Here is a 100,104-nt window from a genome sequence, read left to right on the forward strand (position 1 = left end):
GCCATTGCCTTAGCAAAAACCTTTGATGTATTTATTGCGGAATCTCTTTTGATTGGTTCGGCACAGGATAATCGAGCCGTGAGTATAGAAATCAGCCCGAAGAATTTTGATGTGTATGAAGTGGGAAATGGCATCTTGTTTTGTACCAACCACTTCCAGTCCACCAACTACAGTAAAGATAAACGAAACAACGCCCATCGATTAGAGACGCATAGCCAATACCGCTTGGAAAAATTGCACGAACTTTTCCCAAAGGCCAAGCCTTACAACCAAATAGAAGTGGCGCAGCATTTACGAGATATCAGCGGATTGCAGGGCAAAGATATAGGCCTAGGTAACGAGAAATCGCTGAACCAGCTTATGGCTCACCATGCAGTTATCTTTAAACCCGGCAGCTTACACATGTGGGTATCAAACAGCCCCTACCAATTGGGTGCATTCGATGCGTATGACCTCAAGGCCATCTTTGAACAACAGCAAGCCGCCGAACCCGATGCTAAGCTGACCATACCTGCCGATAGCCTCATCCACAGCCCGCTTTTCCAAAACTACCGGCATTTTAAGCAGCTCAAGCCCCAGATTGAAAGGGCGATCCAAACTAAAAAAGAACTGCCCAATGACCTATGCCATAACTTTGAACAGCTGAACCCCAACCTATGGTTGACCCATTCGCTGCTTGGCGACTATTATTATTCGCAGAAAGATTGGGAAAAGGCGCTTCATTATTACGAAATTGCAGGCAGCAAGGAAATAAGCTCGGATAAGAACCGCAAAAACCTCGATAAAAAACGCCTTAAAGCGAAGAAAAAGTATGATTCCAGCCATTGAAAAAGCCAGTAGAGCAGACATAGAACACTTTCAAAACGAATTGCTACAAAAGCAAATCGCCTACCTGATGGCGCATTCGCCCTTTTACCAGCGGAAGTTGAAAGCGGAAAATATTCAATTTGATACCATCCAGTGTATTACGGATCTGCAAAAGATATCAACGACCTCAAAAACGGACCTGCAACAGTTTAATGATGACTTCCTCTGTGTTCCAAAACAGGAAATACGGGATTATTCAACCACTTCCGGTACCCTAGGTGACCCGGTGACCTTCGGCTTAACCGATAAGGATTTGGATCGCCTAGCCTATAATGAAATGCTGTCTTTCGCCTGTGCTGGCGTACAAAAAGGAGATTTAGTGCAACTAATGACTACCATAGACCGACGCTTTATGGCAGGCATGGCCTATTTTCTAGGCTTGCGAAAGCTGGGGGCCGGCATTATACGTGTAGGTGCAGGGGTGCCGCCCTTGCAATGGGACTCCATTCTGCGCTACAAACCCCAATTTCTGATTGCCGTACCTTCCTTCATCTTGAAAATGATTGAATACGCGGAGGAAAATGGCATAAACTACCGCGAATCGGGTATTAAAGGCATTATTTGCATTGGCGAAGCTTTACGCACTGCCGACCTGCAGCCCACGCTGCTGGCCCGCCGCATTCAAGAAAAATGGCCTCTTGCCCTTTATTCTACCTATGCCTCCACAGAAATGAGTGCCGCCTTTACTGAATGTGAAGCTTTCCAAGGCGGACACCAACATCCGGAGCTGATTATCACGGAAATTCTCGATCAAAACGAACAGCCGGTCGCCGATGGCGAACTGGGCGAATTGGTAATTACCACGCTAGGCATTGAGGCCATGCCCCTACTGCGCTTTAAAACCGGCGATTTAGTACGCAAGCATGCTGAAGCCTGCAGCTGTGGCCGCAGCACCTACCGCCTGGGCCCTGTAGAAGGCCGAAAGCAACAGATGATAAAGTACAAGGGCACCACCCTGTACCCGCCGGCCATGCACGATGCCGTAGCCCACTTTAAAGAAGTGAAGCTGCACCTGATCGAAATTTCATCCAACGATATTGGCACCGATGAAATCCTAATTCGCCTCTATGCCACGGACGAATCGGAAGAATTCGCCGCCAAACTGAAAGACTATTTCCGCGCCCGCCTTCGTGTCAGTCCGCAGATCAGTTTTGAGCCAGAAAGCAGCTTGCAGCAGGTAATTTTTAATCCATTATCACGAAAGCCAATCACTTTTATCGACAATCGATAAGGTATTGTTAAAATATGTTAATTCCAGTTATTCATGAAACGAAAGGCACTCGCTTTGCGTTAGAGTTAGAAAGAAAAGAAATTTCATAATTTAGGTTAATAATTGGTTTGGTAAAAATCCTGAAGCTCCCAACTTCAGGATTTTTTTTGCGCTTTTTTTTGCGCGATTTTTTCGTGTCGATTTCTAACCGTGCTGTCATCGTGAGCGGAGTCGAACGACTGGTACGTCAATGCAATCAAATTGATTTACAGTAATTTAAATAACTTTATTATTGGTAGTTATCAATGACATGTTTACCAAAGCTTATCTATATATAACACTATTAATAAAGCTGTTAGGTAAGAAAGATTGCATTGACGTACCAATCGTTCGTGGTTCGTGGTTCGACTCCGCTCACCATGACAGGGCGATAACAAACTGATAACAAAACTATTATTAACTCCTCTCATATCTCAAATCTCACATCTAATATCTCCCCAATCACTCCCCTTCCCAAAGGGGAGTGATTGGGGTTTGAAAGGGAAGTGAAAGGGGTCTACAATGGATCTACACAAAAGCAGCTCTTTGCAAATTACCTTTCTTCCCTATTTCCCTTTGATTTTTCGTAACTTACAGCAGCAAGAATCGCTTCAACCTTAAAACAACCGCGATGAAAATCTTTATCAACAAGTTAATTCCTGAGGCTGGCATGCAAATTCTGGCGCGCCCAGATATTGACCTCCTAATGCCGGAAAAGCCTGAACTGAGTTATGACGAATGGATAAGCTATTGCCAGCAATGCGATGCCATTTTAAATATTGGCGCTTTTAAAATTGATGGGCAATTTTTCGACCTATGCCCTTCCGTGAAGGCGGTATCTTTATTTTCTGTAGGCTATGATCAGGTCGATTTAGCCGAAGCCAGCCGACGTGGCATACCCGTATCCAATACCCCGGATGTGCTGAGTAAGGCCACCTCCGACATTGCCTTTATGCTGATGCTGATGGTTTCTCGGCTGGCATCCTTCCATAGCAACCAGGTGCGGGTGGGTGTGCGCTTTAAATATTTCAACCCCATTGCCAATTTAGGGCAAGAGCTCTACGGCAAAACGCTGGGCATATTTGGGCTGGGCCGTATTGGCTATGAAATGGCTATAAAATGTAAAGCGGCCTATGATATGCCCATTATCTATCATAACCGCAACCGACATCCGGAGATGGAGGAAAAATTAGGTGCGCGTTATGTTTCTTTTGAAGAATTACTGCAGCAGTCAGACGTCTTATCAATCCATGCAAATTATACCCCTGAACAACAGCATACCTTTAATGCGGAGGTTTTTGCCCAAATGAAGCCGACCTCGATTATTGTGAATACGGCACGTGGAGGCTTTATTCAAGAAGACGACCTGTATACGGCTTTGCAAGAAGGACAAGTGTGGGGTGCCGGCTTGGATGTTAGCGATCCGGAGCCAATGTCGCCCGATTCCCCTTTGTTAAAGCTGGAGCGGGTTTGCGTATTGCCGCATATCGGTTCGGCTACGCTGGAAGCACGCAGCGGCATGGCGAGCACCGCTGCCCGCAATATCGTTGCTTTCGTGGAAGGCAAGCCCATGCCTACCTGTTTAAACCCGGAAGTATACCGCTAAAGTACGTTCAATATAATTGCAGATGCTACAAATATTAATTGCCCCCAATAGTTTTAAAAACAGCCTAACGGCGGAAGAAGTTGCCGATACCATTGAAGCGGGATTACAGGAAAGTAAGCTCCCGGCACAAATCCGGAAGTTTCCTATTGCCGATGGCGGAGACCATACCTCCTACCTGCTGACCAAGCATTTGGAAGGGGAAATGAAAAAAAAGCAGGTTCAGGGCGCCTATCTCCAACCCACGGACGCGCAATATGGCTTTATTGCAGATTTGAAAACGGCCATCATTGAGGTTGCTGAGACTTCCGGTTTCAAGTCTATTCAAGGGGCTATCCAAAGCCCGATAAACTCCAGCAGCTATGGTTTAGGCGAACTTATCCTGCACAATATAGAAGCAGGCGTTCAGGATTTCATTATTTGCCTGGGTGGTTCGGCGACGGTTGATGGCGGTATTGGCCTATTACAGGCTTTGGGTGTGATATTCAAAGGAAAAGACGGACAAACCCTACAGGCTAGCCCTGCCAACTTTAAGGAGGTGGATAGCTTGGATGCCAGCGCCTTTAAAACCCGCATACAAGATTGTCGTTTTACCATTTTATGTGATGTAGAAAATAAATTATTAGGAGAAGCCGGCGCTGCTGCCGTATTCGGCCCCCAAAAAGGAGCCTCGGAAGCCGATGTGGAACTTTTAGAAGATTTTTTAAGTCATTTCACGAAACTTAGCCAAGAGGCCTTGGGCGAAGATCTCAATGCTATCATCGGGGGCGGCGCTGCAGGAGGCTTAGGCGCATGTTTTGCCGTTTGGTTTAAGGCGAAAATGGAAAAAGGAACAGCTTATTTCTGTAAGATTACTGGTTTTGAAGCTGCCTTAGCCAAGACCGACCTGCTGATTACGGGTGAGGGCAGCATAGACAGCCAATCGCTGGAAGGCAAGGCTCCCCTGGTGGTTGCGGGCTATGCGAAAGACAAAGGGATTCCGACCATTGGCTTGGCCGGCAAGATTCCGCAGCACATCTCCTTGAAACTGCAAGCCTATTTCAGTATGCTGTTGGCGATTGGCAGCCAGCCGGAAAACCTGACGGCAGCCCTATTGCACACGAAGGTAAATTTAAGCCGAACGGCCAAGCAAATCGGCTTATTACTGGCTAGGACAAATGGACAAAAAAAATCGGCTGACTAAGGGGATTAGCAGCCGATAAACATCACATGATTGAAACAAAAACGTATCTTATATTTAATTAAAAATAACCGTATTGATTAACATCGCCATATTGCAAGGCGACTTCTGCGCGCTTGACCACAAAGACCCCAGCTTTCGATACCACAGCAATTTCATTTCCGCCTGACTTAAGCGCCGCGGTCGGAATTTCAAAAACCTGCATATCCTCGCCTTCTTGCATTCCATGCATACGATCGTAATCTTTCGCCAATTGCTTGTCCAAGGCTTGGAGCCTGACACCATTCATGTCCACCTCCATACGCGCTTGCTTATCGGTTCTTAAAAACAATAATTGCTTTTGTGGCTTTTGTGCCGTTAATGGGTCGCCGATAAATAGGCCAATTTTACTCTTCTTGCCATTGCCACAAGCCATGGGTAAATCGGCAACCTGCAACACGCCATAGGCATTGGTTACCCCATCGGAGGCGCAATAGATCTTATTGCCTTGTTGTAGGGTTTTCGGGTTTCCGATTTCAGCCAATAAACGTGGTGATAGGGTTCTGTTTACCAAACCACTGGCATTTAACGATTTGCTATAATCGACCTGAGCATTGTTTGTAAAGTAAAAATTAAACAGGTATAAGCCATCGCCGCCTTGCCCCATAATATGGGATGCCATGCCTTTATACATGCCATCGGAAAAGAACTCCCGAGGCTGATAACCGCCATCGTCAATGGAACCATAAACCGGGATCCGCTTTTTGCTACCCTGGAAGAAGTCCTGCTTGAACTTGGCGATCGGCGTAGCGGTTTCGCCGCGCCAATGCGCACCTATCGTAATGAAATCCATAAGGCCTAAGCGTAACCATTCCTTCACATCCAGCCCTTTTTCCAAACAGCCTTCCACCGTTATGGGAACACGAACGGATAATAAAATCTTTTTGCCCCGTGCTTTGGAAACAGAATCGACCATATGCTTCACCTCCTGCACAAAAGAAGTAATCAAGGGTGCTTTTTTAGGGCCATCGCCGGTTTTAAAGAGGACGATAAAGCGCATAAAGTCCAGATCATAACCATCAATCTGCTGATATTTCTCCAATTGCTCGCGAATCAGGTTTAGCTTATGCGTGCGAACTTCCGGATGGGTAAAATCCAAGGCTTGCGCCGAGTTCATGCCCTGGCTGGCATCACCCGTATAATACTGCGGGTTTTTGTACCAAAAGTCTGGATAAGAAACCCGGCAATTGCTATTGGTATCGGCAAAATGCAGGTCGTTCACCCGAAAGGTGATGAATGCTTCCATGCCACGTTCTTTTGCACGACTTAAGGAGGCATCGATAATATCGGTTCCCTCCTTTTCCAGGCTAAGGAAATTCTGGTAATAATGTTTTAGAGCATCGCGCAGTTCGGGATTGCCTTCACAGCCTAATGTACCGTTGACATCATCGCCGAAAGGGCGTTCGTATTTAGATCGGTAATAGACAAAGTCGCTACCGGTACACATCATGTAGGTGGTGACCACTTTTGTATCGGCGACAATATCAACATAACGATTGATATCGGCGCGCGAAAGATTTGCCTTTTTATTGAACCACATATTGGCCAAGGCATCTGTTCCGTCGTTGTTGTGGATGATTCGAAAAGCCGGATTGCCCTTGCTTCGCTCCTTGTTGGAGGAAGAAGTTAAACTGACAAGCAGTACAAAGGCAATCAGGATTTTTCTAATCGAGTTTAGGTTTAGGTCGATTAACATTCCGATTATTTAAGGCAGCTTCTCCCGAGAGAGGCACTGCGTTTCTTTTCATGATTCAATAATACTAAATAGATGCTAGGTAACTGTCCTGTACTTACCTTGTCTACTTATTGTTTTTTAATAAAAATGGGTTGGGTTTAATCAATAACATCACCAGGGCAGCTATAATAATGAGGACAGATGCGAACTGGAAAATCACGCTTAAATTGATATTAGAGTCGCGTAAGGCGCCACCAAAGTATAAGCCTAAGCCCCCAACCAGGGTTCCGCAGAAATTTAAAATCCCATAGCCTGTTGCGCGGTATTTTTCATCGACCACCATACTTAAAATAGGCATGGTGTTGGTATCGACAAAAGACTTACAAAAGGAATAGATGATAAAGCAGCCAATGGAGATGGAAAGCACGATGGAATAATTGGCAACAAATATGGCCGGTGCAGCGATAAAGAAGCCAATGGCCGGCATATAGATGCGTGCTTTGGCATTTTTCTTACTCCATAAATCGGACACGATGCCACCAAACAAGACCCCAAAGATGGCCGCGGTAAAGACATACCCTGTAGAATAAACGCCTGCTTGGGTTTGGGAGAGGCTAAATTTCTCTTGAAAATAGGTAGGTAACCAGCCCACAATTAGCCAGCCCACGATACTGATGAGGCCAAAATAGATGACGATATAGATAAAAGATCGGTTCTTGAGCAATACCCGCAGGGAATCGCCAAACTTGGGCTTTGGTTCGGCCTGTGTAACTTCACTGCTCGCCGTTTGTGGCACGTCTCTAATTAAGAACAGCATCGCGACGGCATAGCACATGCCGAATATACCGAAGATGGTAAAGGCATAATTCCAAGTATGGTTTTCGGCCAACCAGCCACCAACGAAGCCTAGACTTTGCCCAAGCATAATCCCGGCCATGTGGATACCTGTGGCCAAAGATCGTGTTGGCCCTTTATGGTAATCCATGATTAAGGCCAATGCCGCCGGTATATAACAGGCTTCACTAATGCCCATTAAGGCCCGCGTAACCAACAGCTCGTTGAACGTAGTAGCATAGGAGGTCATCCAGGTGACTAATGACCATACAAATAGACTAAACAGGATGACCTTGCTACGGCTATAGCGATCGGCCAGGTAACCGGCGAAAGGACTAAAGATGCCGTAAACCCACAGAAACACCGCCGTTAGCAATCCAAATTCAGCATCGCTCATGGGGATGGAATCGACAATGGAGGTTCGCATGGTGGTAATCATGGTCCGGTCGATGTAATTCAACATGGCGATAATAAACAGGAGGCCGACGATTAGCCAGGAACGGAAAGCGCTCGGTTTTAAGCTGGATGCAGTAGGTAGGGTCATAAGGTTAGTTTATTTGGGGTATGGAGCAATTAAGGTTTAAAATTCGCGAAGCACCTGATCGACAGCTTCGATGGCTTGTTCGATTTCTGCTTCGGTATGCACCGCAGAGATGTACCACAAGCCACGGCCAATCACGCGGATGCCTTGATCTTGCAGGCGCGCGATAAACTTACCCAGCTTGGCCTTGTCGGCCGCCAGGGTATCGCGGTAGTCTGTTAATGTATCTAGATCGGTAAATAGCGTCACGAACATCGGCCCTAAACCAAATACTTTCAGGTTTTGACCATGTTTTTCAGCCGAGGCAGCTATGCCTTGCATCAATTGCTGCCCTAAGCGGAACATGCGCTCGTAAGGCTGTTCTTCTTCTAACACACGAATGGTGGCTAAGGATGCCGCAATGGTTGGGTTACTGGCATTCATGGTGCCGGCATGGATGACCTCTGAATTAGCAATGCAGTCCATCCATTCGTTCTTGCCGACGATAGCACTGATCGGATAGCCGGAGCCCATGGCCTTGGCAAAAATAGAGAGGTCTGGCGTAATGTTATAATAGGCCTGCGCACCGCCTAAACCCAGTCGGAAACCGGTAATGACCTCATCTAAAATAAAGGCAATGCCATATTGGCTACATAATTCACGAATACCGGCTAAGAATCCGGGCTTTGGCGCAATACAACCGTTATTGCACATTACAGGCTCGGTTATGATGGCCGCAAGCTCATCTTTGTGTTTCTCTACCGTGGCTTTTAATAATTCCAGGTCATTCCAAGGCAGGACAATAAATTCTGCGCGGCTATCAGGAGAAATCCCCTTCGACCAGGCAAAGCAGGCCGGATCTTCCCGACTGCCCAAAGCTTCTATGCCCGGCGTGGAGATCCCCCAAGCGACATTGTCGAGCCAACCGTGATAATGCCCTTCAAAACGGAGGAACTTATTTTTCCCGGTTTTTGCACGAGCCACCCGAAAGGCGGTTTGCACCGCTTCGGAACCATCTAGGCAAAAACGGATCAACTCGGCCGATGGAATGAGTTCGACAATCTTTTCGGCCAATTCGATTTCTTGGATATGTTGGCCGGCGTACAACTGTCCCTCTTCAGAATAGCTGTTTACGGCTTGTAATACCCGCGGGTGGGAATGTCCTAAAATTAAAGGTCCCTGGCTTAAGGTAAAATCTAAATAGGTATTGCCATCTACATCGGTAATCTGGCTACCCTTCGCTTCCTTGTAAAACAACGCATGCGGGTGGTTATATTTTCGAAATTCGGATGACACCCCTCCTGCCAATACTTTACTGGCTCTGGTTAACAGTTTTTTGGATTCGTCAAATGAGTTCATGGATAGGCTATTTAAGGTTGTTTAAATCTATACTTAAGATACTGTTGCTGCGCACACCGGGGCCCACCTCGCCATTGATGAGGTAGTACATGTTTTTATGCTGCACCGAAGGCAGGGTTAGGCGCATTTCTTTCTTCGGTAGCACACCGACTTCTCGCCATTGATTTTTGGCAATGGAATAAGCCCATACTTCAGGTTTAAAACCAGGATGGGTTGCCGGATCGGCATATTGGGCGGTTTGCTGATCGAGCCCGCCAAAAAAGATAAATTGCTGATCGTTTAAATTCGCGGCTTGTAAAGGTCCTGCGGCCAAAGCAACAGGCAGATCTTGTAATTTTTTCCAACTGTATGGTTTTTCACCAAAATCTAGCTGATAAGCATCGGTCAGCATGGTGCGTATGGTTTTCCCCTGAGCATCGTTATGTAAGGCAATGCCACTGAATACGTAAAAGGAATCTTTGCTAGTTGCGCTAACCGCATTAATGCGGGCTTGACCAGGAAGGTCGGGCAATTGATGCCAGCTATTCTTTTTTAAATCGTAACAGAATACTTTGCTGGCAGGCGTGCCGGCAAGATCGGAAGAGCCCGTAGCCAGGATCACATGATCGCCAACGCGGGATCCACACATATTCACTAGGGCCTCCGGCGACTGACTCAGCTGTTCGATCTGCCAGGATTGGCCTTCTTTTTTGAGGTAATATACGGCAGCGGACGGGACATTATCCTGTTCGGATCCGCCAAATAATAATAGGCCGTTCTTATAGGAAACCGTAATGCCATAGGCTAGTTTCTTAGGTAGTTTAAGGGGCAATTGGCTCCAGCTGCCAGCCTGCTTAGAATAGACAAAGATGACATCGTGCCAGATTTTCTTTCCACCCTCCCAAGGCATCTTATCGGGAAAGTTGGCTCCGCCGGCAGCAACTAGTTCATCGCCGACAAAGCCGGCATACATACCCGCAAAGCCTTTGGCATCTGGAATTGCTGGAACAAGATCCGTAGCGGATGGAATCATACGTTGAGCAACAGCTTGCTCCTGTGGAATTAGCATCATAAATACTGCGATTATAAAGATATAGTAGTGCATGTTTTTCCTCCTTACCAGCTTGTCCAGCCACCATCGACCAGGAGGTTATGTCCGGTGATGAAGGAAGAAGCATCCGAAGCCAGGAACACAATAGGTCCGGCGATATCTTCATCTTCGGCAAACCTGCCTAATGGGGTCAAACGTTTATAATTAGTTACAAATTCATTCTCGCCATAGCTTTCCTGCACCCCCGGGCCGTAGCCTCCGGGGCTTAAGCAATTGCAGCGGATACCATCTTTTCCGTAATAATTGGCAATCCATTTGGTAAAGCCGACCATGGCCCATTTATCATAGGTGTAATTTAGGGGTGAACTCATGCCGGTATTGCCATAGACCGGGAAATTAGGACCTACGGCAGCCTGTATAGATCCGATATTGATGATATTTCCAGATTTCTGGAGCTGCATCTGCGCCACAACGGCTTGGGTAATCAGCATTAATCCGGTGCTGTTGATTTGCTGGGCCTGCTCCCAATCGGCTTTGGTTTGCTCGGCAAGGTTCTTGATCCCCTCCCGAGAGACGGCATTGTTTATCAGCACGTCGACTTTACCGAAGTCGCTGATCAGCTGTTGTACTAAACTTTTAATGGAATTTTCATCGGAAAGGTCTAAGGAATAGGCATAGGCGGCATATCCCGCGGCGTTGAGCTCCTCGGCTAGGCTTTGGCAGCTTCCCAACGAACGGGACGCAATAATAACCTTCGCACCGGCATGTGCCAGCGCAATGGACATCGGTTTACCAAAAAGACCGGTTCCTCCGGTGATTAAGACAACCTTTCCCTGGAGTGAAAAGCGTTGCATGGTTACATTTTCCATAGACGTGGGGTTAAAATATGTTCCGGAATGGCTGCAAAAGCTTCTGCAGCACGCTGGGCGATGGCTTCCGGAACGGCAGCGCCTTCGGCCAATTGTATGTTTTCTTGTAATTGAATAAGTTTATCAGGGCCAATCACGACCGAAGACTGCGGAAGAAGATCGCGGATATAGCTAAAGCAAAGCTGCTGTACAGACATGTTTGCATCACTCGCTAGCGATTGTAAGGTTTGAAGATAGGGCTTTGCCTCTTGCAGATTTCCCGTCAAGCGCTCAGAATCCTGTAACAACAGCCCTTTTAAAAAGACACTCCGGATAAATACATAAGCAGGACCTTGCACAAGGCGTCCCCAGTATTCAGAGGTTAACAAGCGTTGATCAAGAATATTCATGGGAATCTGGAACGCAGCGTACAGCGGGTTATCGATAAAATATTGGATTTCTAAGGGATGATCGAGCGATACGCCGGCAAGATCGATTAATCCCTTTTCCCGAAGTGCGGTAAACACCTTCGGCAAGAGGGTCTGGATTTGCTTCGGATTAAAAGAGGATACCATATGGAACAAGCAAAGCGGCAAGCAATCGAGTTTCAATTGCTTCAACGATTCGCGCACGCTGCGCTCGGCTTCGGCAATAGCAAGCTCCTCCCGCTGCAAGGCTGCAGCAGAAAACTTAAACTTGGATACCACAAACGCATTTGGGGTATCAGCTTTAGAAAGGGTATTCCCGAGGAGCTGCTCGGCATTTCCATACTCACGGGCGGAATCAAAACAGGTTATCCCTGCCTGATAGGCAGCCTGGATAAGTTGTTCGGGATCCTCTTGTTGTCCGGCTGTAGCATCATCGAAAACAACGTAAGGTATTCCTAAAGCAACAGTTCCCAAGCAAAGTTTAGAGACTGGATAGCTTTTTAAATTCGGCATGTTTTTTACGGTCGATAATTCGTATTCGTCCTGGTCCTGGCTCCCCCTCTCCCCCAGTAATCACGATGGTATCTTGATTGACAAAGATGTTGCTGGTTAATGTAATGCCGCTTTCATAGGAATGTAAAGCTTCCCGTTTTAGGTCGTAGCAATGAACCTTGCCCATTCCATAATGGGCAATCCAGAGCATATCTTCATCTTCAAGGCAAAGTCCATCCGGAAGGTTTTTCGTCATCTCGCCGGAGGGGTGTGCAGGAAGGTTAACCAAGCAGCTGATGGGCTGCTTGGTTGAGGATAGGTTGATTTTAATAATTCTGTTTTTATAGCTTTCTGCCACGTAAAGGCAGTTTCGTTTTTTGTCATATACAATGCCATTGGGATAATCGAGATCCCGGGCAATAAGCTTGACCATACCGTTGCTGGCAATAAATACGACAGCACCGGTATGCCGAATGGAATCGGTGAAGAATAATCCCTCTTCCCCGATCCATAAATCATTCGGACAGCTCACTGGGTAGCCATCCACAGATCCTTCAAAAAAGGTTCCTAAATATACACCGCGAGCATCATAGCGCTCGATGCTACCTTTCAGGCTGTTGCAGATGTAATGATCACCATTGCTTGCAATAAATTGTCCGTTCGGACTACTGCAAGCCGCCCATTCCATGGTCGACTGGCAGTCTTCCACCCGAAGAACTTGCTGACCCAGTAAATTGGTCACAAAGATTACCCCCTGTTGATCAATAACAGGTCCTTCGGTATAATAAGAAGTTTCTATCAGGTGAGAACTCATATCAGGCTAAGCGGTAAGCGATTCAAAAGGTAGCATCGGTTTTCTGCGATGCTTATAGGTAAATTGTGTGGCGTCAGCATTGCTTTCACCAGGGGTTTGTATTTTCAAATAAACAGGACAAATGTCTTGATAAGCCGCTATCGGTGCATTAACGCCTTTCGCAATGATCCAATGTAAGCTCTCCAATTCCAGATCAAAAATCCGGAGTTGCTGACTGCTGAATGGCGGCACACGAAGACTGCTAAACACGATATAGTTTCCCGCTTTCGTTTCTACTAGAACCACCTTCCCCATATCGTAGGAAGTCTGCCCACCGTGCTTTGGCGTCTTCTCCGAGAATTTACCATCCTGGATAGCTAAGACATTAACGGTTAAGGAATACGGCTTCCCCTGGGTAGATGCATCGGTCAGGTCAATTTGTTGCCAAGAATTTAGCGGTGCTTTGGATAGACTATTCACAAGACCCGGCTGATATAGCACAATAATGCCTTTGGATAAGCCCTTGTTTTCCAAGGCTTGCAACAGATAAGAACTATCGCCTAAAGCGCCAGCTCCTACATTATCTCCCATATCTAATAATAGAACAGGTTTCGGATAGCAAGTCTCCTTTTCAAGGACCTCCTCAATGAGCAGCCGTTTTCCTGTAAACCGCGGATAATAGCTTTCAAAAATGGATAAAACCTCTTTCTTAATTGCTGTCGTATCAAAATCAGCTTCACTAACTAAAATCAAGGAAGTTCCCATCTCTTCTACATCGGCATAGGGAAATCCAAGGATGATGCTATGCGACAGAATAGCATCCTGCTTCAGGCAATCTGCAATCTTTTGATAAAGTGACACGCAAGGCTCTACGGCGGTTTCTTGCTGCTCTAAACTTAATGAAGCCGGCAATTGGATGAGCTCCTGCTTCAAGTGCTTCCCATGTAGCACAAGCTGCTTCATCAGATCGGCACAGCGATTCCCGGTTTTCCATTGATCTAAATGCGGGTTTGTAGCATAGGACACCATCGCGTTACTTACGGAAGCCATCAACGGACTCACATTCGCATGCGGATCCAAACTAACGACCATCGGAATCGATGGCCCGACAAGCTTGCGCAGCTCCTGCAACCAATAGCCATCTACATCGCGAATTTCCTCACTGGCTGCCGCACCATGTGCAACACAATAGATTCCATCAAATGGCAATGCCGTGCTGATTGCTGCCAACAGCTCTTCCACAAGACGTTGAATCACCTCCTTCCGGATTTCTCCTGAAGGGACAGCATCCGCGAAGAACAAAGGCACAATCTCGACATCCTCAGCCGCCATGCCATCGATAAAGCCGGCAATCTCATGATGCGCCTTCGCATATCGGGAGAAAATCTCCTCCCCACGAAAGATATGGCCATCAGCGAAATTCTCCCAAACTGTTGGGATACTGCTGAAGGTATTGGATTCATGATAAATGCCAGCCAGGGCAATGCGCTTTTTCATTCGTTTATTTTATAAATGCAGTAGCATCCACTTCAAACTTTAAAATGGTTCCCAAACATCCAATTAAGGTTGTACGTGCGGGAAAAGGTGCTGCGAAATATTCACGGTAAATTGAATTAAAAGCTGGAAGATCTTTCTCATCAGCCACATAATTACGTACTTGCACCACATCGGCCATCGATAATCCTGCTGCCTCAATAATGCGCTTTAGGTTATCGAAGGATCTTCTACACTCATTCTCGAAGGTATCTACGACAATCTTTCCTTCCATATCAACGGAAGCTTGTCCAGAAATAAATAAGAACTGCCCACATTTAACGCCCGGTGAGAAAGGCAGGTGGCTTTGCGGAACACCATCGCCGAACACAAATTCTTTTTCCATAGGATTCTACTTGTATATTTTCTTTACTAATTCTTCTTTCGTTTGTTTTACGGTATCTACATAGCGGCAATCCTGCTGGGTATAGATCTTATTTAAGGCTTGCTGATCTTTGAAACCATGACCTGTAACCAGGCATACCACCGGTTTCTTGGGGTCTACTTTCCCTAGGCTTGCGGCAGCCATTAGGCCAGCTAAGGCTACAGCACCGGCGGGCTCGCAATAGATACCTTCCTCTTGGGCCAACAGTTTCTGATAGTAGAACACTTCTTCATCGGAAACCAAGATGCCATCCGTATCATTAAAAGGCGTTTGCTCCATAATGGCCTCTGCATCTAGCAGGGAGGATACTTGCAAACCGCTAATTTTCGTCGTACTGGTAGGCAGAGCCACTGGCTCCTTTCTGGAACGATTCATTAAGGAAGCGATGGTATCATTGCCCTCCGGTTGTACGCAATGGATCGTAGGATTAAGCCCCGATTGCTTATGTGCTTTCCATTTAGCAAATCCCCGTAAAATGGACAAGTACAGACCTCCTCCTCCAGCCGGCACGAAAACCTGGTCAACATCTTCCAATTCTTCGGCAATTTCAAAAGCGATGGTCTGCACGCCTTGCATCCCGATCGGTGAGAACTTATAGGCGCTAATTTCCAGCGAGCTATCGTGCTCTGTGGCCAATTCGCGTAAGGTTTCCATCACTTCGATGGTGCAGCTATCGGAAATCCCGAAATCCTTAATCATCAACAGTTCGGCACCATAGACGCCCATCTGCTGTACTTTTCCGAATGGCGCGCCATCTACTAAGCAGATGATACATTTCAATCCTGCGGCTGCGGCATAGGCTGCCAATGCAGCTCCTGTATTTCCGCTGGAAGTGGCCAGGATAGCTTTCTTTCCCTGCTGCAAGCAATTGGCGACTGCCAATGCTGCAAAACGATCCTTATAGGATCCTGAAGGGTTCAGATTCTCTAACTTAAAGTATAAGTTTTCCAGCCCTATTTTGTTCCCGATGTTTCTAGCTTTCACTAGCGGGGTATTCCCTTCCCCTAGCGCCACTTGAAATTCAGGCGCTATCGGGTGGATCAATTCTCGATATGTCCAGATGCCTTTCAAAATGTATCCGGTTTTAAACGATGCTTCATACTGTACGAATTAAAGTTATGTTCCAGGCCGCCGTCAATTGTCAGGCAGGTTCCAGTAATAAATCCTGCTTGCTCAGTGCATAGCCAAACAATGGCTTGGGCTATTTCTTCCGGTTTTGCGGAGCGCTTTAGCGGCGTTCTATCCTCAATTTCAGCCTGAATTTGCTGGCTGATATTATCACCCGAGGTACTTTGGTAATCCTGACTCATGCTGGTATCCACGCTGCCGGGTCGCACGGCGATAGCACGGCATCCATACGGGCCATAGGTGGTCGCCAGCTCGTAGGTCAGGCTCTCCATCGCTCCCTTACAAATACTGTAGGCGCTAGCATATCCAGATACCAAGCTCGACATCACACTGGACAGGTTTATGATGCAGCATTTCTGTTGTTTTTCCAGCACCACTTCAGCCACGTATTTGGAGAGAAAGGCCGGAGCAGTAATGCCGATGGCAAGGGTTTTATTCCAATCGTCGGGGCTACTTTCCCGGATACTTTCCACTTTGCGCCACATGGCATTATTTACCAGGGCATCAATGCGCCCCCATTTATCCATTACGCGGGTTACTAATTCTTGCAGAAAGGCATCATCACAGAGGTCACCCGGCAGGAATAGCAGATCCGCAGCGGTTTCTTCTCCATGCGGAATAGCCGCTTTCATGCTATCCTCTTCCCGGTCTACCAGGGCGATGGCATAGCCTGCATGCAGAAAACCCGCAACGATTGCTCGGCCGATGCCGCCTGCGGCACCTGTAACGATGGCAACTTTCTTTTCCATATTATCGTTTTAATGGTAATATACCACCCAGAGAGTCCGCAGCCTTCACCTTCGGTACGGCTCTGGTAAAGAGCACCAAACCATCGGTATCTGCAAACACTTCCTGGGGTTCAAAATCTGTGGAAGCATATACAATCCCCCATAGATCCCCTTTTTTAACCTGATCTCCCACCTGCACGCGTCCTTCAAAAATACCCTCTACCGGCGATTGCATCTTTCCTTGCAGATAGCCTGCACCCAGATCATCATCCTCTACCCAATAATCTGGTTCTTTAAGCAGCAATGCAGCGCCCTCAATCATCTCCAAGTCTTGCAATACCTGCATACAACCTTGCAGGTAGGCCTCCACTACTTCGGTACGGATAGGGCCTGGCCCGCCATACTCCACATAAATGGCCGGAACCTGATGATCGCGTGCCACAGACAGGGTTCTACCGTCCAAATAAGGGTCTGTTCCCCAGATCAAGGGCAAGCCGAAGCACTTCGCCATTCGGCGTTGTTTTTCAAGAATTGCCACATCCGTATGGAGCATATAGCCACTTAACGGATAGAGATCAAAAAGCTGCCCACCGGTATGCAAATCTATCAGGTAATCGACGCTAGCAATCTGTTCAGAAACAAGTGCCGCATACCTCAAGGTTGTACTACCGTCCAGATCACCCGGACAAACGCGTGCCAAATCCAGCCCGTCTTCACCGCAGCGTTGCCCTTGCTGAAAGGCACTCTTATTGACTACCGGCATCAGTTTTACCCGTCCTTTTTGCAGTTTGTTTTCCAGCAATTGCCTTAATCTTGCCAGCGCCAGCATCGGCTCATATTCATCGCCATGCACCCCGGCCAGTATTAATACCGTTGGGCCATCGGCCGCAGCCTGATAGTCATAAAGCTCCGTTTGCAGCTTTTCTTTCATCCTGTCCACTAAAATATTGATTAATTTTCTTAATCTAAAAGCTAATTATTTATAAATATCAGTTAAACTAAGCAGAGCTACGTCGGTAACATTTAAATAAGATTTTGCTTTTTGACTTCCCGCACAATAGGAAAGCAACACGTTCTTTTTATTGAAGTGAATACCCATGTAGCAATACCATCCATCCGGATCGATTTCAATGTTTTTCACTTTCTGCCATGTTTTTCCGTCGTCTTTGGAGATAGCAACCGTCAATGGCGTACGCTTATCTTTAATTTTCGGATCAGAACCATCGTTATTGTTCCAGATGGCAAACAGGTCTCCCGTACTCGGGATGCGCTCGATACTGGCTGGCGAAAGTGGTGATTTTAAGTTATAAGGTTTTGCATACGACCAAGTGGCACCTTTATCTTTGGAATAAGAAACAAACTGCTTTCCGCTGGTCGCCCGGATGAACATCATCACATCGCCATTTTTCAGCTCCACTACGCCTGGTTCCTGCGTCACAATTTCGCTAGGCGCTTCCGCTTCCGAACTTGATCTCCAGGTACGGCCGTTATCATCAGAGTAGTAGCTATATAAGTGTCCTTTTCCAGAAAACTGCGTTTTCGTATTTTTATGCAAGGCCACCGCCATCAGCAAACGTCCCGATTTCAATTGAATCACGCGGTCATTATTCAATACAAAATAACCCTCTTTATCGGAAATACATTTAACGGGTTCAGACCAGGTTTTCGCCTCATCTTTGGAGAAACGCACGTATGGAATACAGTCTTGCACCGTATTTTTACGCAGGTAGAACAAGGCGATTTCCCCATTTTTCAAACGCAGTAAGGATACCGACATCACATTCATGCCGCCTTCGTTATCCAAAACACGGGCATCTTGTTGCGTCCAGGTTTTCCCACCATCGGCCGATATTCTACTGGCCAGATGAGCCGGATCATGGTCGCCCCCATTTCCGGAGGTATAATGTGAATAAACAAACAGGATTTTACCATCTTTTAAGGTAACAAAGGAACCTTCACTGTTTCTAGGATTGGATGCACTCGGATCGAGTTTCAAGACGACATTATTCTTCATGTAAGGCACCTGTTGTGCTTGAACATCTGAAACAGCGGCCAGGCTCAGGGAGCAAACGGCCAGGCAAATGGATAAAAAATGTTTTTTCATAATATGCTTTTTGGTTATTATTAATATGTATTACATATATACATCTAAACTAAGGAATATTTTATTAGATAGCAAGCATTTTAGAAAAAAATGCCGTAAAAATACCTGTATAATTGTTGCAGAAAAAACTTAGCTAATAAAATAAGTAATACTTATATTTGAAGAATATTTAAAGTAAAGCGAAACACATGAAATTACAAGGTATTAAACCCATTGAAAACATGACGCAGGTTGATCGTATTGAAATGAACCTGCATGATTATTTTCGCAATGAAAACTTCTTACCTGGCGATTCCATCCCCAAAGAAATTGAGCTTGCCGAAGCCATGGGGGTTAGCCGTACCGCGATGCGGGAAGCATTAACGCGTTTTAAAACCTTAGGCATTATCGAGTCGAAGAAAAACAGAGGGATGGTAATTACGGAACCCGATGTGCTTCAAAACATGAATCGCGTGTTAAATCCGCAACTTTTGCATCAAGATACCATGCAAGATTTCTTTGAATTACGCTTGGTGATTGAACTGGGCATTGCCGATTTACTTTATGTGCGCAAAACTGACGAAGACATTAAGAAGCTGGAGGAGATTGTAGACAAAGAGAATGCCGCCAAATCTAAAGCCGAAAAGTTGAAGTGGGATATCGAATTTCACGCAACCTTATACAAAATTTCAGGAAACCAGACCATCGAGCGCTTTCAGCGCACCTTAATGCCGGTGTTCGATTACATGAAAAATACCCTGCACATCCGTTCTCAGGAACAAACTGCAGATTATGTTTCGCATAAGGTTTTAATTCAGATTTTAAAAACGGGAACGGTTGAAGACTTTCGCCAAGGCATGTACAAGCATTTAATGCAATACTTCGAACAGATAAAATAAAAAGATTTAATCATAAAAAAAGGAGATGCGCAGCATCTCCTTTTTTTATGGCTAGAAAGGTAATTTTTTATAGTTAGAAGTTCTTTTTTCTATAGTTTAGATTTCTATTTATACCCTTCGTTTTGTTGCACCTTAGGTTCCAAGCTCAGAGTTAACTCCGAAATCGGGAACAACATGAGGTGATTTTGTCCTTTACGGTTTTGCAAGGAAGGCACCAGATCGAAGGCTTTATTAAAGCGGATCAAATCCCACCAGCGTTTACCCTCCAAGGTCAACTCCAACAAGCGTTCTTTTAATATTGCCTCATCCCCGGCCTGCTGCGTCGTATGCACATATACATGGTTGTTGTAGTTCGTACCATAGGCACGTTTGCGGATTTTGTTAATCGCTTCCGTCGGATCCTGGCCCAATGCATTCTGCGCTTCCGCTTTCATGAGTAAAACATCGCCGTAGCGGAAGAGGACCATATCGTCGATAAAGCGACGGTTACCACCGATCACGGTGCCGCTGAATTTCGAAAATACCGAGCCATAATATTGGGTACCGCCATTGGCTGCAGGCACCCGGATTTCGATAAAGGTGGCATCACGACGCTGATCATCCATCGTAAACTGATCGCGAACCACTTGACTCATGCCGGCGAACGGGAATCCACCCAATACACCCAATTTATCCTTGGTGGCCTGATCCGTTTTATCTGTCATATAAGCTCCCGGCATATACATCAACTGGAAGATGTTATCGCCACTTTCCAAATCCTGATAGCGCACAGCCATCAAAATCTCCTTATTTCCTTTATTGTCGTAATCGAAGATGCTAGCATATTTATCCAATAAAGAAACATCCGCTTTCTCCACTTCATCAATCGCTGTTAAGGCTGTTCTAAAGTCGTTTGCACCGCCTCCCATGGTTTTTCCGGTCCATAAGTGCACTTCGGCCTTCAAGGCATTCACTGCAGGTTTCGACCACATATTACGTCCGGATTTGAAATTCGCATTTGGAAACAAAGCCAACGAAGCCTCCAGATCCGATTTAATCATTTTCATGATGTCTTCCTTGGAAGAACGCTCTTTCATAATCACTTCCGGGTTATAGCCTTCGGTTGGTTCGGTTACCATAGGAAGAGCTCCCCAGGTTTTGGTCAGCACGAAATAGGCATACGCCCGCATAGCATGCGCCTCGGCCAACACTTGATTTTTAACCGCATCGGAGGAATAGGTAATTCCCGGCGCATATTTCAACAACAAGTTTGCATCATGGATAACCGTATACATCCCTTGCCAAGTACAGACTACAAAACCGTTCGCTGAACTGGCCCCCACATTGGAACGGTCGAGTTCGTTCAGGTAAAAAATCTGCATACCCGCAACGCCACCCAAGCTGCGATCCAACACTTCCGAGCGCATTTCACCCCAAGCAAACAGGTTTCCATTGGCCTGCGTTCTCAAGCGCACATACATACCGTTCAAGGCCCCCATCACATCACCTTCCGATTTCCAGAACGACTGGTTAGAAATCTGACTGACAGGATCCAGTTCCAAGTTTTTCGTACAGGAAGACAGGGAAACCATCATCACCGCACTATATGTTAAAATTCTTTTAATTCTTTTCATAACAATCAAAGCTTAAAATGTCAAATTAGCACCGAATACAATGGTTCTAGGCAAAGGATACCGACCGTTATCGGTTCCACCCTCCTCCGGATTCAAGCCTTTATATTTCGAGAAATAATGCAGGTTCGAACCGGTTACATTGAAACGTAGCTGACTGATTTTTAATGGTTTCACAATAGACTCTGGCAAGGCATAGCTTAAGGTAACTTCTCTTAAGGCCAAGTAATCCCCTTTTTCGTAGTAATAGGAGTTACCACGGAAGATGTTACTGCGCGCCTGTTGATCGGCCCAATACACACGAGGAATATCCGTTACGTCACCCTGCTTTTGCCATGAACGCAATAAGGCTGTTGAAAGTCCATTTTCACCTTGAAACTGCCCCACACTGGTGGCTTCCGTATAGTTATAAATGGTATGTCCGGTGGTATAGTCCATCCGCACGGTTAAGCCAATATTTTTATAGGCAAAGGAGTTGGTAAAACCACCGGTCCAGGTTGGGTAAATATTACCCACATACACGCGGTCGCGGGAATCAATTTCACCATTGCCATCCACATCTTCCCAATTCACATCCCCTCCGAATTTGGTTTTGTCTGAAAGCGGCACCATGGTGTCTTTCGGTCCTTTGGCCGCTTCCTCATCGGTAGCATAGATGCCCAATTGATGGTAGGCATACAAATCGCCAAAACGACCGCCTTCTTGCAATCCTCCTACCCAGGCATAATCGCCTTTTGAAGGCACATACACAAAATCACCTCCGATGCGGTTGTTTTCGATTCCATTTTCCGGAAGGTGCAAAATCTTGTTTTTCACTTTCGCCGAATTCAAGGAAATATCCCAGCTTAAAGGCGAGCTGCTTGGCAATACGCGTGCTGAAAGCTCTAATTCCACGCCTTTATTTTCTAAACTACCCAAATTGGTTAAGATACTGGCAAAACCGGTAGAATGCGGTAAAGACATGCTGGTCAATAAATTATCAGTTACCCGACGGTACACATCTACCATTAAATTGATGCGGTTGTTCAAGAAACCCACATCGGCCCCAAAGTTTAAGGTTTTAGACTCTTCCCAAGTCAATAAAGGGTTGGCTAGGGAATTGTTCATAATGGCGGCCAGCCCTGCATAGCGTTGACCTACGCTGTATTCGCCTTGCGCACCATATGGTGATAGGGAGCCGATATTACCGTTAACCCCATAACTCGCACGTAGTTTAAACTGGGAAACTGTTTGGTTGATGTTCTCCCAAAATGGCTCGTTATGCACATTCCAGCCGGCAGATACCCCCGGGAAGAAACCCCATTTCTGATTCCCTAAATTTGAAGCCCCATCGTAGCGCATATTCAGCGATAAGAGGTACTTCTGCATGTAGTTATAGTTGATACGGGAAAAGTAACCGATGATGCGTAACTGCGATTCCGCACCGGATACTGTCACGGCTTCCGCCGCTCCGTTTAAAGTAGGTATCAAATCGGTTGCCGCTTTTCTTCCCGAAGCACTGATGTTCGAGTTAACGGTTTGGAAATAGGAGAAACCTAGTTTTGCATCAATTTCATGCTTTTCTAAAAAGGATTTGCTGTAAGAGAAAACCCCATCGGCCTGATGCTGTTTCAACTTGGTAAAACCGGCGCTGGCATCGCGGGAATCAACAAAAGTACTTACACCGTTGTAGTACGCTTGTTGAAAAAAGCGGTTATCGGTCGTCACCTGGTATAAGGAGAACTGCGGCGAGAAATCCAATCCCGGTAAAATATCCCATTTACCGCCCACGGAAATGGTCATGTTATCGTTATTATTCTTGGCGTCGATTTTCTGTAAATAATATTCCGGGTTACCGATGGAGCTTCCTACCCCCGGTGCCAGACTACCGTCTTCGAAGGTATACTTCGCCACTGGCGTTAAGGCTAGGGAACGACCGAACATGTTATTTTCGGTACCAAACACCTTTTTATCGTTCATGTTCGAGTATAACAAGCGCCCGAAAACGGTCAAATTATCCGCGGCTTTCACCTCGCCATTCAAGTTTACAGAAAGGCGTTTGTAATCGCTATCCAAGGCGATCCCTTGGTTGCCCAAATACCCTAAGCCTAGGTTAAACTTAGCCTTTTCGCTACCGCCGGCAAAGGTTAGGTTATGATTGTTGGTACGCCCAGTATTGAACAAAACATCCTGGTAGTCGGTACCCTTGAAAATAATGGTACGTGAAGGATCGATCGGATCGGGCATGCTTTCCCAACCCTCGCTTAATTTATGCTTATTGGCATCGGTAAGGTATTGGGTAGTAAATGCTGTTTTATTGGTCAGGTCGTTACCCGCTCCGCCGGAAGTGGCCAAGCCCAGTTTAGTCAATTGACTAGGATCTTGCACCGCCCGGGCAGCAATCCCCAAACGTTGGAAATAGATATAATCACGCGCACCCAACAGCTCATATTTCTTTTGCAGGTTCGAAATACCATGGTCGTAACCATAGTTCACTTGCACTTTCCCCTCTTTTCCGGATTTGGTGGTTACTAAAACGACACCATTGGCACCACGGGCGCCATAAATTGCGGTGGAAGCCGCATCTTTTAATACTTGTAAAGATTCAATATCATTGGCATTGAGGTTATTGATGTCACCGCGGATGATACCATCCACAATATACAATGGTGTTGCGCCATTCGGATTGTTGATGGAGGTACCGCCGCGCACGATTACCCGTGGTGTGGCACCCGGTTGTCCGGAGGTACTTTGCACGCGCACACCTGGCAATGTTCCCTGCAAAGCAGAAGCCGCATTGGCCAAGGGCACATTTTCTAACACCTTTTTATCGAGTTTGGAAACCGAGGTGGTTAAGGTCTCACGCGATTGTGTACCATAGCCGATAACCAAAACCTCCCCTACGGATGTTTCATCATCTTTCAGGGCGATCGTAAACTCCGCTTGTCCGTTTACCGGCACTTCCTGCACTTGTTTTCCGATATATTTAACGACAAGAACGGGCACGGCCGAACTTAGCGTCAGGTTAAAAGTCCCTCCTTCCCCGGTTGAAACCGCATTGTTGGTTCCTTTTTCGGTAATGGTTACGCCGGAAAGGCCGAGACCTTGTTCATCCGTTACCTTTCCTCTAATCTGGGTTTGGGCCATGACCACATAGCCCCAAACCAGTAGAGAGAAAGTCAACAAAAACTTGTAAAACTTCTCCTTGTTTTTCATAATTCATTTATTTGATGTTTATCTTTTTTTGGTTAGATGTGTTGGTTCTGTTATTCCTTAAGGGTATCCTCCAGGCTTAACAGAATTTTAGCCACTTCAGCCGAATCCCAATTCGCTTGCCCTCGAGCTAGAGGTGACACGGTTTGGCCGATTTGAATCTGATAGCGCTGTTGCATGGCCTCTTCCAGGAATGTCCAGATATTCGGCAATACGTATTCAATAATTTCTTGGAACTTCAACATAAAGCGGCGCGCCAGTTCAAAATCCCCAGCTTTAAAGGCATTTAACACATGTTTACACTCGGCAGCCCATAGGTTATAGAAGGTTCCGATGGCGCCTACAGTGCCGGATAGGGCGGCCTGGCAGATCAATTCATCCGCTCCGCTGAATAATTTTAAGCGATCTTTGGCGATGTTATGGATTCTACTGATTTCCAACATATTGCCCGTGGTCAATTTCATCCCCGCACTATAAGGGATATCGATAATGGCCTGAATAAAATCGGCGACATTGCCGGGAATGGAATTATTCCCCAATTGATACGGAAAAAACGGTAGTTGCCCTGCTTTGGCAATCTCTTCATAATGGTATAAGGCCATTTTGGCACCACCGCCAAAATAGATGGGACCTACGGATGATACCGCCGCAGCGCCTGCCTCAGAGGCATGTGCCGCCAAAAGACATGATTCTTTGGTGGTCACCGTCCCAACTTGTACCATTACCGGTACGCGACCTTGCGCCGTTTGCAATACAGTTTCTAATACCTGCTTTCTATCTTCTTGATTGAATAAGATACCCTGCCCGGTAGAGCCTAAGACGTACAAACCGTCGACCCCTTGGCCGATTAATACGTCTGTCAGTTTCTCCAATTGCCCAAGGTTAGGACGTTCGTTTTCACCTACCGGCGTGAACAAGGCAGGCCACAAGCCGTGAAATTCAGTGTTATGATTCATTGATATTGTTTTGTTATTGGTTAATGCGAATACAATTAATATGTATTACATATGTAAATATAGCTAAGTTTTTAAATAATCAAATGAAATATTAAAATATTTCTAAAAGTATGTAGCGAATGGACAGGATTAAGTCCTACAAGCGTATGTAGCACTTATTTCCCCTTGCTTGCAGAAGGAATAGAAATGGTTCTTAAGTGTTTTATGTTTTTTTAAATTATTGTTAGGGGATGATTTGGGAAGGATACAGCCTTAGGTAGTGGCTGGTTTTGATCTGTCTTTAGACTTTCTTTTAACTGGGCTTGGGTAGGGTTTTTGAATGGCTTTTGATGAGCTCTATCTCTCCCCTATCTTCGCCTACTGCAAAGGGGATTGATACGGGTGTGAAAGGGGTTTGAAAGGGGAGTGAAAAGGGACTAAGCAAAAGCAGGTCGCGCGTTGGGGCGAGGAAAAAAAGAAGGCAGGCCTTATGGGAAGAACCTGCCTTTGCTTAACCTATGAATGAAACAAAAATTACATGGTCTGTTGTTGGTTTATTCCAACTGCACCTTCCGGACGCAGTTATTTCCGTTGTCAAGGATGTAGCAGAAACGCCCATCGGGGCTGACTACGATATCGGAAGCTGTACTGGAAATTTTGGCGGTTCGGAAGTCGCCATCAGCAAAGCCGGCATCGTTTTTAAAGATCGTGCTTACTTCGCCAATATCACGACTTACCATCCGGAGAGCATTATTCCCACCATCCAGGACTAATAAATTTTCCTTACCACACATGGCTATGGCTTTGATATTATTAAATAAAGCCTCAGAACTAATGCCATCTTGAAGACCTGTTTTGCTAGGGCTGCCAGCGAAGGAGGTGTTTACACCTCCGGCAAAAGAGGCAGTGAATGCCCCATTATTAAAGTATTTCGTAATAACCGAATGGTTGAAAACAAAATTAAGGCCGGGGCAAAACATATCCCCTAAATCATCTATAGCAAATCTTACATCAGCTGACAAATTTGACATTTTGACAAAACTAAAAACTCGTATTGGATTCTTTTCTGGAGTAACCAGAACTTGTAAACCATAATTGGAATTATTTAGGGCATTGGAAAGAATTAAACCATTTTTATAAACCCAATTAATATAAAAGTCAAATTTTCCAGGTGGATTGACTGTTGATTTCCGGGTACTTGTTGAGCCATCTAACTTAATGGTTCGTAAGGCCATATTCTTTGACTCTGTAAGATACAATTGATTATTCGTAGGGTTATATTTAAATCCAGCATTCTTATCCAAATCAAATAAAACATAATCACCCTGACCATCTCTTAATCCCCTCTCGCCTATTTTACTTCCGGCAAAATGACTAACTACACCATTTGGTGCTATCTTTTTTATACAATGTTTATTAATTTCCAATACGTATATATTCCCAGATTGATCCAATGCAATACTCCCCCCTGAAGTAGCTAGATTTAATTCCCCTTTACCCAGCGTTTCTACAAAAGCTAATTTGAATTGCAAGCCTGGATTAATGGATACTGACCCAGATTGCACTTGCAGAGGTCCTGTGGTATAGCCTGCTGGGACTCGAATTACTAATTTATTTTCTGCTGCAGTTAAAATTTGCGCTGGAATACCATTCATCAATACTTGGTTTTCCTGAATAATAGGGCTAAACCCAAAGCCTTGCAGCTCTATTTCTGTTCCAATTATGCCGTTTTCAGGAACTATTTTCGTAACTCCTAAATTCGCATTAGAAAACACGGGACCAATAGTTACTTGACCATTTACCTCCACCTTTAGCAATCCAGATTTTATATTATCAGGAATAATTATGCTAATTTCATCTTCTTTTACGCTATTAATGGGAATTTGCACATCACCGATATACACTTTGTTTTCTTTTAGGTTTGGGCTAAAATAGAATCCATAAATTAGAACCTTCGTACCTGAAGAGCCTGAATTTGGAGATACTTTTAAAATTTTAGGTGCTGGAACGACTGTAAATTCCGGCCCTGGTAAAATTGATTTACTGCTTTCCTCTATAATATTGACCCCCCCTGTCATAACAAACTCTGGGACTTCAACAGAAATTAAGCTGTCTGTAATCTTTAAAATTTTACCTGGTGCATAATTTACTTTTTCATTATTAAAAAATGGAATTATACTATTTTTAACCCGATCTAATCCATCCACTTTTATTTCAACTACCGTACCTTTCCCGCCAGATCTAGGCTGCATATCCAAGAAACTAATAAATTGAAAATTTGGCCCAGTTGCCTCCACTTCATCTTGAACAATTTTTACAGGACCAATACCCTGCCCTTTAGGCACAGTTACGTATAGGATGGTATCGGAAATACTTACAATTTTAACTTCATAATTGTTTAAGAATACCTTAGGCAAATTAGCCCCCATAATTAACCCCTCACCCCTAATCGCTATTTGCATATCCAATGATGCAAAATCTGGGGCAATACTGTGCAGGCTTAATTTTTGATAGGTATATTTTCCAATTGCTAACTTATCTTGTTTATTTATTAAAAAAACATCTACTGTGCCCCCTCCTTTTGGAACTTCAACTAAAATTTGACGTCGCCCAACACTTACAATTTTTCCATTTTGCTCGCCAAATAAAACAGATAAATCAGAAAAATGGTTGAAATTTTCACCTTCAATAGTTACCAGTGTACCACTGTTGCCAGAATTTGGAAAGTATCCAACGATTTCTAAACTTTGCTTATCAGAATCTTGAATAACCTCTTTGTTTTTACATCCAAATAAACAAAGCGATTTTAAAACAAAAAGCAAATAAAATATTTTTTTCATAACCTACATATATAGTAATGGAATATCGACCAAATGAACAATTCCATTTTGACAAATAATATCTCGTTTCAATACATCTATTTTCACTTGTGTACCACCATTCGGCAGTAAAAAGGATTGGTTGATTAATAAGGATTTATGAATACCCTCTTGGTATTTTATGGATATTTTTTTTTGATTCTCCATAATAAATGAAACTAATCCCTCATAACCATCTAAGGCTAACGATTGTCCCTTTGTATCAACGAAAGAAATTCCCTCTTTATAAGACAGATTTAAAGTAAAAGATAAATCACTAAGCAAAAGGAAATTATTATAAAAATGACCAAGAATAAAGGATTTTAAAAGCTCAGGGTCGACTCGCTTAATTACTTCAAATGATGTTAAGCCAATGTTAAACATACCCTCATTCGAAGGAGCAAAACAGGTCATATTATTATTCTCTCTGACCCATTTCTCTAAACCTGCACATTGAACGGCATATAAGAAAAATGTTGTGGTTTCTGAATCAGCTAAAACTTCAAAAATACTCGAATAAGATTCTGAATTTAACACACGATCTAAAATATAAACCTGACCATTAGTTGCATTTAGCGGCTTACCTCGAGCAATTGCTCCATTAATAGTAAAGAAGGTTTGCTCGTTTTTTAGCCAACGTGAAATGTAAAGAATAGAATTGTCTTTAGAATAAAATTTGAATTTTGTGAAATAGGGCAAGGAATTCAAATCAATATAATCGTCCAAAATATGTCGTTTTATTATGTCTCCAATTTTTGTTCCTGATAGTGCAGTTAGTTCATTTTTATCAAGCTCGATACTGCTAAAAGCTAAATCATTGGGTACAAATACTACATAACTTGAATCAGAATTCAACCAACTTTTATAAGCTGTTCGGTTCAGACCTGCATAAAAGGTAGATAAATTATAATTGTTAGCAAGCACGTGATTTAATTTATTATAATCAACGATTTGAAAAACATCTTCAGCAGGTTTACATTGGCTTAAAAGTAGCATCAGAAGTATAAAAACTGCCAGACAGCTATTTAAATGTTTTACTTTTAAATTTCGCATATTAAAATATATTTAAAGAGTCAGGAACAAGAATTCGATCTACGCCTTGAATTATTCCATTTAAAGTCAATACATCTTGTTTTGTTAGAATTGCATTATGGACTTCATTTGGTAGTTTAATTGAATTATTGCTACTTATAAAAGGGAATAAATAGTAAAGGTCTGCTTTATGCACACCATTAAGAATCAGTTTTTCATAATGTGCTATAGGGAAAGTTTTTAAGCTTTTTGAAGGAAGATCATTTGAAAAAACAAGAATTTTCATATGACCTTGCTTATAAGGTAAATCCGCAAATCGAAGTCCCCAATTATGATGATAATCAAGCAATGTATCGGTTGCAAACTCTCCACGGATTCCGTAAAATCCAGCATAACCAGAGATGGGTTCTTGCCATTCACGTTCCGGCTCTCCTCTTTTTTTATTAAAATTTAGCAGATCATCCAAGGAATTAAATCCTAGGTCATGAAAAGCTTTATTTGTTGGAATAAACCAAGTCGTCAAGTCATCAACATAAAGATCATTATCCTTATTATTTTTAAAAACAAAGTGGTATTTTTCTAATGAATTTCGTTGGAAAGTTTGTGCATTCGAGTGTCCATCTTGGGGTTTGTACCCATTTGCTTTTTCAAAAATTGCAGTATACATAGAATCTGTGGCTATCATTAATTGGGTATATAATGAATATTCCGGATCGGATTGTAAAAGCTCCCAAGCCGATTTAGATGGGGGAACCAAGGGGTCAATAATTTCATAAAGCGAGCCGTTTTTCGTTTTTATTAGCTTTAAATTACCCTGTTCTTTTCCATTAATGAAAAGTTGATTATCCATTATTTTTAGACCAATGGAATAGTTATAAGGTAAGCCTTTCGAGCTGTAAAGAATATTTGGGTAAATGAAATTTGTTTCTACAATTAAATTACCCTCTTTTTTCTGCAAGCAATCAGGTTGAATATTAATGGATAATATATGAGCTTGTATAAACTCTATTAATTCAGTTTTGGATTTTTTCGTTATGGATTCTAATGTCCATCCCCCTTGTTCTAGACCATGATTAGAAGGAATAAAGACAGTAAATTTCTTTTTATTATCGGACATCTCCAAAATGGAATCCATATGGACTATATTCCAGATTTTGCAAAACAAATTCTCTGACCGACCATTGATAATATTTTGAATTTTAAAATGTATTGTATCCTGATAATTTAATTTTAAACCATTCTCTTCCACTTGGAACTCTTTCTTTCGACAAGAAAAAAGAAAACAAAATCCTAATAAAATAAAAATAATTATATTATTAATTATCTTCCGTTTTATGATATATATATGCATAATGCGATTATAAAAATTCTACAATTTATTTTAATAAGGCTTCATCGGGAAAAACCAACAAACCATTAATAACTTGGACAACCCCGTTTTCCATTTGTAAATCTGTTGAATATCGATCTTGTGTATAAGGCAAACAGCGAAAACCAATAGTTTCAAAATCAATAATTCTACCACCTAAAAACCGTGCACAACTTGGACGATCCCCGGGTTCTGCATAACCCAATGGTTGATTTATTACTGAAATACCTACATAAATCGAAGAAAAAGGTCTATTTAAGCGTCCATAACCATTTCTAAAATCAAGCGATGAAATAATTCGGAAATAGGGATGGGTATTATTTAATTTTTGGCTTAGCCAATATTCATGGTCTTTATTAAGAAAAAAACAATTATCAGATAATAGAAATCGTTTATTATTCCAAATGTAAGATCCAAAAAGCAGCTCTCCATTAAAACGTGTGGCATCAATACTGTTTATAATTTCTTCCGTTATTCCAAAGCTTTCAAAAGTTTTATTTTCAGGAACAAAAACAGTATGGAACCCACTATCAGCCAATTTATGCCAAAGATTAAATTTTCTAAGTCCAGCAACGAAAATTGAAAACTCAGGTCTAGCAGAAAGGAATTCTTGAAGAGAATCTCCTTTATAATATAGTATTAACTTGTCTAAGTTATGTATTACTCCATTTTTAAGAAGATAGTTTCCTTCTACATTTGTCCCCCCACTTTTTTCTACCGTAAAATCATTGGAAACAAAAGCACCTGAAAAAGAAACCATTTCAATTCCACCGGACGGAGACACTTCTGCATTCAACTTAGTTCGATTAACATATAATATGTCTCCAAAGAGTGATTTGTAAGTTATATTAAAGTCATTTTGAGGGATATCATTAAATAAAAGCCTTTTGGGTATAATATGGTAACTTAACACACTTCTTAACCATTCCTTATCCAAAATTTCAAAATCATCTTTTGAATAAATAAAAAGCTGATTCCACACAGAATTGTCAATTGCCAAAAGTGTATATTTTTTATTAATGTTACGCAAAGTGTCTAATAGGTCTACGTAGATTAACGCATCTACTAACAAACTATAATCTGCATTTGCAGTTAAGTAATCTGCAATTGTACGATCTTCGACCCTAGGCTGATTAAGAAAAACAGTATCATGTTTACAGGACATATTGCAGGTTTGTTGAAAAATAATCATGATTAAAATCAACAATTTAATTGTGGTTTTCATATTAGGTTTTAATAAATGGGTGGAGCAAATTTTCTTTGCATGCTAAGGAGGTAAACTTCTCCATTAATAATTTCAAAAGTATTTACGGAGGTAAAGGATTTGGGGTTATCTCTTCCTGAGTGAATATTAATTAAAAGATTTGGTAAATTATAACCTAGATGATATTCATTATCTTTCCCTGTAAAAATCGCGGGGCCATTAAGTAAACAATTAATAATCGCAAATTTACCTTTTGAATCAATATAAGGGCCACCTGTAAACTCACGATTCCAATCACCATATTCATTAAAAGGATGGTTTTGAGGTTTGCTTTGCAAATTTGGTTGTAAAAAGTAAAATCGTTGCCATAAATCTGTTGCAATACCATTATCATTTTTTGACACCCACATAGGAAAACTCACAAAGGGATTATCTTGATTTGAATTAATATTTCGATTTAAAGTATAAAAGTACTTCCATTCATAAGATGGATTAGGAAGCATAGCATTCCGAATTATTACTGAAGGCTTTGGAATATTATAGGATGAATTAAAGTAAATAAAATCTAAACCTTTCATTAAGGATAAATAAATATCCATATTACTTTCTATTCCTTCCTCAAATAAATGCCTCTTTTTCTTTCCATTCGGAAATTTTAAAGAAATTGGGGCTTCTAAAAAGTTATCAGCGGTATAATTATAGAAGTTGACATATACTAAAGAGTCTGAAAACACTTGTTTATGAAAGGTTTCTTGTCTTAAGATTATTTTTTTTGACCTTTTTATAAAATCATCAAATATAATTTGTAAAGTATAAACTTCCCCAGCTTCTAAATTAACTTCAGTAATTGCTGCAATATTTTTTCTCAAATCTGAGTCAAGTTCAAAAAATGGCACATCATTCTTTGGACGGTACATAAAAACAACTCGATGTCTTTTGGCGGGGACTTGAGCCCAAGAACTTAAATCAAACCCATTTAAAACCGGCCCTACCAAAACTGTTTCCTTTCCAGGATATTCAGGATTTTCTCGCGTAGTTGAAACCCCTATTTGTTGAGGAAAAGGAGGAGCATACTTGGCACGTTTTCCTAAAAAGTCACCAACAATTTCAGCCGTAACAGGCAATCCTTTTCCATCAAAAACAGGATTTATTAGCATACATAAATAGGGTAAAGTATCTATAAGCGAATTGCCGGAAATATCAGGAAAATTTAAACTATTAAATACGCGAAGGTAGGCCGGATTCTCAATGGATGTGTATTCAATCTTTTGGCAATTCCAAAAAAGAAAAATGCTTATTAAGATCATACCCATTACAATTTTACAATTTCTTATTTTTTTTATCATTCGTTTCATATTCTTAGGAATTAACGATTTAAAGCCTATTTCGTGTGTTTTATGCTTATAATTTTAGCTGGCAAATCGGCATCTTTTTTTGTACGGCCAATTAATACGACAGAGTATATTCCTCCAGTAAAACTTGGCACATCTCGACCTACTTTGGTATAAAGTTCTGGCTTGAGCACAAAAGCAGAACTTAAAAAAGATTGCACATTTGGTATAATAGTTCCGGGTGTGATATCCTTAGATTTACTTCGAAAAACATCTATTTTAAATGGAAAAGAATACAATAAGCTATATTTTTCATCACGTATACTATATGGATCTATTAATTTGGGAATTCCAGGTTCCAGATTTAAATTTCTATTTTCAAGATTTTTCCATAAATCCAGAATTTCGTTATTACCAAATTGAATGGAAGCCTTATCTATTACAAAATTTATTAATTGTTCATCTGGAGAAAAGTTCAAAAAGCGAAATCCTGCATAACTGGTGTATTCAACCCGATTAAATTCGCCAAATTCACTACTGTAACCTTTATTCAATTCGGGGGAAAGTTGATTTGAAACGGGAGTTATATTTAATTTATTATGTTGGTCCTCCCAAGCGTAAAGGCTAATATTTTGATTAATTTGCACAGCTAAATCAATTTTTTTTAATAACTTCCCATTTATATTTTTTATCTCACAATACATTGGGTTTTGTTTCAATAAAATTTCTGGTTCAGAATATTCTCCATAACCTAATACTTTGCTAATTGATTTGCCATTGACAAAAAATCGAATCTTTTGATCAATACCGGCATTTACCCCCTGTATTTTAAAAAAAGATTGATTTCTAGAAATTGGAGAATCCTCTAAAATTTTAAATTGATTTTGATAACCCTCTAAAATTGAAGGATTAAACATCGAAGTTCCATATAGCATTTTTTGTGGCAACACTACGATTGTATAAGTCCCACCTGCCTCAAATCCTTCAAGAGGGGCATAAGTATTATTCGATAAAATCATAAAATTTTGAATTAAAAAGTTAATCCTAGAAGTTTTTGGATTTATAATACGTTCTGGAAAATAGTTCGAATTTACCCCATGAACAGCAGCGGAGATTTGACGCCCATCAGCGGTCAATATCTTAAACTGGTATGTTCCATAAGGCACTTCAACGTAGTCAGAAACTCTATTTTTAACATCAATATTAGTTGTCTTAGAGCTCACTAAACTCCCATCCGCATAGGCGAGGCTAACTGCTCCATATAAATTTTCTAATGGCCCAAAATCAGGATCAACGGGCACCGGTAATGGCGGCATTATTTTAGTAAGGTTAATAATTCTGATTTTAAAATGGTCTTTTTTAGTTACTGGGGTTTGGTCTCTAGGAATAGGCACCACCCATGGTTGCCCATATCCTTCGGTTGGCAGGGTATAATAATCCATTTGTTTATTGGAGTCTGCGGGAATGGTAAATTTATTGGACAAACCCTCCTCATTAATCAATTCAAAAGCTAAGCTTTTATTATTTTCAAATAATTGAGTTGGAATTGTCCAGTTTTCACCTAATAATCCTCCGGGTTCTTGAAAATATTTCGCTGGTGGATTACCATTAATCAAATTCTTTCCCTTATAAGTAATGGTATCACCATTTAAAACTACATGCTTAAATTTTCCAAAGTTTATTATTCGGGTATTGGATAGGCTTATTTTCTGCTCTGCTTGCAGATAAGAAAAATCAATTTTATCCTTTTTGCAGGCGATAAACAAAATGGAAGTCCAGAGAATAACTGCTAAATAAATTTTCCTATCACAAAGATCTCTTTTTAATAGTCCAATTAAAAAGAGGTATATTTTTATCTTTAAATTCATTTTTAAAAAAGATTATAAGTTAAGCCAATCATTATTTCCGATCCTCGTTTGTACTTTCGGTGGATATACTCTTTGTTGTACCATAATCCACCGGTACCCGGATTTGCATACACTGTTTTAATGCCGGGGTTGAGTATATTTTTAGCAAAGCCTTTAATTACCAGCTTTTTTGTAATATTTTGTGACCAAACAAAATCGAGCATGGGAACAGGTTGGGAATAGAGATCAGGTTCACCTAATAAATTAATCTGCACCAGACGTTCGCCAACCATATTAAAGGTTAGGGTATAATCTGCGCCCCATTCTTGTCGGTTGAAATTTAACCAGGCATTTATAGAATAGGGTGCCTGCTCGAAGAGGGGGCTGTTTCTTGGCGTATGCCTATCCAGGGTTTTATTGGCTTGATAACGGAGCTCAGATTTTACGATATTAGATTGGGCCAGCATCAGGTTGGAACCTAGAAAAACATCCTGCAAGGGAGACCAAAAATCACCTAAATTTTGAACAGCTTCTAGTTCCATGCCCCAGACATGGCCTTTATTAAGTTCATTTTCAAATCTTATGGCAGGGAATTCCGGATAGATTGCCGCCAATCCCTCTGTTTTCAGAGAAAAGACCTTAATTAGTTGATTATGGATGCGTTTGCCAAAGAGAGAAAGCGCGAGGACTTCTCCTTTTCCGGTGAACCATTCCCAGCGGAAATCCAAATTTTGAGTCTGTTGGTTTTGGAGGTCAGGATTACCGACGACTAACCCCATTTGGAAAGGGTCATATTCAAAGACATTAGTAATCTCCCGCAATTCCGGGCGTGCTAAGGTAGAATTAAATCCGCCGCGTAGATTCATATAACCTTCTTTGAGGGAATAAATTACATTCGCGGAATAAAAAGGCAAAAAACCGGTACGGTATAAGGAATTGGGTTCAATAAATACCAAAGGAATAATTTTCCCATCTTCATTGGGCTTAGCTAAAGTAGGATCGAGAAAAACACCGGCTGTATCCACAATGGAGCCCATATCAGTAGATTCAAACCTTAGACCCCCTGTTGCCCGCCATTTATTCCCTAACTTTAAATCGGCCATTCCGTAAAATGCCTGCACCTCATAATAACCTGTATAATTATTTGGCGATTTAAACATATTGTATAAATAGCCAGATTCTGCGATTTCTCCCTCTCCCAGCCCAGCTTTGCTCGATCGTAAGCCAATAATTTCATTGGAGACCAAGCGGTCTAAATCCCCCTGAACCATGTAAAGCGGCACAGATTTTACATCACCATAATTTGAACCGGGCAAGAAAAGGTGATTTTCTGTGAACCCTCTATTTCGAAATAAATAATCGCCTCCGAATTTTATTTCTTGTCTGGTTCCCTGTAAGGAAAAAGGTACTATAATGTCTGCCTTATAATTATAGTTTTCTTCTTTTAGAAATCGCCATCGGCGACCATTGGGCTCGGCTTGAATAACTCCAAAAGGTCCATATCCATTCACATAACCTGAAGTCAAAGCGTATAAATGGGATGAATATCGTTTTTCTTTTGAATATTTTGGAAGAAGATCATATTCATTAGTTACGCGATTGTGCCAATACCAAGACCAATCGGGGTCTCCAGGAATAAATTCAGCTAATGAAGCATACCGGTAGTCTGGATCATTATGGGTTGCTGTTGAGTTAGAACCTGCGTAAGAAAGTTGTACCCCCTCAAACCATTTTGGGAATTTATGTTCGCCTTGGAAATTATAGGTATATAAGGTTCTAAAGGTTTGCTTTAAGGAATAAATATGACTATTTACCTTTCCTGGAAGGCCTGTATATTCATAACCTCCCTCCAAATTGCTAGCATTGTTTTCCCCACCCCAAGAGCCAAGGAATTGACCAGCAATTTCATGGAAAGGTGAAAAACGATAGGCTAAGCCACCTAAGACCCCATAATTCAAGGTTTCATTCCCTGTATTCTCTAGGTAAGTTTGGTATTTACCCATATTTAAATTATTGGGGGTAATGAAATTGGGAATATTTCGCCAGCTATACACATCCGGGTTGCCTGTAACCACCCCTTGGTAAATGGACCATTGGGTTAATTGTTGGCGGTATATATCGGTTTTTCGCCGATAATAATTCCCACCTAGGATTAAACCTAGGGTATGCTTACCTTTAAATAAAGGGTATTTGTTTCCAAAATTCAAGGTATAGATTTGATTTGGTGAGGCAGGTTTATATTTGGTAGTAAGCACCGGATCGAAGCCCTGCATCAACGCATTTATTCGCTGCGCTTCCTGATTTACTTGTTCCGAAAGATGGGCGTTTGCAAAAATAGATTGAATTTCAAATAATCCATCAGGGTATTGTTTACCTAAATTCAAGAAGTCTTGAGATAGGTTTTTTTGATTAATCCGAGTTCCTAATACCCCCATTTCGGAATTCCAGAAGGAATTGTATTGACCTCCAATGCCAATATTAGAATTTAGGCCTGTTTGCACAATAAATTCTAGCACAATGGTATCGGGTACCGATTTGGTTTTTAGGTTGATAATTCCGGATGCGGCATCTGCTGGCTTATCCGGGGTGTAAGATTTATAGACGGTTACATTATCTAATAAACTGGCCGGGACTAAATCAAAGGGAATTGAGGATTGATCAGGATTGGCTGAGGCCAGTCTTGAGCCATTTAATTGGCCAATCACCGAACGATCGCCCATCCCACGAACGGCAACATATTTTTCATCGGTTACTGTTACCCCTGTCACTCGTTGAAGCGCCTGGGTTACCGTAATGGAGGCTGTTCTTTTCATGAGCTCGGCCGAGATACCATCCTGGATAATACCGGCCTTTCGCCGTTCCTCCAATAAGGCTGCCTCTGTATCTACTCTTTTGGTGGTTTGCACCTGTACAGCTTCAATTCGATGGCTGATTGCTTTCATGTAGACCTGCATCCCCCCTATTTGTGGATTCAACTCCATCGTTCGGTAGCCTAGGGAGGAAAATTGCAGCTTATGGTCTAACGTATTTACTTGGATGCTGAATTGGCCTTTTGCATTCGTAATGGCCATATTTCGGGTTCCCTTTTCATGAATGGAAACACCCTGTAATGGTTTTTTATCGGCTTCATCTCGGATAACTCCTGTAATGTGGATTTGGGCCTGTGCTTGCTTCCCAAAAGCCGTTAAAAGCAAAGGAAGCAACAGAATGCAAATGCGGATAAAGTAGTCTATATGTAGAATTGGTTTCATAATTCGAGTTAATTATTCAAATCGGATCCATTTTTGGTTTTCAGCATCTATAGAGACCAGGTCGTAGGAAGCTGGCCCTGACTTAATGGCGTAGAACCCTCCTTGATCGACTAAAGCGGCCACCGTTGGGTTGAACATGGGTTGGATTTCTGGCGGAACTGTACCAAAAGAGCCGTAATAAAGAAAACGGAATATGGACTTATCGGGGGCAAATTGAATGATAAAAGCAGGTCCAAAATTGGAAATGGAGGAATTATTAAATATTATAAAAAGAGAACCATAAGGATTCGTGAGCCAGGTTGGATTAAACATTAAATAGCTATAATTAGGAATGGATTTTATTCCATAAGCATCGGGCACACCCGCAACTGTAAAGCCATTGAATGATAATTGATAAGGCTGAGAATAAATTTGATTATTTCCCAAATTCAAGTTCATGGTTCGAAATGGTTTTTCCATGAATGCTGAAGCTGCCTTAATATCATAAGCGGAAGGAGAACCCTGATTGGTGAGTACCACCTCAGCTCCATTTATTTGCGCCTTCAGGATATGAGCTTGCCGATCGATTAAAAAACTTAGCCCTTGAAAACCCGAAGCCTCGGCAGTGAAATAATCTTGAAACACAATTCCTGTTGCCGTATAGGCAAAAGCCGATTCAAAGGCCTGAAAGCGGTCAACACCACCAAAATGAAGGTATACTTTTCGCCATTCGGGATTCAAATGTATATCGACAGCCATTCCACTATAGTGCAAGGTTTTAAAATACTTAGGCAACTTCTGCAGAATAGCCATAATATCCATTTGTTCCTGTACACCACCGTTTTTATAGGCTGTTTGTTGTGCTGCTGAATTGGGATAAAGGGTCAGCTTTTGACCGTAGGTATTGCCGCGCAAGAAGATACTATCCTGATGTTGCGCAATAAAAGAAAATGCGGTATCTAAGCCCTCCATTCTGGTTTTTAAAGACGCTGACACATTCTGCACCTGAAAACTGAGGCAAGGCTTACGATCGACCATGGCAATGCGGTAGGTGAGGTTCCGCATAAGCGGGTCAATATCGATTAGAAAATCGCCGGTACTTGCTGCTTTTAGGTCTATATAGCCCGCATAAAAACCTTTTTTATTAGCTGACCAGGTAAATTCAAAGCCATGGCTAGCATTCGTTATTTGCTGTTTAAATTCCAGCATGAGGGAATCCGGATCCTCAAAGCTTTGCTCAACCGGATAGCTGGTCAATTGTTCTTTTCGACAAGAGAGCATTGCTAGAATAGCCAGACTAAATAATGCTATACGTAATATGTAACTCATTTCTTTTTTGCTAAATATTAATTGAATCGTATCCAGAGTTGGGAATCTGCAACAGACACCAGATCGTATCCTGTTGTTGCTGTTCGATAGACATAAAATCCTTCAGGCCTTAAAATCTGTTGGGTCATTTGTTGCACTTTATTGTATAGCTCATCAGTTACTGTGCTGGCGTTGTTTGCATCATAACCCAATAAATTGGTAAAGCGCATGACGCCTTGCGCATCTATTTGCGTTTTAAAACCTGGTCCGAAATAGTTTTGTCCATTATTATAAAGCAGGTAAAACACATCCGTGCCATCGATATACCGGCGTGGAATAAATTGCAGGCCAGCATAACCCTTGATATCTTGCAAATGCAACACATCTTCAACGCCCTTATAGAAAAAGCCGGTAGGCGAATAATATTGGTATTTCGCTATGTACATATGCGTAGCGTCCATGGGATAGCGAGATAAAGGGGCTGCTTGGTTTTTGAGTTCCGCATTTTCTGTTCCGATTAAAAATGTTCCAGCCCCTAAAGGAGTATTCAAGTTAAAATTCGTTAAGGTTTGATAGCTCGATGGCCCAATTTGAAAAGGTGTTTTCAATTGTATGCCATTGGCCGTAACGGCAAATTCAGATATAAAACGGATGCTATCTTGAGCTCCAATTCCACGAAACGACACCGTATGCAGCTGTCTGTTCAGCGTAAATTGAAAACTATGCCCTCCAAAAGACACCTTATTGTAGTAGTAATTAAACTGATCGAATTTTGATAGATGCTGTTGGTTGTAATGATATACCTGTTGTATAAATTCATCCCCTTGTTGCGCTGTAGCCCGTACAAGCAATAATTCACTGCCATTTAAATTTCCTTTGAGCTGAATAGAATCTTGCGACACCTTCAAAATGGAGAATTCGAAATCAGCATAGCGTCCTTTACCGGCAATACCTCCAGCTACTTGCGGGTTTGGATCGGAAAGTAAATGCATATAGGTATAAGTATCGAAAAATAAGGAGGGCACCTGGGTAGCCTTTAGGCGATAGGAACTTTCCATGGCCGTGCTGGCTGTATTCGCATTCAGGTCGGCATACATATTGACACGGTTCTCGGTATTGAACTTCATCTTGAAGGTATAACCACCTCCGGATTTCGGAAATAAATAAGCTATCCATCCATTTTCCGCAGCACTAAGCTGTTCAGAATAGGCATCTAGCTGTTCCTGCAATTTGACATCCGGGCGTAGACCTTTGAAATCATTCTTGGTCTGGCAGGCTGTCAAGCTGCAGCAAATAAAGAGTACGATACTATAAATCAGTCTTTTCATGGATGTGCTAATCTTGTGTTATTTTATTAATTCCGGCTTTAACCTCAGCTTGCAATTGCCGGAAGTCTATGCCAAAGTCTTTGTAATATTGCACCACCAGTTCTTCCTTCCGTCTAAAGGTGAGCTCCTGTTCCGGGTTATCTTCAATGACCTGATCGTAGGCCTCCTGCCCTTCTACCAATAGCGTAGAAATTGTTTCTACAAAATCTTCCTTCTCCGAAGATTTGGCATAAGCGGTAATCAGCCCTTGGGCATTGGCTTGTGCATTGTTGGTATTGAACCAGGTGGCGGTGTACCATTGCGAACTTAGGCCTCGCCATTCCTGGGGAATAGCAATATGTTGATGGAGGATATGCGCAAATTCGTGATGGATGGTATGCATCATCCGGATCACTTCTTGCCGGTTCTTTTTCGCAAAGTAATTGATGACAAAGAGGGTAATCTTGTTGCCCCCCTCGGCCGTTCCTAATACGATTGTTCCATTTTCCTGATATTCAGGAGACCCAACTAATACATACTTTAGAATCTGGTATTTCCGCAAGAAATCATCCCCTGCCACCTTTTCATAAGGTGCCATCCAGATCGCTTTCACTGTTTCCATGACGGGAATGACTTTGGATTCCATTGGAGGTACTAACGTTTTATTGTAATTCACCTCATAGGGGTCCCATTTGTATTTTACCTCGATATTATAGGGCAATACAAAATTCTCGAACAAGTAATCATCAATTGCTGATCGCGACCAATCATCGCCGCCTAAGCCTATGATTGGCTGCTCGGGCAACTGTTCGTTTTTACTACAGGCCAGGAACAACTGGCTAATCCATAGCAGCAATAACAATCGTAAAACAGGTATATAGTTTATGTTCATTTTTATCTTGGATTAGTTTCCATACCAGACATTGCGACTTCTTTGGGAATTTGCAATACGCGTCTTAAATCGTTCGATCCTAACAAATGTTCTTCTTGGCCATCTTTGGTTTTATGCAATACGGGCAAGCGATGCCTCAGGATGTCGAGATAGCGCATGCCCTCAAAAATGTATTCCCGACGCTTGAAATCTAATGCTGCATTTACAATGCAGTATTTTAAATCAGGTTGCTGATAAAAACTGATTAGTTTTGCGGCATTAATTTCGTGGGACTTTGCATAGTAATAAGGGTTATTCTGCGAAGCAAATACTTTCTTACTGGCAAACACATTGAGGTCGGCAATGGCTTCATCTGTCCGCCCTTCCATAGCGAGTGCTTCAGCTCGATTTAAGAGCACTTCCTCTGCAGAAAATAATGGAATCATATTGTAGGAGTATCCGAAATTGGCATTGAGGCCTGAGCGTACGAAATGAGTTTTGAACTTGGGAATGTTGAAGGAAGTCTCTTGTCCAAAAATAGTATAGGCAAAGGAACCGCCGGTCACATTCCTACTAAAGAATAGCTCGGCTAAAATATCGGCAGTAAGGCCAAAGCGGAAGCCCGGGAAAGAACCTCCCCAACTAGAAATCGATTCTACTAATAAAATATTGGCCGGATTATCGGCTCTCGTGTATTCGGCTTGTCGTTCATAGTATTCCATACTGCGGAAAGCCGTTTGGTTAATTGGGCGTAGCCTGCTGCTAAAATCACCGTCTGTAAACACTTGAGACGCATGTTCAATAACTTTCCCATATTCTTTTTTAAACAGGTAAAACCTAGCAGCAAAGGCATGCGCAGCCGACCGTGTAAAATGATATTTAGGGGCTTTGTATTTGGAGTCATTGAGTAATGGCAAACCAGTTAATAAGTCCTGTTCAATCATTTGATAAACATAGGCTACCGTTTTGCGTTCATATTTAAGTAATAGCTGCTCTTCTGGCTCTGTTACATAAGGGATGCCTGGATCGGTATCTGCAGTAAGTCTATCGTATGTGTTAGCGAAAAAGACGGCCAACATAAAGTGAGCATAGGCTCTAGCAACCAAGGCTTCTCCTTTTTGAGCTTGATAGCGTTCCGGATCATCAACTGTGGCAATATAAGCGAGGGCACGGTTTGCTGCTGCAATGGCTTCATAAGAGCCATACCAAAAGAAATCGGGGGTATCTTGATTCCTGGATCGGATATCGGAAAAAGTCCAGGCATCGAAGTTGATAAAGGTCATGCTTCCCATTCCAGCTCCTTTATCTCCCGCATTATCGGACATCGTTTCGGCGAAAGGAAAATAGTTCGCTTTTGGATAAGCGGAAGTCAAGAGCTCCGATATTTTCTCTGGAGAATCCAATACGGCCCTTTGATCTGGTGCTTCCTCCAAATACTTCTCACATCCTACCATTAGGATACTATAGAATGCTATATAGATATATTTCAACTTCATAATGCTACAAGGAGGTTTTAATGGATAGGGTAAATTGTCTTGGAATCGGCAAGGCCACACCCCCTGAGCCATAAAACTCAGGGTCTTGGCCATTTAATTTTTTATCTGCGTAAATCAGGTATAGGTTATTACCCACTACACTTAAGGACAGCTTATTCAGTCCCCATCTATTGATTAATTTATGTGGTATTTCATAGTTTAAACTGACTTGTTTTAAGCGAACAAATCCACCATCGGCAACTCTTTCCGTAGAATAGTTGTAAGATTGGTAAGCAGAACCCTCTAAGCGAGATGCATTTCGCATCTCGACAATAGAAGGCACTTGATAGTCATTTGGTAAAACAAAACGGTCTAAGAAATCGCGTGACATGGCTTGTAAATCCGTATACTGATTTTGGAAGATGGCATTCTGCCGAATTTTATTTCCAGCAGAATAGGTAACTAATGCAGATAAAGACAGGTTTTTGTAATTAAACATATTATAAAAACCACCAGTAAATGTAGGATCAATATTACCCTCGTAATTCAGGTAGCCGGTTTCATAGCTTTGTAAATAAACATTGGTCGATTTTACGCCCTGTTCATTAATAAAATAGGGAACCCCAGTATTAGGATCTAAATGACTAAAAGGGATGGAAAAAAGCCCACGAACCGGATATCCTACCTTTGCACCTCCGGTATTACCGATAAGGTGAAAAATAAGAGGTTCGTTCAATAAACGAGTAATTTCACCCGTGTTGTAGGCATTGGTTAACTGCATTTTCCATCCCCAATTATCACGCTTAAAAACTTGCGATTTTACCATCAGCTCAATGCCCTGCGACTGCATATCGGCATAATTAGCTAACTTAAAAGCCTCACCACCAATTCCCGATGTACGTATGAGTCCAATCAAATCAAAACCTTGACGTCTATATACATCTACCGTCCATTCTAAGCGACGGTTAAACATGGCTGCATCTACGCCCATATTAAACTCATATTGTTTTTCCCAGGTGAGGTCTTTATTTGGGTTGTTTTCAATATTTAACACCGGTTCTACCTCCGACAAATAAGGTCTCTTGGTACTCGCAGAGCGAATAATAAGGGAGGAATTGCGCGCATTGCCCATAGATGCATTAAGGCCGTAAGTAGCACGAAGGGTTAGGGTATTAAAAGCTTTTGAATCTTTTAAGAAGGCCTCCTCATCCAAATTCCACGAGCCCGAGATATTCCAGGTCGGTAGCCAACGTGCAGTAGTTGATTGCCCCATTTGATTGGAACCGTCATAACGGACTGTTCCATTCAACTGATACTTTCCGAGAAAGGAGTAAGCAGCATTCCCAGCAAATGCTAAGTAACGATCATGAAAGGTCGCCATTTGATAATAGGTACTACTGCCCTCCACTTCTCTTTTTATCGCATTCGGATCGACATACGCTGTTCCACCGCGATCAAACTGATAGCCATATCCAGTGAAGGTTTTTCCTACGCGATCTAAGAATCGGAGTTCTTGGGATAGGAATAACCGTAAGGTATGCCTGAAATTGAAACTCTGCGTCCAATCCAAGGAGTTTCGGAAATAGAAACTCTTCAGGTTATCTCCATTGGTGGTATAGAAACCACCATAGGGCAACACAGATACAGGTCTGGAATCAGGATCTGCGGGATCTGTATATAAGAATTTATTGCGATCGGCAATCGTGGCATTTTCCGGCCCTCCTGCATAGATAGTGCCGGCACGATAAGCCATCGGCATATTGGATTGCTCTCTAATTTTATGTTCATTTTCCGTATTTACATAACGGTAAGAACCTACAAATGAATAATTGATATCTTTAGGTAAACGGTACTTTGCTTCCCCCTGCACCTTAAGATCTAGCATTCGCAGTTCAATGGTATTGTTTTGCAATTCATTGATAATATTGAATGGTGCATAATTCATGGTAAAATATTCCAGGCTATTTTGTTGATCATAAGGCGTCAAGGTGCGCGTAGTATTCAACGCATAACTAAAAGGATTGATATCAAAATCACGAGACACCTCTCCAGTTACCGGATTACTTTGCCTTCCCAAAGAACCTGGTGTCAGCTGATCGCGGATCGAGGCCGTCGTAATTAACCCGACAGAAAACTTCGGACTGATTGAAAAATCAGAACGTACATTTGCTGTATAACGATCGGCCTTGTCACCTAACGACCATCCATTATCACGTAGATAGGATGTTGAGAAATATTGCTGACTTTTCTCTGTTCCTGATGAAAGGCTTAAGGAGTGTTCTTGCATCAAGGAATTCTTAAATAAAATATCAAACCAATCTGTATTTGCATAGACATAGCGCTCTAAAAAAGCTTTCCGTCCGCTTACAGAGTTTTCTACCACTGCAGTTCCATCTTCATTAAATCGAAGCGATTGTGCCAACTTTGTATAAACACCTCCATTCGGATTATTGGCTAAATCCGTATAATCTAACCAACCTTTTCGCTCCATTTCAGCGAATATGGACATCTGGTCATATGAATTCACAATATCAAACTGTTGGTATCCTGGCTTCATATAGGAGCTATAATTTCCGGAATAGGAAAGCGCTGCTCGGGCACCTGCTTTCCCCCTCTTGGTTGTAATTAACACCACCCCATTCATCGCTCTGGCACCATACAAAGAGGTTGCAGCCACATCTTTTAAGATTTGAAAGGACTCAATGTCGTCCGCGTTCAATCCTGCTACAGAAGAACCTAATAAGGTATTCGGATCACCTGAAGATAGCTGCTCATTGGAGATATTGATGACATCTTCTAAGATGACTCCATCTACAACCCATAAAGGCTTATTATCTCCCGTAATCGAAGTAGACCCTCGAACCCTTATTTTAGGTGCTGCGCCGAATGTTCCCGACACATTTTGGACGGAAACACCGGCCGCTTGCCCTTCCAGCATCCGACTAACATCTGGAACACCTGGGCGTTGAACATCCTCAGCATTAATTTTAACTGCAGCACCTGTAAATTTCTTTCGATCAATATTCTGGTAGCCGGTATTAATTACTACCACATCCAACTCCTTTACAAGGGAAGAAAGGGTTACTTGGATATAATCCTGACCGCTATATACCATTTCCTTTTCCAAGTAACCCAGATATTTAAAATATAACACATCTTGGGGGGCTCCCATTATGCTAAATTCTCCTGCTTGATTGCTCGAGGTCATTGTTTTCTTTCCCCTGATACCAATGGATACGCCTGACAATGGTTTTCCATCAATCGACTTTACTATTCCACGAATTGACTTCTGCTGAACTTTGGGGTGCGGTTCAATGACTATCCGATCATCAAATAAGGAGTAGGTAATATTCTTCCCTCTAAAGAGTTGATCTAATACTTCTTTCATAGTCCGATTATTCATAACCATACTCACATTCTCCAACAAATCGGGATGTTGACTATAAATAAAGCGGATCTTTGTTTGTCGACTAAGCTCTTTTAAGATAGCCGTACGAGACAAGTTCTCTACATTTATGCTAGCTTGTCTATCAAGGATTCCTTGTGCATTAAGGTTGTCGGCCATACAAATATTCAATAGGAATACTATCGCCGAAATAGTTGCTACCGATAATCGCATAATTTTATAAATTATGTACAGCCGTTGGCTATTTTCGTAAATTATTGTATTTTTATGCACTTGAAATCTAATTAGTTAGATGTTGTTCAAACAAAGGACTTCCACTCCCTTGGACAACAAGAGTTCAACATGGGGATACATTTTATGTATCCCTTTAATAATTCCTGAATTACCTTTTAGCTAAGAGGTTCGTAGATTAAAACCCTCGCTGAGGCATATTTGAAATGCAATCATTCTATACATCGGGTAGATTTTAAAGGTTTATAATATTATTTTGGCTATTTTATTACTCGTCCAATCCACTTTACTTTGGGTAGATTGAGATATACTTGCCAATACCTTACGAATAGGATCCGTTCGGTAAAATATGGCTGTTATTTTATGTTGTTTTGACTTGGGATTATTCACCTGAATTTCAACGCCATAAATCTGACTAATACGGAATAATGCATCAGATAGCGGTGTTTCAGCAAATTCAAGGTTCCCTGTTTTATAGTATTCAGCAGACAGATTATTGCTCAACTGTTTCTTGATTAAGGTGCCTTGGCGGTCGTCATATTCTACCGCTTCATTTGGCACTAGAATTACATCGGCTATATTCTCCTTTTCTTGCATTTCTTGCTCGGCATGAACGGCTATCTTTCCTTCAATTAAAGAAATGGACTTATTGTGCAATTCTTTATACGCTTGGATGTGGAAACTTGTTCCGAGCACCTTTGTTTGCAGTTTTTCCATTTTTATAAAAAAAGGACATTGTGGGTTTTTTGTCACTTCAAAAAAACCGTCCCCCTCGAACTGAACTGTTCGACTTGCAACAGCACCAAATCGTTTCGGATATTGCAAGGAACTTCCGCCCTGCATCCAAACGGCTGTCCCATCAGAGAGTACAATTTTCTTACTCTCTCCAACTGGAACCTTTAATGACAACCATTCTTGCTGTTCCTGCTGTTGAATCTGCTCTTGTTTCCAATATTCCTGATATACATATACCATTGCGGCAGAAGCGAGACTAATTACTAAGGAAGCTGCAATCCATGAATATTTACCTATTTTATGGCGGCCTGGCAATTTCTGAATCTTTGTAGCTGATTGGTTATCTAAAATAATGGCGTCAAAAAGCTCCGCTACGAAAATATCCTTTTGCGCTGTCGGCAAATTGTCCCATTGGCTAACTTCAGACAGTGTTGATGTCGAAAGCCAATTTTCAATCCATTGCCTTTCTTCATCGGTACAGCAGTCTGTTATATACCGCTCCAGGAGATTTTCAAATTCATTTAAGCTCATGTTATTAGGTTCTTTATACTAGCTAAGACACATGAACACAAATAAGTACTATAGGAATTTTGATTTTTTTTTAAAATATTATAAAATAGAGCTTAAAACAGCTTTTAGTGTGCTGTACAAAGATTTATGATCACGATGATCATAAAAATAAAAGTAGTCAACCAGAGAAGGATAACTCTTCTTACTACCGTTCTGATAATGTTCATTGCGGTGTTAAGCTGATTCTTCACGGTTTGCTCAGAAATATTCAATTGCTCAGAAATCTCTTTATGACTTAGGTTTGCCTCCTTACTTAAGAGATAGATCTCGCGTACCTTAGGAGGCATCTTTGATTTCGCCTTTTCAATAAGGTCTTGCAGCTCCTTATATTCTACAAAGCTATCAGGCCCTTGGTAAAATTGATGATCCATTTTAATAAGGTGATTGGAATAGGCGGTCTTATAGCTGTTTTTGCGATAATGGTTAATGATGCGCTTATTTAATGAACTGTACAAATAAGCCTTTAAAGAATACTTTACATCTATCTCTTGCCTTTTTTCCCAAATATTGGTAAACAGATCATGAATCAAATCTTTCGCTTCTTCTAAAGACTCAACCCGTTGTGCTGCATATTGAACCAAGACCTTTACATATTTTTGATATATACATTGATAGGCATCATCATTGCCGCTCTTGAAATCGTTGAACAAGGCTAAATCTTTCAAATTAGATTAATTGGTACACAGATAGATTAGCAGTAAATATAAATAATAGAAGAAAAGAACAAAACAATAAAATAAATAATGTTATAATTTTTATCCTAATAACAGTTTAAATAAACTAAAATTTAATATTTATTGATTTTTGTAACTTTTACAAAGAGGTTTTCCGCCTGAATGAAGATATCAGGAGAAGTGATTAATAATCAAAAAACACCTACTTAAAATAAATCCTCAACATTTCCTTTCGCAGTTCATTTTCCACCTTCAACTTAGCCAGGTTCATTTCATTATTAAACAAATCCACCCGCGATTTATTCAGGTCATACATATTCACCACACCCGACTCATAGGCCTTCATCGACATCTCAAACACCTCCTTAGAAATTTCGATGCGCTCTTCAGCGATGTTTATCATGCCACGGGTTTGGTTATAGGCCATGATTTCAGCATGAATCTTCCCCTTCAGTTCATTTTCCAAATGGGCGATAGCATTCAGTTGCCGCTCTTCGTTATACCTCGATTGCTGAACCATACTTCGGTCAGCATAGCGGTTTACGATAGGAATCGCCAAACGGATTCCCACCCGATTGATGACATTGTTTTTCCATTGTTCCAGGATGGGATCCCGAACAGCATCGCTATTGTTTCGGTGGATAAAGTTTGTACCCAAGGCATAATAGCCGTATAGCTTAGGCTTTAGGTTCGCCTTAAACAGTTTAGTATCCTCCTGAACCGAAATCAGCCGGCTCTTTTCGGCCTGCACGGCGGCATATTGCTGAATCGTTTCCTCCACTTGATCTGTTGGGAAAATCGCCGCAGCGGGCGATGCCTCGGCTAACACATCCTTCACCAGCGCCTGCGTAATCGGCACATCGACTTGCAGAAAATTAAGCAATAGAAAAACGGTCTTATCCAAGTTCAGCTTTTTTGCGGCCAATTCATACAGCCCTTGATTATACTCCTGCTTGGCCTGCGCCAGTTCAAATTTGGTAATTACCCCCACTTCAAATTTCCGGGTCGACTGCTGCAATAACTGCGCAAGATTGTCCACATTCTCTTGCGCGATGGCCAGCATTTGCTGGTTCAACAACACCTCAAAATAATGCTCATAAAGCTTCATCAGCACCTTATTCTTTACTTCCTGCTGCTCAAATTGCGCTGTTAGCAATTCAAAACTACGCTGCTGCTCACGCAAGGCCTGCGCCCCAAAATTATAGAGCAGCATACTCGTTTCCAGGCCCATTTCATTGCTAAAATCTGTATATAACTTGCGAAAATTCTGACTCGGATTATCCGGTGTTGGAGCCAACTCCGACTTGTATAGGTACTCATACAGAATATCCATTTCCCGATTACGGGGGTAGGCATTAAAATAATTGTTAAAGTAAGCCTCAACACTTGGAATCCAATACTTTTCTGCGGCCTTTAACTTCTCTTCCGAGAGCTGCACAACGATCCTTGCATCCCGGATTTCATAATGATTCGAAAGGGCAATCTCCTTGCATTTAGCCAGCGTAAATACTGTCGTATCCTGCGCCAACAAGCCCTTCCAAAACAGGATCAAGCCAAAAATTAAGACAATGCTAACCCTTGTTTTCGCCATAGTGAAGCATACTTTTCATTTTTCGCCAATAATTCCTGGTGTGTTCCCTCTTCAATTAAAGCCCCGTCTTCAATCACAATAATCTTGTCAGCCGCTGCGATGGTACTCAAGCGATGCGCAATCACAATCATGGTTTTCCCTTGTTCCTTAAACTTCCGGAGCGCCGCCTGCACAAAACTCTCCGCATCGGAATCTAAGGAAGAAGTAGCTTCATCCAGAATCAGGATTTCCGGATCCCGATAGAGTGCCCGTGCAATTGCGATGCGTTGCTTTTGTCCGCCAGATAACAAGGCACCATCTTCACCGAGGTGCGTTTGAAAACCATTCGGTAAGCTTTCAATAAAACTTAAGATCCCGATATCCTTGCTGATGGCAATAATGCGTTCCATATCCGGATGCTCATCCCCTAGCGCAATATTATCAATCACGTTTCCCGAGAAGAGGTGGATTTGCTGCGGCACGGCCGCTACCAACTTCCGCAGGGAGTAATTAGAAATATACTTGATATCATATTCGCCGATTTGAATTTTCCCTTCCTGCAAAGGGTAAAGGTTTTGCAGGAGGTTAGAAATGGTGCTTTTACCCGATCCACTTTCGCCTATCAGTGCGGTAATTTTCCCTTTCTCAAAGGTACAGGAGAAATCTTCGAACACATCGCGTCGGGTGCCATAAGAAAAACTGATATGCTCCAGGCGCACATCCCCAATCTGGGAAGGTTTCAGATCAAATTTCTCTAGGGTTTCCTCGCGCTCTAGGTCCATAATTTCAAACAAGCGGTCAGAAGCGATCAAAGCACTCTGGATCGTTTTGTTTGCATTCACCAAACTGCTTATTGGCCCTGTTAAATAGCCTATTAAGGCATAAAAAGACAAGAGTTCGCCAGCTGTAATTTCCTTATTGATTACGAAATATGCCCCTACCCAAATCAGAATAATGGTAAAAATGCGGGAGATAACCTCCGTTGATTTCCCGGAAAACAGCACATTCTTCATCGAGCGATAAACCGATTTCAACAATCGATCAAAAGCATTATCGGTTTTATTTTTCTGAAAACCCTCCACGCCAAATTGTTTTACGGTTTTCATCGCATTCAACGATTCCACCAATTGGCTTTGCAACACTGCAGAATCCTCCATTACCTTCCGCTCCACCTGCTTGTTCAAGCGATTCACAACCACATACACCAACACATATAAGGGTATGGACAATAGCATAATCGTTGCCAAGCGCCAATGGTAAGTAAACATAACAGCAAAGCTGAACAGAATGGTGAAGAAATGAACCAATAGCTCTACGGAAACATCATTGATAAAACTTCGGATTTTAACCGCATCGTTAATGCGGGAGGTGATCTCACCAATCTTCATGGTATCAAAAAAGCGCTGCGGCAAATCCAACAAATGCTTATAGTAGCCTAATATCAAATGCCGATCGATTTTCTGACCGGTCTGAAAAATATAGAGTTCTTGTAAATAGCCGATAATGATCTGGAAGAACAGGATAATAAGCATGCCTACCGACAATAGATTCAGCAAGCGCAGATTCCCATCAATCAGCACATAATCGGTTATTTTTTGAATATATATGGCCATAGAAAGGCCCAATACCGTATACACAATCGCACCTAGCAAACTCTGGAAGAGGATAGATCGATGCGGCTGAATTAAGGCCACAAAGCGCCTAAACCGACTAACCCTTTCGTTTTTAGCTTCAAAATATTCATTCGGCTCCGCAAGAATCAATACTCCGGTCCACATCGTATTAAACTCCTCCTGACTCATTTCCTGCATTTCTCCAAACTCAGGATCCATGAATTTAACCTTGCCCCTGCGCACCTGATAAACCACTACATAATGCAGATGAACTTGATTTTTGACCACATGGGCAATGGCAGGCAAAGGCACCCCATCCAGATAAAGTTCTTCCGCTTTCACGCCCTTGGCCTTAAAGCCCATCTTCTCCAAACCAACCACGAGTCCTAGGGCATTGGTGCCACGGGTATCGGTATGGCAGATCTGCCGTATTTTCGCAATAGGTAAATAGAGGTCATAATAGGCTCCTATCGAGGCTAAGCAAGCGGCACCACAGTCTTTTAAATCCTGCTGTTTTACACGTATTCCTTTCTTCATCTAGCCGAGATTAGGGTTCAACCAATTGTCAACCTTGTCGAATAAAAGCTGCCACAGCGTTCTATCTAACAAATAAAACCGCACATTAACCGTCATGCCCTTTTCTATATGTCCTTTGTAGCCATTTTTCAATTGTAAATAAGGCGCATCCATGTTGCAATACACCACAAAAAATGGCGCCTTGTCGTTTTCCGTAAAACGCAGGTTCTTTTGTATTTCGAAGACCTCACCCGTGAGCAAACCCCATTGATTGTAATTAAAAGTTTCGATCTGCGCTTTTATCGGTTGTTTTTCCCGGATAAAGCCAATATCGCGAGGCGATACCTGGGCTTCAATGACTAAGGAGGCTTCGGGTGAAATAACACCAATTTGGGTTCCCGGCGTAACAAAGGCATTAAGTTGGATGCCTGAAAAATCAACCAGCCGACCATCTACCGGACTGGTGATGACATGGTTTGCAATCTGCCGTTGTGTGGTATTTATTTCACGTCTATTTTCGCGTAGCGTACGTTCAAGATCGCGCTTTTCCACTTGCCAGGTCGCCAGCTGTTGGGAGTGCGTGTTCTCTAACTGTCGCTTTAGGTTTTCTACTTTATACCGGTTCTTATCGTATTCAGCCTGCGTGTATATCCCTTCTTCAAAAAGCTTTTTGACCCGATCGTAATCACGAACCGCCAAGTCGTACTCCGATTGGATTTGCCCCATCTTTTCCTGATAGGCCGCCACCTGCTGCTGATAAACGCCTGTTTGCATGGCCGTCATCTTCCCTGCAGTTAAGCGATTCAAATCAGCTTGCTGGGCGTTAAAGTCTTGAAATTGCCGGCTTTGGTAGGATGCATATTCATGCAGCTGATCGGTATTTAAAACCAATAAGGTATCTCCCTTCTTGAAGACCTGATTGTTGCGCTGAATATTTGATTTTACCACACGCCCTTCTACCATGGATATTATCGGGTTATTACTATTTAAATCATTAACAATGCCGGGAGCGGTTGTTGAGATGGGAACTTTTATGAAGGGTAAGGCTATAAATACAGCCAGAAAAAAGAGAACTAAGATAAGGTAGATACTTCTGCCTCGCATAGAAAACGTTAAGATGGTTTATATATTACAACAAACAAGAGCAGGCATAGGTCCTACTCTTATTCATTATCGAAGAAAAAATGTACTTAGCACATCTTAAAAATAAAGCCCTGCAATTATCAAAATAAAGGAGGACTTGAGACTTAATTTGTTCCGGTAATTTTAGCCAGAAAATTAGCAATAAAATCAGTGATCTTATTACCAATAACATTTCCTGTTCTGATAAATAAGGTTAACCATTCTGTAAAACTCATGGTTCCACCTTCTACAGCACGAAGCTCCTCGCTGTTTAAGTCTTTAAAATTTTTCATAGCTTAATGGTTTTGAATTAATAGTGTTTTTTGTGTGTGATATCATACAAATTTAGAGGATTAAACTTTCCGCTAAACTTAATACCAAGAGAAAAATAATCTTGTAGAAATACACCTACAAGCACCTCTAAGGCAGATTAATAAAACATCAGCTGCTAGCTATCAACTCATAAGGCAACAATTATGCTTAGAAAAGCAGCAATAAAGAACCAAAAAGAAAAGGAATAATGAACCTCCTAATGAAGGCAAAAAGGTATTGCATAAACAACCAAAACAGCACCTTTTAATCTTGACGACAAAGCCTAAAAGCACTCATTTAAGCAGAATAGGTTTACTGTTCCATTCGACCTCAAAAAAGGCTGTTGCTTAATTAATAAGAAACCGTTATTTCAGCTTCAATTCTTGCCCAATTTTACTGGAAATACTACGGATTAAAGATGGAATATCAAAGCGATCTAAGTCCTCCCAAAAGGGGGTATTATAGTCACTTTTTTCTTCCAAAAAGGAGGATCTATTGAGTTCCGGTTTCAAGGCCTTAAATTCTTCATTTGTAATAAAACTTCGCTCCATGACATAGAATTCATGGGAATAATCACGAGGAACGAGTCCATATTTTTTCTGACGCTTGAAGGCGGCAGAAACAGTTACAACGGCACTGTTTAAATCGGCGATATCCGGATCGCTTAAGTTTTTACCCCGATAGGTATGCAAAATAATACTCTTATAAAGCTCTGCTTTTAATCGGAAAAAGCTAATGCTGCGCACTGTGCCAGGGCTAACCAGGTTATAGAAAACTTGCATATTGCCATCTGATCCGAGCTGCGCATAGCCTGCTTGTCTCCCCTCGCGTTCCAAAATTAAGCGGTCGCCAGATTTTATCAGCTTCCCTTCTTCGGCCACCCGAGCCACAATGCTTTTCTTTTGCATAGGCGAAAGCATGGGTTTGAAATAAAACAACTCGCCTTGCGTATCTCTTAATTCCTCATTTGCCACATCATTGGCATATATACGGTATTGATGGATTTGCGTGCGCGGCTTGCCCTTGGTCTTATTGATAGGAATATAATGCGACACGATTCCATCATACAAATATCGCGACCTGTTATTATAGGTTTCGTAATTTCTGAAATAGCCTTTTAACACGACGTAATCAAATTTAGACCGATCAACAATGCCAATTTCCTCAATTGGAATCTGTCGGGGTGCTAAAAGAATGACTTTGGCCTTTTTAAAATCAGCAAAGGAAAGCTCTATATTTTTATAGGCAATATGATTAATCAAGACATCCTTACTAGGAATTGCTTTTAAGGAGTCAAGCTGTATGATGCCCTCCATGTCTGACATCCCTAACAAGGTACCGGAATCGGAGTAAACATTCGCCCCTGCGATTGGCGCCAGACTGATACTATCTTGAATTTTTAGCTGTGCGATGGAATGCAAGCTCCAGGAAACAGCAAGAAAAAGGAGGAATATTCTACGCATTTTTGGCTTGTTTAATAGCAACAAAAATAACAGAAAATATTCCTCCTAATGGAACAATAACCTTTTTTAACAGGTATCCAAACCCTACCCCACTGCCTATGGGTAAAAGATCAGCATAATGAATACAATAAACAGAAGGATATGCATTAAGCCTAATATAGGGGAAGTACGGCGCCCTAAGAACGTCATTAAGCTTAGCAATAAGGTCACAACAAATAGTATAGTTTCATAACCTGCCAATCCGAAACGCACGGTCTTATCGGCTATTAAGCCAACTACCAATACGGCTGGTACGGTCAATCCTACCGTCGAAACAAAGGCACCATGACATAGATTGATGGCCCGTTGGAACTCGTTGTTCAAGGCCGCTTTTACCGCTGTCATAGACTCAGGGGTAAATACAATAATGGCAATTAATACACCGCCTAACAAAGGAGGCAATTGGGCTGCTTTAATTCCAAAATCTACCACTACGGCCATATGATGTGCCAATAAAACAATCGGCAAAATCATACCCAATAATACGATAGACCGAATGAATAATTCTCGGAAATCCTTAGGCGCTGTCAATTGATCTTGGGCAGCAGCTTCCTTTTCTTTTTGCGCTTCGGCATAGCGAATCTCCATCATCCCTACAGCAGGTTGCACATAATGATGGCGATAGGTCGTCATTTGGAAATAAAGGAAAAAACCATACAACACCGCCACCATAGACGACAACACGATAGCCTGCACAAAGGAGAATTCCCCATTTCCAGCACCGGTAATAAAGTTTGGTAGCATCATGGAAATTCCACCCAGCATAATAATCATGCTGTGGTAGGCCAAAGAACCTTGCGCATTATATTCCTGCTCGCCAAATTTTAAGCTTCCTGCCAAGAGACAGAGACCCATCACCAAGTTCATGATAATCATCATCACCGAGAAGATAGAATCTTTCCCAATAGTTGCATTATCACCAGGCCCTAGCATCACCGCAGCAATCAAAATAACTTCAATAGAAACAATGGAAAGAGTAAGGATCAGGGTGCCATAGGGTTCTCCCAGTTTATGAGCCAGTTCATCGGCTTCTTTCACGACGCCGAAGGCCGCAGTAATAATAGTCGCCAAAAGCAGCAAGAAAACAGCAATAGCCGTTCCGGTACTCATCGTGCCCTGCATCACATCATGTCCATAGATGGAAAATAGCAGCACCACTATCCAGGTTATGGCAAGACGTAGCCAAGTTTTTTTCGGTATAATTTCTCCAAGAGTTAATTTTTGTATCATGTTGTTGTTCGAATTAAATGCGATGTTTTTAAAACCATGCAAAAATACTGCCCCCCACAACAGGAAAAATTATCCTAGGATAATTAAAATATCAGCTTTGCTTAATTCCCTTCCGAATACGACTTAGGCTGACAGGCGTCATCCGCAGATAGGAAGCGATATACTTCAGCGGAACACGTTGGATAATCTGTGGCGCATCCTGCATCAGTTCATCATAGCGCTCCTTAGCAGATTTAATTTGGGAGGAAATCCAGCGTTTCTCCATTTTTAGCAGCTCGCGTTCCACCATCACCCTACCCAGATTTGCAATATGAATATCTTCCTGATAAAGCTCTTGCAAGCGTTCGATAGCAATGCCATATAGCTTACTATCTTCCAGCAGTTCTACATTTTCATAAGCCTTTTGTTTGGCCACATAACTTTGCATGGATAAAATCACATCCCCCTCAATACCAAACCAAAAGCTTACATCATGCTCTTCTTGTGGCGCATAGGCCCGAACCAAGCCTTTGCTTAAAAAATATATTTTACGTTCAATGCGGTTAGCCTCCAAGAGCGGATAGCCTTTCGGGAAGTTCACTTCTTGTAAATGCTTCGCCAAACGTTCAAAAGATGCCGATGGCAGGGGATGAATAGCGTTTAAAATATGTTCAATTTGCATGCGATTTGGCCAATAAAAAAAGGCCTTAAAGACCTTTTCTAATGCATAAGTTACGAAAAACAGCAACAATAAAAAACTATTTGTTTAGCAGCTATGCTGAATTCCTTATTTTCCACTTTTAATTATGGGTTAATTCAACTAAAGGCTTACCATCTTTACAGACAACAGGTTTTGCTGCATTTGCACAACCGCCCTCACAAACGGTTCCTTCCAATTGCATTTTACGTTGCACCAAAACATTATAAGTAATCACCAATTCAACGAACTCGGCACTGCGAATCGTCTTATGGATTGCCACTGCTTCCGGGCAACAGCCTGAACGAAGAAAATAGGCACTCCAATCGTTCGGGTTAGTACAAGGTACATCCTTATAAAAGTCTTTAACAGCTTCGTATTTGCCAGGCATCATGGCCTTCACTTCTTCGAGGCTCAGTTCTTGCGCATAGCGCAGGGTTGCTTTACCATTGACGCAGCTTCTACCTACTGGGGGATTCATTTGTGCAAAATCTACTACACCTCCTTCTTTTTGAATGGCATCAACCCATTTATGGAATAAAATTTCATATTCTTTGGCCAGTTTATCGGCTTTCTGTTCAATGGAAGGATGAACTAAGTAATACGACATCACATAGGTCTTTTGGATAAAATCATCCACATTTTCACAGGGAATGGATTCTAATAAGGCGACCAATTCCTTGCTCTTTTCGTCTGCTTTCGCATTCCAATAGTCTGCATTCTTTTCCGTAGCATCCTTCGAGCAAGCGCTTAATATATTCAGTAAAAGTAAGGGTATCCAAAAGGTTACAAATTTCATTTTTTCCATAAGGTTAGTTAATACATTGTGTTTTTTGTAGAACGGTAAGCCCCATCAGAATGCGACAGCATGGTTGAAATAATTGCTTTCCTCAAAATAATTCCTAACTTAGCCCCGAACTTTAGGGGTGTCTGCAGAAGTGCAGGCTGAGATTTTACCCTTATAACCTGATCCAGATCATACTGGCGTAGGGAAAAGTAAGATGTCACATGGGTGCGTATGCGTTCCTGTAGTCATTCCTAAAGTATTTTAACCCATATAAAATCTATTAGGAATGCATTTGACCATCAACCATCAATCCAAAACTTTCGAAATTGCCCCAAACAGCTTAGCGGAACTCCTTGCTATCGAGCTGCCTCAGGCACGCAAAGGCATTGCTGTGGCCTTGAACAACCAAGTAATCCCGGAGGGGCAATGGCCCCACACGCCGCTTTCCAACCACGATTCTATTCTCATTATTACAGCCACCCAAGGTGGTTAATATCCAATTTTTAATATTTTTGCTATGAAAGAAACAGGCATCTCCCAACAGCCATTCCCAAATTCCTGTAAAGTCTTTATTCCTGGAAAATTGCATCCTATTCAGGTTGCAATGCGCGAAATTACCTTAAGCCCTACCAAATTAAGCAAAGGAGGTCTGGAGCATAATCCCCCTATTACCATTTACGATACGTCTGGACCATACACCGACGGCAATGCGGACATCGATATCCGCAAAGGCTTAGAGCGCATTCGCGAACCTTGGATCTTAGACCGTCAGGATGTTGAAGAACTGAGCAGCATCAGTTCGGAATACGGACAAGCCCGTTTGGCCGACACGAGTTTAAACAGTCTTCGCTTTAATTACAGCCATCGTCCGTTGCGCGCCAAAGGCGATGCCAACGTTACGCAATTGCACTATGCCAAGCAAGGGATCATTACGGCAGAGATGGAATATGTGGCTATCCGCGAAAACCAACGTATTGAACAATTGCAAGAGGCTACCCCCGGCATGGAGCAGCAACATGCGGGTGAAAGCTTTGGCGCGAATACCCCAAAAAACCGCATTACCCCGGAGTTTGTTCGTGATGAGATTGCAGCCGGACGCGCCATTATCCCCAATAACATCAACCACCCGGAGAGCGAGCCCATGATTATCGGGCGGAATTTCCTGGTTAAAATAAATGCCAATATTGGCAACAGTGCCGTTTCTTCCAGCATTGAAGAAGAAGTGGAGAAGGCCGTTTGGGCCTGCCGTTGGGGTGCCGACACCATTATGGACCTATCAACGGGCAAGAACATCCATGAAACCCGCGAATGGATTATCCGCAATTCACCGGTTCCGATTGGCACCGTGCCAATCTACCAAGCCTTGGAAAAAGTAAAAGGCGTACCAGAAGATTTAACCTGGGAAATCTTTCGCGACACCTTGATTGAACAAGCCGAGCAAGGCGTTTCCTACTTCACCATCCACGCCGGCGTACTCCTTCGCTTTATCCACCTGACGGCCAAACGCGTGACGGGCATCGTATCCCGTGGTGGATCTATTATGGCCAAATGGTGCCTGTATCATCATAAGGAAAACTTCTTATACACACACTTTGAAGACATCTGCAAAATTATGAAGCAGTATGACGTAGCCTTTTCCTTAGGCGATGGTTTACGTCCAGGATCTATTGCTGATGCCAACGATGCCGCCCAGTTTGCCGAGTTAGAAACCCTCGGAGAACTGACCAAAATTGCTTGGAAGCACGATGTGCAAGTGATGATTGAGGGGCCGGGTCACGTGCCTATGCACATGATTAAGGAAAACATGGAGAAACAGCTGGAGGCCTGCGATGAGGCTCCTTTTTACACCTTAGGGCCACTTACCACAGATATTGCTCCGGGATACGATCATATTACCTCGGCCATCGGTGCCGCCATGATTGGCTGGTATGGCTGTGCGATGCTGTGCTATGTTACCCCAAAAGAACACCTTGGCTTACCGAACAAAAAGGATGTGAAAGACGGCGTCATTACCTACAAGCTTGCAGCCCATGCGGCCGACTTGGCGAAAGGGCATCCGGGCGCACAATACCGCGACAATGCCTTAAGCAAGGCCCGCTTTGAATTCCGCTGGGAAGATCAGTTCAATCTATCCTTGGATCCGGATACGGCGCGCGAATTCCACGATGAAACTTTACCCGCCGACGCCGCCAAAGTAGCCCATTTCTGTTCGATGTGCGGACCAAAATTCTGCTCGATGAAAATTACACAGGAAATCCGCGAAGCGACGGAAGAAGGCATGTTAGAAAAATCAAAAGAATTTATTGAGGCTGGTAAAGAAATCTATCTATGATTTTAGTCATTAGTCAGGATATCCAATGCCATCAGGAAACGCTGCTATCGCCCTTGTTTTGGCAGCAGCCTTTCCTACTGCATCTACGCGATTACTCGGCCACGGCTGAGGATTTAGCACTCTTTATCGAGCGCATTCCTACGGCCTATCGCGAGCGGCTGGTCTTGCATCAACATCCCCAAATCGCCAAGGAACTTGGCATTCATAGGCTCCATTTCAATACGCCCATGCGTCAACAAAATAAACATTTAGCCTATAAATCAGGCTATATGCTTTCCACATCGACGCATAGTATGGATGAGTTTAACCAACTGGAACCCTTTTGGGCCTATGCCTTCTTGAGTCCGTTTTTTCCGAGTATTTCTAAATTCCCCTACGGGAAAGACAGTAGCCAGCTGTCGGAGGTAAAAAACCGCAGCAATAAGCTTTGCCCCTTGATTGCATTAGGTGGTTTGAGCCCGGATAATATCCTAACCGCTATGCAGGCTGGAGCGGATGGGTCTGCCCTCTTAGGAACGATTTGGCAAGCCCCGGATCCCATTGCGCAGTTGGAAAAATGTGTACAAATTTATCAATCCTACGATGCTTAAATCCCCGAATTCCTTACCACGCTTACTTTTTATATCAGCGGGCGAAACGCTGCATGCGCAGCTAAACGGCATAAAAACCGCCTTAGATGCCGGCCTGCAATTCCTACAGATCCGCTGGAAAGAAGCCGAAGTCGCGCAGCTGCAGGAGCTTATTGAACGCAGCTTGCCCCTATGCCGAGAGTACCAGGCTATTTGCAGCATAAACGACCACCCCCAACTCGCCAAGCTATCCGACGTCCAGGGTTTACATTTGGGCTTAACCGATATGCCCATTGCCCAAGCCCGAGAAATAATAGGCGAGCCTAAAATTATTGGAGGCACGGCCAATACCTTGGCCGATGTGCAACAACGACAGGCAGAAGCCTGCGATTATATCGGTTTGGGGCCTATGCGCTTTACCCACAGCAAAAAGAAGCTGAGCCCCATTCTCGGATTGCATGGCTATGCACAGATTCAAGCCGCCCTTGTCGAACAGCAAGTTCCCCCCATCTATGCCATTGGGGGCATCCTGCTGGACGATGTGCTGCCGCTCCGTTCCCTAGGCATCCATGGCGTAGCCGTATCCGGACTTATCCTTCAACAGCCTTCATCGGTAAAACAACTAAACGAACGTTTACATGAGCAACTTGATTATAGCAAATAAAACGTTTTCCTCCCGCCTATTTTTGGGCACAGGAAAATTTGGAAACCTACAGCAGATGCAAGACGCTATTTGCGCGGCGGAAAGCGAACTGGTGACCATGGCCTTAAAACGCGTAGACTTGCAGCAACCTGAAGATGAATTGCTTGCTGCCTTACAGCTACCCAACATCAACTTATTGCCCAACACCTCCGGAGCACGAAACGCACAGGAGGCTGTGTTGGCGGCACAATTGGCGCGGGAAGCCCTGCAAACCAATTGGCTGAAACTGGAAATACATCCCGATCCCCGCTACCTCCTTCCCGACCCGATAGAAACCTTAAAGGCCACGGAGGAACTGGCCAAGCTGGGTTTTATTGTATTGCCCTATATTCATGCGGATCCCGTACTGTGTAAACGCCTAGAAGATGCCGGCACGGCAGCAGTGATGCCCTTAGGCGCACCAATTGGCAGCAACAAAGGCTTAAAAACGGTAGATTTCTTAGAAATTATCATAGAGCAAAGTCGTGTTCCAGTGGTGGTGGATGCGGGCATTGGCGCCCCTTCTCATGCTGCCTACGCGATGGAGCTGGGCGCTGATGCCGTTTTAGTGAATACCGCAATTGCCAGTGCCCAAGACCCTGTTGCCATGGCCATCGCCTTTAAACAGGCTGTAGTCGCAGGGCGGATGGCCTATGAAGCCGGCTTGGCCAAAGCAAGCAATCAGGCTGTGGCCAGCAGCCCATTAACATCATTTTTATTGGAGGATTAATCATGAATGCGCAGCATTTTGCAGAAGTTTTTAAGCAGTATGATTGGGAAGCAGTGAAAGCAAAGATTGCCCAATGTACGCCAGCCATGGTGGAAGGGAGTTTAGCAAAAAGCAGAAAGAACCTGGACGATTTTCTAACCTTGCTGTCGCCGGCGGCTAGCCCCTATTTGGAGGCAATGGCGCAGCAGGCACAGCAGCTCACCATCCAACGCTTCGGAAAAACAATCCAGCTGTATGCCCCACTCTATGTCAGCAACGAATGCCAGAATATATGCACCTATTGTGGTTTCAGCATGGACAATAAGATTAGAAGAAAGACCCTCAGCGCGACCGAATTGGTTATGGAGGCCTTGGCCCTGAAAAGCATGGGCGTAGACCATGTTTTACTGGTAAGCGGTGAGGCCAATAAAATTGTAGATCGTGCCTATTTCGAGCGCGCCATCCAAACTTTAAGCCCTTATTTTTCGCAAATATCCATTGAGGTACAGCCCTTAGATCAACCGGATTACGAGCTGTTGCAAGCCGCGGGAACCCATGCCGTATTGGTATACCAAGAAACCTACCACCAGGAGGTATACAAGCAATACCATCCTAAAGGCAAGAAATCTAACTTCGATTACCGCTTAGCAACGCCCGATCGGATTGCCCAATCGGGATTCCATAAAATTGGACTAGGCGTACTGTTAGGATTGGAAGATTGGCGAGTAGACAGTTTTTTTAACGCCTTGCACATCGACTACCTGCAGAAACGCTATTGGAAAACCAAGTATTCTGTATCCTTTCCGAGGCTACGCCCTGCACAAGGCATCATAGAGCCTAACTTCATTATGGAAGACCGGGATTTACTGCAACTGATCTGCGCCTATCGCTTATGGAACCCAGACCTCGAGATTTCCATCTCCACCCGCGAGCGCGAAAAATTCAGAAACCATATTATCGGTTTAGGCGTCACCAGCATGAGTGCGGCCTCCAAGACGAATCCGGGTGGCTATGTTGTCGATCCGCAATCCCTCGAGCAGTTTGAAATATCGGATGAACGCAGTATGGAAGAGATAAAAGCGATCATCCGCCAGGCTGGTTACGACCCGGTGATGAAAGATTGGGACAGCTCCTATTCCGGGAGGGTGTATGGTTAATCCGGATGCACAATTCGAGCGGTACAGCCGTCAGATATTCATGGATGAGATTGGCGTGGCGGGTCAACGGAAAATCAATGCGGCCAAGGTACTAGTCATTGGTGCCGGTGGTATTGGCTCGCCTGTACTGGCCTACCTGGCTGCGGCGGGGGTTGGCCATTTGGCCGTCGCCGATTTTGATGTCCTGGAAATCCATAACCTCAACCGACAGATTATCCATGCCGAACAGCAAGTCGGCAAGCTAAAAACGGAAAGTGCCGCAAACTTTGTTGGGCAGCTTAATTCCAGTATCCACTTCGAGCCAATCGCTGAAAAAATTACCGCCACCAATGTGGAAGCGCTGCTTAGGCCTTACGATATCATTGTAGAAGGCTCTGACAACTTCACTTGCCGCTACCTGGTGAATGATACCTGCGTCCGCTTAGCAAAGCCCTTGGTATATGGCAGTATTTTTGGGTTTGAGGGACAGGTGGCCTTGTTAAATCACAAAGGCTCGAAAGACCTGCGCGCCTTTTTTCCGGAAGCCCCCAATCCGGAAGATGCCCCCACCTGCGATAGCAAAGGCGTACTAGGGCCGCTGCCAGGCCTGGTCGGCAGCATGATGGCCATGCTGGTGCTGCAAGTAATTTGCGGATTAGCGGTGCCAAAAAACCAACTTTGCATTATCGATTGCCTCAACTGGCGCTTTAGCCAGATTACTGCTTAATTTTATTTTATTTAATACCCATACCGGCACAAGGAAGACCTTGTGCCGGTATGGGTTTTTCTTGTCCTTTTGTAGAAGCGTTTGAGAGCCGTAGTTAAGCCCTCTTGAAAGGGGTTTGATACGGGTGTGAAAGGGAGGTGAAAGGGGTGAGCAAGGGGGGAGACTTAGATCGTTTTGGCACGTGTTGTTACGTGGTGTCATCGTTTTGGCACGTGTTGTCATCAATTTGTCATCGATTTGTCATGGTGAGCGGAGTCGAACGACTGGTACGCCAGTGCAATCAAAAACGCATTAAAATGCTAATTAGTTATGATAATCGCATGTAATCAATTGATAATCAATCACAATTAGCTGGTTGATTGCACTGACGTACCAGTCGTTCGTGGTTCGACTCCGCTCACCATGACAAAACCATGACAAAACGATAACAAAACGATGACAGCACGTGCCAAAACGAAACCAACACGATAACAGCCCCCCTTCCCTACTTCACAAACAACTGCTTTAACTGTTCTATCACCTGTCCGTTTCCGGAAACTGAAATACTATTAATCTTCTCGGCGATTTTCTCCACGTATTCCATTTCCCGCAATTTGAACAACATCGCGTTCTCTTCCAATAACTTCGCGGTATTCAACAAGCTTCGGGTGGAAGCTGTTTCTTCCCGCCGGGTGATGATATTGGCTTGCGCCTGTTTCTCGGCAATTAACACCTGGTTCATGATGGTCCGGATTTCTCCTGGCAAAATGATATCCTTTACGCCTGCTGTAATCACCTTCACCCCTAACTCGCTGACCTGCGTTTTGGTTTCGGCAAGGACGTATTCCGAAATTGCCGATTTATTTTCCATCAAGCTATCTAAGGTTAAGTTGCCGATGTAAGCCCGCAAGGCGAACTGCATACAGGTATACAATTGCACTTCAAAGTTCTTATTGTTCATCACCGCCTGCTCCACATCGATCACCTGATATTGAAAAGCAAAGTTGATTCGCACTTGCGCCTTATCTTTGGTCAAGATTTCCTGTCCGGGAATTTCCATGGCCAAGACCCGCAAGTCGACCAATTGCACGCTTACTTCCAAGTTGTTCTTCCAGAAGTAATAGGTTCCCGCTTTCAATTCCTGTTGCAATTCACCGTTCACAAACAATAAACCTACTTCGCTTGGGTTTACCTTAAACTTCCGCACCTGGTATGAAAAAGGAACTTTCTCATACAATTGTTTATTGATGCTGGCCGGTATTTCCAAACCCTCTATATTGTACACTTCAAAATGCATCGCATGCAAGCCCTTCCAAAAGACATGGCGTCCGGCAGGCAATACGTTTTTAAAGTTTTTATTCACATAGTGCAAGGCAATTTCGTTATCGCCTACCTCGACAACTTCCACACATTCCTGAAAAGCAGGCATGGCTAACAACATATCGATATCATGAGCCACATGAAAAGGATTCGAAAGGTTGTAGATTTGGATTTTTTCACCAAAGCCTAACCAGAACTTCCCTTCCTGAAGCACGCGAACAACCGTGTTGTTCTTTACTACTAAGCCTACTTCGTTTTTGTTAATTGTTACTCGTTTCATCGTGTTATTATTTATGTTTATACCTTAATTCATCTTTGTTAATAAAGCCTTCCGGACCTGTTCCCTATCCGTCATCGGTAGAAAAAGGGGCCTTTCAGGTTTTCCCTGCTTTCAAAATGAGGCATGGCAAGCTTTAAAAAAAGCAGGCAAGGCTGATTTCTGCTACAGGAGTAACCTAAAAAGATGCTGTTTCCCACAGGATGGCATTTAGTTGTTTTCTGCCAATCAAGAGATTGGCGAAAAACCGAACCGGTGCGGAAAGCTTCGGAGACCTTTTTAAAGAAGGTCATAACTTCATGTTGTAGGCATTGCTGCCCCTTCGATAGGGCACTCCTTGAGTGCGTGGGAGTTTCCTCCCGGTTCTATTGTTCTTACCACTTGAACTTCTTCGCAAGCGAAGGCGAGATTCGAACTCGCAACTGACAGATAAAAAAGACAAGTACTTTTGGCTATAATCAGGATATTAAGGTTGCACCCTAACACTTCCCTGCTATTCAGAAACAGGCGATTGGATTACCCCGCATTTACTCATCTAGATCTTTACTATTTTTCTATATAAAAAGCTTTCCGCTTTATCGTCAAAGAACTCATGTCGCAACCGACAATACAAAGATGCAGGGCATACTACGCAGTGCTTCTGCGTAGTTTAATAAAACTTTAAAAACACAAGCAAACAAACCTTAAACACCTAATTATCAATCTAATAATTTTTATTAATAATCTGTTTATTTTTTAGCAACACATTATTGCGCAAATAGACTGCGCAGTAAAAAAGGAAATCCTTATCTTTAATATAGATCATAAAGAGAGAATAAGCCATGTCTACCAATAAAGTAGCCCTGATTCGGTATAAAACCATCGACAATTGTTTGCGGCAAACCCACCGAAAGTGGTCCTTGAATGATTTAATAGAAAAGGTTTCGGAAGCCCTATATGAATTGGAAGGCATTCATAATGGGGTTTCCAAGCGAACCATTCAAGCCGACATCCAATTAATGCGCAGCAATAAACTGGGTTATAATGCGCCCATTATCGTTAGTCAACGCAAATATTACCAATATGAAGACCCGCAATACAGCATCAGCAACTCCCCTATATCTACGGCGGAGATGGAAAAAATGCGGGAAGTGGTGGATGTGCTCAAGCATTTGAACGGCTTTGCTTATTTCGACGAAATGAGTGACATGATTGCCCGCTTGGAGGATAATATGCTGCTACCCGGTGGTATTCAAAAACAAGCCATACAAATGGAGGGCAATACCCTGGTGAAGGGCTTAAACTGGATTACGCCGCTGCATAAGGCCATCCGCGAAGAGATTCCCCTGCTTATTTCATACCAGTCTTTTAAAGTCAACACCACGCAGGATATGGTGTATTACCCTTATCTGTTGAAGGAGTACCGCAATCGCTGGTATTTAATTGGCAAGCCCAAAAAGATAAATGGCATAATTGCCCTAGCCCTAGATCGGATTCAGGATGTGCAGGAAATGGCCAAGGCACATTTTGTACCTTATGATGGTGTAGCTTTTGACAGCTATTTTGAGGACACCTTGGGCGTAACGAAAACAAAAAACGACCGTGCAAGAAAAACGATTATTAAAGTGCATGCCAATCATGCACCTTACGTAGAAACCAAGCCTATTCACAATTCGCAAATAATTTTAAAGCGCGGCGAAGATGGGCATATTATTATTCGCTTGGATGTGGTGTTTAACTTTGAATTGGAGCGGGAATTGCTTGGTTTTGGGGAAAGCATTGAGGTGATAGCCCCGGCCCAACTGCGGAAAATAATGCACAAAAGATTAAATTTAGCTGCCCGACAATATGATCAAATGCCCCTGAACATAAGCTCTAAACCCCAGAAATGATGAAACTAGCAAACAGCATAGCCATAGATGCGCAAACCTGCCTGAAGGTATTAGTACCTAGCGATGGGCAAACTATTTTCAATATCTTAACAAAACAAAGGGCCTATTTTTCGGAATGGCTGCCTTTTGTCCAATTCACCCATAAAGTGGAAGATAGTAAAGGCTTTGTAGCTATGGCCATTGAGCAACGCAAAACCAAAGGCGAATATGTGTTTAAGATATGCCATGAAGACCGAATGGTGGGCCTTTTAGGGATGAAAGACACCGATTATATTAATAAGAACACGGAATTGGGCTATTGGATTGCGCAGGATTTTCAAGGTCGGGGGATTATGACCAAGGCTGTTTCCACCTTGGTTAACGAGCTTTTTGCTAGCCATAAAATTGAACGTGTACAGATTTGCTGCGCGGTAGGCAATGAAAAAAGCATTGCCATCCCGAAGCGATTGGGTTTTACGCTGGAAGGCATTAAACGCAATGGCGAATGGGCCGGCAACCTGGAGTTCCGAGATCTGTTGGTGTTTAGCAAGCTAAAAACCGATAAATAAACATTACTTATTCTGGTTTTTAGCCTCTTTCATGGGGTTGCTTTCTGTAGATTGCCCCCGAACCCCCTGCCCTTGCTGCTTAAAGATTTCAAAACGCGAGGGTTGTGCTTGGCGCGGCCAGGCATTATTGCTCTCCTCAATATCTGCCGTTTCCCGGTACGGGTCTATACAAATACTGGCCACTTCTTTCTGCTTCGCAAATACCTTATAGACTTCCTTTTCATTGAGGCGCCAAATATAGGCTGGAATATGCTCTAGCTCCTTGCTACCATCGGTATAGGTCCATTCTAGAATAATGGGCATCACCAATCCGCCGTTATTTTTAAACTGCAATTCGTAAAAGGAAATTTTACCATCCATAATATCCTTTTCCTTAGGCGTTAATGATTGGTAAAACTGCTGATAGCCGGCCTCATCGGCTGGGCGCACGGCAAAACGATCCCATTTATTATAGAAATCGAGTAAAGAGGTGTCCTTTTCAACCAGAAAAGCCATATTTTCTTCCATATTGCGTTGCCGCGTAATGGTATTTAAATCGTCCTTAAAGGCCGTTTCCTGTTGTTGCTTGGTCTGCTTCGGGCTGCCTCCTTGCATGCGGTATTGGGTAACATTTTCTAAAGAAATATCCACTGCTTCAGTCCCAAAGAACCAGCCTCTCCAAAACCAATCGAGGTCAACGGCGGAAGCATCTTCCATGGTACGGAAGAAATCTGCGGGTGTGGGGTGCTTAAAGGCCCATCGGTTTGCGTATTCTTTGAAGGCATAATCAAACAGTTTCCTGCCCATCACCGTTTCGCGCAGAATATTGAGGGCAGTTGCCGGCTTGGCATAGGCATTCGGACCGAACTGTACAATATTCTCGGAGTTGGTCATGATGGGCTCTAACTGGTCTTTCGGCAGTTTCATGTAATCGACAATCTTATGCGCCGGACCACGACGGGATGGGAAATCCTTATCCCACTCCTGCTCGGTCAAGAATTGCAGGAAGGTATTCAAGCCTTCATCCATCCAGGTCCATTGCCGTTCGTCGGAATTGACAATCATCGGGAAGAAGTTATGTCCCACTTCATGGATAATAACGCCTATCATACCATATTTCACGGCTTCCGAATAGGTGCCGTCGGCATCTGCCCGTCCGTAGTTAAAGCAAATCATTGGATATTCCATGCCATTGGCAGCCTCTACCGAAATAGCCACCGGGTATGGGTATGGAATGGAAAATTTAGAATAGGTTTTGAGGGTATGTGCCACCACCTTGGTGGAATACTTGCGGTATAAGGGATAGGCTTCCGGGCCATAATAAGACATGGCCATGGGTTGATTGCCGGCAATGCCTTCATTTACTTTTAAGGCATCCCACACTAAGCGGCGGGAGCTAACGAAAGCGAAGTCGCGGACATTCTTAGCTTCGTAAATCCAGGTTTTCTTACTGCTGGATTTGGTTTTCATGGCCTCCTTTGCATCCGCCAGGCTTACCACCTCTACCGGTTCTTGGCTATTTTGTGCTTGCTTCCAGCGGCTCAGCTGGGTGGCATTGAGCACCTGGTTATAGTTTTGACACTCGCCTGTGGCGCCGACGATATGATCGGCAGGCACTGTGATATGAACTTTATAATCGCCGAATACCAAGGCAAACTCACCACGACCGGTGAACTGCTTATTTTGCCAGCCTTGAAAATCGGAATACACCGCCATGCGTGGAAACCACTGCGCAATAGTGTAGAGGTAATTATCATCTCCCGCAAAATATTCGTAGCCTCCCCGGCCACCTTCTACCATGCGGTTGGAAATCTTGTAATCCCAATCGATATTCAGCACAAACTTAGCACCCGGTTTAAGAGGCGTAGGCAAGTCGATGCGCATCATGGTGTAATTGATGGTATAAGGCAAGGGTTTATTGGCACCGTCGGTGACCTTGTGAATATTCACCCCGTAGCCATTTTGCGTTGGCACAAGGCCCTGCAATTGCTCTAGAGACATACGCTCCGTTAAGCGGCTTTGGTTGAAACGTTTGTTCTCCGCATCATCGGCATGTTCGTTTTCATCCAGTTGAATCCAAAGGTAGCTTAAGGGGTCGGGGGAATTATTGGTATAGGTAATGGTTTCCGATCCTTTCATGCGCTGGTTTACTTCATCCAACTCGCAATGAATAACATAGTCGGCTTTTTGCTGCCAATACATAGATCCGGGTGCTCCGGACGCGGTGCGAAAGATGTTGGGATCGGAAAGCAGCGTGCCTAGCTGTTCGAATTTATTGCCATGATTGGATTGGCTATTGTTCGACACCTGCGCCGAAGCCAGGTTGAACAGGCCTAAACTAAAAGCAGCCAAACTGCCACGAAGTACATATGCTCCTAATTTTTTCATAAAGGAAGACGTTCTAAAGCCATAATAAAAGAAATACCTACCACCGCGGAGGATAGAAAGAAACTCCAGTCGCGCTGCGTAATGGAGATAATCTTTAACATCAATTCCGATAGGAGGATAACAAAGAAAACAATAATCAATTGTCCGAATTCTAAACCCAAGTTAAAGGACAGCAGAGGCCATACAATGGAGGTTTCTTTGCCCAACAACGATTGGAGGTAATTGGAAAAGCCCAAGCCATGAATAAGCCCGAAAAACAAGGTCATGCTGTATAATAAAGCGGGGTTTCTTTGTTTGCGACGCTTGGGTAAATTGTATAAGGCGGTGACCAAAATGGTTACCGGGATTAAAAACTCGATCCAATCGCTATTGACAGAAACCAAGTGGAATGCCGCTAAGGCCAGCGTAATGGAATGGCCAAGGGTAAACGCAGTAACCAACCAGAGGATTCTTTTCCAATCTTTAAGCACATAGCTGCAACACAAGACCATGACAAAAAGTATATGGTCGTAGCCATTAAAATCTAAGATGTGTTGCCAACCCAGCTGGAAATAGATGGAAAAGTCACTCATGAATTAGGGTTTATACTATTGATGCAGCAAATTTAAGATATTTTTAAATAAGCAAACCATTCTTAGAAAATTTAGATAAATTCGTTACGAACTAGACAGGATAATTCAGGATGAAACGAATGAAAACATACCTCGCCATACTATTGGGCTGCCTCATCAGCCTAACGGTTTTTGCGCATCCTTTCTATGTGAGTATCAGTTCTGTGGATTATAACAGTTCAAAAAAACGACTGGAAATAGCCTGCCGCTTATTTTACGATGATCTGGAGGTGGCCTTAAAAACCCATCAGCATAAGAAATTGGACGTGCTGAATCCGAAGGAAAAAGCCGTTTTAGACTCGGCCATCAGCAGGTATATCAAGGCTAATTTTAAATTGCAGGTGAACGGACAAGCCAAGGAGATGAAGTACGTAGGCTATGAAGTGGAAGAAGATGTGGCCTGGTGTTATTTTGAAGTGCCTCAGGCGAATCCGGTGCAGCGCATCAGCATTGTAAATCAACTTTTGTATCAGGACTTTAAAAGCCAATCTAATATTATGCACGTCACGGTGTCCGGAAAGCGCAAAAGCAGTAAACTGGACAATCCAAAAAGAACGGTTGAGTTTTCTTTTTAGCTGTCTGGTTTAAGGATTAAGAAATTGTTTTTGATTTTGGGGAGGAGTGGTTACCGCTTTGGGCTCTCACTTCCTCGGGTGGGTTTGGTTTGATTGTTTCCGATGAATCCCCAGTTGGTTACATAGAAGTAGTATGGGTTGTTCATCATTTTTTCGATTTTCTTACTTTTCTTTTTCATCATATATATTACCTTTCTTTTAGTGTATACAAAGAATATAACAAATTTTGAACCAATTTCCAAATAATAGTTGAAAATGACGTCCAAATGATGAGGAAGGAAGGCTGATTATTTCGCTAAAGCCTGTGCAGAATGTCGGTTTACAAACTCGGTAGGCGATGTATTGAGGATGCTCTTGAATACGCGATTAAAATGAACCACCGTATTAAATCCGCATTGATAAGCCACCTCGGAGATATTCTCGGTAGCCTTATTGATTAACAATTGGCAAGCTTTCTCAATCCGGATTTCATTCAAGAAAGTAACATAGGTCTTCATCGTATGCTTCTTAAAGTACTTACAAAAGGCCGATGGCGTCATGTGAATTAATTTAGACACCTCCTCAATGCTGATTTCCTTATCGTAGTTCGCTAAGGAGAATCGCAGCACTTCGTTGATACGCACGCCGACCTTATCGTTAAAATTAGACTCGGGTAATCCGGAATATAAGGAATGCATATCCTGCTCATGAGCAATCAGGAATTGAAAGACTTCCAAGATGCACATCAACTTATGGATCCCCTCCTCTTTGGCCAGCTCCTGAAACTTCGCCTTGATTTTTAAGCTGATGTCCTGTTCTATTTTCTTACTGGAATCAATGTTCTTAAAGAAATCGCGCGCGGGTTGTAGCTCAGAAAGATCGAAGAAGGACCATAACTTATCAAAAGCTACAAAAATATGGATTGCATGAATCTGCTCCTCCTCCGCGCCTTCTTTGATAAAGATATGCGGGTCATTGGCCTTCAAGATATAAATCTCATCTTCTAAGAAGGGTTGTATCAAGTTTCCGATCAACATCGAACCTCTCCCCTTCAGGATATAAGATATCTGATATTCTTTATGCCGATGGTAATGATTGTAGAAATTACTGCGGTGATCTTCTTGCACATAAAAAGAACCTACACCAGAGGCTGGTACAGTAAATTCGATGGGATGTTTTGCATCTACTGTCTTCATAGATCCTGTTTTGTCGATTGAACCAATGCGCCATTTAGGGCATTCTTAATTCCTGTCCAATTGATAAGAATGTTCAAATGTAAAGATTAAAAACCTTAACCAAAATAATCTTTTATGGTCGAATTGTAAAAAGTAAACCTATAATGTGGTTTTAGGTAGAAAAAATGGCCTTCCCAAAGGAAGACCATTCTAAATAAAAATTAGTTAAAATAAAGAAACCCACCTAGCAAATAGGTAAAAATCAAAACCTACTGCTATTATTTTTGTCGGAATTGCTCGTAGTTTTTCTCGAACAATCCTTTTAATGCTTTCGCTTGTTTTTCATAGGCTTGCGCATCTGCCCATAATTCTACAGGATTTAACACTTCTGCAGCTACGCCTTCGCAGTGGGTCGGCATCTGCAATCCGAAGACAGGGTGCTCGCGGTAGGCTTCTTGTCCTAATTTGCCAGCTAAAGCTTCCCGGATCAAGGTACGGGTGTAAGAAAGCTTAATGCGGTTTCCAACGCCATATGGCCCGGCAACCCATCCGGTATTCACTAACCAGACTTGAATATCCTCGTGTTCTTGAAGCTTTTTCCCTAACAGATCGGCATAGGTGCTTGGATGTAGGGGAAGAAAGGCCTGACCGAAACAGGCGGAGAACGTAGCCTGAGGCGTGGTAATTCCTGCTTCCGTTCCGGCAATCTTTGAGGTATAGCCATTGATGAAATAATACATCGCCTGCTCTACACTAAGCTTGGAGATTGGAGGCAATACGCCGAAGGCATCTGCCGCCAAAAAGAAAATATGCTTAGGCGCTGCACCGCGTCCTTCAGGAACGATATTCTCGATAAACTCCAAAGGATAGGAAACACGGATATTCTCGGTGATACTTTTATCTTGGTAATCGGGCGTACGCGTGCCGGCTTTGAACTTTACGTTTTCCAAAAGGGCATTAAACCGTACAGCTTGGTAGATTTCAGGCTCCGACTCTTCCGTCAACCCAATACACTTGGCATAACATCCGCCTTCAATATTGAATACTTGATCTGCTGTCCACACGTGCTCATCATCACCAATTAGCTGTCTGCGTTTATCGGAGGAAAGGGTAGTTTTCCCAGTTCCCGATAATCCGAAATAAAGGGCAGTTTCACCATTCTCACCACGATTGGCAGAGCAGTGCATCGTTAAATACTGCTTATAGGTTGGTAATAAATAATTTAATACCGTAAAAATACTTTTCTTGATTTCTCCTGTATAGCCGGTTCCCGCGATTAATACAATCTTCTTGCTGAAGTTGATGGCCACGAAGTTCTCATTGTTTAAGCCGAATTGGTAAAAATCTTCTACCAAATACTTCGGCGCAACAAGGATAGACCAATCTGGCTGATCGCTGGCCTTGGCTTCCGGATTATTGATAAAGAGGTTGGAAGCAAAAAGATTATGCGACGCTAAGGTCGATACCACCCGGATGCTGATTTCCTCCGTTGGCTCGGCACATGCTTTTGCATCTAAGATATAAAGCGATTCTTTGGATAGGTAATCTGCCACCTGATTCCAAAGGCTTGTAAAGTGCTCCTCAGACATCGGCTGGTTCACCGCATTCCAATTAACTTTATCCGTTGTCTCGGCATCTAAAACAATAAAACGATCTTTCGGGGAACGACCAGTGAACTTCCCGGTCATGATACATAGTGCTCCGTTATCAGCCAGCTCTCCTTCTTTGTTTTGGATTGCTTCTTCGACTAGGGCTGCTGGTGGCAACTGATATTGTGAATTATTCTGTAATTCAATCTTCAAATACGTCAAATCTGGAAGATTCGATATAGTTTTATATTGCATCATAATAGGTGTATTTTATGCTTATTACGAGGGTAAAGGTACAGGAGATTTTAGCAAGTAATTTAACCACAAATGGCAGATGGTTAACCTATATTGTCCAAATTTTCTAGAATTTTTACACAAATAATTAAGAACAGTAAAACAAGCCGAATTCCTATCCATTTCGCTTATATTCGCTTAAGAAATTTTAGCAAATAAGAAACGAATGTTCAAAGATATACTGATTATAGGAATTGGAGGCGCAGCAGGTAGTATCCTCCGTTATACCACCGGGCAATACATCAGTAAAAACTATCCCCATGCCATCCCCTTCGGCACCTTAACAGTCAATATCCTGGGTTGCCTTATCATTGGTATCTTAATTGGTATATTCGATCGGCATGCGCTGATCAATCCACAATGGAAACTCTTATTAATTACCGGATTCTGCGGAGGCTTTACCACCTTCTCAACCTTCGCTGCTGAAAACTTCCAACTGATGCAGAACAACCAGATCCCTCAGGCCTTCTTATATATTGCATTGAGTGTCATATTAGGGTTGATGGCTATTTGGGGAGGCTTATTAGTAGCGAAGGCAATAGGCTAATAACCATAGCCTATCGACACACACACATCAGGAACCACAACAATAGTTTCCTATACACATTAATATTCGTTAGAATAGAAATACAAACCCTTGATTATCCTAATATTACAACAATTATCCGACCTTGTTTTAGCCAATAATCAGTTCCCTTTTCCTATGGAATCTAGAATGATCTCAAAAAAATAGAATTCTTCCTTCCATTTCTAGCGTCATTAACAAAAACCATAGCGCAGTGTATTTTTTCAAAAAAACGCCTTTGTAGCCATTTTTATATGGCTTTTAGGCGTACTATCCTAAGTCTAAGATAACCAAGCTATTCCCGAGACCTTAGGCCAGCCTTTTCATACAAAACTGATTGAAATCGTAATGCCTTTGTGACAAAAGGTTACTAAAACAACTTCTTTTAGAAAAATTTTAACGATAAAAGGTAACAGTTTTAAAAAAAATAACACACTTCACCATACTTTCATAAACACCTAATAAGAAGCCACTTATAAAACATCAAAATAAAAATATTTCGTTTAGAATAAACAAATTTTTGCACTAACAATCATTTGTTACATAAATAAATGTTAAAAAATGTAAAAGCTTGCTCAAAATTTCAATAGTTTTATTTCCGTGTTAGTCATCTAGCCCTAGAAAAACAACACAACTTATAAAACTAAAAAACAAACAATGAAACAAAGATTACTTAGTATTTTGGTGCTATGTACGCTTTTGGTTGGAGCGTCCTATGCACAAAATCGCCAAGTGACAGGTAAAGTAACGTCGGCTAACGACGGTTCACCTATTGCAGGCGTATCTGTTACAGTAGTTGGGAGCACTACTGCTACACAAACAGATGATGCAGGAAATTACAGTCTTGCTATTTCTTCCACCGATAAAGAGCTATCCTTCTCTTACATCGGTTATGCTTCCCAACGTGTTGCTATCGGCAGCCGTTCTTCCATCAATGTTCAATTAGTATCCGATGATGAAACCTTAGACGAAGTAGTGGTTACGGCTTTAGGGATCTCGCGGGAGAAAAAATCATTGGGTTATGCTTCACAAGAAGTTAAAGGCGATGTATTAACCGCAGCACGAGGTGGAAACGCCTTACAATCGCTATCTGGAAATGTAGCAGGTGCGGTGGTAAATGCGCCTTCTTCCAGCTTAGGCGGTTCTACACGTATCGTTTTACGTGGTATAGGATCCTTAACCGGTGAGAACAAACCCTTAATCGTTGTGGATGGTATCCCGATGGACAACTCTAACTACAACTCTGCGAATGCAGAGCGTGGTGCCGGTGGTCGTGACTACGGGGATGCCGGTTTCGACATCAACCCAGACGATATCGAGTCGGTGAACGTGTTGAAAGGTGGTCCTGCGTCGGCATTATACGGTGCCAGAGCTTCTAACGGTGTGGTTTTGATCAAAACTAAAAAAGCAAAATTAGGTCGTGATGAAATTATCTTCAACACCGGCGTAGGTTTCGAAAACTTAGGTATCACACCTCAATTACAGAAGTTATATGGTGCAGGTTTTGGTCCTGATTTTGCAACGCAAGTGATTGACGGCAAAGAATACAAGCTAGTAAATTACACGGCGGATGAATCTTGGGGTCCAAAATTAGACGGCCAACAAGTTTTACACTGGGATGCTTTCGACCCGAATGACACCCAGAACTACATGAAGACCAGAGCCTGGGAATATCCTAAAAACGACTACAAAACCTTCTTCAATACCGGGGTAGCTTATAACAATGCTATTTCCTTAGCGAAATCATACGAAAACACAGCGGCTAGATTATCATTATCGAATGTTTCGCAATCAGGTATTGTACCTAACACAGAATTAAAAAGAACAACGGCAGCATTAAGCATTGACAACAAATTCTCAGACAAATTTTCTGCAAGAGGAACCATTAACTATGTTCGCACAAACGGTTTTAACCGTCCTGAACAAGGTTATGGTGATGCCTCTATTGGGCAGAAAATGTTCCAATGGGGTCAAACACAGTTAGATTATAGCCGTTTAAAGAATTATAAGACGATTAATGGTGAGCAAAAAACCTGGAACCGTACTTCCTGGGATGATGGTACGCCAAAATATTCCGATAACTACTTCTGGATTATCAATGAAAATATTGCGACAGACCAGAGAGACCGCTTTTATGGCAACGTAGAATTACGTTATGACATTATGCCGGGATTATATGCGATGACGAATGTATATGGTGATAACTATACCTTGAAGATTAATGATAGAATAGCCATTGGCTCACAGGCAGAATCCTTTTTCGCTGAGAATATCAGAGAGTTTATGGAAATGAACTACGAAGGTCGCGTGCATTACGATAAAAAATGGGATTCTTTCTCTTTAAATGCTTTCGCAGGTATTAACCGTAGAAATACAACCCGATTTGCATCTTCTGCATCTACTTCCGGAGGTTTAATCGTGCCAGAACTTTACACTACTAATAATAGTGTAAATGCGGCAACATTGAATACCGTACTTTCGAAAAAACGCGTAAACTCCGTATTCGGTAACTTCTCATTCGGATACCAAGATTTCTTATATGCAGATTTCGGATGGCGTAACGACTGGTCTTCTACCCTTCCAGCTGATAATAATTCCTACTTCTATCCATCGGTAACCGGATCATTCGTCTTCACCAGATTTGTTGATGCCGATTGGTTAAGCTTTGGTAAGTTACGTGCAGGTTGGTCTCAAGTAGGTAATGACACTGACCCATACCGCTTAGTGGATGTATATTTAAACAATATTTATACGAATACGGCATACCTAGACAATCCTTACTTCTTGAAAGGCTTATCTAAATTAAACCCGGAACTTAGACCGGAGACCAAAAGATCTTACGAATTCGGTTTAGAAACGCAATTATTCAAAAACCGCGTAAGCTTAGACATCACGTACTACAATGAAGAAACAACAGACCTAATCATGCCGGTTTCAATCGGTGCAGAAACAGGTTATTCTTCTAAAATATTAAATGCTGGACGTACAGTAAACAAAGGTATCGAAGCCATGTTAACCTTAGTTCCGGTTCGTAACGATAATTTTGAATGGTCTACATCTTTAAACTTCGCGAGAAATAGAAATAAAGTCGTGGAATTATTCGAAGGTTTACAATCATTAACTTTAGGAACTGCTCCATTTAAAGCATCCTTAGTAGCTATGGTTGGTCAGCCTTACGGACAAATCTACGGTTCTGACTTTATCTATGATGACCAAGGCAACAAAGTAGTTGGTGCCAACGGTTTATACGTAAGTTCAGATGTGAAGAACCTAGGGTCTATCCTTCCAGATTATAACGCAGGATGGAGAAACAACTTCAGCTACAAAAACTTTAATCTAAGTGCCCTTATCGACATTCAAAAAGGCGGTAAATTCTTCTCCGTTTCCCACATGTTCGGTAATTACACCGGGGTATTAGAAGCAACTGCTGCAGACGGCGTTCGTGAATCGGGTGTAACGGTAGATGGGGTAACAGGAACAGTAAAAAGAAACCCTGATGGAACCTATACCGTAACCAATACCGCTGAAAATACTCGTAACGTAACGGCCGAACAATATTTTGGTCACTACTATGCAGGCCCAACTATTCAAAACGTTTTTGATGCTGACTATGTAAAACTTCGTGAAATCACCTTCGGTTATACTCTACCTTCAAGCTTTGTAAATAAACTACGCTTAAAAGGGGCTACTATTTCTGCCTACGGTAGAAACTTAGCTGCTTGGGGATTAGCCAATAAGAATTTCGACCCTGAAATGGCGACAACAGGTAGTGGTAATATCCAAGGTTTTGAAGGTGGTAACCTTCCAGCTTCCAAATCGTATGGCTTAAACCTCAAATTACAGTTTTAACATTTTGTCTCTAATAACATGAAAAATATAAAATCAATAGTAATAGCTTCTGTATTAGGATTCTCCTGTATTTCGATGGTATCCTGTACAAAAGACTTAGCAGAAATCAATAAAAACCCCAATTCGCCGGAAATAGTACCGACCAATTTGGTGTTTAACGGAGCAAACAGACTCTTGTTTGATAATACACGAGACGGATGGTGGATGGCACGGATGTCTATGCCTTGGATGCAGTATTCCGCGCAAAACAACTACGTAGAAGAAGATAAATATCAATACCGTGATGTGCAAACCAATAATGGCTGGACATTTTTATATCGTATTGCCAATAATTACAAAGATATTATTGAAAAATGCGAAGATCCAGAATTAGCGAAACAAATGGTTAATTATGGAGATATAGACAATCAAATTGCCATTTCCAGAATTATGCTGGTTTATGTATTTGACAATCTAGTAACCCACTTTGGCGATATACCTTATTGGTCATATGGCCAACGTGATAATCCGAATTTCCAAGCTTTGAATGTAGAAGAACATTTGGCACCAGTCTATGCTTCGCAGGAAGAAATATATGCCGACATGTTGAAGGAATTAAAAGAAGCTGCAGCTCAATTAAACGGTAATTCCGGCTTTGTTGCTGGCGATAATATTTATGACGGAGCAACAGCAAGTTGGAAAAAATTCGCAAACTCCATGCGCTTACGCATTGCCAACCGTATTAAAAAGGTATACCCTGCGGCTGCAGCTGAAATTCAAAGTGCCATTGCTGCTGGTGTATTTACTTCAAATGCTGATAACGCCATTCATGCCTCAGGTACTACCAGTGTGGAAGGAAATCCATTATGGAAAACCTATTTTGTAGGAAGGAGATCTGACTTTTGGGTAAATAAATCATTTATGCAATTATTAAAAGGTGAAACCGGAAATTTCGGATTCGATCATCGCCTTTATAAAATTGCTGCACCTAAAGGTCTTACGTTCAAACAGTATGATGAAGTAGGCTATACGGATAAAACGGACATGAGTCAGTATCCGGGTATGCCTTATGGCTTACCAACGGTAGAAGATTACTATACCCAGGAATCGAATGTTAATTATTTCTCTAAAGATATTCTTAACATTAAACGTGGGGAAGTGCTCATGGAATATTCTGAGGTCGCTTTCATCTTAAGTGAAGTCAATAACTGGTCTCAAAGCGAATACATAAAAGGTGTTCGTGCTAATTTAGAACGGCTAAATGTAGACCCAGCTAACATTGCTACATACATCAGCAAATTACCTGCTGCCAATGAGCGCAATGTATTAACCCAAAAATACATCACTTTATTCTTTAATCCAGATGAAGCCTGGAACGAATACCGTAGAACAGGTTACCCTGACACCCAAATTCTTTTATTACCGGGTGAAACGGGCACAAGACCTCAAAATGGATCTACCTATGTTTTCACACCCCTACAATCAGGAAACGTTATTGCTAAAGACCTTCCTGCACGTGTGAGATACCCTGTTACGCAACAGACTTTGAATGTGGACAACTGGAAAAAGGCTACTGCTGATATGGGAGGAGATGAGATTGATAAAAAGCTTTGGTTTGCTAAGTAATCAACCACTCAATGAAGAGGGCTGCGCTAATATAGTGCAGCCCTTCTTTTTTAAAGCAAATTTCGAAAGATCTTTATTCTTTGATCAGTGCCCGATCCAGGTGCACATAACCTCCATCCACATGAATCAATTGCCCGGTGGTATGGCTCGAACGTTCCGACAATAAAAACACCGCCGTATTGGCAATCTCTTCCACCGAAGTCATCCGATTTCCTAAAGGAATACGACTCGTAATCTTCTCCATGGTTTCCTCCGGATTGTCCAGGGTTTTTATCCAGTTTGCATACTGCGGCGTCATGCTTTCCGATACAATAATCGCATTCACCCGCATGCCATAAGGCAATAAATCTACGGCCCATTCGCGTGTTAAGGCATTTCTACCCCCATTTGCCGCCGCATAGCCCGAAGTCCCTCCCTGCCCCGTTTCCGCGGTTTTAGAGGAAATATTCAAGATGCTGCCCTTCGCCTCAATTAAGGCCGGCAAGCAATACTTGGCCATCAAGAAGTAATGAATCAAACTGTTGTGCAGCGATTGCACAAAGTCTTCATAAGAACCTGATAACAGGGAAACCCCATCATTCAAGCCTGCATTATTCACCAAGCCCTCAATCCGGCCATGGGCAGCTAAAACGGCGTTCACTGCAGCCTCACAGGCCTCAGGCTGATTTAGCTCCGCCTGTACGGCCATCGCCTGGCCCCCCAAGGCTTCCACTTCAGCTTTTACCGCCTCATTATCGGCTTGTTTACGACCAATGATTACCGGAATGGCTCCTTCGGCCGCCAAGGCCATCACAATGCCTTTGCCTATACCTTTGGCACCACCGGTAACCAGTATTACTTTATCTTTTAATTGTAAATCCATTCGTTCTAGCTTAGCTTATAAAATTTCACTGCATTATTGCCCCAGAAACCGGCCAATTCATCGGCAGTAAAGTCTTGCAATTTATCCTGCACAATGCGCATGCTATCTTCATAGGATCCCGCCAGTAAACATACCGGCCAATCGGATCCAAATACCAAGCGCTCTTTGCCAAAGCAGGCGACCACATGGTCTATATACTGTGTAAAATGATCCAGTTTCCAATGCTTCCAATCGGCTTCCGTGGCCAATCCCGATAGCTTACAATGCACATTCGGGAAGGCCGCAAGCTCGGTAATAAAACTGGCCCACTCGTCAAAAGCCTGCGACTTAATCGGCGGCTTCGCGATATGATCCAACATAAAGACCTGCTCGGGGTTTGCTGCAACGCAGTGTAAGGTGCTGGCATAATGGCGCGGGCGAATCAGCAGATCGTAGGTATAGCCATATTTCGTAAGCGCAGCAATACCGCGCAAGAACGCATCCCGATGGAGGAAATCTGGATCCTCCTCCCCTTCGATTACATGGCGAAAACCCTTGATCAAAGGAGCTTGCTGATACTTTTCCAACTGTTCTTCGACCGATTCCGATCGCAGATCGACCCAGCCAACAATTCCTTTAATCAGCTTATAGGCCGAAGCTAGCTCCAGCAGAAATTCATTCTCCCGCAGCGACTGATCGGCCTGTACGGCCACAACGCCATCGATCTGATTATCCTTTAAGGTCTGACCGATATCATTGGGTAAAAAATTCCGCTGAATCAGCGCCATTTCTTCACTGATCCAAGCATCCTTAACCGGCTCATACAGCCAGAAATGTTGGTGGGCATCTATACGCATGTTGTTTTATTTTCCAGAGTAAGCCACTACTTCCTGACGTTGCACGCCTAAGTAATCGGCACCTAATTCAATAACATCACCGGCTTGAAGGTAAATTGGCGGATTAAAACCCAAACCAACCCCTGCTGGTGTTCCGGTAGAGATCACATCCCCCGGCAATAAGGTCATAAATTGCGAAACATAAGAAACCACATGAGCAACCGAGAAAATCAAATTGCTGGTATTCCCGTCCTGGTAAGTTTTACCGTTCACTTTTAACCATAACCTTACTTGATTAATATCCGGAATTTCATCCGCAGTCGTCATCACAGGGCCCATTGGCGCGAAGGTATCACAACCTTTTCCTTTATCCCAGGTGCCACCGCGCTCCAATTGGTATTCACGTTCCGACACATCGTTATGCAATACATAGCCGGCCACATAGTCCAATGCCTCGGCTTCTTCCACATAGGATGCCTTTTTACCGATTACAATTCCGAATTCCACTTCCCAATCGGTTTTCATTGAATTTCTAGGAATCACCACCTGATCGTTCGGACCCACTAAGGCCGTAGTCGATTTCATAAAAATAATAGGCTCTGTTGGAATCTTAGCTCCGGTTTCTTCCGCATGGTCTTTATAATTCAGCCCGATACATACAATTTTTGAAGGGCGGGTAAAAGGCGCTCCTAAACGAGTGCCGGCAGGCACTTCAATTAATTTTCCCTCATTCGCTTTCACGAATTCCTCTAAGCGAGCCAAGCCATTGTCGGCGAAAAATTCTTCATTGTAATCGCCACCAAAAGCCGAAACATCGTAGTTCTTCTCTTCGATTTGCACACCGATTTTCTCTTTACCGGCCTCTCCAAAACGGATTAATTTCATGTTGTTGATTGTTTAATACGAATAGCCGAACAAGCCTATTTACTTGCCTGCCCTCCGTGTTGATTTATAATAGATTTAAGTTTTTCCGCTGCAGCTCAAGCCCAAAAACGAAGTTTAGCGCCGTTAGCCTTGCGGCAAAACGCTCTAATTATTCAGTTTTATAAATCCTCCATCAATAGGGTAATCGTTTCCTGTAATGAAGGCGGCATCATCCGAACAAAGGAATAGGGCTAATTTAGCAATTTCCTCCGGCTTTGCCATCCTTCCGATGGGTTGAGATTGCGATAATTTACCAAACATCTGCTCTTCCTGACCCGGATAGTTCTTGGCGATAAAGCCATCCACGAAGGGCGTATGCACCCGTGCCGGGGAAATGGAGTTGGAACGAATCTGATCTTGCAGGTAATCGCGTGCCACCGAAAGGCTCATCGCATAGATCGCCCCCTTACTCATGGAGTAGGCAAAGCGATCGGCAATGCCCACCACAGCCGCAATAGACGCCAAATTCAATATCGCACCACCGCCATTTGCTTTCATCACCGGAATGACCGCATATAAGGCGTTGTAAGCTCCTTTCACATTCACCTGATAAATCCGGTCGAAGTCATCTTCCGAGCAGTGCTCCACATTCCCTACATGGGCAATGCCGGCATTATTCACCAACACATCCACCTTGCCCACTTTCGCTACAGCGGCCAGTACCTGTTCTTGCTCGCTCACGTTCAGGGTATGCACAACGCAATGTCCCCCTTTTGCATTTATTTCAGCAGCCGTATCGGCTGCACCTGAAGGATTTAAATCGAAGATGTGCACGCTTGCACCTTCTGCAGCAAACAATACCGAAATCGCACGCCCGATACCCGAACCGCCACCAGTAATGATCGCTACTTTACCTGTTAACTTTGCCATGTTGTTATTGCGTTTAAATTGATTTATAAGGATACCCCGCGGCGCCAAGGAATAAAATCATCCTGCCCCAGGCGAACGGCCTTCGCCTCTTGTTCGCCACTGGCTACGGCAATCACATAGTTCAATAAGCGATGTGCCGCATCGGCAATGCTTTCCTCCCCATCGATGATCGTTCCGCAGTTGATATCAATAATGTCGTTCATTTTTTCGTAAATCTTCGTGTTGGAAGAAACCTTGATTACCGGACTAATCGGATTGCCCGTTGGGGTGCCAAGACCGGTGGTAAAAAGCACCACATTGGCTCCCGCCGCCACCTCGGCTGTGGTACTTTCCACATCATTGCCTGGTGTGCACAGCAAGTTTAGTCCCGGGCCATTCGCCAGTTCCGGATAGTCTTTCACGGCAACTACCGGTGAAGTACCTCCTTTTTTGGCCGCCCCTGCCGATTTAATGGCATCGGTAATCAAACCATCGCGAATATTTCCGGGCGAAGGATTCATATAAAAGCCCGATCCATCGGCTTCTGCCTTCGCATTATAGGTTTTCATCAGCTGCATAAAACGCTCCGCCGTAGGCTCGTCTATGCAACGATCGCTCAGTTCCTGTTCTACGCCACAAAGCTCCGGAAATTCCGATAGAATAACCGAACCTCCTAAGGCCACAACCATATCGGAAAGATAGCCCAAGGTTGGATTAGCCGAAATACCCGAAAAACCATCCGAGCCGCCACATTCCAAACCGATACATAGCTTATCGAGTCCCACGGCCTGCCGCTTTTGCGTATTCGCTTGCGCTAAGCCCGCAAAGGTGGCTTTCAATGCCTTTTGCATTAGGTCTTGCTCCGTACCTTCCAATTGCTGTTCAAAAATATAGAGGGGCTTATCAAAGTTCGGATCGCGTTTTCGGATTTCCGCTCGTAAAATCGAGGCCTGCGCATGCTGGCAACCTAAACTTAATACCGTGGCACCTGCCACGTTGGGGTGACAAATATAGCCGGCCAATAGGCCACAAAGCGCATCGGAATCCATCCGTGTACCGCCGCAACCCATATCGTGGTTTAAAAACTTAACCCCATCCACCTGCGGGAATAAGCGGCTTTTGCGGCTTTTCACAGCTGCGGCATTCAAATCTACCTGCAACAGCTCTTCCACCGAAGCCCCGCCTTGGTATTGCGCAATTAAGGCTTCTACCTCTTGTTTATAATCCTTGGCCTCCACCTGGTAGCCCAATTTTTCTTCTAGAGCGTCTTTTAGCGTCAGTACGTTTCTGTTTTCACAAAAAACCAAGGGAATCACCAACCAATGGTTGGCCGTGCCCGCTTGTCCGTTGCTACGCAGGAATCCTTGAAAGCTGCGTCCCTGAAAGGCGGAAACATCGGGCTGAACCCAGTCCAATTTCCGTTTTCCTAATGTAAAATCTTCGGAAGCATGCCGCAGGTTATGCACATCAATCAACTCGCCGGCTTCCAGCGCTGCATTTACCTTCCCCACCAACACCCCATACATAAATACTTCAGCATCCTTTTCCATGGCTTGTATGGTAAACTTATGCTTGGCGGCCACAGCACGCTTGAGGGTTATAGCCTGTTCCTGAAAACGAAGGGTATAGCCTTCAGGCAGGTCGCGAAGTGCCACCAATACATTGTCTTTCGGATGTATCTGCAAAAACGCCAATTTCTCTTTTTCCATGTTAATTCAATTCAAAAATCTGATCCATCATTACCCATTTCTCTCCCTCCTTAGCGCCGGGAATGGCTTGTTGATATTTCCACATCAGCTGTTCCCAAACCTGCACGGCCGGATTGGCGGCATCCATTTCGGCCTTACGCTCAAAGCTGAAAGTTGCATCCACCTCCATAATCATAAAAAGACGGTTGCCAAAACGGTAAATATCCATCACCGTAACGCCGGCATCTCGAATGGACTGTTTGATTTCTTCGGCCACCTGCCGATGGTATTTTTCGTATTCGGCAATCATCTCCGGATCATCAACCAGATCCAGGGCCATGGCATAGCGTGTTGTTATCATGGGTAAATTTTTATTCTTGCGGCTTCGCTTTTTCCAGCTTGGCCGATTTATTATATAATGCAAATAGGGCTACCACGGCAAAGCAGCATAACACCACAAAATAGCCGTATTGCATGTTGCCGGTAACATCCGACACATAGCCCAATAGAGGTGGCAAAATAGCGCCCCCAACAATAGACATAATGATTAAGCTGGACGCCGATTTAGTCGCCGAGCCAATGCCTGAAACGCCCATCGCGAAGATGGTAGGAAACATAATAGACATAAAGAAAGCGATCCCAACCATAGCATAAAGCGTAATGAATCCGGATCCAAATATGCTGACACAGGTTAACAATCCTGCGAAAACGGCATAGAGAAATAATAGCCTTGAAGGCGCGATAAAACGCATTAAAAAGGTACCTATAAACCGCCCCAGCATAAACAGCAAACCAGCCACTCCTGCATAATATTTCGCATCCTGCCCCGCGATACCAGACACCTCCGTGGCGAACACAATTAAGAAACTAAGCACACATACCTGCGCACCCACATAAAAGAACTGTGCAAATACAGCCCAACTTACATTCTTATATTTTAGCGTGGAGAAAAATCCGGTTTTCTCCCCTTCTTCCTCTTTTACTTCCGGCAATTTGATGAGCATAAAAATCAGGGCTGCCGCCAAAATAATACAACCCAAAATAACATAAGGCCCTTTTACCACAGCCGTTTCGGTTTGAATATATTGCAAACGATCAGCAGCGGACAGGGCAGCCACCTGCTCAGGCGATAGCGGATCTTCCGCCAGAATAAACTGCCCCCCTACGATGGGCGCCACAAAGGCTGCAAGACCATTGAACGATTGGGCGAAGTTGAGCCGCTGTGTAGCGGTATTCGGATCGCCAAGCACCGTCATATAGGGGTTGGCGGCGGTTTCCAGAATGGTAATCCCACAGGCCACGACAAATAAGGCCGACAGGAAAAATAGATAACTCATGGTATTTGCAGCGGGCACAAACAAAAAACAGCCCACAGCAAACAAGAGCAAACCGATTAATATTCCGATTTTATAGCCGTATTTCTGCATGATCAATCCCGCCGGTATACCCATTACTAAATAGGCAATAAACACAGCCGAATCTATTAAAGAGGCTTGCAAATGCGTAAGACTAAAGGCACTTCGCAAATGCGCAATCAGAATCGGATCCAGGTTATGGATAAACCCCCAAAAGAAAAATAGGGAGGTAATTAAAATAATAGCAACGGTACTGTTCGTTTTGCTCATACACAGGGTTTATATTGGAAATACTAAGTAACTTATTTATTCCTAGCTTTAATTAAAGCATTTTACCAAATTAATAAACTATTTTACCTGATTATTCTTGCAACTGCTGAAATCATTGAATAAATTAGTTAATTATGATCATCAAACAGTTTTCGATTCCTAAACAGGCGAACCAAAGCTTTCAAATCCGTAGAGATTACATTCCAAAGCATCAATCGGTTTGGCATTACCATGAAGAATTTGAATTGGTCTACGTCATTCGTGGCACGGGTACCTTATTTATCGGTGATCGGATCAAATCTTTTCAGTCGGGCGATACGGTTCTCATCGGCTCGCAGATTCCTCATTATTGGCTTTTTGAAAACCACGAGGAAGAAGCCGAAAACGATAAACCCATCGATTGTATTGTAATCCATTTCAACAGCGATCTGGGTAGCCCCAATTTGCTGCAGATGCCGGAATTGAACCCTATTAAACAGCTTTTACAAGCTTCTAAACGCTCCTTGATTTTCCCTGATCAGCAATCGCCCCGCCTCAGCTTCTTAGCAGAACGAACGTTAAGCCTGGCCGGCCTTCCGAAACTCACCTCCCTCTTTGAATTGTTGGATTTCCTGTGTAGCCAAACCAGCGAACCGCTGACCTCCGAGCATTATTCCATCTTGAACCAATCCGACGATCAAGGCCGCATGAACAATTTGATGGAGTACATTCGTGAGCATTACAAACAAAAAATAAAACTGGAGGATCTCGCCGCCTTGGCCGGCCTGACCGAAAATTCCTTCTGCCGATACTTTAAACAGAAAACAGGAAAAACACCCGTACAGTTTATTACCGAGCTCCGCATATCGCATGCCTGCAGCCAGCTGAAAAACGGACACCTCAGCCTCAAAGAAATTTGCTACGACAGCGGTTTTAATAATTTCGTCAGCTTCCATAAAAGCTTTAAAGCCATTACACAAAAAACGCCAACCCAATATAAAAACGAATCCTAAACATGTTTTACTCTCCCCCATTCTAGATCCCTTTCTCACCCCTTTCAAGCCCCTTTGAAAGCCCTTTGCAATAGGCTGTGGAAAAGGAGAAAAAAAGAACAGCAAAAAAGGAATAAAAGTGTATACTAAACCCGGTTATAGCCACTAGTAAAAGAAAGGTTTAAGCAGGAAAAAATGAACCAAGCTGGAAGGGAACTTGGGAGGAAGGAGGTTGTTGCATAAAAAAAATCCGCTAGCTAGCGGATTTTGTTGTTTTATCGTTGTTCGCCGGTTGGCGATCTTTATACGGATCTCTCGGGCGTTTCTTTCCGTAGGAACCCATAATAATTTTACCTTTTCTTGTTTTTTTATCTCCTTTTCCCATAAGTGTTTCTTAATGTAATTGTTAATAAAAAATTGTTGTGCGTGAACAAGTTAACAAAAACGACCTAGAAAAACAAATGCCCTTGGTCGGCACAACAGGAAATCCATGTTGTTTCGACCAAGGGCAGCTGCGATAAGATAATCCCGAATTAACCTCTACTGTTGTAGTTAGGTGCTTCTTTGGTAATTTGAATATTATGTGGGTGCGACTCGCGAAGGCCGGCACCTGTAATGCGTACGAAGCGTGCTTCTTGCAATTTCTCGATGCTAGCAGCGCCACAGTAACCCATGGATGCGCGTAAGCCACCGATGTATTGGTAAACTACCTCAGCCAAGGTACCTTTATATGGTACACGACCAACAATACCTTCTGGTACTAATTTCTTGATATCATCTTCTACATCCTGGAAGTAACGATCTTTCGATCCTTTTTCCATGGCTTCGATGGAACCCATACCGCGGTAGGATTTGAATTTACGGCCTTCCAACATAATGGTTTCGCCCGGTGCTTCTTCTACACCTGCAAATAAGGAACCCGCCATAATGGTATGTGCACCTGCAGCAATAGCTTTGGCAATATCTCCTGTTTGCTTAATACCACCGTCTGCAATTAACGGAACGCCGGTACCTTTTAAGGCTTTGGCTACTTCGTAAACGGCATATAATTGCGGAACCCCTACCCCGGCAATAATACGGGTGGTACAGATAGAACCTGGACCAATACCTACTTTTACCGCATCAGCACCAGCTTCTGCTAGCATTTTCGCGGCATCGCCGGTAGCAATATTCCCCACGATCACTTGTAGGTTCGGGTGTTTCGCTTTTACTTCTTTCAATTTATTAATAACCCCTAGGGAATGTCCGTGTGCCGTATCAATGGTCACCACATCCACACCTGCCTTTACCAAAGCGTCCACACGCTCTAAGGTGTCTGGCGTAACGCCCACAGCTGCACCTACCAATAGGCGTCCGTGTTCGTCTTTTGCAGCGTTCGGGTAGTGTTTGTATTTCTGTATATCTTTAAAGGTAATTAAGCCTTTTAATTTACCATTGGTATCAACCACCGGTAATTTCTCGATTTTATGGTTCTGTAGAATTTCTTCCGCTTTGATCAGGTCTGTTCCTTCCGGTGCAACAACCAGGTTGGTTTTGGTCATCAACTCACTGATTGGTCTGCGCATATCCTTTTGGAAGCGTAGGTCGCGGTTCGTTACAATACCAACTAATATATTATCCAGGTTAATAACCGGGATACCGCCAATGCGGTGTTCTTGCATAATGGTGAAAGCATCCCCTACGGTTGCTGTTTCCAATAAGGTTACAGGATCCTGAATCATTCCACTTTCTGAACGCTTCACTTTACGCACCTCTGCAGCTTGCTCAGCAATGGTCATATTCTTATGAAGCATGCCGATACCACCTGCCTGCGCAATAGCAATTGCTAAGTCAGCGCCCGTTACAGTGTCCATTGCAGCAGACACTAAAGGAATATTCAACTTTATTTTCTTAGTCAGGAAGGTACTTGTATCAACGTCACGCGGTAAAATCTCTGAATAAGCAGGGATTAATAACACGTCGTCGTAAGTAAGGCCTTCGGATACGAATTTTTGTGGATCTAATTGCATAGCAAATATTATGGGGTTATCTATTTGCAGGGCAAAATTACGGAATAATATCGAATATTAAAACGAAATTTCACTATTTACATTATTTCGACAAATTATTTGAAGCTACTGGTTTTCCGGTAATGTTAAAAAATTAGGCTTAGGCGAATAAGTTTGGCAAGCTAATTGCTAAATCTCGTGTAACATATAGTTTAATTAACAAATTATTTATGAAAAAGACATTACTATCCTTAGCAGCTGCAGCGGCACTAGCTTTCGGTTTTAACGAAGCAAATGCACAAACTCCTTATAAAACCGCAATCGGTTTAGGTATTGACTTAGGTGATGGCCCATCTTTATTCGGTCCACAGATCAAGCATTCCTTTGGTGGAGCAAACGCTGGTCAAGCACAAGTATTATTCGGTGATCACTTCACAGTAATTGGTGTTGATTACTCCTACAACAGACCATTTGCCGGAACTAACGGTTTAGGTTGGTATGTTGGTGTAGGTCCTCAAATTGCATTCGCTAATGACGATTCAGCTTTCGCTATCCGTCCAGCAGCGGGTTTAGAGTTCAAAATCCCTTCTGCGCCTTTAGCTATGCACTTCGACTGGAAACCTTGGTGGAACCTTTCTGACGAGTCTAACTTCGAAGCTGGTCGTTTCAGCTTAGGCTTTAAATTTACTTTGAGATAAGTAAAGCTTTAAAAAAAACATAAAAAAGCTCCGCAATGCGGGGCTTTTTTGTTAGTATATAGTATTTAGTACTTAGTATTTAGACGTTAGCAGTTAGTAGTTAGATGATAGTACTTAGTATTTAGTAGTTAGTAATTAGACCTTTGGCTGCCATAGATAATAACCTATTATGGGTATGCTGTGGCTATTTTATTCTTGTAGTTTATCTTGGCATATATCTAGGAATTTATATCGCCTATTCGTACTCCTTTTAAGGTTGTTTTGGGGTTAAAATTGTTGGATTTTTTACCCATTTATTTTATGCGTAAAATTATAATCGCTTTTAATTATTAAAAAATAATGAAAAATAATTTTTAGGCACTAAATACAGGCTATATCCCCATATTCCTTTCGCTTGATTTGTGTCTAAAAAACTTGCGTAACAGCATAATTACCCTATAAAACAGCCTATAGTTCAAGCTCTTTCCTAGCCGTCCTAGGTCTAAATACTATATACTCAATACTAAATACTATTTTTATTTCGATTATCTATTTTTTTTATACCTTTGCGAATCTTGGTAAAATATTATTAAGCTTAAAAACAGAACTAAATCATAACTTATTACGAATAGAAAATGCAGAGTAAAGGGCTGATTAAATTTTTGGTGATAGTGGTTTCCTTAGCGTGCCTCTATTCCTTATCATTCACTTTTGTAACACGCAAAGTTGAAAATGACGCCGCGGCATATGCCAAAGGCGACATGGAAAAAGAAAAGGCCTACCTAGATTCCATGGCCAGTGAAGAGGTGTATAACTTAGGAATTGCAAAATTCACCTACCGTGAAGCAAAAGCTAATGAGATCGCACTTGGTTTGGACTTAAAAGGTGGTATGAACGTTACAATGGAAATTTCATTGAACGAATTAGTAGCCAACTTAGCCAACAACAGCAAAGATGCCAACTTCAACAAGGCATTGAACAACGCTGTAGTAAAAAGCAAAACTTCCAACACCTCGTTCATCGACTTATTCCTAGACGAATATAAAGCAACAGGTTCAGGAACGCCAATTGCCAGCTTCTTTGCCACGAAAGATAACGCTTCTTCTATCCAGGCGACAAGCTCGGAAGGTGACGTGAGAAACTTCTTGAATAAAGAAGCCGACAACGCCATCCAAAACTCGTATAAGGTACTTCGTACGCGTATCGATAAATTCGGTGTGGCATCGCCTAACATCCAGATTCAACAAGGTACAAACCGTATCTTAATTGAACTTCCTGGTGTTAACGATGAAGAACGCGTTCGTAAATTATTACAAGGTTCTGCGAAGTTAGAGTTCTTCGAAACTTACAACAACACGCAAATCTATGCGTTGTTAGAAAACATCAACGGTACGTTAGCAAACAGCTTAAAAGGTGAAAAACCTGCTGTAGCTGCTGATACGACCACGAAAGCAATAGCAGATACTACAGCTAAAGAAGAGAATTTATTAGCCAACCTAAGTGCTGGTAAAACGGATTCGGCAAAAGACACTACCCAAACGGTAGCCAATGCAACAGCTTTAGCAAACAACCCTTTATTTGCAGTATTAAGCCCTTCTTTCTACCAAGCAGAGAATGGCCAAACGCAATTAATTCCGGGAGCAACAGTGGGTTATGCTAACTTAAAAGATACCGCTAAAATCAACCAATACTTCGCTCGTCCGGAGGTTAAATCCATCATTCCTGCGAACTTAAAATTATTGTGGGCCGTTAAACCGGAAACCCGCACCCCGAATATCTTAGCCTTATTCGCTATCAAAACCTCAGGTCCTGATAACGCAGCGGTAATGACCGGTGATGTGATTACGGATGCTCGCGACGGCTTCGATCAGAACAATAAACCTATCGTTTCTATGGAAATGAACGCCGAAGGCGCTCGCCAATGGAGACGTGTAACTGCGCAAGCAGCGCAAAATAGAGATGCCATCGCTATCGTTTTAGATAACGTGGTATATTCTGCTCCTGGAGTTAACGAGGAAATTCCGAACGGAAACTCTCAAATCTCCGGTAACTTTAGCATTGAAGATACCAAAGACTTAGCCAACGTATTGAAGGCTGGTCGTCTTCCGACAACGGCTAAAATCGTTGAAGAGGCTGTTGTAGGTCCTTCATTAGGTCAGGTAGCCATCGATTCTGGGGTGAACTCATCCATCATCGGTATCATCGTCGTAATGATGTTCATGATTGCTTACTACAACCGTGCTGGTATTGCAGCGAACATCGCTGTTATCTTCAACGTATTCTTCTTAATGGGTATCCTAGCTTCGCTTAATGCGGTGCTTACCTTACCGGGTATTGCGGGTATCGTATTGACAATGGGTACTGCGGTAGATGCCAACGTACTGATTTACGAACGGATGCGTGAGGAATTAAGCTTGGGCAAATCAATGCGCCAAGTGGTTTCTGATGGTTACAAGCATGCCTTACCTTCTATCCTTGACTCGCAAATTACAACCTTCTTAGTAGGTGTGATCTTATTCTTTACGGGTTCTGGACCTATCCAAGGTTTCGCAACGACTTTAATGATCGGTATTATCACGTCCCTATTTACGGCAATTTTCATCACTCGTTTGATTTTCGAATACATGCTAAGCAAAGAAATGAAAATCACCGTGTCTTTCCCTTGGTCAGATCACACGATGAAAAATGCGAACTTCCCGTTCATTAAGAAAAGAAAAGTTTACTATATCATCTCTTTAATTGCGATCGTAATTAGTTTGGGTGCCATCTTAACCAAAGGATTCTCCTACGGGGTAGATTTCCAAGGTGGTCGTACTTATACGGTTAAATTCGACCAAGCAGTAAGTGCTGAGACGGTACGTGAGAACTTAGATAATATTTTTGGTACAACAACCGAGGTGAAAACCTTTGGTAGCGAGAGCCAGTTACGCGTAACGACTTCTTACCATATTGAAGACACCAACGATGAGGCCGACAAAGAAGTATTGGCAAAATTGAACGAAGGCTTGTCTAAAGTTCAAGGCAACAACTACGAAATCTTGTCGCAACAGAAAGTAGGTCCTACTATCGCTAGCGATATCCGCGACCGCGCTATCTATGCCTCTATCCTATCCATCGTTGTTATTGCGGCCTACATCTTAATCCGTTTCCGCAAATGGCAATATTCTGCAGGTGCTGCAATTGCAACAGTACACGATGCGATTATCTTGTTAGGTTTATTCTCCATCTTAGATGGTATTGTACCTTTCTCTTTAGATATCGACCAACACTTTGTGGCTGCTATCTTAACGGTATTGGGTTACTCGGTGAACGATACGGTGGTTGTATTCGACCGTCTTCGTGAGTACTTGGCGAAACCTAATGCACACCAAGAAAGCATGGACTCGACCATCAATAAAGCGATTAACTCTACCCTAAGCCGTACCGTGATTACATCCTTAACTGTAATCTTCGTATTAGCGGTGTTATTCGTATTCGGTGGTGAGGTTATCCGTGGGTTCTCCTTCGCGATCTTAATTGGTATCGTTGTTGCAACCTACTCTTCCATCTTCCTTGCTGCTCCTTCGATCTTCGACATGAGCGCTGGAAAACACCTTGCTGACTCTGCAAAACCAGAGCCTAAAAAGCAAGCTAAAGTAGTAACTCCTTAATATCAAGTTATAATTGACAGGAAGCCCCGGATGTAAATTCGGGGCTTTCTTTTTGGCTATGCAACAAGGCTAAGTCAGTGGAATGTCTTAAATAGAACTTGCGGAAAGATCATCTGGATAGGGAGCGGATGAATCATGCAATTTTTTGTACTTTTACAGTTTACAAAAACAGATATGAAAACAAAGTTCTTAATTCCTATCCTATCGATATCCCTAAGTACCGCTTTTGTGGCTTGTAATAACAGCCCGAAATCAGAGCAGACACACGAACATAGCGCTGAAGATCATGCTGGCCATGCCCATGCAGGTGGTCATGATCATAGCCATGGCACAGAACAAGCGACTACAGCTCCTTCCACTGCAGCTCCGGCAACTCCGAATACAGTAAAAGCTGCAGCTTTAGCTATTCCTGAGTTTAATTTCTACAAAGTAAAGTCTGGAATCTCCTTCAGCAAATCAGATATCCCGGCAGGAAAGAATACCGTTTTTGTATTATTCGACCCTTCTTGCGGGCATTGCCAGCATGAAACTACAGCCTTGGCCAAAAACTACAGCAAAGTGAAAGACATCAATATCTATTACGTGTCTATGAACGACCCGGCGTTGATGGCCAACTTCTTTAGCTCCTTCGGCAAAGAATTGGAAGGAAAACCTAATGTAGAGATGCTGTACGATAGAAACCAGGACTTCATCCAGAAGTTCCATGTGCCAGCAAAGTTCCCAGCAAACTACGTATATGGTGCTGATGGCGCCTTAAAAACCTATTGGGAAGGCGAGAAAAATATTGATGAAGTGATTGCCGCATTTACCAAATAATGAGAATTGCCATAAACGGATTTGGCCGTATCGGCCGCCACACCCTACGCAATTTATTGAACAGGAACCTCGCTGACGTTGAAGTCGTTGCTATCAACGATTTGGCGGATAGCAAAACCTTGGCCCATCTTTTTAAGTACGATTCAGTACATGGCCCTGTAAATCGTGAAGTTAGTGCCGATGAACAACATTTGTATATCGATGGTAAAGCGATCAAGATTTGTAATGAGAAGTCGCCAGCCGCACTCCCATGGGCCGCGTTAGGCATTGATCTGGTCATCGAATCGACCGGGCACTTTGTGAAAAAAGAAGGAGCTGAACAGCATCTTCAAGCCGGTGCTAAGCAGGTCATTATTTCGGCACCCTCTCCGGATAAGGAAATACCAACGGTGGTATTGGGTATCAATGATCATGACTTTGACTGGTCTACTCCTATCTTTTCCAACGCTTCCTGCACGACAAATAACGTAGCGCCACTTATTAAGATATTAGATGATAACTGGGAGATTCAAGATGGTTATATCACCACCGTCCATTCCATGACGGGGGATCAGAACCTTCATGATGCGCCACACCGTGATCTACGTCGATCTAGAGCGGCATCAGCTTCCATTATCCCGACAACCACTGGGGCGGCCAAAGCCATCACCAATGTTTTTAAACATTTGGAAGGCAAGCTGGGTGGTGCTGGTATTCGTGTACCCGTATTAAACGGATCGCTTACCGACTTCACCTGCACCTTAGCCAAGCAAACTACGGTAGCCGAAATCAATGCAAAGTTCAAGGAAGCTGCCGCAGGAGATCTGAAGCAAGTGATGTATTATACGGAAGATCCTATTGTTTCCGTTGATATTATCAATAATCCTTATTCCTGTGTATTCGATTCGCAGCTCACCAGTATTGTTGGTGGTTTGGTAAAAGTGGTAGGCTGGTACGACAATGAATTCGGATACTCCAACCGCCTTGTAGACCTTATTGAAATCGTATCCCGCCGATGATTCGTTTTATCCATACGAAAGATACCCTCGCCTTACGCAGTTTAGTGCTGCGTAATGGCTTAGCAGAACAAGACTGCATCAATCCTCAAGATGACCTTCCAGATACCTTCCACCTAGGCTATTACAACGAAGAGGGCAAACTGGTCTGCATCTTGACTTGCCAGCATGAGCAGCATCCTAAATTACCCCATGATGGCTATCGATTACGCGGGATGGCAACCCATCCGGATGCGCGCCGAAAAGGCTATGCCCGGGAACTGCTGCTTGCAGCCATGGAGCATATCAAAACCCAATTGCAAATCCCTTACCTCTGGTTTAACGCCAGGGCGATAGCCTATCCGTTTTACGAAAGCTTAGGATTTGAATACATGTCAGATGAGTTTGACATTCCCGGCATTGGTCCGCATAAGGAAATGTTTAAGCTGCTGTAAGAAAGCAAGCACTTAGCTTGGCAAACGAATTACATCTCCCCGATTACGCCTAAGCCAAATAAAGCAAAATCATATTTCACCGGATCTTGCGGATCGAGTAAGCGAAGGTTTTCGGTTAGTTCAAGTGCCGTGTTCCAGTCGACCTTATCGCGTTGAATCAGTCCGAACTTGCGCGCTACACGCTCCACATGCACGTCGCAAGGACAAATCAGGTCTTTGGGCTGTAAGCGCGTCCACAAGCCAAAATCTACCCCGGCATCATCCTTTCGTACCATCCAGCGTAAAAACATGTTCAATCGCTTACAAGACGATTTCTGCAGGGGCGAACTGACATGCTTTCTCGTCCGGATAGGATAATCGGGCAAGGAGAAAAAGTAGCTCCGGAACCCGATCAGGGCTTGTTCTACCTTATTCCGCTCCTCGCTGAAGCTTCCTTGCAGAAAGGCATCTTCCAAGGACGTATAATGCTGATAATGCTGTTTAAAAAAAGACATAAAATACAGGAGATCCGTATCGTTAAAGGTGCGGTGTTTAAAGCCCAGTAAGCTTTTCAGGTCCTCCTCTTCATGGTTCAGCACAAAATCATAAGGCGCATTATCCATACGCTCTGCCAGCTCGATACACTTATTGATAATGGTTTTGCGCTGCCCCCAAGCCAGGATACTGGCGAAGAAACCCATAATCTCGATATCCTGCTGCTGGCTAAAGCGATGCGGAATACTCACCGGATCGAGGGGGATAAAGTCAGGCGTATTAAATTCAGCTACTTTTTTATCCAAGAAATCTTTTAGCGAAAGCTCCATGGTTTTAATTTACATAAAAAAAGCAACCGAAGTTGCTTATATTTTATTTGTTGATTTCTTTCCAGATGAGGTCCTTCAATGGCTGTATGTTTTTACCCGATACAGAAGAGATAAAGAGGTAAGGAATATCGTTCGGCACTTGCAACGCCATCTCCTGCTCCAATTCCTCATCCAACATATCCGATTTGGTAATGGCCAGCAACTTGGGTTTGTCCAGCAATTCCGGATTGTAAGCGGTAAGCTCGTTCAACAGAATTTCGTACTCCTCCGTAATCGTCCGATCGGTATCCGCAGGCACCATAAATAGCAATACCGAGTTACGTTCGATATGACGTAAAAAGCGATGCCCTAAACCACGACCTTCTGAGGCTCCCTCGATAATCCCCGGAATATCAGCCATCACAAAGGATTTATTATCTCGATAGCTAACAATCCCCAGATTAGGTACCAGTGTAGTAAATGGATAATCGGCGATTTCCGGTTTTGCGGCAGAAACTACCGACAGTAAAGTTGATTTTCCGGCGTTCGGAAACCCTACCAAACCAACATCTGCCAATACCTTCAGTTCCAGGATCACCCATTGCTCACGCCCCGGCATTCCCGGTTGAGCAAAGCGCGGCGTTTGTACGGTTGACGATTTAAAGTGCCAGTTTCCTAAGCCACCACGACCACCCGGAGTAAGAATTTTAGTTTCGCCATCCTCGGTAATCTCGAATAGCACCTCGCCGGTTTCGGCATCCTTGGCCACGGTACCCAGGGGCACCTCCAAGATATCATCCTTTCCGTTTGCTCCAGTACAAAGAGCACTGCCACCTGGCAGTCCATTTTCAGCAATAATATGCTTACGGTATTTCAGGTGCAATAGTGTCCAGTGCTGGGTAGACCCTTTTAAAATAATATGTCCACCACGGCCACCGTCGCCCCCATCGGGGCCACCCTTTGCCGTGAATTTATCACGATGCAAATGCGCCGATCCGGCACCTCCATGCCCAGAACGACAGCAAACCTTCACATAATCTACGAAATTAGACCCCTGCGCCATTAATCCTCCAAAAAATAATATTAATAACGATCGATTACTGCTGATAGATCAGTAAAGATAGTTTCGATTTCTCCGATGCCATTCACCTTGCTCAATTTTCCTTGCGCTTCATAATAAGGCAATACATGGATGGTTTTTCCGAAATACTCTTCGATACGTTTTTTCAGTTTATCTGCGGCATCGTCTGCGCGTCCGGAAATTTCCTGACGTTTAGCGATACGCTGTGTTAATTCTTCTTCATTCACATCAAGGGCAATAACGCCGGTGATGGATGTATTATTGGCTTCTAAGAAAGCATCCAAAGCCTCAGCTTGCGCTACAGTACGAGGGAAACCGTCGAAAATAAAGCCTTTTGCATCAGGATTTTGTTTAATTTCCTCTTCCAACATCGCAATGGTGATAGAATCTGGAACTAAATTCCCATCGGCAATGATTTGACTCACTTGTTTTCCTAAATCACTCTGATTTTTAATATGTGCCCGAAAGATATCACCTGTAGAAACATGGTGTAATCCATATTTTTCGATCAATTTAGCTGATTGAGTACCTTTTCCTGCTCCTGGAGGTCCGAATAATACAAGGTTTAGCATAGTTTGTTGTTATTTTTATTTTTCAAGATAAAAAATAAAAGCCTAATTCCGATAAAGAATTAGGCTATTTTTTTCTGTGCGCTCAAAGGGAGTCGAACCCCTAACCTTCTGATCCGTAGTCAGATGCTCTATCCAATTAAGCTATGAGCGCGGCAACCATTACTTCACGACATACGCCCTTTCTGTTTTGGTGATGCAAATATACGGAAATTATCAGCCTAGCAAAACTTTTTTTTACATTTTGAGCTAAGTACCATGATTTTGAGCCCGATAGTTTTTCCTAGCCTAGGCTGTTGCATTCCGCGGATCATACCGAAAGTTTGGGGGGTAATAATTTTTAAGCATACAATTTCATCACCCGATATAAGAAAAAGGTAGTATCTCTAACTCCTCGAAATACACTTCTAAAAGCCTTAAGTTTTGCATTGAA

Annotated in this window: 80 protein-coding genes, 1 tRNA gene and 1 riboswitch (1 of these 82 cut by a window edge); of the genes, 24 read left to right on the forward strand and 57 right to left on the reverse strand. The window is 42.9% G+C overall.

The features are described 5' to 3' along the window. From GQF63_RS11040 to GQF63_RS11055, 4 genes are all read left to right on the forward strand, one after another. On the forward strand, positions 1-828 hold the 3' portion of the coding sequence (locus tag GQF63_RS11040) for a C45 family autoproteolytic acyltransferase/hydrolase (protein ID WP_160369288.1). 804 nt of this gene lie to the left of the window's left edge; the window shows 828 of its 1,632 coding nt (coding positions 805-1,632); its start codon lies off the left edge, out of view; its stop codon occupies positions 826-828. After that, positions 812-2,098 carry a flexirubin biosynthesis putative acyl-CoA ligase FlxY gene (flxY, locus tag GQF63_RS11045; protein WP_160369289.1) on the forward strand — a complete coding sequence of 429 codons (1,287 nt, stop codon included), beginning with the start codon at positions 812-814 and terminating at the stop codon, positions 2,096-2,098. Before GQF63_RS11040 ends, flxY begins: the two co-directional genes overlap by 17 nt. Positions 2,099-2,747: 649 nt before the next feature. After that, complete coding sequence (locus GQF63_RS11050; RefSeq protein ID WP_160369290.1) at positions 2,748-3,722, forward strand: 2-hydroxyacid dehydrogenase; 975 nt, start codon at positions 2,748-2,750, stop codon at positions 3,720-3,722. Positions 3,723-3,744: 22 nt separating this feature from the next. Next, positions 3,745-4,902 (forward strand): glycerate kinase family protein, encoded by a 1,158-nt coding sequence (locus tag GQF63_RS11055; protein ID WP_160369291.1) that lies wholly within the window; start codon positions 3,745-3,747, stop codon positions 4,900-4,902. Between the two features lie 58 nt (positions 4,903-4,960). On the opposite strand, the gene GQF63_RS11060 is transcribed toward GQF63_RS11055, so the two are convergent. The 13 genes from GQF63_RS11060 to GQF63_RS11120 all read right to left on the reverse strand — a co-directional run bounded on the left by GQF63_RS11060 (position 4,961) and on the right by GQF63_RS11120 (position 18,795). Continuing rightward, complete coding sequence (locus GQF63_RS11060) at positions 4,961-6,634, reverse strand: glycoside hydrolase family protein (RefSeq protein ID WP_160369292.1); 1,674 nt, start codon at positions 6,632-6,634, stop codon at positions 4,961-4,963. 103 nt (positions 6,635-6,737) lie between these two features. Continuing rightward, positions 6,738-7,991, reverse strand: a complete 1,254-nt coding sequence (locus tag GQF63_RS11065; protein ID WP_160369293.1) for an MFS transporter — start codon at positions 7,989-7,991, stop codon at positions 6,738-6,740. A 36-nt stretch (positions 7,992-8,027) separates the two neighbouring features. Continuing rightward, positions 8,028-9,326 (reverse strand): aspartate aminotransferase family protein, encoded by a 1,299-nt coding sequence (locus GQF63_RS11070; RefSeq protein WP_160369294.1) that lies wholly within the window; start codon positions 9,324-9,326, stop codon positions 8,028-8,030. 7 nt (positions 9,327-9,333) lie between these two features. Beyond that, positions 9,334-10,377: a DUF1668 domain-containing protein gene (locus GQF63_RS11075; protein WP_160369295.1), complete on the reverse strand. Its 1,044-nt coding sequence runs from the start codon at positions 10,375-10,377 to the stop codon at positions 9,334-9,336. 44 nt (positions 10,378-10,421) lie between these two features. Continuing rightward, a complete protein-coding gene (locus GQF63_RS11080) occupies positions 10,422-11,225 on the reverse strand; it encodes an SDR family NAD(P)-dependent oxidoreductase (protein WP_246163484.1) in 804 nt (267 codons plus the stop codon). Next, entirely contained in the window at positions 11,213-12,145 is a 933-nt protein-coding gene (locus tag GQF63_RS11085; RefSeq protein WP_160369296.1) for an aldo/keto reductase, read from the reverse strand. The genes GQF63_RS11080 and GQF63_RS11085 overlap by 13 nt, the downstream gene beginning before the upstream one ends. Beyond that, positions 12,114-12,938: an SMP-30/gluconolactonase/LRE family protein gene (locus GQF63_RS11090; protein WP_160369297.1), complete on the reverse strand. Its 825-nt coding sequence runs from the start codon at positions 12,936-12,938 to the stop codon at positions 12,114-12,116. The genes GQF63_RS11085 and GQF63_RS11090 overlap by 32 nt, the downstream gene beginning before the upstream one ends. 6 nt (positions 12,939-12,944) lie before the next feature. After that, on the reverse strand, positions 12,945-14,414 hold the full coding sequence (locus tag GQF63_RS11095) for a M81 family metallopeptidase (protein ID WP_160369298.1): 1,470 nt from the start codon (positions 14,412-14,414) through the stop codon (positions 12,945-12,947). A 4-nt stretch (positions 14,415-14,418) separates the two neighbouring features. Then, entirely contained in the window at positions 14,419-14,796 is a 378-nt protein-coding gene (locus tag GQF63_RS11100) for a RidA family protein (protein WP_160369299.1), read from the reverse strand. Positions 14,797-14,802: 6 nt separating this feature from the next. Then, positions 14,803-15,906: a pyridoxal-phosphate dependent enzyme gene (locus GQF63_RS11105; protein WP_160369300.1), complete on the reverse strand. Its 1,104-nt coding sequence runs from the start codon at positions 15,904-15,906 to the stop codon at positions 14,803-14,805. After that, the gene (locus GQF63_RS11110) at positions 15,903-16,712 is read right to left on the reverse strand and encodes an SDR family NAD(P)-dependent oxidoreductase (protein WP_160369301.1); all 810 of its coding nucleotides are present in this window, start codon (positions 16,710-16,712) and stop codon (positions 15,903-15,905) included. The genes GQF63_RS11105 and GQF63_RS11110 overlap by 4 nt, the downstream gene beginning before the upstream one ends. Position 16,713: 1 nt before the next feature. Further along, positions 16,714-17,622 carry a succinylglutamate desuccinylase/aspartoacylase family protein gene (locus GQF63_RS11115; protein WP_160369302.1) on the reverse strand — a complete coding sequence of 303 codons (909 nt, stop codon included), beginning with the start codon at positions 17,620-17,622 and terminating at the stop codon, positions 16,714-16,716. Positions 17,623-17,667: 45 nt separating this feature from the next. Continuing rightward, positions 17,668-18,795, reverse strand: coding sequence for a sialidase family protein (locus tag GQF63_RS11120; protein WP_160369303.1), 1,128 nt, complete (start codon positions 18,793-18,795; stop codon positions 17,668-17,670). Between the two features lie 188 nt (positions 18,796-18,983). Between GQF63_RS11120 and GQF63_RS11125 the strand changes: the two genes are divergently transcribed. Further along, positions 18,984-19,673 carry a FadR/GntR family transcriptional regulator gene (locus tag GQF63_RS11125; protein WP_160369304.1) on the forward strand — a complete coding sequence of 230 codons (690 nt, stop codon included), beginning with the start codon at positions 18,984-18,986 and terminating at the stop codon, positions 19,671-19,673. Between the two features lie 104 nt (positions 19,674-19,777). Here the strand turns inward: GQF63_RS11125 and GQF63_RS11130 are convergent, their stop codons facing one another. The 25 genes from GQF63_RS11130 to GQF63_RS11250 form a co-directional block, all read right to left on the reverse strand. After that, positions 19,778-21,286, reverse strand: a complete 1,509-nt coding sequence (locus GQF63_RS11130; protein WP_160369305.1) for a RagB/SusD family nutrient uptake outer membrane protein — start codon at positions 21,284-21,286, stop codon at positions 19,778-19,780. A gap of 12 nt (positions 21,287-21,298) precedes the next feature. After that, positions 21,299-24,478, reverse strand: coding sequence for a SusC/RagA family TonB-linked outer membrane protein (locus tag GQF63_RS11135; RefSeq protein WP_246163487.1), 3,180 nt, complete (start codon positions 24,476-24,478; stop codon positions 21,299-21,301). A gap of 50 nt (positions 24,479-24,528) precedes the next feature. Further along, the gene (locus tag GQF63_RS11140) at positions 24,529-25,431 is read right to left on the reverse strand and encodes a dihydrodipicolinate synthase family protein (protein WP_160369306.1); all 903 of its coding nucleotides are present in this window, start codon (positions 25,429-25,431) and stop codon (positions 24,529-24,531) included. A 533-nt stretch (positions 25,432-25,964) separates the two neighbouring features. Beyond that, a complete protein-coding gene (locus tag GQF63_RS11145) occupies positions 25,965-28,250 on the reverse strand; it encodes an IPT/TIG domain-containing protein (protein ID WP_160369307.1) in 2,286 nt (761 codons plus the stop codon). A 3-nt stretch (positions 28,251-28,253) separates the two neighbouring features. Next, positions 28,254-29,321 (reverse strand): fasciclin domain-containing protein, encoded by a 1,068-nt coding sequence (locus tag GQF63_RS11150; protein ID WP_160369308.1) that lies wholly within the window; start codon positions 29,319-29,321, stop codon positions 28,254-28,256. Between the two features lies 1 nt (position 29,322). Continuing rightward, on the reverse strand, positions 29,323-30,435 hold the full coding sequence (locus GQF63_RS11155; protein WP_212592548.1) for a fasciclin domain-containing protein: 1,113 nt from the start codon (positions 30,433-30,435) through the stop codon (positions 29,323-29,325). Positions 30,436-30,676: 241 nt separating this feature from the next. After that, on the reverse strand, positions 30,677-31,894 hold the full coding sequence (locus tag GQF63_RS11160) for a fasciclin domain-containing protein (protein WP_160369310.1): 1,218 nt from the start codon (positions 31,892-31,894) through the stop codon (positions 30,677-30,679). Positions 31,895-31,902: 8 nt separating this feature from the next. Continuing rightward, on the reverse strand, positions 31,903-33,228 hold the full coding sequence (locus tag GQF63_RS11165) for a hypothetical protein (RefSeq protein WP_160369311.1): 1,326 nt from the start codon (positions 33,226-33,228) through the stop codon (positions 31,903-31,905). A gap of 26 nt (positions 33,229-33,254) precedes the next feature. Next, positions 33,255-35,072 carry a hypothetical protein gene (locus GQF63_RS11170; protein WP_160369312.1) on the reverse strand — a complete coding sequence of 606 codons (1,818 nt, stop codon included), beginning with the start codon at positions 35,070-35,072 and terminating at the stop codon, positions 33,255-33,257. A gap of 2 nt (positions 35,073-35,074) precedes the next feature. Next, positions 35,075-38,302: a carboxypeptidase-like regulatory domain-containing protein gene (locus GQF63_RS11175; protein WP_160369313.1), complete on the reverse strand. Its 3,228-nt coding sequence runs from the start codon at positions 38,300-38,302 to the stop codon at positions 35,075-35,077. A gap of 12 nt (positions 38,303-38,314) precedes the next feature. Then, a complete protein-coding gene (locus tag GQF63_RS11180) occupies positions 38,315-39,610 on the reverse strand; it encodes a DUF4302 domain-containing protein (protein WP_160369314.1) in 1,296 nt (431 codons plus the stop codon). A gap of 17 nt (positions 39,611-39,627) precedes the next feature. Continuing rightward, positions 39,628-40,917, reverse strand: coding sequence for a DUF4302 domain-containing protein (locus GQF63_RS11185; protein WP_160369315.1), 1,290 nt, complete (start codon positions 40,915-40,917; stop codon positions 39,628-39,630). Positions 40,918-40,924: 7 nt separating this feature from the next. Beyond that, complete coding sequence (locus GQF63_RS11190; RefSeq protein ID WP_160369316.1) at positions 40,925-41,788, reverse strand: substrate import-associated zinc metallohydrolase lipoprotein; 864 nt, start codon at positions 41,786-41,788, stop codon at positions 40,925-40,927. A 2-nt stretch (positions 41,789-41,790) separates the two neighbouring features. Continuing rightward, positions 41,791-43,263: a RagB/SusD family nutrient uptake outer membrane protein gene (locus GQF63_RS11195; RefSeq protein WP_160369317.1), complete on the reverse strand. Its 1,473-nt coding sequence runs from the start codon at positions 43,261-43,263 to the stop codon at positions 41,791-41,793. Positions 43,264-43,267: 4 nt separating this feature from the next. Then, the gene (locus GQF63_RS11200; protein WP_170292231.1) at positions 43,268-46,861 is read right to left on the reverse strand and encodes a SusC/RagA family TonB-linked outer membrane protein; all 3,594 of its coding nucleotides are present in this window, start codon (positions 46,859-46,861) and stop codon (positions 43,268-43,270) included. Between the two features lie 261 nt (positions 46,862-47,122). After that, the gene (locus GQF63_RS11205) at positions 47,123-48,145 is read right to left on the reverse strand and encodes a FecR family protein (RefSeq protein ID WP_160369318.1); all 1,023 of its coding nucleotides are present in this window, start codon (positions 48,143-48,145) and stop codon (positions 47,123-47,125) included. Between the two features lie 104 nt (positions 48,146-48,249). Further along, positions 48,250-48,849: an RNA polymerase sigma factor gene (locus GQF63_RS11210; RefSeq protein ID WP_160369319.1), complete on the reverse strand. Its 600-nt coding sequence runs from the start codon at positions 48,847-48,849 to the stop codon at positions 48,250-48,252. A gap of 211 nt (positions 48,850-49,060) precedes the next feature. Beyond that, on the reverse strand, positions 49,061-50,449 hold the full coding sequence (locus tag GQF63_RS11215) for a TolC family protein (RefSeq protein WP_160369320.1): 1,389 nt from the start codon (positions 50,447-50,449) through the stop codon (positions 49,061-49,063). After that, positions 50,419-52,578, reverse strand: coding sequence for a peptidase domain-containing ABC transporter (locus GQF63_RS11220; RefSeq protein ID WP_160369321.1), 2,160 nt, complete (start codon positions 52,576-52,578; stop codon positions 50,419-50,421). Before GQF63_RS11220 ends, GQF63_RS11215 begins: the two co-directional genes overlap by 31 nt. Continuing rightward, on the reverse strand, positions 52,579-53,520 hold the full coding sequence (locus GQF63_RS11225; protein WP_212592549.1) for an HlyD family secretion protein: 942 nt from the start codon (positions 53,518-53,520) through the stop codon (positions 52,579-52,581). It lies immediately after the preceding gene. A 284-nt stretch (positions 53,521-53,804) separates the two neighbouring features. Then, complete coding sequence (locus GQF63_RS11230) at positions 53,805-53,972, reverse strand: hypothetical protein (protein ID WP_160369323.1); 168 nt, start codon at positions 53,970-53,972, stop codon at positions 53,805-53,807. Positions 53,973-54,356: 384 nt separating this feature from the next. Then, positions 54,357-55,454 carry a peptidase associated/transthyretin-like domain-containing protein gene (locus GQF63_RS11235; RefSeq protein WP_160369324.1) on the reverse strand — a complete coding sequence of 366 codons (1,098 nt, stop codon included), beginning with the start codon at positions 55,452-55,454 and terminating at the stop codon, positions 54,357-54,359. Between the two features lie 96 nt (positions 55,455-55,550). Continuing rightward, on the reverse strand, positions 55,551-56,723 hold the full coding sequence (locus GQF63_RS11240; protein ID WP_160369325.1) for a calcium:cation antiporter: 1,173 nt from the start codon (positions 56,721-56,723) through the stop codon (positions 55,551-55,553). A gap of 91 nt (positions 56,724-56,814) precedes the next feature. Continuing rightward, a complete protein-coding gene (locus tag GQF63_RS11245) occupies positions 56,815-57,384 on the reverse strand; it encodes a Crp/Fnr family transcriptional regulator (protein ID WP_160369326.1) in 570 nt (189 codons plus the stop codon). A gap of 118 nt (positions 57,385-57,502) precedes the next feature. Beyond that, entirely contained in the window at positions 57,503-58,207 is a 705-nt protein-coding gene (locus tag GQF63_RS11250; protein ID WP_160369327.1) for a hypothetical protein, read from the reverse strand. A gap of 104 nt (positions 58,208-58,311) precedes the next feature. Next, a riboswitch (TPP riboswitch) is annotated at positions 58,312-58,409 on the forward strand. A gap of 63 nt (positions 58,410-58,472) precedes the next feature. On the opposite strand from GQF63_RS11250, the gene thiS reads away from it, so the two are divergent. From thiS to GQF63_RS11285, 7 genes are read left to right on the forward strand one after another with little or no spacing between them, the layout of a single operon-like run. Next, positions 58,473-58,679 (forward strand): sulfur carrier protein ThiS, encoded by a 207-nt coding sequence (gene thiS, locus GQF63_RS11255; RefSeq protein ID WP_160369328.1) that lies wholly within the window; start codon positions 58,473-58,475, stop codon positions 58,677-58,679. A 24-nt stretch (positions 58,680-58,703) separates the two neighbouring features. Continuing rightward, on the forward strand, positions 58,704-60,518 hold the full coding sequence (thiC, locus tag GQF63_RS11260; protein WP_160369329.1) for a phosphomethylpyrimidine synthase ThiC: 1,815 nt from the start codon (positions 58,704-58,706) through the stop codon (positions 60,516-60,518). Next, a complete protein-coding gene (locus GQF63_RS11265) occupies positions 60,515-61,108 on the forward strand; it encodes a thiamine phosphate synthase (protein WP_160369330.1) in 594 nt (197 codons plus the stop codon). Before thiC ends, GQF63_RS11265 begins: the two co-directional genes overlap by 4 nt. Next, positions 61,101-61,751, forward strand: a complete 651-nt coding sequence (locus GQF63_RS11270) for a thiamine phosphate synthase (protein WP_160369331.1) — start codon at positions 61,101-61,103, stop codon at positions 61,749-61,751. The genes GQF63_RS11265 and GQF63_RS11270 overlap by 8 nt, the downstream gene beginning before the upstream one ends. Beyond that, the gene (locus GQF63_RS11275) at positions 61,726-62,499 is read left to right on the forward strand and encodes a thiazole synthase (protein ID WP_160369332.1); all 774 of its coding nucleotides are present in this window, start codon (positions 61,726-61,728) and stop codon (positions 62,497-62,499) included. The genes GQF63_RS11270 and GQF63_RS11275 overlap by 26 nt, the downstream gene beginning before the upstream one ends. A 2-nt stretch (positions 62,500-62,501) precedes the next feature. Further along, positions 62,502-63,635 (forward strand): 2-iminoacetate synthase ThiH, encoded by a 1,134-nt coding sequence (thiH, locus tag GQF63_RS11280; RefSeq protein ID WP_160369333.1) that lies wholly within the window; start codon positions 62,502-62,504, stop codon positions 63,633-63,635. Then, the gene (locus GQF63_RS11285) at positions 63,628-64,341 is read left to right on the forward strand and encodes a HesA/MoeB/ThiF family protein (protein ID WP_160369334.1); all 714 of its coding nucleotides are present in this window, start codon (positions 63,628-63,630) and stop codon (positions 64,339-64,341) included. Before thiH ends, GQF63_RS11285 begins: the two co-directional genes overlap by 8 nt. A gap of 484 nt (positions 64,342-64,825) precedes the next feature. Here the strand turns inward: GQF63_RS11285 and GQF63_RS11290 are convergent, their stop codons facing one another. After that, on the reverse strand, positions 64,826-65,920 hold the full coding sequence (locus GQF63_RS11290; protein WP_160369335.1) for a slipin family protein: 1,095 nt from the start codon (positions 65,918-65,920) through the stop codon (positions 64,826-64,828). Positions 65,921-66,738: 818 nt separating this feature from the next. Here GQF63_RS11290 and GQF63_RS11295 point away from each other — a divergent pair. Next, positions 66,739-67,788 (forward strand): helix-turn-helix transcriptional regulator, encoded by a 1,050-nt coding sequence (locus GQF63_RS11295; RefSeq protein WP_160369336.1) that lies wholly within the window; start codon positions 66,739-66,741, stop codon positions 67,786-67,788. Further along, positions 67,785-68,336, forward strand: a complete 552-nt coding sequence (locus tag GQF63_RS11300; RefSeq protein WP_160369337.1) for a GNAT family N-acetyltransferase — start codon at positions 67,785-67,787, stop codon at positions 68,334-68,336. The genes GQF63_RS11295 and GQF63_RS11300 overlap by 4 nt, the downstream gene beginning before the upstream one ends. Before the next feature lie 3 nt (positions 68,337-68,339). Here GQF63_RS11300 and GQF63_RS11305 read toward each other — a convergent pair whose 3' ends face one another. Both GQF63_RS11305 and GQF63_RS11310 read right to left on the reverse strand, forming a co-directional pair. Continuing rightward, entirely contained in the window at positions 68,340-70,703 is a 2,364-nt protein-coding gene (locus GQF63_RS11305; RefSeq protein ID WP_160369338.1) for a M1 family metallopeptidase, read from the reverse strand. Beyond that, entirely contained in the window at positions 70,700-71,275 is a 576-nt protein-coding gene (locus tag GQF63_RS11310; protein WP_160369339.1) for a HupE/UreJ family protein, read from the reverse strand. The genes GQF63_RS11305 and GQF63_RS11310 overlap by 4 nt, the downstream gene beginning before the upstream one ends. A gap of 119 nt (positions 71,276-71,394) precedes the next feature. Between GQF63_RS11310 and GQF63_RS11315 the strand changes: the two genes are divergently transcribed. Beyond that, complete coding sequence (locus GQF63_RS11315; RefSeq protein WP_160369340.1) at positions 71,395-71,889, forward strand: DUF6702 family protein; 495 nt, start codon at positions 71,395-71,397, stop codon at positions 71,887-71,889. A gap of 50 nt (positions 71,890-71,939) precedes the next feature. On the opposite strand, the gene GQF63_RS19865 is transcribed toward GQF63_RS11315, so the two are convergent. From GQF63_RS19865 to pckA, 3 genes are all read right to left on the reverse strand, one after another. Beyond that, positions 71,940-72,071: a hypothetical protein gene (locus GQF63_RS19865; RefSeq protein WP_281346840.1), complete on the reverse strand. Its 132-nt coding sequence runs from the start codon at positions 72,069-72,071 to the stop codon at positions 71,940-71,942. Between the two features lie 105 nt (positions 72,072-72,176). After that, positions 72,177-73,064, reverse strand: a complete 888-nt coding sequence (locus GQF63_RS11320; RefSeq protein ID WP_160369341.1) for an AraC family transcriptional regulator — start codon at positions 73,062-73,064, stop codon at positions 72,177-72,179. Between the two features lie 257 nt (positions 73,065-73,321). After that, positions 73,322-74,890, reverse strand: coding sequence for a phosphoenolpyruvate carboxykinase (ATP) (gene pckA, locus GQF63_RS11325; RefSeq protein ID WP_160369342.1), 1,569 nt, complete (start codon positions 74,888-74,890; stop codon positions 73,322-73,324). 202 nt (positions 74,891-75,092) lie between these two features. On the opposite strand from pckA, the gene crcB reads away from it, so the two are divergent. From crcB to GQF63_RS11340, 3 genes are all read left to right on the forward strand, one after another. Continuing rightward, the gene (crcB, locus tag GQF63_RS11330) at positions 75,093-75,473 is read left to right on the forward strand and encodes a fluoride efflux transporter CrcB (RefSeq protein ID WP_160369343.1); all 381 of its coding nucleotides are present in this window, start codon (positions 75,093-75,095) and stop codon (positions 75,471-75,473) included. Between the two features lie 675 nt (positions 75,474-76,148). Next, positions 76,149-79,340 (forward strand): SusC/RagA family TonB-linked outer membrane protein, encoded by a 3,192-nt coding sequence (locus GQF63_RS11335; protein ID WP_160369344.1) that lies wholly within the window; start codon positions 76,149-76,151, stop codon positions 79,338-79,340. A gap of 18 nt (positions 79,341-79,358) precedes the next feature. Next, positions 79,359-80,945: a SusD/RagB family nutrient-binding outer membrane lipoprotein gene (locus GQF63_RS11340; protein ID WP_160369345.1), complete on the forward strand. Its 1,587-nt coding sequence runs from the start codon at positions 79,359-79,361 to the stop codon at positions 80,943-80,945. Between the two features lie 73 nt (positions 80,946-81,018). Here the strand turns inward: GQF63_RS11340 and GQF63_RS11345 are convergent, their stop codons facing one another. The 7 genes from GQF63_RS11345 to fucP form a co-directional block, all read right to left on the reverse strand. After that, positions 81,019-81,807, reverse strand: coding sequence for an L-fucose dehydrogenase (locus GQF63_RS11345; protein ID WP_160369346.1), 789 nt, complete (start codon positions 81,805-81,807; stop codon positions 81,019-81,021). A gap of 5 nt (positions 81,808-81,812) precedes the next feature. Continuing rightward, positions 81,813-82,643, reverse strand: coding sequence for an amidohydrolase family protein (locus tag GQF63_RS11350; RefSeq protein ID WP_160369347.1), 831 nt, complete (start codon positions 82,641-82,643; stop codon positions 81,813-81,815). Between the two features lie 6 nt (positions 82,644-82,649). Next, the gene (locus tag GQF63_RS11355; RefSeq protein WP_160369348.1) at positions 82,650-83,507 is read right to left on the reverse strand and encodes a fumarylacetoacetate hydrolase family protein; all 858 of its coding nucleotides are present in this window, start codon (positions 83,505-83,507) and stop codon (positions 82,650-82,652) included. Between the two features lie 144 nt (positions 83,508-83,651). Further along, a complete protein-coding gene (locus GQF63_RS11360; RefSeq protein ID WP_160369349.1) occupies positions 83,652-84,416 on the reverse strand; it encodes an SDR family NAD(P)-dependent oxidoreductase in 765 nt (254 codons plus the stop codon). 23 nt (positions 84,417-84,439) lie between these two features. Beyond that, entirely contained in the window at positions 84,440-86,104 is a 1,665-nt protein-coding gene (locus tag GQF63_RS11365; protein ID WP_160369350.1) for a UxaA family hydrolase, read from the reverse strand. A gap of 1 nt (position 86,105) precedes the next feature. After that, positions 86,106-86,444, reverse strand: coding sequence for an L-rhamnose mutarotase (locus tag GQF63_RS11370; RefSeq protein WP_160369351.1), 339 nt, complete (start codon positions 86,442-86,444; stop codon positions 86,106-86,108). Between the two features lie 10 nt (positions 86,445-86,454). Further along, positions 86,455-87,708, reverse strand: a complete 1,254-nt coding sequence (gene fucP, locus GQF63_RS11375) for an L-fucose:H+ symporter permease (RefSeq protein ID WP_160369352.1) — start codon at positions 87,706-87,708, stop codon at positions 86,455-86,457. Positions 87,709-87,842: 134 nt separating this feature from the next. Between fucP and GQF63_RS11380 the strand changes: the two genes are divergently transcribed. Beyond that, positions 87,843-88,700: an AraC family transcriptional regulator gene (locus tag GQF63_RS11380; RefSeq protein WP_160369353.1), complete on the forward strand. Its 858-nt coding sequence runs from the start codon at positions 87,843-87,845 to the stop codon at positions 88,698-88,700. Between the two features lie 232 nt (positions 88,701-88,932). On the opposite strand, the gene GQF63_RS11385 is transcribed toward GQF63_RS11380, so the two are convergent. Together GQF63_RS11385 and guaB are read right to left on the reverse strand one after the other, a co-directional pair. Continuing rightward, positions 88,933-89,064 carry a 30S ribosomal protein THX gene (locus tag GQF63_RS11385; RefSeq protein ID WP_160369354.1) on the reverse strand — a complete coding sequence of 44 codons (132 nt, stop codon included), beginning with the start codon at positions 89,062-89,064 and terminating at the stop codon, positions 88,933-88,935. 148 nt (positions 89,065-89,212) lie between these two features. Then, a complete protein-coding gene (gene guaB, locus GQF63_RS11390; protein ID WP_160369355.1) occupies positions 89,213-90,688 on the reverse strand; it encodes an IMP dehydrogenase in 1,476 nt (491 codons plus the stop codon). A 209-nt stretch (positions 90,689-90,897) separates the two neighbouring features. Here guaB and GQF63_RS11395 point away from each other — a divergent pair, with 209 nt between their 5' ends. The 5 genes from GQF63_RS11395 (at position 90,898) to GQF63_RS11415 (ending at position 97,239) form a co-directional block, all read left to right on the forward strand. Beyond that, positions 90,898-91,365: a hypothetical protein gene (locus GQF63_RS11395; protein ID WP_160369356.1), complete on the forward strand. Its 468-nt coding sequence runs from the start codon at positions 90,898-90,900 to the stop codon at positions 91,363-91,365. A 614-nt stretch (positions 91,366-91,979) separates the two neighbouring features. Next, entirely contained in the window at positions 91,980-94,994 is a 3,015-nt protein-coding gene (gene secDF / locus GQF63_RS11400; protein WP_160369357.1) for a protein translocase subunit SecDF, read from the forward strand. A 174-nt stretch (positions 94,995-95,168) separates the two neighbouring features. Continuing rightward, a complete protein-coding gene (locus GQF63_RS11405) occupies positions 95,169-95,810 on the forward strand; it encodes a peroxiredoxin family protein (protein ID WP_160369358.1) in 642 nt (213 codons plus the stop codon). After that, complete coding sequence (gene gap, locus GQF63_RS11410) at positions 95,810-96,808, forward strand: type I glyceraldehyde-3-phosphate dehydrogenase (protein ID WP_212592550.1); 999 nt, start codon at positions 95,810-95,812, stop codon at positions 96,806-96,808. The genes GQF63_RS11405 and gap overlap by 1 nt, the downstream gene beginning before the upstream one ends. After that, positions 96,805-97,239 carry a GNAT family N-acetyltransferase gene (locus GQF63_RS11415; protein WP_160369359.1) on the forward strand — a complete coding sequence of 145 codons (435 nt, stop codon included), beginning with the start codon at positions 96,805-96,807 and terminating at the stop codon, positions 97,237-97,239. The genes gap and GQF63_RS11415 overlap by 4 nt, the downstream gene beginning before the upstream one ends. A gap of 29 nt (positions 97,240-97,268) precedes the next feature. Here GQF63_RS11415 and GQF63_RS11420 read toward each other — a convergent pair whose 3' ends face one another. The 4 genes from GQF63_RS11420 to GQF63_RS11435 all read right to left on the reverse strand — a co-directional run bounded on the left by GQF63_RS11420 (position 97,269) and on the right by GQF63_RS11435 (position 99,825). Continuing rightward, a complete protein-coding gene (locus GQF63_RS11420) occupies positions 97,269-98,042 on the reverse strand; it encodes a TIGR02757 family protein (RefSeq protein ID WP_212592551.1) in 774 nt (257 codons plus the stop codon). A gap of 43 nt (positions 98,043-98,085) precedes the next feature. Beyond that, positions 98,086-99,084: a GTPase ObgE gene (obgE, locus tag GQF63_RS11425; RefSeq protein ID WP_160369360.1), complete on the reverse strand. Its 999-nt coding sequence runs from the start codon at positions 99,082-99,084 to the stop codon at positions 98,086-98,088. A gap of 20 nt (positions 99,085-99,104) precedes the next feature. Next, positions 99,105-99,674 (reverse strand): adenylate kinase, encoded by a 570-nt coding sequence (locus tag GQF63_RS11430; protein ID WP_160369361.1) that lies wholly within the window; start codon positions 99,672-99,674, stop codon positions 99,105-99,107. A gap of 77 nt (positions 99,675-99,751) precedes the next feature. Then, positions 99,752-99,825, reverse strand: a tRNA-Arg gene (locus GQF63_RS11435). Positions 99,826-100,104: the final 279 nt, after the last annotated feature.

The sequence above is a fragment of the Sphingobacterium humi genome (assembly GCF_009768885.1).
Taxonomy (GTDB): Bacteria; Bacteroidota; Bacteroidia; order Sphingobacteriales; family Sphingobacteriaceae; genus Sphingobacterium; species Sphingobacterium humi.

What these genes read in the sequence shown, in the direction of transcription:
- flxY (WP_160369289.1), top strand. Translation starts at nt 812, where the DNA reads ATGATTCCAGCCATTGAAAAAGCCAGTAGAGCAGACATAGAACACTTT.
- GQF63_RS11050 (WP_160369290.1), top strand. Translation starts at nt 2,748, where the DNA reads ATGAAAATCTTTATCAACAAGTTAATTCCTGAGGCTGGCATGCAAATT.
- GQF63_RS11055 (WP_160369291.1), top strand. Translation starts at nt 3,745, where the DNA reads ATGCTACAAATATTAATTGCCCCCAATAGTTTTAAAAACAGCCTAACG.
- GQF63_RS11060 (WP_160369292.1), bottom strand. Translation starts at nt 6,634, where the DNA reads ATGTTAATCGACCTAAACCTAAACTCGATTAGAAAAATCCTGATTGCC.
- GQF63_RS11065 (WP_160369293.1), bottom strand. Translation starts at nt 7,991, where the DNA reads ATGACCCTACCTACTGCATCCAGCTTAAAACCGAGCGCTTTCCGTTCC.
- GQF63_RS11070 (WP_160369294.1), bottom strand. Translation starts at nt 9,326, where the DNA reads ATGAACTCATTTGACGAATCCAAAAAACTGTTAACCAGAGCCAGTAAA.
- GQF63_RS11075 (WP_160369295.1), bottom strand. Translation starts at nt 10,377, where the DNA reads ATGATGCTAATTCCACAGGAGCAAGCTGTTGCTCAACGTATGATTCCA.
- GQF63_RS11080 (WP_246163484.1), bottom strand. Translation starts at nt 11,225, where the DNA reads ATGGAAAATGTAACCATGCAACGCTTTTCACTCCAGGGAAAGGTTGTC.
- GQF63_RS11085 (WP_160369296.1), bottom strand. Translation starts at nt 12,145, where the DNA reads ATGCCGAATTTAAAAAGCTATCCAGTCTCTAAACTTTGCTTGGGAACT.
- GQF63_RS11090 (WP_160369297.1), bottom strand. Translation starts at nt 12,938, where the DNA reads ATGAGTTCTCACCTGATAGAAACTTCTTATTATACCGAAGGACCTGTT.
- GQF63_RS11095 (WP_160369298.1), bottom strand. Translation starts at nt 14,414, where the DNA reads ATGAAAAAGCGCATTGCCCTGGCTGGCATTTATCATGAATCCAATACC.
- GQF63_RS11100 (WP_160369299.1), bottom strand. Translation starts at nt 14,796, where the DNA reads ATGGAAAAAGAATTTGTGTTCGGCGATGGTGTTCCGCAAAGCCACCTG.
- GQF63_RS11110 (WP_160369301.1), bottom strand. Translation starts at nt 16,712, where the DNA reads ATGGAAAAGAAAGTTGCCATCGTTACAGGTGCCGCAGGCGGCATCGGC.
- GQF63_RS11115 (WP_160369302.1), bottom strand. Translation starts at nt 17,622, where the DNA reads ATGAAAGAAAAGCTGCAAACGGAGCTTTATGACTATCAGGCTGCGGCC.
- GQF63_RS11120 (WP_160369303.1), bottom strand. Translation starts at nt 18,795, where the DNA reads ATGAAAAAACATTTTTTATCCATTTGCCTGGCCGTTTGCTCCCTGAGC.
- GQF63_RS11125 (WP_160369304.1), top strand. Translation starts at nt 18,984, where the DNA reads ATGAAATTACAAGGTATTAAACCCATTGAAAACATGACGCAGGTTGAT.
- GQF63_RS11130 (WP_160369305.1), bottom strand. Translation starts at nt 21,286, where the DNA reads ATGAAAAGAATTAAAAGAATTTTAACATATAGTGCGGTGATGATGGTT.
- GQF63_RS11135 (WP_246163487.1), bottom strand. Translation starts at nt 24,478, where the DNA reads ATGAAAAACAAGGAGAAGTTTTACAAGTTTTTGTTGACTTTCTCTCTA.
- GQF63_RS11140 (WP_160369306.1), bottom strand. Translation starts at nt 25,431, where the DNA reads ATGAATCATAACACTGAATTTCACGGCTTGTGGCCTGCCTTGTTCACG.
- GQF63_RS11145 (WP_160369307.1), bottom strand. Translation starts at nt 28,250, where the DNA reads ATGAAAAAAATATTTTATTTGCTTTTTGTTTTAAAATCGCTTTGTTTA.
- GQF63_RS11150 (WP_160369308.1), bottom strand. Translation starts at nt 29,321, where the DNA reads ATGCGAAATTTAAAAGTAAAACATTTAAATAGCTGTCTGGCAGTTTTT.
- GQF63_RS11155 (WP_212592548.1), bottom strand. Translation starts at nt 30,435, where the DNA reads ATGGATTCCATTTTGGAGATGTCCGATAATAAAAAGAAATTTACTGTC.
- GQF63_RS11160 (WP_160369310.1), bottom strand. Translation starts at nt 31,894, where the DNA reads ATGAAAACCACAATTAAATTGTTGATTTTAATCATGATTATTTTTCAA.
- GQF63_RS11165 (WP_160369311.1), bottom strand. Translation starts at nt 33,228, where the DNA reads ATGAAACGAATGATAAAAAAAATAAGAAATTGTAAAATTGTAATGGGT.
- GQF63_RS11170 (WP_160369312.1), bottom strand. Translation starts at nt 35,072, where the DNA reads ATGAATTTAAAGATAAAAATATACCTCTTTTTAATTGGACTATTAAAA.
- GQF63_RS11175 (WP_160369313.1), bottom strand. Translation starts at nt 38,302, where the DNA reads ATGAAACCAATTCTACATATAGACTACTTTATCCGCATTTGCATTCTG.
- GQF63_RS11180 (WP_160369314.1), bottom strand. Translation starts at nt 39,610, where the DNA reads ATGAGTTACATATTACGTATAGCATTATTTAGTCTGGCTATTCTAGCA.
- GQF63_RS11185 (WP_160369315.1), bottom strand. Translation starts at nt 40,917, where the DNA reads ATGAAAAGACTGATTTATAGTATCGTACTCTTTATTTGCTGCAGCTTG.
- GQF63_RS11190 (WP_160369316.1), bottom strand. Translation starts at nt 41,788, where the DNA reads ATGAACATAAACTATATACCTGTTTTACGATTGTTATTGCTGCTATGG.
- GQF63_RS11195 (WP_160369317.1), bottom strand. Translation starts at nt 43,263, where the DNA reads ATGAAGTTGAAATATATCTATATAGCATTCTATAGTATCCTAATGGTA.
- GQF63_RS11200 (WP_170292231.1), bottom strand. Translation starts at nt 46,861, where the DNA reads ATGCGATTATCGGTAGCAACTATTTCGGCGATAGTATTCCTATTGAAT.
- GQF63_RS11205 (WP_160369318.1), bottom strand. Translation starts at nt 48,145, where the DNA reads ATGAGCTTAAATGAATTTGAAAATCTCCTGGAGCGGTATATAACAGAC.
- GQF63_RS11215 (WP_160369320.1), bottom strand. Translation starts at nt 50,449, where the DNA reads ATGGCGAAAACAAGGGTTAGCATTGTCTTAATTTTTGGCTTGATCCTG.
- GQF63_RS11220 (WP_160369321.1), bottom strand. Translation starts at nt 52,578, where the DNA reads ATGAAGAAAGGAATACGTGTAAAACAGCAGGATTTAAAAGACTGTGGT.
- GQF63_RS11225 (WP_212592549.1), bottom strand. Translation starts at nt 53,520, where the DNA reads ATGGTAGAAGGGCGTGTGGTAAAATCAAATATTCAGCGCAACAATCAG.
- GQF63_RS11230 (WP_160369323.1), bottom strand. Translation starts at nt 53,972, where the DNA reads ATGAAAAATTTTAAAGACTTAAACAGCGAGGAGCTTCGTGCTGTAGAA.
- GQF63_RS11235 (WP_160369324.1), bottom strand. Translation starts at nt 55,454, where the DNA reads ATGCGTAGAATATTCCTCCTTTTTCTTGCTGTTTCCTGGAGCTTGCAT.
- GQF63_RS11240 (WP_160369325.1), bottom strand. Translation starts at nt 56,723, where the DNA reads ATGATACAAAAATTAACTCTTGGAGAAATTATACCGAAAAAAACTTGG.
- GQF63_RS11245 (WP_160369326.1), bottom strand. Translation starts at nt 57,384, where the DNA reads ATGCAAATTGAACATATTTTAAACGCTATTCATCCCCTGCCATCGGCA.
- GQF63_RS11250 (WP_160369327.1), bottom strand. Translation starts at nt 58,207, where the DNA reads ATGGAAAAAATGAAATTTGTAACCTTTTGGATACCCTTACTTTTACTG.
- thiS (WP_160369328.1), top strand. Translation starts at nt 58,473, where the DNA reads ATGCATTTGACCATCAACCATCAATCCAAAACTTTCGAAATTGCCCCA.
- thiC (WP_160369329.1), top strand. Translation starts at nt 58,704, where the DNA reads ATGAAAGAAACAGGCATCTCCCAACAGCCATTCCCAAATTCCTGTAAA.
- GQF63_RS11265 (WP_160369330.1), top strand. Translation starts at nt 60,515, where the DNA reads ATGATTTTAGTCATTAGTCAGGATATCCAATGCCATCAGGAAACGCTG.
- GQF63_RS11270 (WP_160369331.1), top strand. Translation starts at nt 61,101, where the DNA reads ATGCTTAAATCCCCGAATTCCTTACCACGCTTACTTTTTATATCAGCG.
- GQF63_RS11275 (WP_160369332.1), top strand. Translation starts at nt 61,726, where the DNA reads ATGAGCAACTTGATTATAGCAAATAAAACGTTTTCCTCCCGCCTATTT.
- thiH (WP_160369333.1), top strand. Translation starts at nt 62,502, where the DNA reads ATGAATGCGCAGCATTTTGCAGAAGTTTTTAAGCAGTATGATTGGGAA.
- GQF63_RS11285 (WP_160369334.1), top strand. Translation starts at nt 63,628, where the DNA reads ATGGTTAATCCGGATGCACAATTCGAGCGGTACAGCCGTCAGATATTC.
- GQF63_RS11290 (WP_160369335.1), bottom strand. Translation starts at nt 65,920, where the DNA reads ATGAAACGAGTAACAATTAACAAAAACGAAGTAGGCTTAGTAGTAAAG.
- GQF63_RS11295 (WP_160369336.1), top strand. Translation starts at nt 66,739, where the DNA reads ATGTCTACCAATAAAGTAGCCCTGATTCGGTATAAAACCATCGACAAT.
- GQF63_RS11300 (WP_160369337.1), top strand. Translation starts at nt 67,785, where the DNA reads ATGATGAAACTAGCAAACAGCATAGCCATAGATGCGCAAACCTGCCTG.
- GQF63_RS11305 (WP_160369338.1), bottom strand. Translation starts at nt 70,703, where the DNA reads ATGAAAAAATTAGGAGCATATGTACTTCGTGGCAGTTTGGCTGCTTTT.
- GQF63_RS11310 (WP_160369339.1), bottom strand. Translation starts at nt 71,275, where the DNA reads ATGAGTGACTTTTCCATCTATTTCCAGCTGGGTTGGCAACACATCTTA.
- GQF63_RS11315 (WP_160369340.1), top strand. Translation starts at nt 71,395, where the DNA reads ATGAAAACATACCTCGCCATACTATTGGGCTGCCTCATCAGCCTAACG.
- GQF63_RS19865 (WP_281346840.1), bottom strand. Translation starts at nt 72,071, where the DNA reads ATGATGAAAAAGAAAAGTAAGAAAATCGAAAAAATGATGAACAACCCA.
- GQF63_RS11320 (WP_160369341.1), bottom strand. Translation starts at nt 73,064, where the DNA reads ATGAAGACAGTAGATGCAAAACATCCCATCGAATTTACTGTACCAGCC.
- pckA (WP_160369342.1), bottom strand. Translation starts at nt 74,890, where the DNA reads ATGATGCAATATAAAACTATATCGAATCTTCCAGATTTGACGTATTTG.
- crcB (WP_160369343.1), top strand. Translation starts at nt 75,093, where the DNA reads ATGTTCAAAGATATACTGATTATAGGAATTGGAGGCGCAGCAGGTAGT.
- GQF63_RS11335 (WP_160369344.1), top strand. Translation starts at nt 76,149, where the DNA reads ATGAAACAAAGATTACTTAGTATTTTGGTGCTATGTACGCTTTTGGTT.
- GQF63_RS11340 (WP_160369345.1), top strand. Translation starts at nt 79,359, where the DNA reads ATGAAAAATATAAAATCAATAGTAATAGCTTCTGTATTAGGATTCTCC.
- GQF63_RS11345 (WP_160369346.1), bottom strand. Translation starts at nt 81,807, where the DNA reads ATGGATTTACAATTAAAAGATAAAGTAATACTGGTTACCGGTGGTGCC.
- GQF63_RS11350 (WP_160369347.1), bottom strand. Translation starts at nt 82,643, where the DNA reads ATGCGTATAGATGCCCACCAACATTTCTGGCTGTATGAGCCGGTTAAG.
- GQF63_RS11355 (WP_160369348.1), bottom strand. Translation starts at nt 83,507, where the DNA reads ATGAAATTAATCCGTTTTGGAGAGGCCGGTAAAGAGAAAATCGGTGTG.
- GQF63_RS11360 (WP_160369349.1), bottom strand. Translation starts at nt 84,416, where the DNA reads ATGGCAAAGTTAACAGGTAAAGTAGCGATCATTACTGGTGGCGGTTCG.
- GQF63_RS11365 (WP_160369350.1), bottom strand. Translation starts at nt 86,104, where the DNA reads ATGGAAAAAGAGAAATTGGCGTTTTTGCAGATACATCCGAAAGACAAT.
- GQF63_RS11370 (WP_160369351.1), bottom strand. Translation starts at nt 86,444, where the DNA reads ATGATAACAACACGCTATGCCATGGCCCTGGATCTGGTTGATGATCCG.
- fucP (WP_160369352.1), bottom strand. Translation starts at nt 87,708, where the DNA reads ATGAGCAAAACGAACAGTACCGTTGCTATTATTTTAATTACCTCCCTA.
- GQF63_RS11380 (WP_160369353.1), top strand. Translation starts at nt 87,843, where the DNA reads ATGATCATCAAACAGTTTTCGATTCCTAAACAGGCGAACCAAAGCTTT.
- GQF63_RS11385 (WP_160369354.1), bottom strand. Translation starts at nt 89,064, where the DNA reads ATGGGAAAAGGAGATAAAAAAACAAGAAAAGGTAAAATTATTATGGGT.
- guaB (WP_160369355.1), bottom strand. Translation starts at nt 90,688, where the DNA reads ATGCAATTAGATCCACAAAAATTCGTATCCGAAGGCCTTACTTACGAC.
- GQF63_RS11395 (WP_160369356.1), top strand. Translation starts at nt 90,898, where the DNA reads ATGAAAAAGACATTACTATCCTTAGCAGCTGCAGCGGCACTAGCTTTC.
- secDF (WP_160369357.1), top strand. Translation starts at nt 91,980, where the DNA reads ATGCAGAGTAAAGGGCTGATTAAATTTTTGGTGATAGTGGTTTCCTTA.
- GQF63_RS11405 (WP_160369358.1), top strand. Translation starts at nt 95,169, where the DNA reads ATGAAAACAAAGTTCTTAATTCCTATCCTATCGATATCCCTAAGTACC.
- gap (WP_212592550.1), top strand. Translation starts at nt 95,810, where the DNA reads ATGAGAATTGCCATAAACGGATTTGGCCGTATCGGCCGCCACACCCTA.
- GQF63_RS11415 (WP_160369359.1), top strand. Translation starts at nt 96,805, where the DNA reads ATGATTCGTTTTATCCATACGAAAGATACCCTCGCCTTACGCAGTTTA.
- GQF63_RS11420 (WP_212592551.1), bottom strand. Translation starts at nt 98,042, where the DNA reads ATGGAGCTTTCGCTAAAAGATTTCTTGGATAAAAAAGTAGCTGAATTT.
- obgE (WP_160369360.1), bottom strand. Translation starts at nt 99,084, where the DNA reads ATGGCGCAGGGGTCTAATTTCGTAGATTATGTGAAGGTTTGCTGTCGT.
- GQF63_RS11430 (WP_160369361.1), bottom strand. Translation starts at nt 99,674, where the DNA reads ATGCTAAACCTTGTATTATTCGGACCTCCAGGAGCAGGAAAAGGTACT.